General features: G+C 47.1%; 100 protein-coding genes, 3 pseudogenes, 1 riboswitch and 1 other annotated feature (1 of these 105 cut by a window edge). Of the genes and pseudogenes, 59 read left to right on the top strand and 44 right to left on the bottom strand.

Translation table 11 applies throughout. The features are described 5' to 3' along the window. Positions 1 to 166 precede the first annotated feature (166 nt). The 5 genes from clpB (at position 167) to ACWPAB_RS00540 (ending at position 6,557) form a co-directional block, all read left to right on the top strand. Positions 167 to 2,773, top strand: a complete 2,607-nt coding sequence (gene clpB, locus ACWPAB_RS00520) for an ATP-dependent chaperone ClpB (RefSeq protein ID WP_003587840.1) — start codon at positions 167 to 169, stop codon at positions 2,771 to 2,773. Between the two features lie 180 nt (positions 2,774 to 2,953). Next, positions 2,954 to 3,145: a 50S ribosomal protein L32 gene (gene rpmF, locus ACWPAB_RS00525; RefSeq protein WP_003565316.1), complete on the top strand. Its 192-nt coding sequence runs from the start codon at positions 2,954 to 2,956 to the stop codon at positions 3,143 to 3,145. Between the two features lie 356 nt (positions 3,146 to 3,501). Continuing rightward, positions 3,502 to 4,053 (top strand): DUF1836 domain-containing protein, encoded by a 552-nt coding sequence (locus ACWPAB_RS00530; protein WP_003565318.1) that lies wholly within the window; start codon positions 3,502 to 3,504, stop codon positions 4,051 to 4,053. Next, on the top strand, positions 4,050 to 5,603 hold the full coding sequence (locus ACWPAB_RS00535) for a bifunctional metallophosphatase/5'-nucleotidase (RefSeq protein ID WP_003565320.1): 1,554 nt from the start codon (positions 4,050 to 4,052) through the stop codon (positions 5,601 to 5,603). Before ACWPAB_RS00530 ends, ACWPAB_RS00535 begins: the two co-directional genes overlap by 4 nt. 93 nt (positions 5,604 to 5,696) lie before the next feature. Further along, positions 5,697 to 6,557: a hypothetical protein gene (locus ACWPAB_RS00540; RefSeq protein ID WP_003565322.1), complete on the top strand. Its 861-nt coding sequence runs from the start codon at positions 5,697 to 5,699 to the stop codon at positions 6,555 to 6,557. A gap of 107 nt (positions 6,558 to 6,664) precedes the next feature. Here the strand turns inward: ACWPAB_RS00540 and ACWPAB_RS00545 are convergent, their stop codons facing one another. Continuing rightward, a complete protein-coding gene (locus ACWPAB_RS00545; RefSeq protein WP_003565324.1) occupies positions 6,665 to 6,859 on the bottom strand; it encodes a YjzD family protein in 195 nt (64 codons plus the stop codon). 95 nt (positions 6,860 to 6,954) lie between these two features. On the opposite strand from ACWPAB_RS00545, the gene dnaE reads away from it, so the two are divergent. The 11 genes from dnaE (at position 6,955) to ACWPAB_RS00600 (ending at position 19,269) form a co-directional block, all read left to right on the top strand. Continuing rightward, complete coding sequence (dnaE, locus tag ACWPAB_RS00550) at positions 6,955 to 10,251, top strand: DNA polymerase III subunit alpha (protein WP_003570237.1); 3,297 nt, start codon at positions 6,955 to 6,957, stop codon at positions 10,249 to 10,251. A 111-nt stretch (positions 10,252 to 10,362) separates the two neighbouring features. Next, the gene (gene pfkA, locus ACWPAB_RS00555) at positions 10,363 to 11,322 is read left to right on the top strand and encodes a 6-phosphofructokinase (protein ID WP_003565329.1); all 960 of its coding nucleotides are present in this window, start codon (positions 10,363 to 10,365) and stop codon (positions 11,320 to 11,322) included. Positions 11,323 to 11,380: 58 nt separating this feature from the next. Next, a complete protein-coding gene (gene pyk / locus ACWPAB_RS00560; protein ID WP_003565331.1) occupies positions 11,381 to 13,147 on the top strand; it encodes a pyruvate kinase in 1,767 nt (588 codons plus the stop codon). Positions 13,148 to 13,369: 222 nt separating this feature from the next. Beyond that, entirely contained in the window at positions 13,370 to 13,831 is a 462-nt protein-coding gene (locus ACWPAB_RS00565; RefSeq protein ID WP_003565333.1) for a DUF441 domain-containing protein, read from the top strand. A gap of 39 nt (positions 13,832 to 13,870) precedes the next feature. Beyond that, positions 13,871 to 14,749: a CvfB family protein gene (locus ACWPAB_RS00570; protein WP_003565335.1), complete on the top strand. Its 879-nt coding sequence runs from the start codon at positions 13,871 to 13,873 to the stop codon at positions 14,747 to 14,749. A 4-nt stretch (positions 14,750 to 14,753) separates the two neighbouring features. After that, the gene (xerD, locus tag ACWPAB_RS00575) at positions 14,754 to 15,635 is read left to right on the top strand and encodes a site-specific tyrosine recombinase XerD (RefSeq protein WP_003565337.1); all 882 of its coding nucleotides are present in this window, start codon (positions 14,754 to 14,756) and stop codon (positions 15,633 to 15,635) included. A 319-nt stretch (positions 15,636 to 15,954) separates the two neighbouring features. Next, positions 15,955 to 16,341: a hypothetical protein gene (locus ACWPAB_RS00580; protein WP_003565339.1), complete on the top strand. Its 387-nt coding sequence runs from the start codon at positions 15,955 to 15,957 to the stop codon at positions 16,339 to 16,341. Then, on the top strand, positions 16,316 to 17,041 hold the full coding sequence (locus tag ACWPAB_RS00585) for a segregation and condensation protein A (protein ID WP_003570268.1): 726 nt from the start codon (positions 16,316 to 16,318) through the stop codon (positions 17,039 to 17,041). The genes ACWPAB_RS00580 and ACWPAB_RS00585 overlap by 26 nt, the downstream gene beginning before the upstream one ends. Next, on the top strand, positions 17,041 to 17,661 hold the full coding sequence (gene scpB / locus ACWPAB_RS00590; protein WP_003565342.1) for an SMC-Scp complex subunit ScpB: 621 nt from the start codon (positions 17,041 to 17,043) through the stop codon (positions 17,659 to 17,661). The genes ACWPAB_RS00585 and scpB overlap by 1 nt, the downstream gene beginning before the upstream one ends. Beyond that, positions 17,645 to 18,388 carry a pseudouridine synthase gene (locus ACWPAB_RS00595; RefSeq protein WP_003570271.1) on the top strand — a complete coding sequence of 248 codons (744 nt, stop codon included), beginning with the start codon at positions 17,645 to 17,647 and terminating at the stop codon, positions 18,386 to 18,388. Before scpB ends, ACWPAB_RS00595 begins: the two co-directional genes overlap by 17 nt. A gap of 87 nt (positions 18,389 to 18,475) precedes the next feature. Beyond that, positions 18,476 to 18,594, top strand: a riboswitch (FMN riboswitch). A gap of 96 nt (positions 18,595 to 18,690) precedes the next feature. After that, positions 18,691 to 19,269 carry an ECF transporter S component gene (locus tag ACWPAB_RS00600; RefSeq protein WP_003565346.1) on the top strand — a complete coding sequence of 193 codons (579 nt, stop codon included), beginning with the start codon at positions 18,691 to 18,693 and terminating at the stop codon, positions 19,267 to 19,269. Between the two features lie 146 nt (positions 19,270 to 19,415). On the opposite strand, the gene ACWPAB_RS00605 is transcribed toward ACWPAB_RS00600, so the two are convergent. Then, positions 19,416 to 19,673 carry a ferredoxin gene (locus ACWPAB_RS00605; RefSeq protein ID WP_003565348.1) on the bottom strand — a complete coding sequence of 86 codons (258 nt, stop codon included), beginning with the start codon at positions 19,671 to 19,673 and terminating at the stop codon, positions 19,416 to 19,418. A 65-nt stretch (positions 19,674 to 19,738) separates the two neighbouring features. On the opposite strand from ACWPAB_RS00605, the gene ACWPAB_RS00610 reads away from it, so the two are divergent. The 8 genes from ACWPAB_RS00610 to ACWPAB_RS00645 all read left to right on the top strand — a co-directional run bounded on the left by ACWPAB_RS00610 (position 19,739) and on the right by ACWPAB_RS00645 (position 28,362). Next, positions 19,739 to 20,719: a helix-turn-helix domain-containing protein gene (locus ACWPAB_RS00610; RefSeq protein WP_003570274.1), complete on the top strand. Its 981-nt coding sequence runs from the start codon at positions 19,739 to 19,741 to the stop codon at positions 20,717 to 20,719. Continuing rightward, the gene (locus tag ACWPAB_RS00615) at positions 20,706 to 22,115 is read left to right on the top strand and encodes a RecQ family ATP-dependent DNA helicase (protein ID WP_003570276.1); all 1,410 of its coding nucleotides are present in this window, start codon (positions 20,706 to 20,708) and stop codon (positions 22,113 to 22,115) included. Before ACWPAB_RS00610 ends, ACWPAB_RS00615 begins: the two co-directional genes overlap by 14 nt. A gap of 58 nt (positions 22,116 to 22,173) precedes the next feature. Then, positions 22,174 to 22,794, top strand: coding sequence for an SAG1386/EF1546 family surface-associated protein (locus ACWPAB_RS00620; protein WP_003565353.1), 621 nt, complete (start codon positions 22,174 to 22,176; stop codon positions 22,792 to 22,794). Between the two features lie 65 nt (positions 22,795 to 22,859). Continuing rightward, entirely contained in the window at positions 22,860 to 23,525 is a 666-nt protein-coding gene (gene cmk / locus ACWPAB_RS00625; protein ID WP_003565355.1) for a (d)CMP kinase, read from the top strand. Positions 23,526 to 23,612: 87 nt separating this feature from the next. Beyond that, on the top strand, positions 23,613 to 24,932 hold the full coding sequence (gene rpsA / locus ACWPAB_RS00630) for a 30S ribosomal protein S1 (protein ID WP_003570282.1): 1,320 nt from the start codon (positions 23,613 to 23,615) through the stop codon (positions 24,930 to 24,932). Between the two features lie 89 nt (positions 24,933 to 25,021). Then, positions 25,022 to 26,329, top strand: coding sequence for a ribosome biogenesis GTPase Der (gene der / locus ACWPAB_RS00635; RefSeq protein WP_003570284.1), 1,308 nt, complete (start codon positions 25,022 to 25,024; stop codon positions 26,327 to 26,329). Positions 26,330 to 26,572: 243 nt separating this feature from the next. Continuing rightward, positions 26,573 to 26,848 carry an HU family DNA-binding protein gene (locus ACWPAB_RS00640; protein ID WP_003658248.1) on the top strand — a complete coding sequence of 92 codons (276 nt, stop codon included), beginning with the start codon at positions 26,573 to 26,575 and terminating at the stop codon, positions 26,846 to 26,848. Between the two features lie 245 nt (positions 26,849 to 27,093). Beyond that, positions 27,094 to 28,362 carry a tetratricopeptide repeat protein gene (locus ACWPAB_RS00645; RefSeq protein ID WP_003565365.1) on the top strand — a complete coding sequence of 423 codons (1,269 nt, stop codon included), beginning with the start codon at positions 27,094 to 27,096 and terminating at the stop codon, positions 28,360 to 28,362. A gap of 10 nt (positions 28,363 to 28,372) precedes the next feature. On the opposite strand, the gene ACWPAB_RS00650 is transcribed toward ACWPAB_RS00645, so the two are convergent. Next, a complete protein-coding gene (locus ACWPAB_RS00650; RefSeq protein ID WP_003570286.1) occupies positions 28,373 to 29,251 on the bottom strand; it encodes a YitT family protein in 879 nt (292 codons plus the stop codon). Positions 29,252 to 29,354: 103 nt separating this feature from the next. Here ACWPAB_RS00650 and ACWPAB_RS00655 point away from each other — a divergent pair, with 103 nt between their 5' ends. The 5 genes from ACWPAB_RS00655 (at position 29,355) to ACWPAB_RS00675 (ending at position 34,730) form a co-directional block, all read left to right on the top strand. Next, complete coding sequence (locus ACWPAB_RS00655; RefSeq protein WP_003570288.1) at positions 29,355 to 30,551, top strand: CCA tRNA nucleotidyltransferase; 1,197 nt, start codon at positions 29,355 to 29,357, stop codon at positions 30,549 to 30,551. Positions 30,552 to 30,688: 137 nt separating this feature from the next. Beyond that, the gene (locus ACWPAB_RS00660) at positions 30,689 to 31,144 is read left to right on the top strand and encodes a hypothetical protein (RefSeq protein WP_003565371.1); all 456 of its coding nucleotides are present in this window, start codon (positions 30,689 to 30,691) and stop codon (positions 31,142 to 31,144) included. Between the two features lie 119 nt (positions 31,145 to 31,263). Further along, complete coding sequence (locus ACWPAB_RS00665; RefSeq protein ID WP_455692699.1) at positions 31,264 to 33,132, top strand: ABC-F family ATP-binding cassette domain-containing protein; 1,869 nt, start codon at positions 31,264 to 31,266, stop codon at positions 33,130 to 33,132. 28 nt (positions 33,133 to 33,160) lie between these two features. Continuing rightward, positions 33,161 to 34,111, top strand: coding sequence for a thymidylate synthase (locus ACWPAB_RS00670; RefSeq protein ID WP_016380421.1), 951 nt, complete (start codon positions 33,161 to 33,163; stop codon positions 34,109 to 34,111). Positions 34,112 to 34,238: 127 nt separating this feature from the next. Then, on the top strand, positions 34,239 to 34,730 hold the full coding sequence (locus tag ACWPAB_RS00675) for a dihydrofolate reductase (protein WP_003570293.1): 492 nt from the start codon (positions 34,239 to 34,241) through the stop codon (positions 34,728 to 34,730). A 153-nt stretch (positions 34,731 to 34,883) separates the two neighbouring features. Here ACWPAB_RS00675 and trhA read toward each other — a convergent pair whose 3' ends face one another. Next, positions 34,884 to 35,525 carry a PAQR family membrane homeostasis protein TrhA gene (gene trhA / locus ACWPAB_RS00680; RefSeq protein WP_003570295.1) on the bottom strand — a complete coding sequence of 214 codons (642 nt, stop codon included), beginning with the start codon at positions 35,523 to 35,525 and terminating at the stop codon, positions 34,884 to 34,886. A 203-nt stretch (positions 35,526 to 35,728) separates the two neighbouring features. Here trhA and ACWPAB_RS00685 point away from each other — a divergent pair, with 203 nt between their 5' ends. The 9 genes from ACWPAB_RS00685 to ACWPAB_RS00725 all read left to right on the top strand — a co-directional run bounded on the left by ACWPAB_RS00685 (position 35,729) and on the right by ACWPAB_RS00725 (position 47,083). After that, positions 35,729 to 36,571, top strand: a complete 843-nt coding sequence (locus tag ACWPAB_RS00685; RefSeq protein WP_003565381.1) for a DegV family protein — start codon at positions 35,729 to 35,731, stop codon at positions 36,569 to 36,571. A 336-nt stretch (positions 36,572 to 36,907) separates the two neighbouring features. After that, on the top strand, positions 36,908 to 37,753 hold the full coding sequence (locus tag ACWPAB_RS00690) for an SGNH/GDSL hydrolase family protein (RefSeq protein ID WP_003570297.1): 846 nt from the start codon (positions 36,908 to 36,910) through the stop codon (positions 37,751 to 37,753). A gap of 5 nt (positions 37,754 to 37,758) precedes the next feature. After that, positions 37,759 to 38,388, top strand: a complete 630-nt coding sequence (locus ACWPAB_RS00695) for a YpmS family protein (RefSeq protein WP_003570299.1) — start codon at positions 37,759 to 37,761, stop codon at positions 38,386 to 38,388. Between the two features lie 25 nt (positions 38,389 to 38,413). Next, positions 38,414 to 38,935, top strand: a complete 522-nt coding sequence (msrA, locus tag ACWPAB_RS00700; RefSeq protein ID WP_003570301.1) for a peptide-methionine (S)-S-oxide reductase MsrA — start codon at positions 38,414 to 38,416, stop codon at positions 38,933 to 38,935. After that, complete coding sequence (locus ACWPAB_RS00705; protein WP_003565389.1) at positions 38,935 to 39,177, top strand: YozE family protein; 243 nt, start codon at positions 38,935 to 38,937, stop codon at positions 39,175 to 39,177. The genes msrA and ACWPAB_RS00705 overlap by 1 nt, the downstream gene beginning before the upstream one ends. After that, positions 39,146 to 40,588, top strand: coding sequence for a S41 family peptidase (locus tag ACWPAB_RS00710; RefSeq protein ID WP_045136217.1), 1,443 nt, complete (start codon positions 39,146 to 39,148; stop codon positions 40,586 to 40,588). The genes ACWPAB_RS00705 and ACWPAB_RS00710 overlap by 32 nt, the downstream gene beginning before the upstream one ends. A 96-nt stretch (positions 40,589 to 40,684) precedes the next feature. Beyond that, positions 40,685 to 41,005, top strand: a complete 321-nt coding sequence (locus ACWPAB_RS00715) for a DUF6176 family protein (protein ID WP_016363591.1) — start codon at positions 40,685 to 40,687, stop codon at positions 41,003 to 41,005. A gap of 389 nt (positions 41,006 to 41,394) precedes the next feature. Beyond that, positions 41,395 to 44,949, top strand: a complete 3,555-nt coding sequence (locus tag ACWPAB_RS00720) for a hypothetical protein (protein ID WP_076665421.1) — start codon at positions 41,395 to 41,397, stop codon at positions 44,947 to 44,949. Then, complete coding sequence (locus tag ACWPAB_RS00725) at positions 44,918 to 47,083, top strand: hypothetical protein (protein ID WP_003584381.1); 2,166 nt, start codon at positions 44,918 to 44,920, stop codon at positions 47,081 to 47,083. The genes ACWPAB_RS00720 and ACWPAB_RS00725 overlap by 32 nt, the downstream gene beginning before the upstream one ends. 204 nt (positions 47,084 to 47,287) lie before the next feature. On the opposite strand, the gene ACWPAB_RS00730 is transcribed toward ACWPAB_RS00725, so the two are convergent. Both ACWPAB_RS00730 and gap read right to left on the bottom strand, forming a co-directional pair. Further along, positions 47,288 to 48,160 (bottom strand): hypothetical protein, encoded by an 873-nt coding sequence (locus ACWPAB_RS00730; protein WP_050569252.1) that lies wholly within the window; start codon positions 48,158 to 48,160, stop codon positions 47,288 to 47,290. Between the two features lie 291 nt (positions 48,161 to 48,451). Further along, positions 48,452 to 49,477 carry a type I glyceraldehyde-3-phosphate dehydrogenase gene (gene gap / locus ACWPAB_RS00735; RefSeq protein WP_016382068.1) on the bottom strand — a complete coding sequence of 342 codons (1,026 nt, stop codon included), beginning with the start codon at positions 49,475 to 49,477 and terminating at the stop codon, positions 48,452 to 48,454. 161 nt (positions 49,478 to 49,638) lie between these two features. On the opposite strand from gap, the gene ACWPAB_RS00740 reads away from it, so the two are divergent. The 10 genes from ACWPAB_RS00740 to ACWPAB_RS00785 all read left to right on the top strand — a co-directional run bounded on the left by ACWPAB_RS00740 (position 49,639) and on the right by ACWPAB_RS00785 (position 61,335). Further along, complete coding sequence (locus ACWPAB_RS00740; RefSeq protein ID WP_003570326.1) at positions 49,639 to 50,439, top strand: helix-turn-helix transcriptional regulator; 801 nt, start codon at positions 49,639 to 49,641, stop codon at positions 50,437 to 50,439. Between the two features lie 153 nt (positions 50,440 to 50,592). Further along, the gene (ylqF, locus tag ACWPAB_RS00745; RefSeq protein WP_003570328.1) at positions 50,593 to 51,453 is read left to right on the top strand and encodes a ribosome biogenesis GTPase YlqF; all 861 of its coding nucleotides are present in this window, start codon (positions 50,593 to 50,595) and stop codon (positions 51,451 to 51,453) included. Beyond that, positions 51,437 to 52,195, top strand: coding sequence for a ribonuclease HII (locus tag ACWPAB_RS00750; RefSeq protein ID WP_003570330.1), 759 nt, complete (start codon positions 51,437 to 51,439; stop codon positions 52,193 to 52,195). The genes ylqF and ACWPAB_RS00750 overlap by 17 nt, the downstream gene beginning before the upstream one ends. A 61-nt stretch (positions 52,196 to 52,256) precedes the next feature. After that, on the top strand, positions 52,257 to 53,072 hold the full coding sequence (gene dprA, locus ACWPAB_RS00755; protein WP_003570332.1) for a DNA-processing protein DprA: 816 nt from the start codon (positions 52,257 to 52,259) through the stop codon (positions 53,070 to 53,072). Between the two features lie 269 nt (positions 53,073 to 53,341). Further along, entirely contained in the window at positions 53,342 to 55,426 is a 2,085-nt protein-coding gene (gene topA / locus ACWPAB_RS00760) for a type I DNA topoisomerase (protein ID WP_003565415.1), read from the top strand. 431 nt (positions 55,427 to 55,857) lie between these two features. Beyond that, positions 55,858 to 57,177, top strand: a complete 1,320-nt coding sequence (trmFO, locus tag ACWPAB_RS00765; RefSeq protein WP_003570334.1) for a methylenetetrahydrofolate--tRNA-(uracil(54)-C(5))-methyltransferase (FADH(2)-oxidizing) TrmFO — start codon at positions 55,858 to 55,860, stop codon at positions 57,175 to 57,177. 124 nt (positions 57,178 to 57,301) lie between these two features. Next, entirely contained in the window at positions 57,302 to 58,198 is an 897-nt protein-coding gene (gene xerC, locus ACWPAB_RS00770) for a tyrosine recombinase XerC (RefSeq protein WP_003570336.1), read from the top strand. A 245-nt stretch (positions 58,199 to 58,443) separates the two neighbouring features. Next, entirely contained in the window at positions 58,444 to 58,968 is a 525-nt protein-coding gene (gene hslV, locus ACWPAB_RS00775) for an ATP-dependent protease subunit HslV (protein ID WP_003565422.1), read from the top strand. Positions 58,969 to 59,011: 43 nt separating this feature from the next. Next, a complete protein-coding gene (gene hslU, locus ACWPAB_RS00780) occupies positions 59,012 to 60,421 on the top strand; it encodes an ATP-dependent protease ATPase subunit HslU (RefSeq protein WP_003565424.1) in 1,410 nt (469 codons plus the stop codon). A gap of 35 nt (positions 60,422 to 60,456) precedes the next feature. Continuing rightward, the gene (locus tag ACWPAB_RS00785) at positions 60,457 to 61,335 is read left to right on the top strand and encodes an aldose 1-epimerase family protein (protein WP_016382069.1); all 879 of its coding nucleotides are present in this window, start codon (positions 60,457 to 60,459) and stop codon (positions 61,333 to 61,335) included. 80 nt (positions 61,336 to 61,415) lie between these two features. Here the strand turns inward: ACWPAB_RS00785 and plsY are convergent, their stop codons facing one another. After that, positions 61,416 to 62,039 carry a glycerol-3-phosphate 1-O-acyltransferase PlsY gene (gene plsY / locus ACWPAB_RS00790; RefSeq protein ID WP_003565428.1) on the bottom strand — a complete coding sequence of 208 codons (624 nt, stop codon included), beginning with the start codon at positions 62,037 to 62,039 and terminating at the stop codon, positions 61,416 to 61,418. Between the two features lie 798 nt (positions 62,040 to 62,837). On the opposite strand from plsY, the gene parE reads away from it, so the two are divergent. The 6 genes from parE (at position 62,838) to ACWPAB_RS00820 (ending at position 72,852) form a co-directional block, all read left to right on the top strand. Then, positions 62,838 to 64,850 (top strand): DNA topoisomerase IV subunit B, encoded by a 2,013-nt coding sequence (gene parE / locus ACWPAB_RS00795; protein ID WP_003565430.1) that lies wholly within the window; start codon positions 62,838 to 62,840, stop codon positions 64,848 to 64,850. Positions 64,851 to 64,856: 6 nt separating this feature from the next. Beyond that, positions 64,857 to 67,301 carry a DNA topoisomerase IV subunit A gene (parC, locus tag ACWPAB_RS00800; RefSeq protein WP_003565432.1) on the top strand — a complete coding sequence of 815 codons (2,445 nt, stop codon included), beginning with the start codon at positions 64,857 to 64,859 and terminating at the stop codon, positions 67,299 to 67,301. Positions 67,302 to 67,552: 251 nt separating this feature from the next. Next, complete coding sequence (pflB, locus tag ACWPAB_RS00805; protein ID WP_076665420.1) at positions 67,553 to 69,814, top strand: formate C-acetyltransferase; 2,262 nt, start codon at positions 67,553 to 67,555, stop codon at positions 69,812 to 69,814. Positions 69,815 to 69,945: 131 nt separating this feature from the next. After that, on the top strand, positions 69,946 to 70,797 hold the full coding sequence (pflA, locus tag ACWPAB_RS00810; RefSeq protein WP_003570339.1) for a pyruvate formate-lyase-activating protein: 852 nt from the start codon (positions 69,946 to 69,948) through the stop codon (positions 70,795 to 70,797). A 124-nt stretch (positions 70,798 to 70,921) separates the two neighbouring features. Further along, positions 70,922 to 71,890 carry a LysR family transcriptional regulator gene (locus ACWPAB_RS00815; RefSeq protein ID WP_003565438.1) on the top strand — a complete coding sequence of 323 codons (969 nt, stop codon included), beginning with the start codon at positions 70,922 to 70,924 and terminating at the stop codon, positions 71,888 to 71,890. A 29-nt stretch (positions 71,891 to 71,919) separates the two neighbouring features. Further along, positions 71,920 to 72,852: a manganese-dependent inorganic pyrophosphatase gene (locus tag ACWPAB_RS00820; protein WP_003565440.1), complete on the top strand. Its 933-nt coding sequence runs from the start codon at positions 71,920 to 71,922 to the stop codon at positions 72,850 to 72,852. A gap of 905 nt (positions 72,853 to 73,757) precedes the next feature. Here ACWPAB_RS00820 and ACWPAB_RS00825 read toward each other — a convergent pair. Next, entirely contained in the window at positions 73,758 to 73,916 is a 159-nt protein-coding gene (locus ACWPAB_RS00825; RefSeq protein WP_016363573.1) for a hypothetical protein, read from the bottom strand. Positions 73,917 to 74,005: 89 nt separating this feature from the next. Here ACWPAB_RS00825 and xerS point away from each other — a divergent pair, with 89 nt between their 5' ends. Together xerS and ACWPAB_RS00835 are read left to right on the top strand one after the other, a co-directional pair. Further along, positions 74,006 to 75,118: a tyrosine recombinase XerS gene (gene xerS, locus ACWPAB_RS00830; RefSeq protein ID WP_003579131.1), complete on the top strand. Its 1,113-nt coding sequence runs from the start codon at positions 74,006 to 74,008 to the stop codon at positions 75,116 to 75,118. Between the two features lie 106 nt (positions 75,119 to 75,224). Beyond that, positions 75,225 to 75,578 (top strand): hypothetical protein, encoded by a 354-nt coding sequence (locus tag ACWPAB_RS00835; RefSeq protein WP_003565443.1) that lies wholly within the window; start codon positions 75,225 to 75,227, stop codon positions 75,576 to 75,578. Positions 75,579 to 75,644: 66 nt separating this feature from the next. On the opposite strand, the gene ACWPAB_RS00840 is transcribed toward ACWPAB_RS00835, so the two are convergent. The 4 genes from ACWPAB_RS00840 to ACWPAB_RS00855 form a co-directional block, all read right to left on the bottom strand. Next, positions 75,645 to 77,636 carry an FtsX-like permease family protein gene (locus ACWPAB_RS00840; protein ID WP_052916016.1) on the bottom strand — a complete coding sequence of 664 codons (1,992 nt, stop codon included), beginning with the start codon at positions 77,634 to 77,636 and terminating at the stop codon, positions 75,645 to 75,647. Next, entirely contained in the window at positions 77,633 to 78,403 is a 771-nt protein-coding gene (locus ACWPAB_RS00845) for an ABC transporter ATP-binding protein (RefSeq protein ID WP_003584392.1), read from the bottom strand. Before ACWPAB_RS00845 ends, ACWPAB_RS00840 begins: the two co-directional genes overlap by 4 nt. Positions 78,404 to 78,496: 93 nt before the next feature. Further along, positions 78,497 to 79,453, bottom strand: a complete 957-nt coding sequence (locus ACWPAB_RS00850) for a sensor histidine kinase (RefSeq protein WP_003584393.1) — start codon at positions 79,451 to 79,453, stop codon at positions 78,497 to 78,499. Next, complete coding sequence (locus ACWPAB_RS00855; RefSeq protein WP_003584395.1) at positions 79,450 to 80,142, bottom strand: response regulator transcription factor; 693 nt, start codon at positions 80,140 to 80,142, stop codon at positions 79,450 to 79,452. The genes ACWPAB_RS00850 and ACWPAB_RS00855 overlap by 4 nt, the downstream gene beginning before the upstream one ends. 158 nt (positions 80,143 to 80,300) lie before the next feature. Here ACWPAB_RS00855 and ACWPAB_RS00860 point away from each other — a divergent pair, with 158 nt between their 5' ends. Further along, positions 80,301 to 81,503, top strand: a complete 1,203-nt coding sequence (locus ACWPAB_RS00860; RefSeq protein ID WP_003584397.1) for an MFS transporter — start codon at positions 80,301 to 80,303, stop codon at positions 81,501 to 81,503. 237 nt (positions 81,504 to 81,740) lie between these two features. On the opposite strand, the gene ACWPAB_RS00865 is transcribed toward ACWPAB_RS00860, so the two are convergent. The 16 genes and pseudogenes from ACWPAB_RS00865 to ACWPAB_RS00940 form a co-directional block, all read right to left on the bottom strand. Further along, a complete protein-coding gene (locus ACWPAB_RS00865; RefSeq protein WP_003584399.1) occupies positions 81,741 to 82,136 on the bottom strand; it encodes a GNAT family N-acetyltransferase in 396 nt (131 codons plus the stop codon). A 2-nt stretch (positions 82,137 to 82,138) separates the two neighbouring features. Continuing rightward, complete coding sequence (locus tag ACWPAB_RS00870) at positions 82,139 to 82,537, bottom strand: GNAT family N-acetyltransferase (RefSeq protein ID WP_003584401.1); 399 nt, start codon at positions 82,535 to 82,537, stop codon at positions 82,139 to 82,141. 221 nt (positions 82,538 to 82,758) lie between these two features. Continuing rightward, the gene (locus tag ACWPAB_RS00875; protein WP_003584403.1) at positions 82,759 to 83,394 is read right to left on the bottom strand and encodes a nitroreductase family protein; all 636 of its coding nucleotides are present in this window, start codon (positions 83,392 to 83,394) and stop codon (positions 82,759 to 82,761) included. Positions 83,395 to 83,634: 240 nt separating this feature from the next. Continuing rightward, positions 83,635 to 84,756: a histidinol-phosphate transaminase gene (gene hisC, locus ACWPAB_RS00880; RefSeq protein ID WP_003584405.1), complete on the bottom strand. Its 1,122-nt coding sequence runs from the start codon at positions 84,754 to 84,756 to the stop codon at positions 83,635 to 83,637. Between the two features lie 83 nt (positions 84,757 to 84,839). After that, positions 84,840 to 85,172, bottom strand: a complete 333-nt coding sequence (gene hisE, locus ACWPAB_RS00885) for a phosphoribosyl-ATP diphosphatase (RefSeq protein WP_003584407.1) — start codon at positions 85,170 to 85,172, stop codon at positions 84,840 to 84,842. After that, positions 85,169 to 85,501: a phosphoribosyl-AMP cyclohydrolase gene (gene hisI, locus ACWPAB_RS00890; protein WP_003565465.1), complete on the bottom strand. Its 333-nt coding sequence runs from the start codon at positions 85,499 to 85,501 to the stop codon at positions 85,169 to 85,171. The genes hisE and hisI overlap by 4 nt, the downstream gene beginning before the upstream one ends. Further along, entirely contained in the window at positions 85,498 to 86,256 is a 759-nt protein-coding gene (hisF, locus tag ACWPAB_RS00895) for an imidazole glycerol phosphate synthase subunit HisF (RefSeq protein ID WP_003565468.1), read from the bottom strand. Before hisF ends, hisI begins: the two co-directional genes overlap by 4 nt. Position 86,257: 1 nt before the next feature. After that, the gene (gene hisA, locus ACWPAB_RS00900; protein WP_003584409.1) at positions 86,258 to 86,974 is read right to left on the bottom strand and encodes a 1-(5-phosphoribosyl)-5-[(5-phosphoribosylamino)methylideneamino]imidazole-4-carboxamide isomerase; all 717 of its coding nucleotides are present in this window, start codon (positions 86,972 to 86,974) and stop codon (positions 86,258 to 86,260) included. Then, positions 86,952 to 87,579: pseudogene (gene hisH, locus ACWPAB_RS00905) on the bottom strand (imidazole glycerol phosphate synthase subunit HisH). The gene hisA and the pseudogene hisH overlap by 23 nt, the downstream one beginning before the upstream one ends. Continuing rightward, positions 87,580 to 88,164, bottom strand: a complete 585-nt coding sequence (gene hisB, locus ACWPAB_RS00910; protein ID WP_003565474.1) for an imidazoleglycerol-phosphate dehydratase HisB — start codon at positions 88,162 to 88,164, stop codon at positions 87,580 to 87,582. It abuts the pseudogene before it with no gap. Positions 88,165 to 88,167: 3 nt separating this feature from the next. After that, entirely contained in the window at positions 88,168 to 89,460 is a 1,293-nt protein-coding gene (hisD, locus tag ACWPAB_RS00915; protein ID WP_003584412.1) for a histidinol dehydrogenase, read from the bottom strand. Beyond that, positions 89,457 to 90,092 carry an ATP phosphoribosyltransferase gene (gene hisG / locus ACWPAB_RS00920; RefSeq protein ID WP_003575083.1) on the bottom strand — a complete coding sequence of 212 codons (636 nt, stop codon included), beginning with the start codon at positions 90,090 to 90,092 and terminating at the stop codon, positions 89,457 to 89,459. Before hisG ends, hisD begins: the two co-directional genes overlap by 4 nt. Next, positions 90,089 to 91,237: an ATP phosphoribosyltransferase regulatory subunit gene (locus ACWPAB_RS00925; RefSeq protein WP_003584414.1), complete on the bottom strand. Its 1,149-nt coding sequence runs from the start codon at positions 91,235 to 91,237 to the stop codon at positions 90,089 to 90,091. The genes hisG and ACWPAB_RS00925 overlap by 4 nt, the downstream gene beginning before the upstream one ends. Positions 91,238 to 91,362: 125 nt before the next feature. Then, positions 91,363 to 91,617 (bottom strand) — a binding site (T-box leader). Positions 91,618 to 91,807: 190 nt separating this feature from the next. Further along, entirely contained in the window at positions 91,808 to 92,905 is a 1,098-nt protein-coding gene (hisC, locus tag ACWPAB_RS00930; RefSeq protein WP_016382318.1) for a histidinol-phosphate transaminase, read from the bottom strand. Positions 92,906 to 93,473: 568 nt separating this feature from the next. Then, entirely contained in the window at positions 93,474 to 94,034 is a 561-nt protein-coding gene (locus ACWPAB_RS00935) for an NUDIX hydrolase (protein ID WP_003584419.1), read from the bottom strand. A 49-nt stretch (positions 94,035 to 94,083) separates the two neighbouring features. Further along, entirely contained in the window at positions 94,084 to 94,950 is an 867-nt protein-coding gene (locus ACWPAB_RS00940) for a DegV family protein (protein WP_003565486.1), read from the bottom strand. A gap of 153 nt (positions 94,951 to 95,103) precedes the next feature. On the opposite strand from ACWPAB_RS00940, the gene ACWPAB_RS00945 reads away from it, so the two are divergent. Together ACWPAB_RS00945 and ACWPAB_RS00950 are read left to right on the top strand one after the other, a co-directional pair. After that, complete coding sequence (locus ACWPAB_RS00945) at positions 95,104 to 96,807, top strand: NFACT RNA binding domain-containing protein (RefSeq protein ID WP_016382368.1); 1,704 nt, start codon at positions 95,104 to 95,106, stop codon at positions 96,805 to 96,807. Between the two features lie 45 nt (positions 96,808 to 96,852). Next, positions 96,853 to 97,164, top strand: a complete 312-nt coding sequence (locus ACWPAB_RS00950; RefSeq protein ID WP_016382367.1) for a MazG-like family protein — start codon at positions 96,853 to 96,855, stop codon at positions 97,162 to 97,164. 59 nt (positions 97,165 to 97,223) lie between these two features. Here ACWPAB_RS00950 and ACWPAB_RS00955 read toward each other — a convergent pair whose 3' ends face one another. From ACWPAB_RS00955 to ACWPAB_RS01030, 16 genes and pseudogenes are all read right to left on the bottom strand, one after another. Beyond that, on the bottom strand, positions 97,224 to 98,372 hold the full coding sequence (locus tag ACWPAB_RS00955; RefSeq protein WP_003584435.1) for a PTS sugar transporter subunit IIC: 1,149 nt from the start codon (positions 98,370 to 98,372) through the stop codon (positions 97,224 to 97,226). Positions 98,373 to 98,386: 14 nt separating this feature from the next. Beyond that, positions 98,387 to 99,331, bottom strand: coding sequence for a 2-dehydropantoate 2-reductase (locus ACWPAB_RS00960; RefSeq protein WP_003584437.1), 945 nt, complete (start codon positions 99,329 to 99,331; stop codon positions 98,387 to 98,389). A 93-nt stretch (positions 99,332 to 99,424) separates the two neighbouring features. Further along, positions 99,425 to 100,375: pseudogene (locus ACWPAB_RS00965) on the bottom strand (dihydrolipoamide acetyltransferase family protein); the annotation flags it as partial. A gap of 195 nt (positions 100,376 to 100,570) precedes the next feature. Further along, positions 100,571 to 100,759 (bottom strand): annotated as a pseudogene (locus ACWPAB_RS00970) (biotin/lipoyl-containing protein); the annotation flags it as partial. Continuing rightward, the gene (locus ACWPAB_RS00975; protein WP_003579170.1) at positions 100,759 to 101,745 is read right to left on the bottom strand and encodes an alpha-ketoacid dehydrogenase subunit beta; all 987 of its coding nucleotides are present in this window, start codon (positions 101,743 to 101,745) and stop codon (positions 100,759 to 100,761) included. The pseudogene ACWPAB_RS00970 and the gene ACWPAB_RS00975, both read right to left, overlap by 1 nt. Positions 101,746 to 101,884: 139 nt before the next feature. Continuing rightward, entirely contained in the window at positions 101,885 to 102,889 is a 1,005-nt protein-coding gene (locus ACWPAB_RS00980) for a thiamine pyrophosphate-dependent dehydrogenase E1 component subunit alpha (protein WP_003565500.1), read from the bottom strand. 17 nt (positions 102,890 to 102,906) lie between these two features. Then, positions 102,907 to 104,322: a dihydrolipoyl dehydrogenase gene (lpdA, locus tag ACWPAB_RS00985; RefSeq protein ID WP_003584441.1), complete on the bottom strand. Its 1,416-nt coding sequence runs from the start codon at positions 104,320 to 104,322 to the stop codon at positions 102,907 to 102,909. After that, positions 104,319 to 105,440: a butyrate kinase gene (buk, locus tag ACWPAB_RS00990; protein WP_003584443.1), complete on the bottom strand. Its 1,122-nt coding sequence runs from the start codon at positions 105,438 to 105,440 to the stop codon at positions 104,319 to 104,321. Before buk ends, lpdA begins: the two co-directional genes overlap by 4 nt. After that, the gene (locus tag ACWPAB_RS00995; RefSeq protein ID WP_003579179.1) at positions 105,437 to 106,288 is read right to left on the bottom strand and encodes a phosphate acyltransferase; all 852 of its coding nucleotides are present in this window, start codon (positions 106,286 to 106,288) and stop codon (positions 105,437 to 105,439) included. The genes buk and ACWPAB_RS00995 overlap by 4 nt, the downstream gene beginning before the upstream one ends. Positions 106,289 to 106,837: 549 nt before the next feature. Beyond that, positions 106,838 to 107,479: an orotate phosphoribosyltransferase gene (gene pyrE, locus ACWPAB_RS01000; protein ID WP_003575111.1), complete on the bottom strand. Its 642-nt coding sequence runs from the start codon at positions 107,477 to 107,479 to the stop codon at positions 106,838 to 106,840. Then, positions 107,472 to 108,191 carry an orotidine-5'-phosphate decarboxylase gene (gene pyrF / locus ACWPAB_RS01005; RefSeq protein ID WP_003575113.1) on the bottom strand — a complete coding sequence of 240 codons (720 nt, stop codon included), beginning with the start codon at positions 108,189 to 108,191 and terminating at the stop codon, positions 107,472 to 107,474. Before pyrF ends, pyrE begins: the two co-directional genes overlap by 8 nt. Then, the gene (locus ACWPAB_RS01010; protein WP_003579182.1) at positions 108,191 to 109,063 is read right to left on the bottom strand and encodes a dihydroorotate dehydrogenase; all 873 of its coding nucleotides are present in this window, start codon (positions 109,061 to 109,063) and stop codon (positions 108,191 to 108,193) included. The genes pyrF and ACWPAB_RS01010 overlap by 1 nt, the downstream gene beginning before the upstream one ends. Before the next feature lie 161 nt (positions 109,064 to 109,224). Next, complete coding sequence (gene carB, locus ACWPAB_RS01015; RefSeq protein ID WP_003584446.1) at positions 109,225 to 112,407, bottom strand: carbamoyl-phosphate synthase large subunit; 3,183 nt, start codon at positions 112,405 to 112,407, stop codon at positions 109,225 to 109,227. A gap of 2 nt (positions 112,408 to 112,409) precedes the next feature. Then, a complete protein-coding gene (locus ACWPAB_RS01020) occupies positions 112,410 to 113,492 on the bottom strand; it encodes a carbamoyl phosphate synthase small subunit (protein WP_003570893.1) in 1,083 nt (360 codons plus the stop codon). Between the two features lie 159 nt (positions 113,493 to 113,651). Beyond that, on the bottom strand, positions 113,652 to 114,917 hold the full coding sequence (locus ACWPAB_RS01025) for a dihydroorotase (RefSeq protein WP_003579187.1): 1,266 nt from the start codon (positions 114,915 to 114,917) through the stop codon (positions 113,652 to 113,654). 3 nt (positions 114,918 to 114,920) lie between these two features. Beyond that, on the bottom strand, positions 114,921 to 115,343 hold the 3' portion of the coding sequence (locus tag ACWPAB_RS01030) for an aspartate carbamoyltransferase catalytic subunit (protein ID WP_003575122.1). 519 nt of this gene lie beyond the right edge of the window; only the last 423 of its 942 coding nucleotides appear in the window; the start codon falls outside the window, past its right edge — the gene reads right to left on this strand; the stop codon is at positions 114,921 to 114,923.

Below are 115,343 nucleotides of genomic sequence, written 5' to 3' on the forward strand. Positions count from 1 at the left end.
GCCACCTGAGGCTCAGTTGTGCAAGCAACACAGCGACGGGCTTCCTACGATTTTTTTAAATCATCATGAAATTTAAAAAATAGTTTGACCTTAACTGACCAATGTCGTATTGTGAAAATGAAAACTATAATGTAAGACGATATTTTTCAGGGAGGCATCCGTATTCATGAACCCAGATAATTTTACGCAAGCCGTTGCCGAAGCACTTGGCGCGGCACAACAAATTGCCCAAGTTCGCCGTCATCAAGAAATTGACATCCCACATGTCATGAAAAGCCTGGTGCAGCCTAATCAATTGGCTGAACAGATTTATCGTGAAGCCGGTGTGAATGTGCAGGGCTTGAATGCTGCGATTGATGCGGCACTGGAAGCAGAGCCTGTCGTTGAAGGCGCTAGCGCATACGGACAAAGCATGTCCCAAAACCTGTCGCAGCTACTGACAGATGCCAACAGCGTGAAGGATGAATTTGGCGATACCTATATTTCTACAGAAGCAGTCTTGCTCGCCCTTTATCAACAACGCTACAACCCGATCACCCAATTCTTGTTGAACGATGCCAAGGTTGATGCAAAGCGATTACGACAGGTGATTGAGAACCTGCGCGGTGGTGAAAAAGTAACCAGCAAAAATGCCGAAGCCTCTTATAAGAGTTTGGAAAAGTACGGTACCGATCTTGTAAAAGAAGCGCGCAGTGGCAAGATGGATCCCATCATCGGACGTGATGAAGAAATTCGCGATGTCATTCGTATTTTGAGTCGCAAAACTAAAAACAATCCAGTTTTGATTGGGGAACCGGGGGTCGGCAAAACCGCCATTGTAGAAGGTTTAGCCCAGCGGATCGTCAAAAATGATGTGCCTGACAATCTGAAGAATAAAACTATCATCTCACTTGATATGGGAAGTCTTGTTGCCGGCGCGAAGTATCGCGGTGAGTTCGAGGAACGCTTGAAGGCGGTCTTAAAAGAAGTCAAAAAGAGTGAAGGCCAAATCATTCTTTTTATTGATGAAATTCACAATATTGTCGGTGCTGGTAAGGCAGAAGGCTCCATGGATGCTGGTAACTTGCTGAAGCCGATGCTGGCCCGTGGTGAATTGCATCTGATCGGTGCCACGACACTGGACGAGTACCGGGAAAACATCGAGAAAGACAAAGCCCTTGAGCGTCGGTTCCAACGGGTGCTGGTTCAGGAACCTAGTGTTGAAGATACGATCAGTATTTTGCGGGGTCTGAAGGAACGATTCGAAATTTTTCATAAAGTTCGGATCCATGATACCGCGTTGGTCGCTGCAGCTACTTTGTCCAATCGGTATATCACGGATCGGTTTTTGCCTGACAAGGCGATTGATTTGGTGGACGAGGCTTGTGCCACAATTAACGTGGAAATGAACTCCCGCCCGACTGAGCTGGATGTGGCAGAGCGCAAACAGATGCAGTTGGAAATTGAACAGCAAGCACTGAAGAATGAAACTGATCCTGCCAGCAAGAAGCGATTAGCAGATGCTGACGCTGAATTGGCCAACTTAAAAGAGAAAACAAATAAGCTCAAGGCTCAGTGGGAAGCAGAAAAGAAAGATATTCGTCAACTTAACGAGAAGAAGTCGGCGATTGATAAAGCCAAGCATGAATTGGAAGATGCCCAAAGTCGCTACGATCTTGAAACCGCCGCGCGTTTGCAACATGGCACGATTCCTCAGTTGGAAAAAGAGCTGCAGACGATGGAACACAGCGATCGTCCGCAATCTTGGCTAGTTCAAGAAAGCGTGACAGCCAATGAAATTGCTGCGGTGATTTCGCGGGAAACCGGTATTCCAGTAGCAAAGTTGGTTGAAGGTGACCGCCAGAAGTTATTGCATTTGGCAGATAATCTGCACCAACGTGTCATTGGCCAAAATGAAGCCGTCAGCGCTGTCTCGGATGCTGTTTTGCGATCCAGGGCCGGTTTACAAGATCCAAGTCGGCCACTTGGCAGCTTCTTGTTCCTTGGTCCCACTGGGGTCGGCAAAACAGAACTTGCTAAAGCATTGGCAGAAGATTTATTTGATTCAGAAAAACACATGGTGCGAATTGATATGTCCGAATACATGGAAAAAGCCAGTGTGTCGCGATTAGTCGGGGCGGCCCCTGGTTATGTCGGCTACGAACAAGGCGGCCAGTTGACTGAAGCAGTTCGCCGCAACCCATATACCATTGTTTTGTTAGACGAAATTGAAAAAGCTAACCCGGACGTTTTCAATATCCTCCTACAAGTTTTAGATGACGGTCGTTTGACAGATGGTCAGGGACGTACCGTCGATTTCAAAAATACGATTATCATCATGACGTCCAATTTAGGCTCCGAGTACTTGCTGGACGGTGTGCAAGAAGACGGCACCGTTAGCCAACAAGCCAAGGATAATGTGCGGCAATTGGTCGGCAAAGCCTTTAAGCCTGAATTTTTGAATCGGATTGATGATATTATCATGTTCAACCCACTATCATTAGCAGATGTTGAAAAGATCGCTGTGAAGGATCTCAAGCAATTAGGCACGCGGTTGGCCGATCAACAGATATCGCTTGATATCACACCGGCAGCGCAGGAGTGGTTGGCCCATAAAGGGTATGAGCCAGCGTTTGGTGCCCGGCCACTGCAGCGGTTAATTACGAGTGCGGTTGAAACGCCGCTGGCTAAAGAATTGATTCGCGGGACTGTGATGCCGGGTCAAGAAGTCGTCATCACGGTTGCGGACGATCAGTTGCAATTTAAGGCAAAAACAGTACCGGTCAAAGCTTAAACCGGCTGGCAACTGATTTTTTCTGTAAAGACCCTTGCCTTGACGCGCCTTTTCATGTATGATTATCGTTGCTGTGACAGATAGCATTCTGTCCACGCGTGATGATGATTGGACTTGCATTTTGATCATCAACCGTATAAAGTTGTTTAGAAATCTTACTAAAAAAGGGGTTTTCCGCTCATGGCAGTTCCAGCACGCAGAACGTCAAAGACCAAGAAGCGTATGCGCCGCGGTCATATCAAGTTGAATGTGCCTAACTTGCAATTCGACGCAGCGACCGGCGAATACCGCATTTCCCACCACGTTTCACCTAAGGGTTACTACAAGGGTGCACAAGTGGTTAAGAAGTCCGACGATAACGCAAATGCATAATCAAAAGCCAACATCTTAGGTGTTGGCTTTTTGTGTGTGAGCGCTCGCCAGCCCGTTTAGAAACCGGCGTGTAAGTGGCCCTGAACATGATGACCGCACTGTGGTCATTGCGTTCAAGGTCCTTACACGCAGGTTTCTGGGCTGGCGAGCGCGTTATGGTGAACGGAGTAAGTTTCTGGGCAGGTGCACGCGTTATGGTGAGCGTGAGTACGAGCAGCTAGAAGTCGGAACATAAGCGACCTTACCAATGAAGGCTGTACTTTGATCATTGGGTAAAATATTAGCATCAATCGGTCCACGAATGGTTATCAAGTCTAGCTCACATGGTATACTCTTCTTGAAAGAGGTGGCAGCATATGGCTGATAACGAACAATTTGCCGATTATCTAGGGCAACTTCAAGAGGCGCAGTTTCCGCGCTGGACTGATCTGCCCCAATTTGACTTGTATATGGATCAAGTGATCCAGTATGTCAATGATATTGTCACACCGCTGGGGTTTGGCGAGATCACATCCACGATGGTCAATAATTATGTTAAAAAGGGGGTTATTAAAGCCCCGCTTAAGAAAAAGTATCGTCCAGAACAATTAGCCAATATTTTAGTCATTGCGATGCTAAAGCCAGTTTTTGCGTTGGATGCTATTGCGGCAGGTATTCAATTTTCACTTGCCAATCGGCCGGTTGCGCAAGCTTACGATGCGTTTATTCTCACTTTTAGCAGCGCAATTGAGCAGGCAAATTCGGATTTTAGCGATGGTTTAACCATTAGCCGCGTCAATAAACCAGATATGACGACAACCCAGCATGCCATTGTGACAATGGCCATTAATGCTGTTTTACAAAAACTGTTAGTTGAAAAAATGATTGATCTGGCTGCTGATGATTCGGAAAAGAAAGGGAAAAAATGAAACTAACCATTCTATCGACAAGTGACACGCATGGTTTTGTCTTGCCAACTAATTATGTGAAACGGGATCAGGATTTGCCTTTTTCATTAGCCAAGGCCAAAACGGTGCTTGATGCTCAGAAGGCAGCAGCTGAAGGACCAGTTGTGACGATTGAAAATGGCGATTGGCTTCAAGGATCACCACTGGCCTATTACGTTGCGAAGATCAGCAAGCAGCCAGATCAGTTGACGCGACTGTATAACGAGGTTGGGTATGATGCCGGCATTATCGGCAATCATGAGTTTAATTACGGCAGCGACTATTTGCGGCAAGCGTTGAAGACATTGACCTATCCAACCATCAACGCTAATATCACCGAAAATGGTCAACCAGCATTTGGGGCGCCTTATCAATTGATTGAGCGCTCAGGGGTCAAAATTGCCATTCTGGGTTTGACAACGAACTACATCCCACATTGGGAAGCACCGGCCCATATTGCCGGCTTGGCTTTTCAAGATGTGGTAGCGACTGCCAAGCACTATGTCCCATTGTTGCGTCAACAAGCTGACGTTGTGATTGTTGCTTATCATGGCGGTTTTGAGCGTAACTTGCAGACCGGTCAGCCGACTGAGCCATTAACTGGCGAAAATGTCGGATATGCGCTGACCCAAGTACCGGGGATTGATGCTTTAGTCACGGGTCATCAACATCGACAATTGGCCGGATTAGTTAACGGTGTGCCAATCACCCAGCCAGGTTACCGCGGGGAAGCGATCGGTAAGATCACACTTGACTTAAATCAGACAGCGAGCGGTTACCAAGTTACTGCTAGCAAAGCCGTGTTAGTCAAAACAGGCGGATCAATTGCGAGCCCAACCATTTTGCAGTCAGCGGCTGATCTGAATCAAACTGTTGAAACTTGGTTAGACCAGCCATTAGCTCATGTTGAAGGGGATATGCGCATTCAGGATCCATTTGCTGCGCGGGTTCATGAGGTGCCGTACATTGAGTTTATTCAAAAAGTACAAATGGCCAGCACCGATACTGACATTTCGGGCACAGCTTTGTTTAACAATGAAGGGCGAGGGTTTGGTGAAACCATCGACATGCGGGATGTCGTCACGAATTACATTTATCCCAACACGCTAGCTGTGTTGCGGTTAACCGGCGCTGATTTAAAAGCAGCTCTGGAACAGTGTGCCGAATATTTTTCGCTAGATGCTGATGGCAAGTTGACGGTGACGCCCCGATTTGAGCGGCCAAAACCTCAGCATTACAATTATGACATGTATCAGGGCATTGATTATACTTTGGATATTCATCAGCCCGTGGGCAGTCGAGTAACTCGGCTGCTTTATCACGGTGCGCCAGTACAGCCCACTCAGACTTATGATGTGGCGGTTAATCAATACCGTGCGGCTGGTGGCGGTAATTTTAAAATGTTTGGTCCTGATAAAGTCATCCGAGAAAATCAAAAAGATATGACCGAATTGATTGCCGATTATTTGCAGGAACACCCATTAATCAAGGCAACTGCTGATCAAAACTTTAATGTTTTACCGTCAATGTGACAGTGAGTCATATCTCGCTTGTCAAGCAGCGAAGGAACGCTTATGCTGTTGGTCGTTATTGAATTGTGCATAGCGAAAGGATTGTTCGGTTTAATGAAAATTTGGAAATATACCATGGTCGGCTTATTGGCATTCGTGCTAGCAGGTTGCGGCCAACAATTAAGCACTACCAAAACCTCATACGGGCGTGACGGACTGGTCGCCATTGTTAAAGGGACGGCCCGCGGTGTGGATCGCGTCAGTTATACAAGTGATGCCGGAAAAGGCAGTGTGCCAGTCAATTCAGGCACGTTTGTGGTCAATGTGCCCGTTAGCGATGTGGCTCAAAAGGTGAACCTAAAAGCCGGTAGCATGCAAACTAACGTCACGGTGAAAGCTGGTCAATCGCTCGGAACTTATAGCACGATTGCGGCAAAGTTTAATCAAATGCTGGCGGTATCCAGTCTACCTAAAGCGGATCAAGCCAAGCTAAAACAGGCACAGGCTGCAAGTGCCAATGCTCAAAAGAACGCTGCGACCATGAGTCCAACTGAGAAGATGGCAATGGCTCAGCAAGCACAGCAATTGAAGACACTGATGGCTCAGGCCAATGCCAATACCAAAGCCTCCCAACTGCCGGCAACGGCGAAGACGGGCATTCATTCAATCTTAAAATCAGCAAGCGGCGATTATCGCGCAAGTATTGTTGATGGCAAGGCAATGGGGTTTGCCGTTGTGGTACCATTATCAGTTTTGAAAAACAGCAAGAAGATGCAGACGTTTGCCACTGACTTCGGGTTACTCACAACTTCGGTCGGTGCTGATGCCAAGTCAGTTTTCTCGCAATTTAAGAAATTGACGAAGGATGCTAAGTCTAAAAACAATGCGACGACCATTAGCACAATCAAGAGTCACGGCGTCAAAATTGATGTTGGTTATTCCACCACAGCACTTTACCTGTATGTGACAAAATAAGCTTGCGTCACTCATTCCAAAAACGTCAGCACATGCAAAGTGCCCGGTTATTGTTAGACATGCCAGTCTAGCAATAATCGGGCACTTTGACGTCATTGACGATTTAATTAATGTTCTGGTTTTTCCGCAGGTTTTGCAAAATGCTGCATGATTGGCGGGAAGAAGAATAAAATGACAACGAAGATCACACTGATAATCGCGCTTGTCTTCGGGTCGTAGCTGCCGCCGCTCAAGGCGCTGATCAGGAAGCCGACAACTTGGCCGAGGATCACGCCCCAGATAATAGTAGGTAGATAACGCATGGAATCCCTCTTTTCTGTCGTCATCTTACCACGACCACAAGCGAATTCAACTGAAATTGTGAGTATTTCCGGTATAATAGAAGCGAGGTGGCAAGATGACGTTTACCCAATTACAGGTTCATAGCAATTATACCTTATTACACAGCCCGTTGGCACTGTCGGATCTTATCAGCGCAGCAAAATCACGCGGTTATTCGGCCATTGCCTTAACGGACACTAATGTTGTTTATGGTTTAGTCGAGTTTTATCGACAGGCGAAAGCGGCTGGCTTGAAGCCGTTATTAGGCATGCAGATCGCGATTGATGATGCCAAACTTTTAGTGATTGCCAAAAATAATCAGGGCTACCATCAGTTACTTAAGATCTCCACGCAGATTATGCTAGCAACTTCGCCGGTGGCCTTTGCGGACTTATTGCCTTTGACAGGCTTAGTCGCCATCACCTTACCGGATTCACCATTTTCGGCGGCAGTTGCTGCTAACGATCACGACAGAGCTGTCGCTTTTTTACAGGAGCTTGATAATAAACAGCCGGAAGCGGTGTATGTTGGTCTGGATGAGGCTCATTTAGATACGCCATTGCCGGCATTTGCGACTAGTCAGCAACTTCACCTAATGGCGTTAGGTAACGTACTGTATCGTGATCCGACTGATGCTTTTACGCAAAAAGTGATGGCAGCGATTGGTGATGGTAGTCAGTTGAATTTTCGTGACCCAGTTTTAACCGATGCTGGGCCGTGGTGGTTAAAACCGCCAGCAGATGCAAGTGCACCTTTTGTTGCTGCTGGACTACAGGCGGCAGTTGACAACGCGGCTCAGATAGCGGATCAAACGGATGTGACGATTACGTTCAAGCAGCCGCAGCTACCTCATTATCAAACGCCAGATCAGCTTGCGTCTAAAGATTACCTGACCAAACTGGCTCAAGAAGGCCTCGCTAACCGTTTTCACGATCAGCCGATTCCGATAACCTATCAGCAGCGTTTGCAATATGAACTGGATGTCATTATCAAAATGGGATTTGCTGATTACTTTCTGGTGGTTTGGGATGTGATGAATTACGCTCACAAGGTCAATATTATGACTGGGGCTGGGCGAGGATCAGCTGCGGGCTCCTTGGTCAGTTACGCGCTGGCTATTACAGAAGTCGATCCGATTGCTTATGATCTGCTGTTTGAACGGTTTCTGAATCCTGCTCGAGCGCAAATGCCTGATATTGATTTGGACATTCCTGATAACCGCCGTGGCGAGCTGATTCAATATGTCCATGACAAATATGGCCGAAATCACATGGCTCAGATTATTACTTTTGGGACGTTCGGCGCGAAACAGGCGATCAGAGATGTGGCACGCGTTTTCGGCATGAGTCAGTTTGAAAGTAATACTTGGAGCAGAGCAATTCCAAACTTGTTGCACATGGATTTAAAAACAGCATACGATCAGAGTCAGCCGTTGAAAAATTTGGTGGCCGATTCACCAAAAAATCGCATGCTGTTTCAAACCGCTTTAGCATTGGAGGGGTTGCCGCGACATTATTCCACGCATGCAGCCGGGATTGTGCTTTCTGAAGAACCACTAACTGACACCGTTGCCTTGCAACCCAGTGGCGATGGTCTTGAACAGACGCAGGTACCCAAAGATGATGTTGAAGCCCTTGGCCTGCTTAAAATGGATTTTCTGGGTTTGAAAAACCTCAATATTTTAGCCGCCGCCAGTCATTTTGTCACCCGTGATACTGGCCGGACGTTTGATCCAAAACAGATTCCGCTGAATGATCAACCGACACTCGCTTTGTTTGCCCGCGGTGATACTAACGGCGTTTTTCAATTCGAGTCTGCTGGTATCAAAAATGTTTTGCGCAAACTGCGGCCAACTGATTTTGAAGATGTTGTGGCTGTCAACGCCTTGTATCGTCCAGGTCCAATGGAAAACATCGACACGTTCATTGCCCGCAAAAATGGGCAAGAACCGATTGCTTATCCTGATCCGGCCTTGGAGAAGATTTTGAAACCGACTTATGGTGTCTTGGTTTATCAGGAGCAGGTCATGCAGGTGGCCAGTGTCATGGGCGGGTTCAGTCTTGGCGAGGCGGATTTGTTGCGGCGGGCCATGAGTAAGAAGAAATCATCAGTGCTGGCAGCCGAACAGGATAAATTCATTGAAGGTGCGGTCAAGCAAGGATTCCCTGAGGCGACTGCCAAAACGGTTTATGCTTATATTGATCGATTTGCGAATTACGGCTTCAATCGTTCTCACGCAGTTGCTTATAGTATGGTCGCATTTTGGTTAGCGTATTTAAAAGTGCATGATCCAGCCGCCTTTTTTGCGGCATTGATGAATGCTAGTATGAATAATTTGCCGAAGCTCCGGACTTACGTACAAGAAGCCAAAGCGCGTCAGGTAGCTTTATTAGGTCCTGACATCAACACCAGCAATGGTGGCTTTAAGTTGAGCGACGGGAAGATTCGCTTTGGACTTTTGTCTGTCAAAGGGATGCGCCGTGACTTTTCCGAAGCCATTTTTACCGCTCGTAAAAATGGCCCGTTTAAAGATTTTCGCGATTTACTACAGCGCCTCGAGCCGAAGTGGTTAAAGGCAGATAATTTCAAACCATTGATTCTTGCCGGTGCCTTTGATAGCTTTGATGATAACCGGGCACAGACAATTGCGAACTTAGATGAATTAATCAACTCGGTTAAACTTGCTGGCAATGATGTTGGGCTATTTTCAGTGCTAGCGCCTAAACCGATTGTGGTGCCGGAAATGCCGGCAGGCGAACGGCTTGAAGAAGAGGCTAATGTTTTAGGCGTTTACCTTTCTGGTCATCCGGTTGACAAATATGCCCCTTTGAAAACGCAATACACATTAGTCAATGTGGTGGATTTAGCAGAAGGTCGCACGGTTGATATTTTGCTTCTGGTTCGACACATTAAGCGGATCCGGACCAAAACTGGGAAGCCTATGGCGTTTGTGGATGGACAGGATGCGACTGGCACCGTTTCGCTGACGGTTTTTCCCAATCTATATCCAACATTAGAAAAAATTGAGACCGACATGGTGGTACTAGTGAACGGGCGAGTTGAAAAACGCAATGACGACTTGCAACTCATTGTGAACCGGATTCAAGATGCCGCACCGTTACTTGAGGCCTTACCAAAAGCACAGTTATTTATTCGCTTGGATGCGGATAATGTTGACGCCCGGACCGATTTACTGAAAAAATTGCAAACTGCCCATGGACCAATTCCGGTTATCACTGTCGACACGACCAGCAAGGAGAGTGTTTTGTTAGATAAGCGATACTGGGTCACTGCTGACACCAGCTTGATGGCTGATCTTGAATCGCGGTTTGGTGCGGCTAATGTGGTGTTGCGAAAACGACAAGAAGAATAGAGAAAATTGTAAAATGTTCTCATTTTCAGGGACTTTGTTTCTGAAAAGTGGTAAACTCAATGAGTATTTGTGATGGGACAAATCGCAAAAGAATATGCATGAGGTGAAATAATGAAACGCATTGGTATTTTGACCAGTGGCGGGGATGCGCCTGGCATGAACGCCGCGGTCCGCGCTGTTGCTCGCAAGGCGATGCACGAAGGCCTTGAAGTATATGGCATCAATTATGGATTTGCTGGGTTAGTTGCCGGCGACATTTTCAAAATGAATGAATCAACTGTCGGTGATAAGATTCAACGCGGCGGGACCATGTTATATTCCGCACGTTATCCACAATTTGCGCAAGAAGAAGGCCAGTTGCGCGGGGTCGAACAATTAAACAAGTTTGGCATCGAGGCGTTGGTCGTCATCGGCGGAGACGGTTCTTATCACGGTGCACTAGCTTTGACGCGTCACGGTTTCAACACCATTGGCCTGCCAGGAACGATCGACAACGATATTCCTTACACGGACTTCACGATTGGCTTTGACACTGCCGTTAATACAGTTGTGGAAGCTGTTGACCGTCTTCGCGATACCGCGGCTTCACATGAACGAACCTTTGTCATTGAAGTCATGGGTCGTGAAGCTGGGGACATTGCCCTTTGGTCGGGCGTCGCCGGTGGTGCCGAGGATGTCATCATTCCAGAACACGACTTTGACGTTAAGAAAATTGCGTCGAAGTTGCAAAGTTCTCGTGAACGTGGTCAAAAGCATGCGGTCATTCTTTTGGCAGAAGGCGTGATGCACGCTGATCAATTTGCCAAGGAATTAGCCGCACATGGCGATTTCCAATTACGTTCGACAGTTCTGGGACACATTGTTCGTGGCGGTGCACCGTCCGCACGTGATCGCGTTTTGGCTTCACAAATGGGTTCATACGCGGTTGAACTTTTGTTGCAAGGCAAAGGCGCTTTGGCTGTCGGCATTGAGAATAACAAGATCACGGCACATGATGTTCGGACCTTGTTTGATGCCAAGCATCACGCAGAACTTTCGCTCTACACCTTAGCGGAAGAGTTAACATTTTAATCTCGTAAACAAACGACATTAACGTCTGTTTAAATAATTTCAAGGAGCGATTTCACTTATGAAAAAAACCAAGATCGTCAGCACGCTTGGACCTGCAAGTAACACCACTGATATCATCGTTAAGTTGATTGAAGCGGGTGCCAACGTTTTCCGTTTCAATTTCTCACATGGTGATCATGAAGAGCATTTGGCACGGATGAACATGGTTCACGAAGCTGAAAAGATCACGGGTAAGACCGTTGGTATCATGCTGGATACGAAGGGTGCCGAAATTCGGACAACTCTTGAAGATACCCCGAATGGTAAGATCGATTTTCACACCGGTGACAAAGTTCGCATCTCCATGGATGCAAGTCTGAAAGGCACCAAGGAAAAAGTTGCTGTTACCTATCCTGGCCTTTATGATGACACTCACGTTGGCGGCCATGTTTTGTTTGATGATGGCTTGATTGACATGAAGATCACCGAAAAGGACGAAAAGAACCGTGAACTCGTTACCGTTGTTCAAAACGACGGTGTCCTTGGTGGTAAGAAGGGTGTCAACGCTCCTGGTGTTGCCATCAACTTGCCTGGGATTACGGAAAAAGACTCCGATGACATTCGTTTCGGCTTGGACAACGGGATCAACTTCATTGCTGCTTCCTTTGTTCGTAAGCCTCAAGACGTTTTAGACATTCGTGAACTCCTTGAAGAAAAGAACGCACTTAATGTTCAGATCTTCCCTAAGATCGAATCACAAGAAGGCATCGACAACATTGATGACATCTTGAAGGTTTCCGATGGCTTAATGGTTGCTCGTGGCGACATGGGTGTTGAAATTCCATTTGAACATGTTCCGATCGTTCAAAAGCGCTTGATCAAGAAGTGCAACTCTTTGGGTAAGCCGGTTATCACGGCTACACAAATGTTGGATTCCATGCAAGAAAACCCACGTCCTACCCGTGCCGAAGTAAACGACGTTGCCAATGCCGTCTTTGATGGCACCGATGCAACGATGCTTTCTGGCGAATCTGCTAATGGTGACTATCCGGTTGAATCCGTTGCTGCAATGGCTCGGATTGACGAATACACCGAAGCAGCGATGATGGATCAGGATGCCTTCGCATTGAAGGAATACAGTAACAAGAACGTCACCGAAGCTGTTGGCCAAAGTGTTGCACACACGGCTCGCAACTTAGGGGTTAAGACCATTGTTGCTGCGACCGAATCCGGCTACACTGCCCGCATGATTTCCAAGTATCGTCCGAAGGCTGACATTCTTGCCATTACCTTCAGCGAAAAGACCCAACGCGGCCTGATGGTCAACTGGGGCGTTTACCCAATCATTGCTGAAAAGCCTGCTAACACCGATGCTATGTTCGACTTGGCAACCAAGAAGGCCCAAGACCTTGGCTTTGCTAAGGAAGGCGATCTGATCTTGATCACTGCCGGTGTTCCTGTTGGTGAATCTGGTACAACCAACGTAATGAAGGTTCAACTCATTGGCTCCAAGCTGGTTCAAGGCTCAGGTGTCGGCGACGAATCCACGATTGGTAAGGCAGTCATCGCAAGCAACGCTCAAGAAGCTGCTGCTAAGATGCAAAAGGGTGACATTCTGGTTGTTAAGACGACTGACAAAGATTACTTGCCAGCAATCGAAAAAGCAGCTGCCTTGGTTGTTGAAACCGGTGGCTTGACCAGTCACGCAGCTGTTGTTGGTATTGCTATGGGTATCCCAGTTGTTGTTGGTGCTGAAAATGCTACCAGCGTCATCTCCGATGGCCAGATCATTACTGTTGACTCCCGTCGTGGGATCATCTACAAAGGTGCTACCAACGCCCTTTAATCTTCAAAATGACCTGTTAAAGGTTAGGAAAAACTCTCAAGGAAACTTGGGAGTTTTTTCTTCCAAAAAAACACTACCGTTGCCTGTTTTGAGCAACTTACTGATAAATGTATGAGCAGAGGTCGTCAGGTGCGTGCGAGTGGCTTATAATAAGAAACAGTATGCAATCTCGTAAGCGATAACGCTGGCAGTTTGGTCAGCATCATGATGGAGGGAACACTTGTGGAGAGTTGGCTTTTTTTACTAGGTATTTTAGCAATTGCAATTGTCGGCAAAAATAAAAGCCTGATAATTGGGGTCAGTGCTGTGATGGTTCTCAAGCTGATCCCGCAAACTCAAAACTTTTTGAAATTGCTTCAGACGCAAGGGATCAATTGGGGCGTGACTGTGATTTCAGCCGCTATCATGGTGCCAATTGCAACCGGTGAGATCGGCTTTAAAGAGCTTCTTAATGTCATTAAAAGTCCGGCTGGCTGGATTGCGATCGGGTGCGGCGTTTTAGTCGCTGTTTTGTCGGCAAAGGGTGTCGGTCTGCTGGCAATGAGCCCGGAAATGACTGTGGCATTGGTTTTTGGCACAATTATTGGCGTCGTGTTCTTAAAGGGCATTGCGGCTGGACCGGTGATCGCCAGTGGCCTCACCTATGTTATCTTGACCGTTTTTAATCTTGTTCCTGGACATTAATGACCGGCAACTATGGCGCTGGTTTAAGGAGAAAAATAAATGAATTTTAATGGCAGTATTGTCACCGCACAAGTGACGGATCACAATGACACGGAAGTCTTTGCTCAGCATGATGGCGTCACTTTGGCCATTGATCGCAGTGAGTTGGCTGAACTTCCAGAAGTTGGCAGTGATGTTGAGGGTTTTGCCTATGAAAATAAGCAAGGGCAGGCTCGTTTAACCACAAAAGTTCCGACAGTTGGCCGCGACCATTACGCTTTTGCGAAAGTAGTCGAAGTGCGTAAGGATCTTGGGGTATTTGTGAACATTGGCTTACCAGACAAAGATATTGTGGTCAGTGAAGACCAGTTACCTGAAATCAGCCGTTTATGGCCGCAAAAAGGCGATCAATTAATGGTTGCCTTAACAGTCGACAAAAAAGACCGGATGTGGGGCAATCTGGCTGATGAAAGTATCATCCACGCGGTTGCAAATCGCGCGAAGCCTGAACAGATGAATGCTGATGTTACTGCCACGGCTTATCGGTTGAAGATGGCTGGAACGCGTGTCTTGACCGATGATTTTTATTTGGGTTTTATCCATCCAAGTGAGCGCGATGCTGAACCGCGACTTGGGCAAATTTTGCATGCTCGCGTGATCGGGGTTAGTGCCAATGGCGAGCTGAATTTGTCGCTAAAACCACGTGCCTATCAGGCCATCGGTGATGATGCTGGCATGATTTTGGCAGTTTTGCAGCATGATCCTTCAGGAAAAATTGCTTATACGGATAAGAGTGATCCTGAAGCAATTAAGCAAACCTTTGGCATCAGTAAAGGCGCCTTTAAGCGCGCACTGGGCCATTTGTTGAAGGCTGGCTTAGTGAAAGAGGAAGCTGGGTATACGATTTTGACGGCCGCAGCCAAGGCGTCTCGGGAGTAACATCATGCATGGGTTGATCGCGGATTTTATTCATTATCTAAATGTTGAACGCGGATTGGCAAAAGCCACCCAAACTAGCTATCAGCAGGATTTGATCACTTTTTCGGCTTGGCTAGCGGCCCGAAAAAGAAGGACATTTCCCGAGGAGTTCGGTACCATCCAGTCCTTTTTAAAGGAGCAGAATGCCACCAAGGCACCTGCTTCAGTTAGCCGCATGATTTCTGCTTTACGCAAGTTTTATCGGTTTTTACTGCGTGAAGGGGCAATTTCAGCTGATCCAATGACCAAGATTGACACCCCAAAACGTGCCCAACATTTACCAGCAACGTTGTCGAGTCAAGAAGTCGATGCTTTGATGGCCAAACCAGATACCGACAAGCCATTGGGATTACGTGATCGCGCTATTTTTGAGTTGATGTATGCTACTGGGTTACGGGTTTCAGAAGTTGTTGATTTACGTCTTGATCAATTGCATTTGGCAATGAATCTACTTCAAGTGACTGGTAAAGGGGACAAAGAACGACTGGTTCCCATTAGTCCGCAAGCCACACAATGGGTGGATCGCTATCTGCAAGAGGCCAGACCCAAATTACTCAAACGAGTACAACCTAAAAACGTTTTTGTCAATTTTCACGGTGGGCCAATGACTCGCCAAGGGATCTGGAAGAACCTCAAAGCATATATTGCAAGTATCGGCATTGAAAAAGATGTCACACCGCACACTCTTCGTCACAGCTTTGCGACAAGGTTGCTCGAAAACGGTGCTGACCTGCGCGTGGTTCAAGAACTACTCGGCCACAGCGACATCAGCACGACCCAGATTTACACCCATTTAAGCAATCAACATCTGGTTGCGGTCTATCATAAAACGCATCCGCGCGGGTAGCTATTTTGACAGGGTGTTCCTTTCTAAGAATATGTTTGATGACTAAGAGATTGTGGCCATCAGCATTGCCATGGGCAGTCTAGCTCGAATACTAAGATAGAAAGCAGAGCGTTGGCGGAGCGGCGATGGGCTCAGTGGTGCCCACCACTCTAGCTGCGCGGTCGCCACCCCGAATCGCCGCGGAGCCAAATCGGACAATAGGATTAAACTTGATTAGCGTAGAACCGAGAAAAACTTGACACATACGTTCACGCTCTGCCCTTTGCTACTGCCGCGTTTCTATGATAGAGTGTTACGAGAGTATCTCTTGGAGGCAAACATGCTGGTTAAATACAAAAACGACTATGAGAAGATCGCGATGGGATTGTTGTCTTTTATTCCGGATCTGAAAGATGTCGGGCATTTAAAGACAGAACTCAAGATGTACACCGAAGATGATTCCCATGCGTTGTATCTATACAAACATAAGAATGATTTTGTTGGTGTCGTTGGCATTGAACTAAGTGCTGACTTTGTTTTGGTGCGGCATTTAAGCTTTTCACCTAATTTTCGTGACCAAGCAACGGCATTTGCCGCGTTGACTGAACTGACTGAACTTTTCCCAAACAAGAAATTGATGGGTGCCCTTGAACATGCACCACTAATCGCCGCCTTTAACAAGTTTCGAAAAGAGGATGACCATGGCACTGACACTCGTGCTGAATGACTTCTCCGGACCGTTAGACTTGCTTTGGCACTTGATTCGGACGAATGAAGTTGACATTTACGACATTCCGATCGCTGAGATCACCGCTCAATACCTAGATTACCTGCATCAAATGCAGGATCTGGCGCTGGACGTGGCCGGCGATTATTTTGTCATGGCCGCTAATTTGATGGTCTTGAAAAGTCGCCTTTTGTTGCCGCAACCTGAACCCGAAACGATGGCTCCTGATGATGCGCCAGATCCACGAGCAGATTTAGTGGCACAATTATTAACCTATCAAGTCTACCAAGAAGCGGCAAAGGATTTGAAAGCACGCGAAGCTAAACGCGCACAAGCCTATGCCAAGCCAACCACATTGCCAGACGCCAAAATGGCTGTGCCACTTGCGCCAGGTTCGGTGAAATTAGTTGATTTACAAGCGGCCATGGCGCGTGTGATGAAGGCACAACAAGCCACTCGCCAAACCATTGCCCACATTGAAACCGAACCTGTATCCGTTGAAAAACGAATCGGCGAAGTGCTACAGACATTGCAAAAAGGCGGGCAATGTCTCTTTGCTGATTTACTGTCGGTTCAGTCGGTTGAGCAAGTCGTGACGACTTTTCTGGCTTTGCTTGAATTGATGAAAAATGATCAGGTTATTTGTGAACAAGAGGCGCCATTTGATCCAATCACAGTGACCTTGAAGGAGGCTGCTTAATGGAGCCAGCACTAGAAGCAATCCTTTACACAGCTGGCGAAAGCGGCGTGACGCTGGGTGAGCTGGCCGGCATTTTAGAAATCAGCGAAAGCGCGATGCGACAGCAATTAGACGCGTATCGACAACGGCTGGCTGCTGATGATCAGCGTGGCCTGCAATTGCAGCAGTTTGCGGACCGGTATTATTTACTGACCAAACCAGCGTACGCACCTGCAATCAAGAAATATTTTGCCGGGCCGCCAGCTGCGGGATTATCGCAGGCTGCGTTAGAAGTGCTCGCGATTATCGCGTACCAGCAACCGATTACCCGGATTGAAATTGACGAAATTCGCGGTGTTCAAAGCTCAGGCGCATTAACTACCTTGGCTGCGCGACAACTCATCAAAGAGGCAGGCCGAAAAGAAGCCCCTGGTCGACCAATTTTATATGCGACAACTCAGTTTTTCCTTGACTATTTTGGGTTGAACCGCCTTGCTGATTTACCACCGCTAGCTGATGCGCCTGCCGATACAGGTGAGGTTGATTTGTTTACGGCATTTCGGCACGATGATGATCAAGAGGAAGCTACTATAGACGAAAAGAAAATGGAGCAAAATCAACAACATGACAACCAAAACTGAACGGCTTCAAAAAATTATCGCAAATGCCGGTATTGCTTCGCGTCGACATGCGGAAACGTTGATTGCAACTGGCCATGTCAAAGTTAATGGCCAAATTGAAACTGAAATGGGCATCAAGATTGGTCCGCATGATGAAGTCGAAGTGGATGGCGTGCCGATTGGCAAAGAGGCTAAGCGCTACTTTCTCTTTTATAAACCGCGCGGCGTGATTAGTGCTGTTCAAGATAATAAGGGACGTGATGTCGTCACCGATTACTTTAAGGATATTACTGAGCGTCTTTATCCAGTTGGCCGATTAGATTACGATACAAGCGGCTTACTTGTGATGACAAACGATGGCGATTTAGCCAACCATTTGATGCATCCACGTTACGCGCTTGAGAAAAAATATGTAGCCAAGGTTCAAGGTGTACCGAATCGACCTGCCTTGGCTCCGCTCAAAACAGGTGTCGAGGTTGATGGCAAGATGACTGCGCCTGCTAAAGTAGACATTATCTCGACTGATAAGGCTAAAAAAACGGCGATCGTATCTTTGACCATTCATCAAGGCATGAATCATCAGGTTAAAAAGATGTTTAAAGCAGTCGGCTTCCCAGTTCTAAAACTATCTCGGGAAGCGTATGGCAACTTAACTTTGGTGGGGTTACAGCCAGGTGAACATCGGCCAATCAAGCCGCAAGAACTGCAAGCCTTGCGAAAACTAGCGGGTGAATCGGAAAATAAGTAGTTGGTGAAATTGTTAACGTTTTCAGTGCAAACGCTTGAACTTTTCCGGCGCCTTTGCTAAAGTAAAGCTGTTAATTAAATAATCTTGGTTCGTCTTCAGGGCAGGGTGCAATTCCCGACCGGCGGTATAGTCCGCGACCCGCTTATGCGGTGGAACCGGTGTGACTCCGGTACCGATAGTGATAGTCTAGATGGAAGAAGATGGGGCTTTTTTGAATCTACATTCAATCAAGACCTATTCCCCCTGAAGGAGGAATAGGTCTTTTTAAGTTCCGGAAGACGGCCTCACGGAGGTAATGCTTTATGGCAAGTAGTTCCAAGGTTCACCGTTTGGTTGGTATCGCGTTGTTAGCGGCGATCGGGTATGTTTTGATGATGTTTTCATTTCCGATCATTCCTGCTTTCCCGTTCCTGAAGCTTGATCTATCAGATCTGGTTGTTTTGCTTGGTGGGTTATTATATGGCCCGGCTGGCGGGATCGGCGTTGCATTTATCCGGAGTCTTGTGCATTTTGCTTTAACAGGCGGCGGGGTCGTCAATTTAATTGGTGATCTGGCAGCTTTCATTGCGAGCGTTGGGTTCCTGCTTCCAGTTGTTTACACGATTCGTGGCAAGCACAGCTTGTTGCGGCAAATTGAAGGTCTGGTACTAGGTACCGCAAGCCTGACACTTGTCATGAGTGTGCTCAATTGGCTGGTGATCACGCCGATGTACATGGCGGTCTTCAATTTTAACCTTGGTATGTCGCTGACGCGTTACGTTTTAATCGGCGTTGTACCATTCAACTTAATCAAAGGAATTGTGGTCTCGGTTGCATTCTTCGCGATCGCCAAGGCCTTGGCACCGTGGTTAGCTCGGCGTGAGATTCAACCTAGTCATTAATGATTTAATCAATCAACTAAAAAACATCCGTCAGCTTAGTTAAGCGACGGATGTTTTTCTTTAGCGTAAAATCGATTGTCTTGCGACGAATCACGTCAATCTTCGGATCACGTGCTATTGGTTCGCGTAATCTGAAACTATAGCAGTTAAGCTTTCCCCGTCTCAGAAAACGGGCGCGCGTTGAACGGGTGATCGCTACGTTTGATAGCGTGGGTCGGGCAGCGTTGGTAGGCCAATCGAAAGTCGATCGTGGCCTGATCGTTTAAAGGCTCAGTGCCGGTGTTGCGATCTGGTTTATAATAAGCAATGCCAGCTTGATCGTAATCAAAAAGGGCAGGTGCCAACATCTGACACAAGCCGCAAGCAATACACTCTGGACGTTCTACTCTGCCATATAAAGCCATATTCAAACTCCTTTATACGATACATAACACTTAAACAGCAATGTTGAGAAATGAGGTGACAAGCTTTGCTGACCGATTTTGTGATTCAATTTTTCAGTGAGCAGCCGCGGCGTGAGCGGGCTGTTTTTGGACTCTTAACTGGTAAGCAGACCATTTCAATCCTTTACGCCGCCTTGATTCACCAACAACTGCAATGGTTGCATCTTTATCCAAGTCTGTCAAAAGAAGCTTTTTCAGCGGCCATCACGACGTTGAAAGTGCAAAGAGTGCTGCGTGAAACTGAAACCGGCTTGATTTTAACGGAAAAAGGGCAGCATCTCAAGCAAGCAGCAGTTACGCAGTTACCGTTACCGACACATTATCAACCGTGGATGAACTTACCGGTGTTCGCACCGCGGTTCTTTTTAGGCGTGCAAGTGCTTTCTGAGGCGAGTTATGCGAACCGTGCTTATCAACCAATAAGTGTTAATTGGGCGACACAGCAAGTTGTGAAGCAGTGGTATCAGCAGGTCGATCATCGAGCTGCCGTTACAACATTAAGCAGCCTTTTTCAAGGACTGCCGACTGAATTAGCTGACACGCTAGCGGCTAACATGATTGGCCATGACTACGCCGGACAACTGATGCCAGCAACATTGCAGGCTCACTTTGAACGACTCGATGCGCTGGCGGCACTGGTTCAGCAGCTCGCTAATACTAGGAGTATGTGGACGGCGTTGTGGGGCGGACCCCGCGATTTCGTTTCGCGACCGGCGCAGCAGACCTTGGCGCAAGCACGCGCTGGCATGGCGTTGCCAACAATTGCTCATCGCAGCCACCGTAAGCAAAGCACGATTAATGAACATCTGTTGCTCGCGGCAATTATGGGTGAAACGTTGCCGATTGAGCATTTGGTGCCGCTTAAAATTCACCGTGCACTTGATCGGGTGACGCAAATCTACGATCATCAGGCATTGTTGGCAGCCATTCCTGGAAGTACTTTTTTTCAGATTCGATTGTTCCAGATTCTAAGTTTTCAAGGGAGGTGGCCGCGTGTCACAACTTGAAGCACAACTTCAACAACATTTTGGCTTTCAAGAATTCCGACCTGGACAAAAGGCTTTGATCCAATCGGTGTTGGATGGACATGACACGCTGGGAATTTTACCTACTGGCAGCGGGAAATCACTCTGTTATCAATTGCCGACTTTGATCAGTAACAAGCCAAGTTTAATTGTTGAACCGCTCATTGCCTTGATGAATGATCAAGTTGGTCGTTTGCAAGCAGCTGGAGAAAAACGGGTCATTGCCTTGTCAGCGCAAATGCCACCGGTTGCTTTTACCCAAATTCTCAAACGATTGGCAAGTTACCACTATATTTTTGTCTCACCAGAAATTTTACAACGCGCTGATGTGCTCATGGCGCTCAAACGACTGGCCCTAGGCTTATTTGTGGTAGATGAAGCGCATTGTATCTCACAGTGGGGGCCAGATTTTCGACCTGCTTATTTGCAGCTGGGACAAGTTCGCCAACAATTGCAAGCAAATGCGATTCTTGCCTTAACCGCAACCGCACCGGAGCCCGTTCGCCGTGACATTGTCCAACATCTAAGCATGCAATCGCCAGCAATTTTGGCTGGGTCAGTCGATCGACCAAATATTTTCCTTGGCGTTGAGACCGGCTTAACAGATAAGGAAAAGGCTTTAAGACTGGATCAGTTATTGCACGAGGTGGTGGGGCCAACGATCATTTATAGTGCTACCCGAGCCGCGTGTGAGACGTTAGCGATACGATTGCAAAAAGCCGGCCATGCTGCGGCCTTTTATCATGCTGGGTTGGATCGGCACCAACGCGATCTAATCCAGCGACAGTTTCAATCGGATCAGTTGCAGATTATCTGTGCGACGAGTGCGTTTGGCATGGGGATCGATAAGGCAAATGTACGGTTCGTCGTGCATACCTATGTGCCGGAATCGCTTGAAGCTTATTATCAGGCAATCGGACGAGCCGGCCGTGATGGCAAGCAGAGTCTAGCGGCGCTTTTGGTGACCGATCATGATGTTCAGCACGGCGCTATTTTGGCGGGGATGTTGCCAGATGCGGCATTGATTCGGCTCATCTATGCGCATCCTGAGGCGTATCGCACTTTTGACGATCCGCAGATCAATCTGATTGAAGCGTATGTAGACGCTGGCTTTTCGGTAGAGGCTACGCAGCAGCAATTACAGCACAGACTAACTGAGAAACAGGCCAGTTTCGCAGCGATGGCGGCTTTTGTTAATGAATCAGAATGCCGTCGTGCTGTTCTGCTGCAACATTTTGATTCGCCAATTGAACCGCATACGGCTTTGTGCTGTGGTGAGATCACCACTACGATATTGTGCCAACTACAGCCTGAAGTGCCACAAGAACAACCAAAATTAGCTTCTTGGCAGGCAGTATTTCACCAAATCTTTAGATAACCGACGCTCTGACGCTGGTCAATATGATACAATAAGCGCAGTAGTGAGGGGGATCGTGATGGCGGAAAAAGATGAACACCAACATGACAATGAGGATCACAAACGCACCAATGGTGAGGATCCAAGTAAACCTTGGGAAACGCTGTTTGACGATGATCGTGATGATCAAGGTAATTTGAGCCGCGTTGCCACCAAGAAAAAAAGGCAAGGAAGTTCAAAATTGACCTGGATTTTAGCGATCTTGTTAATTCTTGTGGTTTTGGCACCAATTATTTATGTCAAAATTTCTGGTGATCAAAGCCGCAATGGCGCTAACCTTTCTAATGATCGCGTTGTGATCCAAAGTACTAAAAAGAGCAGTAAAGTTTCAAAATCAAAGAAATCATCGAAGGCTTCCAAAGCCTCGAAGACTTCAGTGGCCTCGTCACAGGCAGCGTCGACTCAGCCTAGTCAAGCACCAAGCGTTACTTCCCAACAAGAAGAACAGACCAGTGCATCAGCGCAGCCTAGCGAGCAAGCAAGTGCCAGCACGGCTGGCAGTTCATATACCGTTCAAGCAGGCGATAACCTTTATCGAATCGCTGTCAATCATGGAATGACCTTAGATGAGTTGCTCCAGATGAACGGTATGAGTGCGGGTTCCAGCATTGCACCGGGCACGGTTTTGAAAGTGAAATAATCATGACACGACCCTGTTCTGCATGCGTATTGGCATGAGCAGGGTCGTGTGTTGTGGAGGAAAGTATGCAAATTGCGATCGACGGCCCGGCCAGTGCCGGGAAAAGTACCATTGCGAAACGAGTCGCCAAGGAATTAGGGTTTATCTATTGTGACACTGGCGCGATGTATCGCACCGTGACCTACATGGCCATCAAAGACCAGCTGGGCTTTGGCGATGAGGCGGCTATCATGCAGCATCTCGCCAACATGACGATTCGGTTTGAACCGGGTGACCCTGAACAGCGCGTCTTAATGAATGATGAAGATGTGACCTTAGCCATTCGCGAACCAGACGTGACCAACAATGTTTCGCAAGTGTCAGCGTTACCCAAGGTACGTACTGAACTAGTGAAACGCCAGCGGGATATCGCAGCATCCAGCAATATTGTCATGGATGGTCGCGACATTGGCACCACCGTTTTACCTAACGCCGAAGTGAAGATTTATATGGTGGCATCAGTTGCTGAACGGGCAAAAAGACGCTACAAAGAAAATATTCAAAAAGGCATTGAGACACCACTAGCTACCCTCGAACAGGAGATTGCCGAACGCGATCGCAAGGACTCTCATCGGGCCGTTTCCCCGCTACGTCAGGCTTCTGACGCGATTAGAATTGATACGACATCAATGACCATCGATGAAGTGGTGGAACGAATTTTATCCCTGATAGGCCAAGTAAAGACGAAATAGTCAAGGGCTTAAAATAATAGGTGGTAATTTGGTTCGTTTTCAAGTACAATAGATCCAGTATACAGCTGCATAGGAGGATTTTTTGGCATGAGTGATAATAACGTTAATGAGAACACCGAAACAATGGCGGACGCCCTTAAGAGTGTCACCACAGTAAAGATTGGTGATACTGTCAAGGCAGACGTTCTTGCCGTTGAAGATAAACAATTGATCGTTGGGATCGAAGGAACAGGCGTCGAAGGCGTGGTCCCGATCAAGGAGTTATCAACTCAGCCAATCGATGACATTCACGATGTTGCAAAAGTCGGCGACAAGCTTGATTTAGTTGTGCTTTCAACGGTTGGCAAAGATAAAGAAAATGGGCAGTTCCTGCTGTCCAAGCGCCGTTTGGAAGCGCAAAAGGTTTGGAAAGAAATCCAAGCTAAGTATGAAGCAGGTGAAACCATCACCGCTCCGGTTACCAGCGTCGTTAAAGGCGGACTGGTTGTTAATGCCGGTGTTCGTGGCTTCGTTCCTGCATCCATGGTTGAAGATCATTTTGTTGAAGATCTTAGCCAATACAAGGGTAAGGAACTTGAATTCAAGATCATTGAAATCGAACCAAGTGAAAATCGTCTGATTCTTTCACATCGTGCGATTGTTGAAGCCAGCAAGGCTGAAGCACGCAAGGAAATCTTTGCGAAGATTCAACCTGGCGACACCGTTGAAGGTAAAGTTGCTCGTTTGACCAACTTTGGCGCCTTTGTTGATCTTGGCGGCGTTGATGGTTTGGTTCACGTTTCAGAGATTTCGTTTGATCATGTTGACAAGCCAAGCGATGTTCTGAAGGTTGGTCAAGAAATCAAGGTTAAGGTTCTGAACGTTGATCCTGATCGCAACCGCATTTCCTTGTCCATCAAAGCAACGTTGCCACAACCTTGGGACGACATTGAAGAAAAGGCACCGGCCGGCTCTGTTTTGACTGGTACAGTTAAACGTTTGACCACTTTTGGTGCCTTTGTTGAAGTCTTCCCTGGTGTTGAAGGTTTGGTTCATATTTCCCAGATCTCTCACGAACACGTAGCAACCCCAGCGGATGTCCTTAAGGAAGGCCAAGAAGTGCAGGTCAAGGTTCTTTCCGTTGACCCTGATGCACATCGTCTTGCTTTGTCCATCAAGGCTTTGCAGGAACGTCCAGCAGGCTCTGAAGAAGAATCTCATGAAGGCGGCAACAGCAGTCGTGAAAATAGCGACCGTGGTGATCGTCGTCGTTCTTCACGTCCTCGTCGTGGCAATGATCGTCATCAATCCACGTCGATTCCTGCTGAATATCAGCAAGATGATTCAGGCTTCTCACTTGGCGACATCTTAGGCGATGCCTTGAAAGATGCTGCTAAGGGCAATGATGATCAGGATGATAACAAGTAGTCATCTTGAACCTAAAAAGTTGAGCCTTGGCTCAACTTTTTTTATGGGAAACAAATCCCATGACGCCGTCACAGAAAGGAGGCCGTTTTATGGTCTTACCAACATTAGCAATCGTTGGCCGTCCGAATGTGGGCAAGTCAACCATTTTTAACCGTATTCTCGGTGAGCGGGTTTCGATTGTGGAAGATACGCCCGGGGTCACGCGTGATCGCATCTATGGCACGAGTGAATGGCTTGGTAAAGAATTCGCCGTCATTGACACCGGTGGGATCGACTTAGGCGATGAACCTTTTTTGGCGCAAATTAAGGATCAAGCTGAAATTGCCATCGATGAAGCCGATGTCATCCTTTTTCTCGCTGATATTGAAAGCGGGGTAACTGATGCAGATGAACGGGTTGCCCAGATTCTTTATCGGGCTAAAAAGCCGGTTGTACTGGCAGTCAATAAGGTTGATAACCCTGAACGTCGCCAAGATATTTACGATTTTTATTCATTAGGTTTTGGCGAACCCTATCCACTTTCTGGGACTCATGGGATTGGCCTTGGTGATGTTTTGGATGCTGTTTTAGCAGCATTTCCATCCGAAGATAAGTCAGTTGAAGACGATTCGATTAAGTTCAGCCTGATTGGTCGGCCAAATGTCGGTAAATCGTCTTTAGTTAACGCCATTCTTGGTGAAAATCGGGTCATCGTGAGTCCAATCGAAGGCACGACCCGCGATGCGATTGATACGAAGTTCGAAGCAGTTGACGAAACCTTCACGATGATTGACACGGCTGGGATTCGTAAACGTGGCAAGGTTTACGAGAACACCGAAAAATACGCGGTCATGCGTGCATTACGAGCGATTGATCGTTCGGATGTTGTTTTGTTTGTCATCAACGCCGAAGAAGGTATCCGCGAACAGGATAAAAAGGTCGCCGGTTATGCCCACGAGGCCGGTCGTGGCATCATCATCGTCGTCAACAAGTGGGATACAGTTGAGAAAGATAATCACACGATGAAGGATTTTGAAAACCTGATTCGTCAGGAATTCCAATATCTGGATTATGCGCCGATTATTTTTGTTTCTGCCAAGACGAAACAGCGTTTACAGAGCTTGCCAGCCATGATTGTGGCAGTTTCAGAAAATCAAACTCGGCGAATTCAAAGCAGTGTCCTAAATGATGTCTTAATGGATGCCATTACTGTTACACCGACACCGACAGTTAACGGAAAACGCTTGCGGATTTATTACATGACGCAAGTTGCTGTCAAACCGCCAACTTTCGTGGTTTTTGTTAATGATCCCGACCTGCTGCACTTCTCGTACGAGCGATTTCTGATTAACCAATTGCGACAGGCCTTTGATTTTTCCGGTACACCGATTCACATCATCGCACGTAAACGCAAGTAGTTCGGCGATGGCTGAATATTGTCTTTTCATTTAAAAAAATATGTCAAAAATCGTGATTTTCGATAACCGATCCTTGATCAGACAGCAAAAAGTTTGGCAAAAACCTTGTCACAACGGGCTTGCTATGCTATGTTTAAACCTGAAATGGTGATACATATTATCATTGTTTCTTCATTCCTGAGAGGTCAGGAATGGGCATGTTTAGGTGTTAACGCATCTAATCAATATGGAGGTGAAATGTTCATGGCAAACAAAGCAGAATTGATCGAAAGTGTTGCAACCGCAACTGGTTTGACCAAGAAGGATGCAACCGCAGCTGTTGATGCAGTATTCGGTTCTATCCAAGACTCCCTTTCAAAGGGTGACAAGGTTCAGTTGATCGGCTTTGGTAACTTCGAAGTGCGTGAGCGTGCCGCTCGTAAGGGCCGCAACCCACAAACCGGTGCCGAGATCAAGATCCCAGCATCCAAGGTACCAGCATTCAAGCCTGGTAAAGCACTCAAGGACGCCGTTAAATAAGCGGTTCACCTGAGGCAATGATGAAACAACCAAAAACCGAGTCTATCTGGACTCGGTTTTTGCGCGTTTTGGCGTCATTCGCCAGCGACCAGGGGCGGGACCGAGCGACAGTAGCGATATGCGCAGTCAAGTGTGGCTGGAGAGCTTTTGATGCTCATCAGTTCGGAATCGGCAAAACGCAATGTTAAACTAGCAGTAACGACAATCTTTAGGCTTTTTATAAAATAAAATCAACGGAGGCAGCCATGAGTTACGCAAAAGAAATGCTTGATGCCATTGAAGCTGGCCAGATGGAAACGGCGAAGCAGCTATTCACCCAAGTATTGGCCCACGATGACGACGAAACCCAATACAACCTTGCCGAAGAACTGTATGCGCTTGGGTTCAACGGTCAGGCTAAGCGGCTTTATCAAGGGCTCCTGGGGCGATATCCTGACCAAGGCGATCTGGCAACGGCTTTAGCTGATATTGCAGTTTCTGACGGAGATACAGACGCCGCCTTGAATTATCTTAGTCGCATTCAGCCAGGTGATCCTGCCTATGTTCAAAGTCTGGTGAGCGCTGCCGATGTTTATCAAACACTTGGTTTATATGAGGTCAGTGAGCAAAAACTGCTTGAGGCGAAGCGATTGGCGCCAGACGAGCCGGTGGTGACCTTCGCTTTAGGCGAATTCTATTTTGACTGGGGTCATTTTGCCGAGGCCATTAGTGCTTATAACGAGCTGCTAGCGGCCGGTACAACTGAACTTGCTGGGGTTAACATCGAAGCACGGTTGGCGGCCAGTTTAGCGCAAACAGGGCAGTATGAAGACGCAGTGGCTGCTTATGAAGATGTCGGTGTTGATGCACTGGATCTCAATGGCCGGTTCGAATTAGGCGGCTTGTATTTACAACTTGATGATCCAGCTAAAGCGATCACCAATCTTCAAGCCGTGATTGACAGTGATCCAAGTTACGCCAATGCGTATTTGCCACTTGCTCGTGCTTATGAGGCCCAGAATCAGCCTGACAAGGCCTTAGACACGGTTCAGGCCGGCGTCATGGTCGATGATACGAACCCAACGCTATATGCCTTAGGCGGCAAATTAGCGCTTAGTGAAGACAATGTCAAATTAGCCGAGACGTATTTACAAAAGGCTTTGGCGATTGATCCGGAAGATCAAGGTAATATGCTCGCTTGGAGCAACTTTTTGGTGCAGGAAGAGCGTGATCAAGAAAATGTTGACTTTCTTGACCAAATCGATCGTAGTGGTGATGTTGACCCACAAATTTATTGGAATATGGCTAAAAGCTACGATCGGTTGGAGAATATTAAAAAAGCCCGTGAGAATTACCTTTTAGCGTTCAATCGCTTTCAGGATTCCCCGGACTTTCTCCACGATATCATTGATTTCTTCCAGTCGACTGGTGCTCGCGCCGAATTGAAAGCCGCTTTAGTGCGATATTTGAAACTGGTACCTACTGACGACGAGATGCAGGCCCGTTTGGATGAACTCAACGCCGAGACGGATTAATCGTTGTGAATCAATGACCAAATAGTAGTCGGCGGCGTTTTTTCTGGTAGGTGAAGCCTTCGCCCAAGGCCTCATGGACATCAAGGATGCTGATGAAGGCGTGCGGATCAATGGCCTCAATCAGCCGTTTTGTTTGGGCAATTTCAGTTGACGAAACGACAGCATAGACGACCTGCTTGCGATCGTGGGCGAACCCGCCTTCAGCATGTAAGAAAGTTGTCCCACGTTCCAATTCGTTCATAATGGCAGTGGCGATTTCTTGGCTTTTGTCAGAGACGATTAAAAGGCCCTTTGCCGCGTAAGCACCATCCAGCGTAAAGTTAACAATTTGTGAGAACACGTAGGCACCAAGCAGAGTGTACATCATGAGTTCGATGTTCAGATACGTCAACGAGATCGTTAGCACAGCGGCATCGAAAACTAACAGGGTTCGTCCCATTGGCACGCCGGTCTGTTGTTCAACTATCCGGGCAACAACATCCGTGCCGCCGGTGGTCCCGCCATGGCGGTAAATCAAGCCGCTGCCAAAACCACCAAACAGTCCAGCTAAAACCCCGGAGATAAAAAGATCATGATCGAGGTTGATGGTTAAAGGTACCCGTTGCCAGATCCACAGCCAAGCAGAAAGCATCAAGGTGCCAAAAACAGTGTAAGCTAGGGCACGTTTGCCTAAAAATTTGTAACCAACGATGAGCAACGGAATATTCAGCAGAATCGTGCTGTATGCCGGATCGAGATGCCACCAATAGCGGATTAGCAAGGTAATCCCGGTGACGCCGCCTTCAGCCAAGTGATTCGCAATATTAATATAAACAAGCCCGAACCCATATAAAGCACAACCAAGAACAATCATTAAAAGATCCCAACAAGTACGCGTGGTGCGTGACATAGGCCGCCTCCCAAAAAAGAATTTAAGCTTATTCTAACAGAAATGTCATATTTCGGCTTAATTGTGGTAATGGTGGCTGCCGGTTTGGAAAAAGGAGTTTGAAATGCGACTAGATTTGACCCAGCCAGATTTTAAGGCAGCGATTCCGATTTTAAAAAAAATCGAAGCTGCTGGTTATGAAGCTTATTTTGTTGGCGGCAGTGTTCGTGATGCGATACTAGGGCTGCCGATTCACGATGTGGATATTGCCAGTTCGGCGTATCCGGCAGAAATTAAGCGAATTTTCAAGCGGACAGCGGATACCGGCATCGAGCATGGCACAGTGATGGTGCTTGATCACGGGACTGGCTATGAAGTGACAACTTTCCGAACCGAATCGCGCTATCAGGATTTTCGCCGGCCTGATCATGTGACTTTTGTGCGCTCCTTAGCAGAAGATTTAAAGCGTCGGGATTTCACTATCAACGCTTTAGCTGTTCGGCATGATGGCACGATCATTGATTTGTTTGACGGCCTAAAAGATTTACAGCACCACCAGCTGCGGGCAGTGGGTAATCCTCATGAACGGTTTCATGAGGATGCTTTGCGGATGATGCGGGCAGTCCGATTCGAGAGCCAATTGGGGTTCGGTATTGAGCCAGCCACCAAAGCGGCAATCGCCGACAATGCCAAACTGTTAGTGCACATTTCTGTAGAACGAGTCGCCGCAGAATTTAATCGGTTGCTGACTGGGATTGATCGACGCGCTGGCTTGCAAGATTTTATTGAGACTCGCTTGTTTGCCTACGCCCCGAAAATGGCGGCTCATGAAACAGCCTTAACGCAATTTTCTCAGTTGCCTGATACGCAACTGACCAGTTTGGCAAGCGGCTGGGCGGCATTGATTTTCCTTTTAAGAACACAGCCGCTGGTGATGCTAAAGGCCTGGAAGCAATCCAATGAGCTGATCACCTTGGTCACGCAAACTGTCAAGCTACTGCAGGTGATGCCGAATCCGACTGCTTGGGATCTTTACCAAGCTGGCGAAGCGGCCGTGACAACGGCTAGCGAGGTTCAAAAACTGCTGACGCCTGACTTTGATCAGCAGCAGCTAGCTGAGGCTTACGCGGCCTTACCGATTCATAGTAAAAAAGAATTAGCGCTGACCGGTGCAGATCTGATTAAAGCGGGGGTCCGTCCCGGGCCAGCGATGGGCAAAGCACTCAATCAAATCGAGCAGCGTGTCGTCGCTGGAGCTTTGCCAAATGAACTAAAAAAGTTGTTGCCGATCGCAACTGAAATGTCTCAAGATCGTTTGTGAGTGTGTTATGATGAGCATGTAAGCACATTCAACAACGTCAAACAGGACGATTGATCAGCTGGGCGGCTTTAAAATAGCATAGTTGGCCACCAGTGCGTTTCCAACCCGTTCTGCATGACAGTGAAGGGGGATTTCCAATGGCAGAACATGTTTTTGAGCAATTGATTTTTCATTTTCGTAACGGTGACGAATGGACTGTTGAGCATGATGAACTGGCGGACGTCTGGATCAGTCGAGTAACCACGAGTTACGGACGCATTCACGGCGGTCAGATTCAAGAGATTCATCCTTGCAAGAGCTTTAAGGTTGAAATTTTGCCTGAAGCTGACCACGTCAAGTCAAGCGATATCAACACCGGTTCGCTGGAGATGGGGATGTTTGGTCGCGCTACTAAGTATCAAGATATTGAAAAGATGGACTTGGTCTTTAACGCGGAAGACAAAAAGCGCGTTCAAATCTACTTCCCATTCAAGCAAAAGGATCCAAGCGGGCTTGATAACGAGTACCAGAGTAGCAAGCTTGCAGCAAACGGTCATCTTTATATTGTGATCGATGAAAAACATACCGTGGATGATGAATATCCGCGGATCTAATCGTGATCACGTACGGGTCGGCATTGATGTCGGCCTTTTCTTGTGCGCTGCTTCTTGCTAAGATGGACAACGATACGAGTGAAATGAGGGACAACATGTAGACGCTAACAGCGCAAGGCCTGAGTAAGGCATATGGTGACAAACAATTATTCAATCAGATTGATTTTTTAATTAACGAAGGCGAGCGAATTGGCTTAATTGGGGTGAATGGCGCTGGGAAAACCACGCTTATTCGCGCATTAGCCGGACTTGATTCAGTTGATGCTGGTGAAATTAAAACACCCAAGCAATATCGCATCAGCTATCTGGCTCAGATTCCCGATCTTGATCCTGACTTGGCGATTATGGATGCCATTTATCATGGTGACTCACCGGTTTTTCAAGCGATTCGCCAATATGAACAAGCACTAGCCGAATATACCAAGGATCCTATGAATCCGGAAAAAACTGCCGCTTATACAAAAGCAGATGCCCGCATGACGCAAGAAGATGCCTGGTCTGCAGAAACCGATATCAAAACAATTTTGACGCAGCTGCACATTGATGATTTGAGCATGCGTGTTGGCGGTCTTTCCGGTGGTCAGCAAAAGCGTGTCGGTCTGGCCCAAGTGCTGATCGAATCGCCGGACTTATTGCTGTTGGACGAGCCGACGAACCACTTGGATTTTGATTCAATCACGTGGCTTGAGAAGTATCTCAGCAATTATCGCGGCGCTTTGGTCGTGGTAACGCATGATCGTTATTTTCTTGATCGTGTGACGAACCGGATTTTTGAATTGGATCGCGGCCGTTTATTCCAGTATCAAGGCAACTATCAGGCTTATGTCGCCAAAAAGGCTGAGCAATTGGAGGCTGAAAAGTCGGCTAATCACAAGCAGGCCCAGCTTTACAAGCAGGAACTAGCTTGGATGCATGCTGGTGCCCAGGCACGTTCAACGAAACAACAAGCGCGGATTAATCGTTTCGAGACCTTGCAAGCTGCCAAAGATGCGGCACCGGAAGCAAACCAGCAGTTGGATCCCATTCAGATTGCCAGCGCCCGCTTAGGCAAAAAAGTCATCGAAATGCATCATGCCAGTTTGCAGTTTGACGATCAGCCGATTCTAAAAGACTTTAATTGGCTGGTTCAACCAGGCACTCGCATTGGGATTACCGGCAAAAACGGCGCTGGCAAGTCAACATTGCTGAATATTATTGCTGGCAAACAAAAATTGGACAGCGGTTCTATTGAATTAGGCGAGACCGTTCATTTGGGCTACTACACCCAGATGAGTGCCAATTTGGATCCGAACAAACGCATCATCACCTATTTGCAGGAGGTTGGCGAAGAAGTCGTGCAAGCAGATGGTCAACGCGTGTCAGTGACCCAAATGCTGGAACAATTTCTTTTTCCGCGCAGTATGCATGGTACGCTGATTGGTCGCTTGTCAGGCGGCGAAAAACGCCGGCTTTATTTGCTACAGGTGCTCATGCGTCAACCTAATGTTTTGCTTTTGGACGAGCCAACCAATGATCTAGATATTGCCACCTTGACCGTACTCGAAGATTATCTGGATCAATTTCCAGGCACCGTCATCACCGTGTCACATGACCGTTACTTTTTGGACAAAGTGGCTGATCAATTGCTGATCTTCAATGGCAACGCGCAGATTGACCGAGCGGTAGGCGAGTTCTCTGATTATCTGGCTCAGCAACAAACCAAGCAGCCGGCAGCCAAACCAAAAACATCAGCCGCTGACGCTGTACCGAAAAAAGCCGCGCCAAAGAAGAAAACAAAACTGACATATGCTGAGCAGATAGAGTATGATAAACTCCAAAATGAGCTTGACGAGTTGGACGATAAACTCGCCAAAGTCAAGGCAGCTATGGCCGAAGTCAACGGTGAAGATTATGTCAAACTAGGTGATTTACAAGCCCAAATTGACAAGATCAACCAAACAGTTGATAAAAAATTCGACCGATTTGCCGAACTGGATCAGTATGTTTGAACACACGCCCACTGGAGGGAAGAAGACAATGTTAGAGCAGCCATATCTCGATCTTGCCCAAAAAGTATTAGATGAAGGCCATTTCAAGCCTGATCGCACGCATACAGGCACGTACAGTATTTTTGGTCACCAAATGCGGTTTGACCTTAGCAAAGGGTTTCCTTTACTAACAACCAAAAAGGTGCCCTTTGGTCTCATTAAAAGCGAGTTACTTTGGTTCTTGCGTGGCGACACCAACATTCGTTTCCTATTGCAGCACAAAAATCACATCTGGGATGAATGGGCCTTTGAGAAGTGGGTTACCAGCCCCGATTATCATGGTCCGGATATGACCGATTTTGGTCATCGCAGCCAAAAAGATCCTGAATTTGCCGCCAGTTATCGTGAACAGATGGCCAAGTTTGACGAACGTATTCTCACTGACGAGTCATTTGCAGCTAAATACGGTGATTTAGGATTGGTTTATGGCTCGCAATGGCGGGCGTGGCATACCAGTCGCGGTGACACCATTGACCAGCTAGGGGATGTGATTGAGCAGATTAAGACGCATCCATACTCGCGACGCTTGATCGTATCCGCTTGGAATCCAGAAGATGTACCAACCATGGCGTTACCGCCTTGTCACACCCTCTTCCAGTTTTATGTCAATGATGGCAAACTTTCCTTGCAACTGTATCAGCGTTCTGCGGACATTTTCCTTGGCGTGCCGTTTAATATTGCCTCATATGCCTTGCTGACCCATCTTGTTGCCCATGAATGCGGGTTGCAAGTTGGGGACTTCATTCATACATTTGGCGATGCTCATTTGTATGTCAATCATTTGGACCAAATCAAAGAACAATTAATGCGGACGCCACGGCAGGCGCCAACCTTGGTCTTGAATCCGGATAAACACGATATTTTTGATTTTGATATGCAAGATATTAAATTGTTGAATTATGATCCTTATCCGGCCATTAAAGCACCAGTTGCCGTTTAAGCGAAGCACGTGCTTGGGCTGCCTTGTCGGCGAGAAAGCTTATTATTGGCGATATCGAAGCTGTTTAAGTGACGGTTCTGACTGATTGCAGTACCATCAGACGTATCAAAAACGAGGGGGATTTTAAATGGTAGCATTTTTGTGGGCGCAGGATCGGGATGGTGTAATCGGTAAAGACGGCCATTTGCCATGGCATTTGCCAGATGATTTGCATTATTTCCGGACTCAGACTGAAGGAAAAATGATGGTGGTTGGGCGTCGCACGTACGAAAGTTTTCCAAAACGGCCATTACCAGATCGTACGAACGTGGTTTTGACGCACCAGGCTGATTACCAGGCACCAGGCGCGATTGTCTTGCATCAGGTTGCTGAAGTGCTTGATTATGCGAAGGAACATGCAGATCAGGCATTAGTCATCGCCGGTGGTGCTCAAATCTTTAGCGCCTTTAAAGACATGGTTGATACCTTGCTCGTGACCCGTCTAGCCGGCAGTTTTGCAGGTGACACTAAAATGATTCCACTAGATTGGGATGCGTTTACTAAAACCTCAAGCCGAACTGTCGAAGATCAAAACCCCGCTTTGACGCATACTTATGAAGTTTGGCAAAAGCAAAGATGATCTGACGCGTTTAGCAGCTAAAGAATTTTTTTAAGGAACTTAAATAGTTATGTGCATTTGTAGTTCGATTTTTTAACTAAAATTGACTCATGTGCAAAAAAGATCGGCTTCTCCGTCTGACGGAGCGAGCCGATCTTTTTTATATAGTTAGCATTAAACGAAAAGGTAAATTGAAATGTACATGCACAGGCTACCGAGAATGACAAACAGGTGCCAGATGACATGGATGTAGGGGATGCCTTTTTGCAGGTACAGCATAGCGCCACCTGTGTATGCTAACCCGCCAGCAACCAGTAACCAGAAGCCAATCGGTCCTAAGTGATGCCACAGTGGCACCATGCCGATTAAGCAAAGCCAGCCGAGAATGACGTAAATCATGGTTTCCAGATGCTTGAAGCGATTCAAGAAGAACAGCTTGTAGAGGATGCCGCCAAAGCAAAGCGCCCAGATGGCAATTAGCAAGCCGATCCCTAATGGTCCGCCAATCGCGATCAAACAGTAAGGCAGGTAGGAGCCAGCGATTAATATGAAAACGCCGGAGTGATCTAGGACCTGTAGGACATGGCGCGCCTTGCTAAAATAGAAACCGTGGAACGCCGTTGAAGCCGTATATAAGATGATGAGGGAAATCCCAAATCCTAAGTAGCTGATTAACTCAAGCTGACTGCCACTATTGGCACCCTTAATACCCAACGCAATCGTGCCAACCACTGCCAGCCCTAAGGCAAATGCATGGGTTATCGCACTAAACATTTCATTATTAAATTCATAATGCTTTGATTTTGCCACGCGCATCTTCTACCTCCTTGGTGCAACCGGTACAGATTTCTTTACGAGAATTGCCGGGCACGCTTCAATTCACTTACGATTTTAGCATGGTACGTTTCACAATACAACCTAATCTAGTTATGATAACTAGATAATATGTACTGACAATATTTCTGGACTTTGCTATAATGAGTTCGATAAACGAACCTAACAGAAAGCGTGGCTCAGACATGGCAAATATCAAGATCGTCACGGATTCTTCCGTTCAACTGACTCCAGAAGAGATCAGCCAACATAACATTACGGTTGTACCGCTAACCATTATGATTGATAATACCGTTTATATTGATGGCGAAACCATCACGCGGGATGATTTTATGGATGAAATGGCTGCGGCGCAAAACCTGCCCAAAACCTCGCAACCAGCTGTCGGCACGTTCGCCGATGTTTTCGACAAACTGACAGCAGACGGCAGCGAAGTTTTGGCAATTCATATGACTGAAACGATCAGCGGGACGGTGAATTCTTCGCGGCAAGCGGCTCAAATTGCGAAAGGCAAAGTGACGGTGATTGACTCGCAGTTCACGGACCGAGCGATGGCTTTTCAGGTCTTAGTCGCTGCTGAAATGGCCGAAGCCGGCAAAGATATGAAAACGATTCTTGATAAGCTTGAGCAAGTGCGGGACAACACGACACTGGTCCTTGGCGTAACGAATTTAGACAATTTGGTCAAAGGTGGCCGGCTTAGTCGTGTTTCAGGCTTAATTTCATCGTTTTTGAACATCAAGGTCATTCTGCAACTGCAAAATGGCGAATTGAAAGCCTTACGCAAAGGTCGGGGGATGAAGACGATTAATAATTTCATCGCCGAAACAATTGCTAAAATGGCGAAACTCAGCAACATCAAAAGTGTTGGTATTTCAACGGCCGGCGCTAAGGAATTAGGTGAAGACATTGGTCGGCGCATCGCAGAAGTGCTACCGAGTGTCCCGATTCTGGTGCGACCGACTGATCCAGTCATTGCAACCCATACAGGGCCAGGTGCGTTTGCAATTACGTACTACGTTGATTAATTTTTAATAAAATTTAACTGGCCGGCGGAAGCGCCGGCTTTTTTAAAGCACGAACACTTGTGGCTTGAGAACGCCGTATGCACGGTTTCAGGCATGATCAAGGCAACGACAGCTGGTGATGCCTAAAACGGTTAGGCGGGCATCTGCGGCTACTTGTGCCCTGATTTTAGAGAGAAGCAAAGCCGGCACCATTTTTGAATCAAACTGGGCGCCCTTGTCGACTGTTTTTGGTCATTGTTAATGATCATTCAGAAGGAGCGCCTTTGTTAATTTGTACAACGTCAAGTACAATAGCCTATTAATACCAGTCATTTGACCAGAAACACAGGAGGCACCATGGCCAAGTTAAAAAGTTTTCTTATTTCATTCGGTGTCATTTTGCTAGCCGGTATAGCGGCTTTTTTAAGCTGGCAAGTATTCGGCCCTGCCGCTGCGCCCAGTCAAGTCAAACTGACGGCTGATCAGCCGAAGCAACTCAAGCTGACGGCGGTTGGCGATTCGCTGACATACGGCGTTGGCGATGCCACGAATAACGGTGGTTTTGTTGGACTCACTCAGGCCGATTTGGAAGCTACCGGCCAATATCAAGTCACGACGAAAAACTATGGTGTCAGTGGTAACACCAGCACCCAGATTCTTAGTCGCATCAATAAACAGGCGAAGATTCGTACAGATTTGAAGCAAGCCAATATCATTACCGTGACGGCAGGCGGTAATGATCTGATGCATGTGTTGCAGCAACATTTTCTTAGCTTGTCTGAAAAAGAGATCACTGCTGGTAGCACGGCTTTTCAGAAACATCTAACGACCTTACTCACAACTATTCGTAAGGAGAACGCAACGGCACCGATTTATGTTTTTGGCATCTATAATCCGTTTTATGTTTATTTTCCAAAAATGACAGCGATGACTAATAGCGTGAGTGCGTGGAATCAGGCAACGCAAAAGACCTTGCAAGGCTTCCAACGTGTCTATTACATTGACATCGATAAGGTCTTATCAAATGGGGAAACTGTCGCCAACAAGGCTTCTGCAAAAGAGGCTTTGAAGGAAGCAACATCTGGAGATGGCAACCCGCTGATCTTTTCGCAAGATCATTTTCATCCTAATAATGCCGGTTATGCGCAAATGACTAAACAATTGATGACGAAACTAACAGCCACAAAGAAAGATTGGGAGTGATTAGGGTGACAGAAAAGAAACGGCAGCGCAAACAAAAATCGATCAGCTGGTCAATGATTAACTGGTGGAAATGGGCATTTTTAATCCTGATTGGCCTTATCTTGGGTAGCGGAATTTGGTTTACCAAAACCGTCTTAGCGCCGGTTTCACTGAACACAGCCACAGAGACTAAGACGATTTCAAACGACCCGGTTTTCACGGTTAAAGTCACCAAGAGTAGTGCCAACCGAATCATGGCACATTATTTAAAAACCTATCTGAAGGACAGCCCAATTAAATACGCCGTCACCCTTGGCAATAATGAGGCGGCGTTGAATGGTTCGTTCAAATTTCTTGGCAATAATGTCAAGTTCCAATTGACCTTTGATCCGTTGGTACTTAAAAATGGCGATGTTTTGCTAAAGTCAAAGAAATTGAACGTCGGTACATTGCCAGTCCCGATTAGTTTCGTAATGAGCTATATTGGGCATAGTTATAAAATCCCTAGCTGGGTCAGTCTTGATAGTAAGGCAGGAAACGTTGTGCTAAAATTGAGCCAATTTAAACTCCAAAATGGCATGACGCTTCGGGCAACTAAACTAGATCCGACGAACGATGACTTAGAGTTCGCAGTTTACCTCCCGGATAATCAGTGATCATTGGAAAGAAGCTGAATATTTTATGAAAAAAGAAACAGCTATTTTTGCTGGGGGATGTTTTTGGTGTATGGTTGAACCCTTTGAAGAGCAGCCGGGCATTTTGAATGTAGTGTCCGGCTACACTGGCGGCCATGTCGCCAACCCCACCTATGAACAGGTTTCGTCTCACACCACTGGACATACTGAAGCCGTAGAAATCACCTTCGATGCCGACACTATTAGCTATCCGCAGTTGTTGGACATCTATTGGCAGCAAACCGATCCGACAGATGCTATGGGTCAGTTTCAGGATCGCGGCGATAATTATCGACCGGTGATTTTCGTGAAGGATGATGCCCAACGCGAAGCTGCAGAGGCTTCAAAAACGGCCTTAGCTGCTAGTGGGCGCTTCAGTGATCCGATTGTGACGCAAATCGAAGCTGCCAAGCCGTTTTATCCGGCTGAGCCTGAGCACCAACAGTTTTATGCTAAGAATCCCCGCCGTTATGCATTAGAACATGCACAACGGCAGGCTTTTATCGACACAACATGGAAGGATCAATAATGCATCGGACTTTTTACGAATATCTCATGACCCTGCGTAACCCCAATGACCATAGTGAAATTGCTGAATTTGCGAAAAATGCCTTTTTGGATCAAAGCTTTCCTAAGCAAGAAAAGGATTACCATCGACTAAGCGATTATCTGGAACTAAACGGCAATTATTTGCCAAGCATGGCCGTTTTTGACGAAACGTATCGCGCCTATGAGGCGAGTGAAAGCACAGGAGGCGATTCGTATCAATAAACGTAGATTACCGTGGTGGGCCGTTTTGATAATTGTCATCGTCGCACTTGGCGGTGGTGTCGCAGGCGGTTACGCGCTCTCTTATCAGCAAGCGCAACAAAGTGTTTTGAAAACAAGTGTCCCCAAGGAACTAGCACCCGTTATTGCTGCTTATGAGACGGTTACCAATAACTACTATAAAAGCGTCAATACGACCAAATTAACCGATGGCGCGATTAAAGGTATGCTGGCAACGTTAGATGATCCATATTCCGTTTACTTGCAGAATAACGATAAAACCAATCTTGATGACACGATTTCGGCTTCATTTGGCGGTATCGGTGCCACCATCCAGCAAAATCATGACAGTCTTTCCATCGCCAGCATTTTACCTGACACGCCCGCCAAAAAAGCAGGCATGCAAGTCGGCGATGTGCTGCTCAAGGTCAACGGTAAAGATGTCTCCAAACAAACCGTTAGCAAGGCAGTTGCCAAAATTCGCGGTAAAATCGGTACCACAGTGTCCGTCACCGTTAAGCGCGGCAGCAAACAAGCGACCTTCTCGATGAAGCGGCAGAAAATCACGGTTGACACTGTCACTGGCCAACTTGCTTCGGCCAACAAACAGGTCGGCGTCATTACTATCTCGACTTTTAGCGAACCAACCGTCAAACAATTCAAGGCCACTGTTAAGAAATTACGCAAAGAAGGGGCCAAATCCTTTGTCCTCGACTTACGGCAAAATCCAGGCGGCATGATGAGTGCGGCTTTGTCCATCAGCTCCATGTTCTCTAAAAACGGCCAAACTGTTCTGCAAGTCGAAGACCGCAACGGTGCCAAGGAAGTCTATAAGGCTGGCAAGAAACTCGATGACGGCTTTAAAGTCACTGAAAAAACGGCGGTCTTAATTGATGGTAATTCGGCCTCAGCCAGTGAAATCACCGCTGCAGCACTTCACCAAAACAGCAACATTCCGCTTGTCGGTGAAAAGAGTTTCGGCAAAGGCACCGTCCAAAATGTCGGCGAAATGGGCAGCAACAAAGAACTCAAGCTGACCATCGCTAAATGGTTAACGCCAAACGGCACTTGGATCAATCACAAAGGCCTGACACCTGATATCAAGGTCGACTACCCAGCCGCGGCGAAGATCACCTTGATCAACGCCACTCAGCTCAAACCAGGCGATAAAGGCAGCGATGTGAAGTCCTTGCAACAAATGCTCACGGCACTTAAAGTCGGCTCCGTCACTGTCAATAGTCAATACGACGATGCCACCCAAGCCGCTGTCAAAACGTTCCAGCAAGCAAATAAGCTTGACGCAACAGGAACAGCGGATCAGGATACGTTGGCAACGCTCGCGCAGAAGTTGAGTGCACAGTTGACCAAGGATGATCCGATGATGAAGGCGGCTGTGGATGCGGTAGCCAAGTGAAAATCAAATAGGTTATGATATGCGCGTATATGCCTTTTAGGAGGTGTGTACGCGTTTTTTGATACCTATTGCTAGAAACCAAACGGAGGGAAAGAGATGTCAGTTGAATTAGAAGGATTTGCGGTGTATCCGAATAAAGTTGTAAGGACCAATGCGTGGATGACTTTTTTGAGAACACATCAGAGGGAGGTTGACGTCACGCTTAGGCCAGAGCACATCTTAGTGGAGCGGATTTTCTCGTCATCTGTTGGTGGACGTTTTTATTTGTGCTGGTATCCGGAGCAAACCGCTGCGAGTCCGGATGTGACTGAAAGCTTAAATCCGATTGATCAGGCGCATGTGACGTTTTGGCGGGAGTGCGTTGATGAAAAGGTGCCTCGGTTGAGGTTTCGGTTGGAGAATAGTTTTCATGCTTGATGATGAGATAATATCGATTTAAAGATCGGCTAAACAATATATAAGACATTTTCTATTAGTTATAATAATATTGTTTATCGAATAATCTTATTAAATGTATAAGATTATTGTAAGAAAGAAGACCTAAAAAGTGTACAATTAAGTTTTGTACTATTATATTTAAGTTGCTTAAGCGCTTAAACAATACCAACCTGGACACAAGTATAAGTTACTTTAGTTTTAAAGTGTTTCAACAAAAATCGTGTATATATCGCGGAGAGAGCATGCTGTTCTGACCTGACAGTTTTTTTGAGTCCTTCACAGTGAGGATCAAAAAGATTAGTCATGAAGGCGCTTTTTACGCTGCAAATGCTGTTATGAAAAAATAAAGAAGAGATGGAGTTTGAAACATGCAAATTTCCGATTTTTGGAGGATGATCACTGATCTAGAATCACGATCGCCTGAGCATGCACTCATGCTTTTAAATGCGCCTACTGGTACTGGAAAGAGTTACACGATTGCACAAGCATTGTGTCAATATGCAGCTGACCATGAGAATTTTCGGGCTTTCTTTGTCACTGACCAAAAAAAGAATTTCAATGAGCATACTTTTAAAGCAGCCTGGAACAAACACGCGAGATCAAGCTGTGGTACTTTTAATCAACGAGTGGCTATTTTACGTTCTTTGGAAGATACCGTCAATAAAATCATTGGGGACTGGGATAACCAACAAATGCCGGCCAAATATCGATCATCAGAATCTGTTAGGAAGGTATTTAAGAACCTAAAGATGCATCTTGGTTTATTTCAAGCCTATAAACATCAAGCCGCTGATTCCCAGACCTCGTGGGAGGCGCTGAGAAAAGCCGAGTTCGAATTCCGACAAGCAATCACGGTCCAACTGGCAGATTCGGTCGAATTGACTGTGCCCCTTGACGACGAAGGTCAGAAGAAAGCTTGTGACTATGTTGCGAAACAAGTGAATTCGGAAACTAAATGGTTGAATGAAACATATCCAACGATTGACCTTTATCGTCGACAAATCATCATTTTAACAACGGCAAAATTTACCAGAAGTTATACGCCTTTCTTCCAGGAACACGCTAAGTCTTTTCAGTTTGCCCCAATCATTCACAATGCGCTCATCGTCATGGACGAATTTGATAGCACCAAACAACAAGTCTTGGATAAAGCGATCGATGATGCTTTAAAAATCCAGGCAGACCTGATTATGCTATTCGAAGCTTTGCACCAAGGATTCAAAAAAATGGATGAAGATGTTTTACCAAGCCAGTTGAGAGATTGCTTCACAGCAAGAAAACAGTTTAATGTTTTAAAAGAGGAGGGTAAACAGCTGCGCTCCAAGTTTGCCTTGAGGCATTTGTATAAGACAGAGGCAGTTTCGCTTGATTCCGGCTTTGTGATCCATACGCCCCAAAGACAATTGATCAGCGCAGGTAAGCCCTGGCACGCATACTTAGATCATCATTTGAAACAGGTTGTCTTGGGGCAACAGGCGCGAGACGACTTGCACTTTCAGAGAATGTTGCCCAGGGTTTACACATTTTTGCGGCGAACAACGCGCTTTTTTCGTGATCGAGCTCGCGATTATCAAGGCTTAAAAAATTTTGAACAGTCAAATTTTGATGATGCTATGACAATTGATGATGCTTGCCATAGTATCTATAACGCACTCGGACTGTCAGGTGAACAGATTAAGGTTTTACTCTCGCTGGGCCATGATTACTCGTCTGCTCAAGGCATTAAATCTAATTATCATGCGCATAGCACCCATCGCTTTCAACAACAAGGTCTAAGCCTTTTTCAAATGATGAACGATTATCAGCATGAATTCCGGACTGACATTGACGCTTCTTTTTTTAAAGTAACTCCGGAAAGGTACCTGTTGAATTTACTAAATAAAGCCAACATTCTTGGCTTATCAGCAACTGCTACTTTGCCAACAGTGCTAGATAATTACGACCTGACTTATCTGAGAGAGATGTTAGGTCCTCGCATGATAAACGGGATCGAATTTTTGAGTGCAGAAACTCAAGAAGAACTGGATTTTGAAGGGCGATATGCAAAAGGAAACATTCAAGTTAACGCAGAGATGGCCAATATTGGGACTTCATTCGCCTCAATCTTTGAAAATCGTTTGAAACAAAATGGGTTGGTGATTGAATCCACTATAATTCGACAACTAGATGCAGCATTAGAAAAGAAGGCCAATGCTGTCAAGAACAACGAGCAAGAGGGAGGAAGCGGCAAAGACTACTTTAAACAACGCTACATTGCTTTGTTCGACAGTTTCGTTGTTTTCTTGACCGATCCCATGCTGACATCTTTTTTAGGCTTGCAGTCGCTTTTGCCGGGGAAAGAACAAGGTGGCATGGATCAAGAATACCTTTCAGTGACTTTTGATCGGCTTAAAGAACTTTTAACTCAACAATTTACAGAAGCTGCCGATACCAAATTGAAAATTATTTCGCCACGAAATGGCGAGAACGTTCAGTCCGATCTCGCAGAAGCTTTAGCCATCCCAAGTCATGAAGATAAGCGTGTCTATATTCTCAGTGCGTATCAAACGGTTGGAGTAGGTCAAAATCTTCAACATGTCATGAATGAATTCGAACGGGAACATGCCGTGAATATCGCCCCAAAAGGAGCCAATTCATATGACCTACGACATGAAAGTGTTGATTTGGCGGGCATCTATCTTGGCGATGTGACGCATATTCTTACCAACACTCGTCAGTTTAGGATGGATGCGTCCGGACTCCGCGCCATTATCGAACGAGAATATCTTTTTGACACTTACGAGATCAATGTGACGACCTTAAACACATTTTTTACTAACTTGGAGCGAGGAAGATGGCAGGCCTATCCTAAAAATGCACGTAGTCTTTATGTCAGTTATTCGCGGACGATCATTCAGGCGCTGGGACGAATGAACCGGGCTTTCAACAAGATGCCATGCGTCCGTATCTTGGCAAGTGCCAATGTACTGGGCAGTATCACAGGGAACGGGATCGATCTGGAAGAGACAAGCTTCGAATATCGGCGTTTGCTGGACTATGCAGATGAAAAAGCGCCGACATTCGAAAAGACGAGATCGGAAGCCTTCAAACAGAATGCCACTTTGTATACCCATCGTGATCTTTTATTTTTAAAATCCCATTTACAAACTAATGAACAAGATGCGGAGTACTATCGTGATCTTCGTCTATTTGTGGCAAAACATCCAACTGCTTCTGAGGAAGAACGAATAGGGAATGCGGTCTTCAAACGGCGTAACGATGAGTCTGGATTTCAATATTTACCTTCAGAAAAACACGAAACAAAATATGAAGTCAAACCCGATACACGCGATAGCGGCTGTTTTGACTTTAGTAAAATCGGAATGGAAATTTCCGCCGAGGCATCGGGATTGACCATAATGTGCCGTTATCCCGGCTTAAAGACACATTTTGAAGATTTGGAGATTCCGACAGAATGGTTGCCGAATGAACTTATTTTGAACCCGGTGCAATACAGGAATCTGTATCGCGGTCAAATAGGTGAAGTGGCGGGTCAATTTATCTTTGAAAAAGAGTGGCGACAAAAACTTCAGGATTTTGACGATTTAGCCAATAACGAATTATTTGATTTTCAGTGTCAAGGCGAGGTGGCTATTGATTTTAAAAATTGGCAGGGTCAACCGAACAAAGATACTGAGAAGGAACGGCAGCATGTTGCACAGAAACTCAGGCACTTGCAAGTTAACACTGGTCGAGAATGGCGAGTCATCATCGCCAATGTAGTTGCGATTAACAAAGGTAAACCGACCATTACGATTGACGGGAAAATCCTTGAAATCTCTGGACTCATTGATGAGCAAGGAAAGCTTGTGTTGACCCCAGAACAAAAAATACAAATAGGGAGGTTTTTGCATGCAAGACCAAATGACAATTCAGACGACTAGGCTCGACTATAAACTCAATTTAATGGCACTACAGTCAGATTATCGATTTTTACAAGTGACTGTAAAAGAAGGCGCCTTTTCGAATTACAACAAGTTGATAGCTTCTTGGTTGCCTGAGGCGGTCATGACGCCTCGTCGCAATATGTACGTTCTGATGTTTCGTCAACTACCTTTATTACAACAGGTTGAGGGGCTTGAGATGCGCGAGATTATGTTGGCAGAAATGGAAACAGATTCTATTTATCCGAATCACATATTACAGTTACTCCTCAATCAACAAGCATTCGGACAACCAGCCATTTCTGAGGTTAATAAAACGCCAGAATTACTCGTATCACGAAAAGAATGGCAGTATCAACGCCAAGACTTAAGACGACAATGTCACGCGTTGAATGTAAAAGTGAATTGGGACCAGGATCTTGAATTAAATGTTCAGACATATACCGAAACAGCAGAATGGGACTGGAAGAGGCCGCTATACAAGTTGGATCTCGCTCGAGGATTCTTAGAACGTTGTTACCAACCTTCCGATGGACCATACTTCTATCAGGGCAACCACACCTCAAGGAAAAACCAAGTTAAATTTTTATCTATTAAAAACCTGAAATCGTTTGAGAGAAGCAAAGTCGGGATTGCAAGAGCGCTTCTTGATAATCTTAATCAAAATACTACTCGCTATCTTCGTAAATCAGTCAAATTTCATCAAAGTCAAGTTGAGCAGTCGTGTCAGCTAAAGCTTGAGAGGACCGACGCGATTTGGAAACAAATAGCAGGCTGTTCGATCAATATTTATCCGCAGGCGAATGATTCATTGGCTGCGGAATTGGCCAATCGAATGACTGCTGCACTAAAACAAAGTCAAATCGTGCAACAGGTCAAGGTAAATATCCATTGCTCGCGAAGTTCTCAATCGGGACTTAATATTCAAGTAATTCGAGATACACGCGATCACGCGAAGTATGATCATTATGAAGTTGGAACAGTAGACCGCATCATTCAACATGTCACGGTTGAAAAATTTGGCGCCTATCAAAAGGGAGATGAAGGAGTTAGTTGGGAACCCCATGATGGCAAAAAAAGTCGAGACGCTGCCACTGATCCAGCCTTGATTAAGCTAGCGCAAGAGTTATGTATCAAACAGGATCTAGCGAATAGGCAATTAACAATGGTCGACGCTGCTTTGGCTAGAAAAATTCAGCCGTTTACTTTCTATCGCTTTGAATACATACGCGAATTGCCAGCGCCTGAGGTCATGGTTACAAAATTAGCATTTACTATGACAATGGGTTTGGTGTTTTCTAAAAAACAGGTAGTCCTGAAGGCGGATCATCTTAAAACGGATGACGAGTACACAAGGATTTGTGACAAAGTCTTTAAAGTGCTGGGCTCAAAAAAACAGAAATATATCTGGGATCGGGTTGATTGTGTCGTTCAGTTTGGCACCAAACAGATTATGATTCAGCAATTTGCCCGCACAACGATGCCGGATGGTGAACAGATAAAGAAACAATTAGAGCTATGCAATCCTAATAAAATTCTTTCTCGAAAAAACGCAGGTCAGGAGCTGGAAAGGGTGCGACCAATAGATGCTGATGATGAAGCATTTATGACGGCGTTCAAGCAATTACAATCGGTGGTCGCAGAAAGTCCTAGCACTTTTAATTTAAAGGATCTGGATCAAGCGGCGCGTGATGCAGGGCTGAATCCACGGCAACCGGGGATGAGGCAAGTCAATCAATTCTTGGAAGCAAAAGCTTCCTTCACATTGAAAAGTACATTGCAACGCAACCTTCCGGATTCGCCGCTTCTAGGGTTGAAATGGATCGGTTTAACGAGAATTGAAGAGTGGAACGGTTACTCTATTGCCCAGTACTTCGTGGGTGCCAATCAATCCCTAAAGCCGGATATTGCACGAGCTGTGACATTGCGTCGTTTATTGCCATTGTCATACGGTGATAAGGTCGTTGATGAAGTTTTTCCGGAGTTGGCTGCTATGATGAGCGTTGAATTCGTACGCAATGGACAGTATACGGTTGTGCCGTTTCCGGTAAAGTACCTGCGAGAATATTGGTTAGCAGAACAGCGGGAGCATCCGGAGTATCGGTGGAAAAGATTGCCAAGTGATCGATCATGATCATTCGGGAATGATCATATAAATATAAGGAACGCCAGAAACCATTGACAATGCTGTCAAACTCTGACGTTCCTTATTTTGAGTTGCGGTTTTTAAAAATTAATCTTGCTTACTTTGTTGATAGAGTTTTACCGTTGCGATAAACCCATTGTTACTTCAACCTAGACTACGAATGCTAATGTTTCCTGTTTTTGAGCACAATTCTCACTTCATCCACCTGTTTCTATGACAACGTGCCAACCCATCCACCACAAGATCAATCGCCCGCCAATAACGTTTAAAAGCCGATTTAGGCAGGTCGCGGCGTGCTTTTTGGGACAGAACTTCAAGTGCCGGTGCCGCCCAACGTTTTGGCGTCTCGATGGCGTGGGCGTACATGCTCGCGTAGAAAGTAGTCACCAATGCAATAAAGATGGGCGTCGGCATGCCATAGACGTGAGATGTGGTTAAATCTTTCTTGAGTTCGACTAAATCTAAAGCAAACCAGAATCCTTCTTTTGTGATACGCTCAGCCGTCACGGCTTTCCATTCGTATTTACCGACCTGAGTCGCATGTGGTAGTCCTTCGGGTCGTTTCATGGTCATAAAGTAGTCGTCTCTGCGGCTGATTTTGAGTCCCCGTTCAGCAGCGTACTTCACTTCGGGCAGGTCGGCTGGTTGATCGAAACCTGCGATGACGTTCAACTGATCAATATCGAAATTTTCAGCAGTCATCGTAGCACCATGTTGTTGACCAAGCTTTTGAACGCCGGTGATAAAAGCCCCGGGATCTTTTAGGTGCGGTTGCACATTGAAAGTTAAAAAGATTTGAATAGTGGCGGCGTGTGTCGCGTAAGCCACTGGATCTTTGAAAAAAGGCGTTAGCTGATCTTCCATGACAGTTAGTATCCGATTGATGTCAGTCCATCCAGAGGGACTGTGGCCGGTTTGCATATACATCGCCGTACCGAACTTTTCCAAAGTAGCTTCGATTGTATCAGGATCAACGAAAGGCAGAAGTTTCTCCGGAATAGGTGAGTTCACGAAGTTTTGAATGATTATTTGGGTGTTTTTAAGCGGTTTTTGTGCCATCTGCATAATGTCTTTTTTTAATTACTGTTTCGAATTTTGATATATGATTTGAACGAATTAGAAAATGGCTTTACTTATAGGTATCATAAGGTAAGATCGTTTGCGATACAAGGTTATTTGTAGCTGGCATTATTCGTTTGTTTGCTAATGGGAGACTCTATTATCTGAACGGTAAGCAAAGACGAGCGCATACTGCCGAGCGCTTGGCGAGACACATGACTTAAGCGCGAAAAAGGAAGCCAATTTGCTGGCTTCCTCAAAATATGCTTTTTCCAATTTCAACAAAACGAGACCTAGCTAAACCAACCGTGCAAACTTAATCAACGTTCGAACCATCTGACAGGTAAACCCATACTCATTATCGTACCAGGCAACGGTTTTAACCAATTGTGTGTCGCCTGCCGTAACGACTTCGGTTTGACTTGGATCAAAGACTGAGCCAAAAGTGGTATTTACAATATCGCTTGAAACAATTGGGGCATCTGTCCAGCCAAAGCTTTCGTTGTTGATCGTGTATGGCTTGATATGCTCATTGACGGTATCGACGGTGAGGTCTTTGGTATGCAGAATGGTCACCAATTCGGTCAAAGAACCATCAGTAACAGGGACGCGTTGGGCATGACCTTGCAGTTTGCCGTTTAGTTTGGGTAGCACGAGCCCAATTGCCTTGGCAGCACCAGAAGAATGGGGGATTGTGTTAACAGCGGCAGACCGGGCGGCACGCAAATTACCGCCGCGAACAGGTCTATCAAGTAGCATCTGCGTTGAAGTATACGCGTGAACGGTTGTCATGGTGCCAACTTCGACACCGAATTCTTTGTCGAGTGCATCTGCCATTGGGGCTAAACAATTCGTGGTACAAGAACCTGCTGAAACGATTGTGTCACTGTTAGTGAGTGTATTATCGTTAACTCGATAGACGATTGTCTTCACGTCTTTACCTGCAGGCGCTGAAATGAGGACCCGCTTAACCCCTGCGTTCAGATGCGCCTGGGCTTTGTCTTTTGAAGCGTAGAAGCCGGTACATTCTAGAACGTAATCAACGCCGTCATTTGCCACCCATGATAATTTTTCAGCATTGGGTTCGGCGTAAACATGATAAGATTTGCCATCAACGCGAATGGCATTTTCGGTTGCGGATATCTCAGCATTCAAAGTGCCGTGGCTTGAATCATACTTCAATAAATGGGCTAGCATGGTTGGCGAGGTCAGATCATTGATCGCAACGACCTCAATGTTCGCGGTTGGACCAACTTCAAGTATCCGCCGAAAAGCCAAGCGACCGATTCGGCCAAAACCATTAATTCCTATTTTTACAGTCATAATGCTTCCTCCTTAAGCGTGTTGATTGTCCTAGAAACCGGGACAACTCACGCTTTTTCTTGTTGTGTCATCTGACTACGCATATAGTATGGAGCAGAGGCTGGTACACAACCAGACCATGGCTATCCTAGGATAAGCTGTCCTACTTTGAGGTGAGCAAAATGAATGAGAAGGTTTTGGGGCATTTTTTGAGATATAAACGGACACATGCTGATCGGGCAAAGTTTGATGTCCCGGATATTAAGCATCGCACGCCTGGGTTAACGCGGGACGAGGTTGCTACATTGGCCAATGTCAGTACAGATTGGTATATCCGCATTGAGCAAGGAAGAACTGGCGTATCTGCTTCCGCTGATGTACTGAGAGATCTTTGCAAAACTTTGAAGTTGAATCAAGCAGAAACGAATTATATTTTCAATTTGGCCGAGGAAATCCCGCCAACGACTGACCAATCGACTTCATATGACAGTGTGCAGCGGTTTGTTGACGAACAGATGCCAAATCCTGCTTTTGCGCTTGATCAGAATTTAACGGTGGTAGCAGCTAACAAAATGTATACGGCTATTTATGGCAACTTTTTAGCCGAGAGTGCGTTGCGACGTCATTTGGTTTTTCGCACGTTCAATGATCCGCATTTTCGTGCTGTCATGGTTGACTGGGAAAATTATGCCAGTGCGCTTACGGCAAAGTTTCGCCAATTATATAGTCGAACGCCGGATTCAAAGGTCTTATTTGAAGTCTATTCCGCGGTGAAGGATGATCCCGTTTTTAAGCAAACGTGGGATCAGCTAAAGGTCGAAGAGTTAGGAGAAGAACGGTTGCTGCTCAACGTTCCTAATGCATACGAACTCTATTTGATTGAGACTTTTCTGAAGCTTTTGGGGGCTGGCGATATTATCGGCGTGCAACTGCCAGGGGATGAAGAAACTCGAAAGAAGCTTGGCGAGATGGTTAACGACTAAAAAGTATGTGACTGAGCGTACCAACAAGTCTTTTGTAGCTATCGAGGTTAAAAACAGGCAGTTGTTACTTTTCACATAAATACAGTATGCTAGTCGTTAGGAAATAGTTCATACTGAGATTTTAATTGTCTTAGTACTAAAGGAGTTACACAAATGGCACAAATTCAATGGTTTCCTGGTCACATGGCCAAAGCCCGGAAACAAGTTCAAGAAAAGATTAAACAAGTCGACCTCGTGCTTGAAGTTGTCGATGCGCGGACACCGGAATCGTCGCGCAATCCGATGTTGGATGAGCTGGTGGCTGACAAGCCGCGCATTATGGTGCTGAATAAGCAGGATTTGGCTGATCCGGCGTTGACGGCGGCGTGGGTCCAATATTATCAGGATCAAGGGTTTGCGGCGATTGCGATTGATGCCCAGCATGCCAAGCGGTTGCAGCAAATTCCGCAATTGGCGACGAAGTTGATGGCGGAAAAGATTGCCCGGAAAAAGGCGCGCGGCATTCGTAATCCGATGATTAAGGCGATGTGTATTGGCATCCCCAATGTCGGCAAGTCGACGGTGTTAAATCGTCTGGTTCGGCGTAACATCGCGGTGACCGGCAACAAACCAGGCGTGACGAAGAATCAACAGTGGTTGAAGGCCAGTGATAACTTTCAATTGCTTGATACCCCTGGAATTCTTTGGCCGAAGTTTGCCTCACAAACGATTGGGATGCGGTTAGCCTTTACAGGTGCAATTGCCGATGCAGTTTTCCAAGAAGACATGGTTGGCTTGTATGGGCTGACTTATTTTATGGCGCATTATCCAGCTGCTTTGAAAAAGGCATACCATGTCACCGAGGATGATTTAAATGAAGCGCCCCATGATCTGCTGGTTAAGTTGACGAAATCACAAGGTTTCGCTGAGGCTTACGATCGGATGGCTGAGCGCTTGATTTTTGATGCACGACAAGGAAAATTGGGACGCTTTACCCTCGAGAAGCCTGGTGAGACAGATGCCGACGCTGAGTGAGTATAAAGCGTTGCTGGCTGCTGACGAAGTTGCACCGGCTATTTTGGCGGCACTTAAAGAAGACAGTCGCATCGGTGCTGGCAAATTACTGGCAGCGTATCAACGGCGAATGGCCCATCAAGCAGCTGAAGAGGTGGCTTTACGTTATCGTAGCAGGTATGAGCGTCAGTTATGGGGAACCTATGAGTATGTCGCTGGGTTAGACGAAGTAGGGCGGGGACCACTTGCTGGCCCTGTCGTGACGGCGGCGGTGATTTTGCCGCACCATTTCCAGTGGCCGGTGAATGACTCGAAACAGCTGACCGCACATGAACGCAATGTGCTTTACCCGCATATTTTAACTGAAGCGATTGCAGTTGGCATTGGCGTGGCTGATAATCGGACGATTGACCGTGAAAATATTTACCATGCGACTGAATTGGCGATGGCTCAAGCTGTTGACCATTTGCGAGTCGCTCCGGAATGTTTGTTGGTGGACGCAATGCACGTGCCAGTCGACTTACCGCAAAAACGCTTAATTAAGGGCGATGCCAACAGCATCAGCATTGCTGCGGCCAGTATTGTTGCTAAAGTGATTCGTGATCGGCTTATGATGATGTACGATAAAATTTACCCTGGTTATGATTTTAAGGACAACATGGGATACGGGACAAAGGCACATCTTGCCGGATTGGCGGCGCACGGCGTTACCCCAATTCATCGCCGCAGTTTTGGGCCTGTACGTGATCGACTGCGCTCTTAGTGCTTCATTGAGTGTGTCGATGTCGTGTTTGCGTAGTTTATTTGCGGGAGGACGACCAACAATGACACTGCGCAATTTTTTACTAGCATGGCACATTGCCACACGCCAGAATCCGCGGATGGCAGTTGCTTTAGAACAAGCTATCCGAGGAAAAGATGATCTCGCACCGTTTCAGGCAGAGCTCAAGAAGCGTTTGACTGACCAGTATAGTCAACAATTAATTGCTGCCAAACACGTGCCGTTTATGACGTATGTTGATGCTGCTTATCCACCACGATTGCGGGAAATTCCGCAACCGCCGTTGGTGCTTTTTTATCGTGGGCAGTTAGGTCTGTTGAATCAATTAACGTTAGGGATTGTTGGTTCGCGGCGTGCAACCGGCTATTCAGCAACGGCGCTGGCGCAGTTATTGCCGCAACTACCGTCAATGGTGATTGCAAGTGGACTAGCAGCAGGCGCTGATGCGATGGCGCATGAGGCAGCCCTCAGTGCCCGACTGCCAACGATTGCAGTGATTGCCAACGGCCTTGATCAGGTGTATCCTGCCAAGAACCGCGATTTGCAGGTGCAGATTGCGCATGTTGGGCTTGTTTTAAGTGAGTATCCACCAGCAACCGGCCCGCAGCGGTTTCAATTTGTCGCTCGCAATCGGATTATTGCCGGTATTGCCCATGGTGTGATGGTAACTGAGGCGGAGATGAAAAGCGGCAGTCTCATCACGGCTAACTATGCTTTGCAACATAATCGCGAAGTTTTTGCGTTGCCTAATCGAATTGATGCGCCTTTGGGAGCAGGTACAAATGCGCTGATTCAGGCAGGAGCGGCGTTGGTGACTGGTCCAGAGACGTTGGTAGAAAACTTGAATTTTTACCCTTGAGGTGCACATTTTTGCTTACTTTATAGTAGAAAAAATTTCTTTTGATTTGACAAGAGCAAAATGACTAGCTTATGATAGCAACTGTTTTGAGTCAGCAGGTGGCATTGACCATTAGACTGGCACCAGTTGCGATTGCTCTGATGGTCGCACCGTTGGCAGATGATCTATTGCCGCCTTAGGACGCATCAATTACTGACGACGAATCGTCAGCATCGCACAAATTAATCAGGGCTTGCTTACTAGGCAATGCCACCGGAAGGAGCGCGTTCATGGCCGACAAGAAGTTAGTCATTGTTGAATCGCCAGCCAAAGCCAAGACTATTGAAAAGTATCTTGGCCGAACCTATAAAGTTGTTGCAAGTTTGGGGCACATTCGCGATCTACCTAAGAGTCAGATGGGGGTCGATGTCGATAACGACTACGAGCCAAAGTACATTTCGATTCGCGGCAAAGGCGATGTGATTAAATCCCTTAAAAAAGATGCTAAAAAAGCTAGCAAGATTTATCTCGCAGCCGATCCGGATCGTGAAGGAGAAGCCATTGCATGGCATGTCAGTCACATTTTAGGTTTGGATCCAAAAGCCAAAAATCGCGTCGTTTTTAACGAAATTACGAAAGATGCCGTTAAAAATGCGTTCAAAACCCCTCGTGGCATTGATATGGATCTTGTAGATGCCCAGCAGGCACGGCGGATTTTGGATCGACTGGTAGGCTATTCCATCAGTCCTTTATTATGGAAGAAAGTTAAAAAAGGCCTGAGTGCTGGCCGCGTTCAAAGTGTTGCGCTAAAGCTGATTATTGATCGCGAAAATGAAATCAAAAACTTCACGCCAGAAGAATACTGGTCATTAGACGCTGAGTTCCAGAAGGGCCGTAGTAAAAAGTTCAGTGCTAGTTTCTATGGCCTGAAGAATAAAAAGCAGGCTTTAAAGAACAACGAGGCCGTTCAAAAGATTTTGGGCCAAGTGGACAAAACTAAGCCGTTTGCTGTGACGAATGTTGTTAAAAAGGAACGCAAACGCTTCCCATCCCCACCATTCACAACCAGTACCTTGCAGCAGGAAGCTAACCGTAAGTTGGGATTCCGCACCCGAAAGACCATGATGTTGGCCCAGCAACTGTATGAAGGAATTAACTTAGGTGGTAAGTTAGGCACCGTTGGGCTGATCACGTACATGCGGACCGACTCGACTCGCGTGTCAAATGTTGCCAAAACTGAAACCAGCCATTACCTGCATGAGAAATACGGCGAAGCTTATGCTGCCGTCAAAATTCGCCAAGGTAAACTGCAGGAAGGGGCACAAGATGCCCACGAAGCCATTCGGCCAACCAGCACATTACGGACACCGGATAGTTTGACGGCAGTTTTGGACAAAGATCAGATGAAACTTTATCGGCTGATCTGGAGTCGGTTTGTTGCCAGTGAAATGACCCCGGCGATTATTGACACTGTGGCCGTGACGTTAGACCAAAACGGTGTGACTTTCCGCGCCAACGGTAGTCAGACTAAGTTTGAAGGGTTTACCAAGTTGTATGTCTCATCACGTGACAGCGATCAAAAGGACAATATTTTGCCACCGCTTGCAGTTGGTGATGATGTCAAAATGTTGAAGACCGATCCGGCTCAACACTTTACACAGCCACCAGCCCGTTACTCGGAAGCAAACCTTGTCAAAGCGCTTGAAGAAAATGGCGTTGGTCGTCCGTCAACTTATGCGCCAACTATCGAAACCATTCAGAAACGTTACTACGTGAAACTGAATGCTCGTCGGTTTGAACCGACTGAATTAGGTGAGATCGTCAACAGCTTGATCGTTGAATTCTTCCCGGACATCGTGAATATCAAGTTTACGGCGAACGTCGAATCTGAACTTGATGGGATTGAAACCGGCGAGGCTGATTGGGTTAAGGTGATTGATCAGTTCTATAAGCCATTTGAAAAAGAAGTGGCTCACGCCGAAACTGGGATCGCGAAGATTCAAATCAAAGACGAACCAGCCGGCTTCAACTGTGACATCTGCGGTGCGCCGATGGTTATCAAAATGGGTCGCTATGGTAAGTTTTACGCCTGTTCCCGATTCCCGGATTGCCGCAACACCAAGGCCATTGTCAAAGAGATCGGGGTTGTCTGCCCGAAATGTCATATCGGTCAAGTTGTTGAACGTAAGAGCAAGCGTAACCGCGTCTTTTATGGTTGCTCGCGTTATCCAGACTGCGACTTTGTCTCATGGGACAAACCAGTCGGCCGTGATTGCCCAGTCTGCGGACATTTCTTAGTTGAGAAAAAGAGCAAAGCTGGCACCCAAGTCGTCTGCCCAAATAACGATTATAAAGAAGCCTTACAAAAAGCATAATTTGAGAAAGCAGTGAGTATGTTATCTTTGTACTCACTGTTTTTTTCGGGTAAACTTGGGCAGAGCGCGAACAGGCGCGCTTAGAAACCGGAGCCTAAGTGGCCTCAAGCCTAAATGGCTGGGCTTTGGCCATTTAGGCTTGAGGTCCTTATGTGCAGGTTTCTGCGCCTGTTTGCGCGTTTCGGAACTGGAGCATCACCAGCCTTAAAGTCTAAATGGCTGAACTTTGGCCATTTAGACTTCAAGGTCCTTACACGGATGTTTCTGCGCCTGATCGCGCCTTTAGAAAGCTTGCTCAAAGATTCAGTCTGCCCACAATAGCAAGCTGAGTCGCTACCACATCAGCAAGCCCCCAAAATACACATGCCGCAAAACTCACATTTTCTCTGAACGAACTAATTGCGCCACGCCACCACAAGGAGGAATCACTCATGCCAACAGTTAATGTCATTGGTGCCGGACTAGCCGGATCAGAAGCAGCCTGGCAAATCGCTCAGGCCGGTGTAGATGTCAACTTATACGAGATGCGTCCCGCTAAAATGACACCTGCTCATCACACGAGCAATTTTGCTGAGCTTGTCTGCACGAATTCACTGCGCGCCAACCAGATCACCAATGCGGTGGGTCTATTAAAGGAAGAAATGCGTCAGTTACATTCAATCATTATTCAAAGTGCTGACGCCACCGCAGTCCCTGCTGGCGGTGCCTTGGCGGTGGATCGCGAACCATTTAGCGAGCTAGTGACCCAAAAGTTGACGAGCAATTCGCATATTCATGTGGTGAATGAGGAATTGTCAGCATTTCCTGATGGGATCACAGTGGTGGCTACCGGTCCGCTAACAGCGCCCGGGCTAGCACAGGCAATTGTTGATCTGAACGGCGAGGCCGGTTTGTCATTCTTTGACGCAGCCGCACCGATTCTTGATGCGAATACGATCAACGAGGACATTGTTTATAAAAAGTCGCGCTATGATCGTGGCGAAGCCGCCTATTTGAATTGTCCGATGACGAAGGATGAATTCTTGACGTTCTATCAAGCGCTCGTTTCTGCCGAAGTTGCTGAAGGCCATGATTTTGAAAAGATGACGGTTTTTGAAGGCTGCATGCCGATTGAAGTCATGGCCAAACGCGGTATTAAAACTATGTTGTTTGGCCCGCTAAAGCCAGTTGGCCTTGAAGATCCACGGACAGGTAAGGAACCTTACGCGGTTGTCCAGTTGCGTCAAGATAACGCTGCAGCAAGTTTATATAACATGGTCGGGTTCCAAACTCATCTTAAATGGGGCGAGCAAAAACGGGTTTTCCGACTAATCCCTGGACTTGAAAACGTGCAAATTGTCCGGTACGGCGTCATGCATCGCAACACTTTCATGAAATCCCCAGTGGTTTTGGAACCAACATATGCATCCAAACGCCGGCCTGATCTGTTCTTTGCAGGCCAGATGACTGGGGTGGAAGGTTATGTTGAAAGCGCCGCTAGCGGTCTGATTGCGGGTACCAATGCGGCCCGTATGGCGCTTGGAGAAACCCCGCTGATTTTTCCCGAAACTACAGCGATGGGGTCAATGGCGCATTACATTACTCACACATCCGCCCATCACTTCCAGCCGATGAATGCGAACTTTGGCATCATGCCAGCGTTAACAGTCAAAGTACGCAATAAAAAAGAACGCAATCAGCAGTTAGCTGATCGTGCATTAAAAGATTTAGCTACTTTCCAAGCAGGTATGAATCGGGTTGAACAAGTTTAAGGACGCAAAAAATCTCGGGTTACCGGGATTTTTTCATTGGTATTTCGGCGGCTTGATGGTGTTGATGCACTGAAAGCGTCAACAATGGCTGCATTTTATGTTAATGTATTATCGGAGGGATTCAATGAAGCCAATTGCAGCGTTTCAAGAGTATCTTGAAGTTGAACGGCAGTATTCACCGGAAACAGTGACGGCTTATTTGAGTGATCTTCAAGAATTTCAGGCGTTTCTCAAGGCCAACGGCGGGTTTACTGACTTTCGGCATGTGGATGATTTAGACGTTCAAACTTATTTGACTGATCTTAACAAACAGGATTTGGCACGGACATCGATTGCCCGAAAAATCAGTAGTTTGCGAAGCTTTTACCGTTATTTGACACGAATTGATGTCGTCAAACGCAACCCATTTGAGCTGGTTGAATTAAAAAAGCAGCATCATCATTTACCACAATTTTTCTATGAAGCCGAGATTCAGGAACTGTTCAAGACAGTTGCTGGCAAAACCCCGCTGGATCAACGTAATCGCGCTTTGTTGGAAGTTTTGTATGGCACCGGTATTCGAGTTTCCGAGTGTGCCAAACTGACATTGAATCAGGTCGATTTCAATACGGCATTACTGTTGATTCATGGTAAAGGCAACAAAGATAGGTATGTGCCCTTTGGACAGTACGCTCAGCAAGCACTACGAACTTATTTAAAAGATGGCCGACAAGTCTTGATGGCTAAAAGTCAGGCACAGCATCGATATGTATTTGTGAACCAGTATGGGCGTCCGATTACCTCGCGTGGCATTGAATATATTTTGGATCAGCTCATCAAGCAGACGACGCTGACAGCCAACATTCATCCCCACATGCTGCGGCATAGTTTTGCAACCCATATGCTGGATCATGGTGCTGACCTGCGAACTGTTCAAGAGCTACTGGGTCATGCAAGTTTATCAACCACACAAATCTACACGCATGTCACCATGGCACATTTAAAAAATGAGTATATGAAATATTATCCGAAGCATAATTAAGACTAAAGCATGATGCAAAAGCAGTCTGAGTTTTTTAAGCTAAGAACATTGGCGATAACAGATTAATCGCTACTTTAGCTGTTTTTATCCGACGAGATACGCAGATAACGCGCTCGCAGTCGCAGAAACCTACATAATGACCTGGAAGCCTAAATAGCCAAAATTCAGCCATTTAGGCTTCCAGCCCACTTATGCTCCGGTTTCTAAGCGCTTCTGCTCGCGCTCACTTAAAAAGGAGCATGACTATGACAACAATTGCAGCAGTAAGAAAAGATGGTGTGACCGCTTTGGCCGGTGACGGTCAGGTAACCCTTGGCGAAAAGGTCATCATGAAAGGCAACGCGCAGAAAGTTCGCCGGATCTATCATGATCAAGTCGTCATCGGGTTTGCCGGCGGGGTGGCAGATGCTTTCACCCTGCAAGACTGGTTTGAAAAGAAGCTGGAGCATTATGCGGGCAACTTGCGACGTTCCGCAGTTGCGCTGGCTCAAGATTGGCGCAAGGATCCGACCTTGCAGAAACTTGAGGCCATGATGATCGTGATGGATGAGCATGACCTGTTACTCGTATCCGGGTCTGGCGAAGTGATAGATCCAGATGAAGACGTGGTAGCGATCGGCTCCGGCGGCAACTTTGCGCAAGCCGCGGCAATCGCGATGCTGCGGCATGCCCCAGATATGACACCAGCTGACATTGCCAAAGAAGCAGTGAATATCGCAGGGAATATCGATATTTTCACAAACCACAATGTTATTGTCGAAAGCTTTTAGTTTGTAACCGTCGGCAATTACATTGACCTACAGGAGGCTTATGATGGCAGAAGTACAAACCCCAAAACAGATCGTTGAAAAACTCGATCAATATGTCATTGGACAAGATGATGCAAAACGGGCCGTCGCGGTTGCCTTGTATAACCGTTATCGGAGAATGCAATTATCGCCAAAAATGCAAGAAGAGATTACCCCGAAAAACTTACTCATGATCGGACCAACCGGTGTCGGGAAAACCGAAATTGCACGACGACTGGCGAAAATAGTTGAGGCGCCATTTGTGAAGGTGGAAGCGACTAAGTTTACGGAAGTTGGCTACGTTGGCCGTGACGTCGAATCCATGGTCCGAGATCTTGCCGAAACTGCCGTTGCCATGGAAGAAGAGAAGCAATTTTCAAAGGTTCGCATACGTGCCGAAAAAGAAGCCAATAAGCGTTTGGTTAAAATTTTAGTGCCGGCCATTCGTAAGGAAAAGAATACCAATCCGATGGCCGAGATGATGAGCATGTTGCAAGGAATGCAAAATGGCAAAATGCCAGCTGGCGATGATGCAGACGCAGGCGGCGAAGTGACCGATGATATTCGCAATAAGCGTTTAAGCGTGGCAGAGCAACTGGAAAAAGGATTACTTGAAGATCATGAAATCACCGTTGCTGTCAATGATGAGAAAAAAGGCGGTGGCATGGGTGACATGTACGGTCAGATGGGCATTGATCTAAGCGACACCATTGGCGCTTTAATGCCTAAGAAAAAGGTTGAGCGGACCATGACCGTCAAAGAAGCTCGCGAAATCTTCATCAAAGAGGAATCTGACAAACTGGTCAATCATGCCGACATCTATCACGACGCCATTCAAAGTGCCGAGAATAACGGGATCATTTTCATCGACGAAATCGATAAAATTGCTGCGGGAAACAAGCATAATAGCGGCGAAGTTTCGCGTGAAGGTGTGCAGCGAGATATTTTACCGATTGTAGAAGGATCGCAGATTAACACTAAGTATGGTCCTATCAATACTGATCACATCTTGTTCATTGGCTCAGGTGCGTTTGCCGAGGCTAAGCCTAGTGATTTGATTGCTGAACTTCAAGGGCGTTTTCCAATTCGGGTTGAATTGAAGGACTTAACCGAAAAAGATTTTGTGCGGATCTTGACCGAGCCAGACAATGCTTTGATCAAGCAGTATATCGCCTTGATTGGTGCAGATGGCGTGAAGATCACCTTCACGAAGGAAGCGGTTGATCGAATTGCAGAGATTGCGACTCAGGTCAACCACGACACTGATAATATTGGGGCACGGCGACTGGCGACCATTCTTGAAAAACTGCTTGAAGACGTACTTTATGAAGGTCCAGATATGGCGATGGGCGCTGTGACCGTCACCCAGCAATATGTGGATGATAAGATTGGCCATATTGCGGCTGATTCAAACATGACGCGGTATATTTTGTAGTTAACAATAATGTTGTAGGTAAAGGATGAGGATGTATGGTAACGATTGCAAATGACTTTTTGACAGTTAAAATCAGTCGGCATGGTGCTGAACTGACCAGTATCAAAGATAACCTGACAGGCAGGGAGCGTCTGTGGCAAGCAGATCCTGCGGTGTGGGGTCGCCACGCCCCGGTCTTGTTCCCGATTGTTGGGGCGCTGGCTGACAATCAATATCATTACGCAGGCAAGACTTACCACATGGGCCAGCACGGTTTTGCCCGTGATCGTGATTTCAAGGTGCTCTCTGCGACACCGTTTAAAGCGAGCTTCGTTCTGAAGGATGATGACAAAACGCGGGCGATGTACCCGTTCGCTTTTCGTTTAATCATCACGTTTGCACTAGAAAATAACAATCTACATGTCACGTATCACGTTGACAATCCGGACAAAAGTGAGCCACTGTTCTTTAGCATCGGCGGCCATCCGGGCTTCAAGGTCCCAATGACGCCGGATACTCAATTCTCCGATTATTATTTGAACTTCAAACCGCGTAAGTCGCTTGTTCAGATTCCATTGGTTGCTGGTGAAGGCATTGATTACACGCACCGGACCTTGGCTGCAACTGATGCCAATTTGGCCTTAACGCACGAAACATTTGATCATGATGCTTTAATTTTCGCGTTGCTTGGTAAGACAACCTTCAACTTGGTTTCTGACAAGACGAAACATGGTGTCAGCGTTACCATGACCGATACCCCATATCTGGGCGTTTGGAGTCCGTATCCAACCACGGGCGACTTTGTCTGCATCGAACCTTGGTGGGGCATCGCCGACACGATTGGCAGCACTGGCGACCTGACGCGCAAACTCGGGATCAATCGACTTGAACCTGGCACGGCATTTGAGAAGGGTTACATGATCAGCATTTTCTAAGGTGTCATCAGTTTGTCGATTAGGTACATGAAAAAAGACATCCAGTTTCGGATGTCTTTTTGGTTGCCATCAAAAGGTGACTAAGAGCGGCCCCGGTGTTGACGAAGATATTGGCCTAAGCCAAAGGGCACCATATTTTCATCTCCGGCCTTGATGCGTTTGAAGTTTGCCCGATGTTTGATCAAAAAGACAACCAGCAACCCGCAGGCAACAGTTGTCAGCAACCAATCATGGTAAACAAGCGACCAAGCTGTGATCAACACCATACCCAGTGTGCTGGCAACGCTGACCATGGACGTTAGCAAGATCAAACTAAACCAGATGGCAAATGCAATGACAAAAAATGGCGGATTATATGCAAGTAAAATGCCAGCGCTAGTTGCCACCGCCTTACCGCCTTTAAAGCGAATGTAGATCGAAAATGTATGACCGAATACGGCCGCTAAACCCACGATCAGCACCAGCCAATGATGCTCGATGCCAAAGAGAATGGGTAAGCTGGCAGCCAACGTGCCTTTTAAGATATCCAGCACCAAGACAATTGAGCCGCCGACTGGCCCTAACATGCGATAAGCATTTGTGGTGCCAATATTGTGACTCCCGCCTTTGCGGATATCGGTGTGATAAAAGAGTTTACCAATGACCACACCAAACGGGATGGCGCCTATGAAATACGCGAGTATAAAACAAAGCACAAGTATCAAATGTGCCCCTCCTCTCAAACTAGAAACTATTTTAGCATTTTTGACTTTTGAGTGATACGTCAGTAGAATAAAACGAACGTACATTCGAATAAAACCTGTGAAGCGGGTTGTGGCGCGATTTGGTGTTGTCTTGCGCAAGGATCATGGCGGGGCACAGCGTAGATATGGTGCCAGCGGGCGATGAATTTCACGTCAAGAAGTCATAGTTATGTGCCATGCTTAGGGAAGTGCGGTTTTCTGCTGAGCTTTGGGACATTGACACGGCTAATAAAATTTAAATGAACAATGATGGTATTAGCCAGCTGGGTCGATTTTGAGGAGAAAACTGGAGTCCTGAGAGCAATACGGTGAGGTCTGGTGTTGATGCCTAAACGCGATCACCAGCCCAGCAACCTGCGTGTAAGGACCTTGGCCGCAATGGTCAAAGCCCGACCATCACGTCCAAGGCCGCTTACACTCCGGTTGCTAACCGCTCCTGCTCGCGCTCTACTGAAACGCGTTCACCAGCCCAGAAACCTGCACATAAGGACCTTGGGCACAATGGTCAAAGCCCAACCATCGCACCCAAGGCCGCTTATGCTCCGGTTTCTAATCGGGCTGCTCTATTGAAACGCGCTCGCAGTCGCAGCAACCTGCGTGTAAGGACCTTGGCCGCAATGGTCAAAGCCCGACCATCACGTCCAAGGCCGCTTACACTCCGGTTGCTAACCGCTCCTGCTCGCGCTCTTATTTTTTATTTCTGAAATCTCAACGCGTGGTGTATTCTATAACTTAGTTGTTCAAAAAAGGGAGTTTACTATGGATAAAGCAACGCAAGCATATAATGATTCATCCATTCAGGTGCTGCATGGCTTGGAAGCTGTGCGGAAGCGTCCGGGGATGTATATTGGTTCCACCGATGGCCGCGGTTTGCATCACTTGGTCTATGAAATCGTGGACAACTCCGTCGATGAAGCGCTCGCGGGGTTTGGGGATGAGATCAATGTGACGATTCACGCCGATAACTCTGTGACCGTACAGGATCATGGTCGCGGGATGCCAACGGGGATGCACCCGAGTGGCAAACCGACGATTGAAGTCATTTTAACCGTGCTACATGCCGGCGGAAAGTTTAACCAAAATAGTTACAAAACTTCTGGTGGTTTGCATGGGGTTGGCTCAAGCGTCGTCAATGCCCTATCGGAGTCATTGACTGTGCGAGTTGTGCGGGATAAGCACGCATTTGAGGAGCATTTTATCAATGGCGGTCATCCTGATGGCAGTTTGCAGAAGTTGGGCAAAGTTAATGAACCTAATGGCACGACCATCACGTTCAAGCCGGACCCGACTATTTTTCAAACCACCGTCTTCAGTTATGATACCTTGGCCGAACGCTTGCGCGAATCAGCCTTTCTACTGAAAAATATTACGATTAATCTGACTGATGAACGCACCGGCAAGCATGACAGTTACCACTATCCTGATGGCTTGGTCAGTTTTGTTAAATACCTTAATGAAGGCAAAGACGCATTGTCACAGGTGATCAATTTTGAAGGCAAAAAGGACGGTATCGTGGTTGATTTTGCCGGCCAATATAACGATGGCTATTCTGAAAACCTGATTTCGTTTGTTAATAACGTTCGCACTGGTGATGGCGGGACGCATGAAATTGGCTTGCGCAGCGGCATGACCCGTGCATTCAATGAATTTGCCCGAAAAGTCGGCTTGCTGAAGGAACGCGACAAGAACCTTGAAGGCAGTGATGTGCGTGAAGGTTTTGCAGGTATTTTAAGTGTCCGCATTCCAGAAGAAATTTTGCAATTTGAGGGCCAGACAAAGGGTAAGCTTGGTACGCCGCAAGCCCGCACTGTGGTCGATGGGATTGTCTATGACAAGCTGTCAACTTTTTTGATGGAAAACGGTGAAGAGTCGCAAGAGTTGGTTCGTAAAGCCGTCAAAGCCCGTGATGCGCGGGAAGCGGCTCGAAAAGCGCGCGACGATAGCCGGACGGGACGCAAGCGCAAGAAGGACCAAGGTTTGCTTTCCGGTAAATTGACCCCGGCGCAAACCAAGAACCCTAAGCGTAACGAATTGTATCTCGTCGAAGGGGATTCTGCCGGTGGTTCAGCTAAACAAGGCCGAGACCGAAAGTTTCAGGCGATCTTGCCATTGCGAGGGAAAGTACTGAATACCCAGAAGGCCAAGTTACAGGACATCGTTAAAAACGAAGAAATCAATACGATGATTTACACCATCGGCGCTGGTGTCGGTGCGGATTTTGATCTGCAGCAGGCCAACTACGACAAAATCATTATTATGACTGATGCGGATACTGATGGCGCGCATATTCAGATTTTGCTACTAACCTTCTTTTATCGCTACATGCGGCCGCTGATTGACGCAGGCCGAATTTACATTGCTTTGCCACCATTGTATCGGCTGCAAAAAGGCGCTGGTGCTAAAACCAAGATCAGTTATGCTTGGACCGATGAAGAGTTGGCCAAAGAGACCAAGGCCATGGGCAAGGGTTACACATTGACCCGATTTAAAGGACTTGGGGAAATGAATGCCGACCAGCTTTGGGAAACGACTATGAATCCTGAGACGCGGACTTTGATCCGGGTTCGGATTGACGATGCTCAGCTGGCGGAACGACGCGTGACCACTTTGATGGGTGATCGCGTTGAGCCGCGTCGTGAATGGATTGAGCATAACGTCAAGTTTGATATGGATGACGACGGCAGTATTTTGGAAACCCCGACTGCTAATCACGAAAAATTACAGTTTGGTGCCAAGCAAATCGTCAAACAACTGGACAAGAAAGGAAAGTAAAAGCCATTGGCCAATCAGATTCAAGAACTGACCTTAGAAGAGGTCATGGGCGACCGGTTTGGCCGGTACTCGAAATACATTATTCAAGAACGGGCGCTGCCTGATGTGCGTGACGGCCTCAAACCGGTTCAGCGTCGCATTTTATTTGCGATGAACCAAGATGGCAATACGTATGATAAGGGCTTCCGCAAGTCGGCTAAAAGTGTCGGAAATGTCATGGGGAATTATCATCCCCACGGCGACAGCTCCATTTATGAAGCGATGGTTCGGCTGAGCCAGGATTGGAAGTTACGGGCCCCACTGATTCAGATGCACGGGAATAACGGTTCCATGGATGGTGATCCGCCAGCTGCAATGCGATATACGGAAGCGCGTTTAAGCAAAATCAGCAAGGAAATGCTGGCCGATATCGATAAGGAAACCGTCGATATGGTGTTGAACTTTGATGACACGGCACAGGAACCAACTGTGTTGCCCGCAGGATTTCCGAATTTGCTGGTGAATGGTGCAACGGGCATCTCTGCAGGTTACGCGACCGAAATTCCGCCGCATAACTTGCGCGAAGTGATCAATGCGGTCTTATACTTGCTGAAGCATCCCACTGCTGATTTAGATACTTTAATGCAATACGTCAAAGGTCCCGATTTTCCAACAGGTGGGATTATTCAAGGGCTTGATGGTATCAAGCAAGCTTACGAAACCGGCCGCGGTAAAATCGTGGTTCGTTCTCGGACACACATCGAAACCATTCGTGGCGGTCGTGAGAAGATCGTGGTCACTGAGATCCCGTATGATGTCAATAAAGCGCAGATGATTAAAAAAATCGATGAATTACGCATCAACAAAAAAGTGGACGGTATCGCCGAAGTCCGTGACGAAAGCGACCGTTTTGGGCTTAGCGTTGTCATCGAATTAAAAAAAGAAGCCGATGCACATGGCATCTTAAACTATTTATTTAAAAATACCGATCTGCAAATTGCATACAATTTTAACATGGTCGCTATTGCCGACATGCAGCCGAAGTTACTAGGACTCAAGGCCATGTTGGAAGCATACGTCGAACATCGACGCGATGTGGTCACTCGGCGAACGCGTTTTGACCTCAACAAGGCCGCTGCTCGACAGCACATTGTCGAAGGCTTGATCAAAATGCTATCGATTTTGGATCAGGTCATCGCCGCGATTCGTGCTTCCAAGGATAAAGGAGATGCTAAGCGTAACTTAGTCAAGAAGTTTGATTTTTCGGAAGCTCAGGCGGAAGCGATTGTTTCCTTGCAGCTGTATCGATTGACCAATACCGATATCACGGCTTTACAGAAAGAAGCAGCACAATTGGCGAAAGCAATCGCCGAGTATCAAGATATTTTGGCTCGCCCCGCTGCCCGCGATCGGGTGATTGAAGGCGAGTTGAAGCGGATTGCCAAGGAGTACGGGGATGATCGTCGCAGCAGCATTCAAGCCAAAATTGAAACGCTTGAAGTGGCGACAACGGTGACGGTGGCTGATGAAACCGTCATGGTGCAGGTTTCTCGTGATGGCTACGTTAAACGCAGTTCACTGCGCAGTTATCAGGCGGTTGATCCGGCCGACAATGGTTTGAAGGCCAATGATCTTGCCATTTTCACTGGCGAACTGAGTACGTTGCAGCATCTTTACATCGTGACAAATGCCGGAAATGTCATTTATCGACCAGTGCATGAAATTAGTGATGCGCGTTGGAAAGACACCGGCGAACACTTAAGCCAAACAGTTGGCCTTGGCACTGACGAAAAAGTCTTGGCAGTGTTTGCTTTTGATCAACTCGATGGCGCTGGCAGTTTTGTGTTAGGGTCAAGTGACGGGTACATCAAACAAACTGCCTTAAGTGATTTGCAGCCGCAACGGACGTACAAGAGTAAGCCGATGATGGCGATGAAGCTGAAAGACCCAGCCGCGATTGTCACCAATGCATACTTCACGACTGATCAGCAACAGGATGTCTTTGTGGTCAGCCGCCACGCTTACGGACTGACATTCCCGTTAAGCGATGTGTCAACTGTCGGTGCCCGGGCAACCGGCGTTAAAAGTATGGATCTAAAGCCAGACGATGAGGTTGTCAATTTCATTCTAGTGAAGGATCCAACTACGGCTAAGGTCGGTATTTTGACCCAACGTGGCGCCTTCAAAAAGATGGCCTTAAGCGAGGTCGGGGAAATGAGTCGTGCCCGTCGTGGTTTACTGGTCTTGCGTGAGCTTAAGCGTGATCCGCATCGGATTGTCGCGATGATGTCAGTCGATGACGCTACCCGCCTGAATGTTTTGACCGATACGGGTAAGGTAACGACCCTTAATCCGGCACAACATCCAGCAGGTGACCGATATTCGAATGGTTCGTTTGTCATTGACACTGATGTCCTTGGCAAGCCAGTTTTTGTTCAAACTAAAGAAGAACCAGCAGATCAAGTCGAATAAATGGTGATCATTGACGCCGCCGTCTGTACTAATACAGATGGTGGCGTTTTTGATTATTATAGGACAGATCAGTTGTGCACAATTTAACAAAATGCCGAAATCATGGGCGAAAAGAAGCGACGAAGCACACTTAAAAAACAATATAACGCCTATTATATGGGCAATAAAACGCTTGCATAGATTTGGCGGCGTGTTATACTGTGTTTGTAAGAACTGTCACATCTGTAATCCACTTTAGGAGGCAAACAACTATGAAACAGCTTGACGAAACCAAAGTTCCTAATTATTGGGAAGGCTTTAACGGCGGCGACTGGCAAGAAGAAATTAATGTGCGCGATTTTATCGAGCATAACCTGAACCAATATGACGGGGACGAAAGTTTCCTTGCTGGCCCCACTGAAGCGACAATAGTCCTGAACAATCAGGTTCTAAATTTAAAGAAGCAAGAACGTGCAAATGGCGGTGTTTTGGATGCTGACAACAATATTCCATCTACGATCACCTCACACGGCCCTGGTTATTTGAACAAAGATCTTGAAAAGATTGTTGGTGTTCAGACCGACAAGCCATTCAAACGAGCATTCATGCCATTTGGCGGTATTCGAATGGCTGAAGATGCATTGGAATCTTATGGCTTCAAGACAGATCCTCAAGAACACAAGATTTTCAATGAATATCGTAAGACCCATAACCAAGGTGTCTTTGATGCTTATACCCCTGATATGCGAAAGGCTCGCCATTACAAGATCGTGACTGGCTTGCCAGACGCATATGGTCGTGGCCGGATTGTTTCTGATTTCCCACGGATCGCTGTTTACGGGATCGATCGTTTGATGGCCGAGAAGTTCAAGGATTATAACTTGACTGGCGACGGCGAAATGACTGACGATGTGATCAAACTGCGTGAAGAAATCAATGAACAATATCGTGCCTTAAACGACATGAAGAAGATGGCCAAGGAATATGGCTATGACATCTCGCGTCCGGCAGCTAATGCGCAAGAAGCTGTTCAGTGGATCTACTTTGGCTATCTGGCTGCTGTTAAGACTCAAAACGGTGCCGCAATGTCCGTTGGCCGGATCGATACGGTTATTGATGCTTATATCCAACGCGATATGCGCTTAGGCAAATTGAACGAAGAACAGGCACAGGAACTGATTGATCATTTGGTTATGAAATTGCGGATGGTTCGTTTCATCCGGACTGAAGAATATAACTCACTGTTCTCAGGCGATCCAATCTGGGCAACCTTGTCATTGGCAGGAATGGGCAATGATGGCCGTCACCACGTTACCAAGACGGCTTTCCGTTTCCTGAAGACTTTGGACAACATGGGCGCAGCACCAGAACCAAACATCACCTTGCTTTGGAGCGAACGCTTGCCAGAAGGCTTCAAACGCTATGCAACCGAAGTATCCATCCAAAGTTCAACCATTCAATATGAAAATGATGATCTGATGCGCAACGAATGGGGTACCGATTACTACGGTATTGCTTGCTGTGTCTCGGCACAACCAATTGCTGATGGCGTTCAATACTTTGGTGCCCGTGCTAACTTAGCTAAGACAGTTCTGTATGCGATCAACGGTGGGAAAGATGAAATTCAGGAAGCGCAAGTAGGGCCTGAATATGCACCGATCACCAGCGATTACATTGATTACAAAGAATTCATGAATAAGTTCGACAAGATGATGGACTGGCTGGCCGACACGTATGTCAATGCTTTGAATGTGATTCACTATATGCATGACAAGTATTATTATGAAGCTGCACAGCTGGCATTGAAGGATACCCAACTGAACCGGACCTTCGCAACCGGGATTTCCGGCCTGTCACACGCAGTTGATTCCATCAGTGCAATCAAGTATGGTCATGTCAAGGCAATTCGCGATGAAAACGGTGCTGCAGTTGACTTCGTTGCTGACAATGATGACTATCCACGCTATGGTAACAACGATGATCGCGCTGATGACATCGCTAAGTGGTTGGTTAAGACCTTCTATAACAAGATGAACACGCATCATCTGTATCGCGGCGCGAAGTTGAGTACCAGTGTCCTGACCATTACTTCCAACGTGGTTTATGGTAAGAATACAGGGACAACACCAAACGGTCGTCAAAAAGGCGAACCATTCTCACCAGGTGCCAACCCGGCATACGGCGCAGAAAAGAACGGCGCATTGGCATCCCTGATGTCCACCGCCAAGATTCCGTATCATTACGCAACTGACGGCATTAGTAATACGTTTGGGGTTACTCCGAACACACTGGGCCACGATGATGAAACTCGTAAGGATACCTTGGTTCACATGGTTGACGGCTATATGGAAAACAGCGGCATGCATTTGAACATCAACGTCTTCAACAAGGAGACCCTGATTGATGCTCAGAAGCACCCAGAAGAATACCCAACATTGACCGTTCGGGTTTCTGGCTACTGCGTCTACTTCGCAGATTTGACCAAGGAACAACAAGACGATGTCATTGCTCGGACCTTCTTCGAAGAAATGTAAGCAGCTTAACTCAAGACAGGAAGTCATTCCTGTTTTGCCAAAAGACGGCAACGATGCTGTTGCCGTTTTTTGGCAGAATGAAATGAAAATCAATTGAAAACGACACATGATGTTGTAGTGGAGGCAATAAGATGAAACTCATCGATCAGTCACAAAGCCCATTAAATATCTTAGAACAAGTTGGTCAGGATCATGATGGCCCGATCAAAGGGTATGTTCACTCGGTCGAAAGTTTTGGTTCGGTCGATGGCCCTGGTATTCGCTTCGTTGTCTTTATGCAAGGGTGTCGCATGCGTTGCCAGTATTGTCACAACCCTGACACCTGGAACATTGGGGTTGGTGAAGAAATGACGGCTGATCAAATTTTGGCGGATGCCCAGCGCTATAAAGCTTTCTGGGGTGACCAAGGGGGTATTACCTGCAGTGGCGGTGAGAGTTTGGTACAAATCGATTTCATTCTCGAACTCTTCACCAAGGCTAAGGCACTGGGAATTTCGACTTGCCTCGATACGTCAGGCGGCCCCTTCACGCGTGACCAACCGTGGTTTGGCCAGTTTGAAAAGCTGATGGCTGTTACTGACATCTCATTAGTTGATATAAAACACATTGATTCGGCCGAGCATAAAAAGCTCACCGGTTTTCCTAATGAAAATATTTTGGATATGGTGCAGTATATGTCGGCGCATGGTGATGACATGTGGATTCGCCACGTTCTGGTCCCGGAACGCACTGACTTTGACCCTTATCTCAAACGGTTAGGGGACTATATTGCGACATTGGACAAAAACGTGGTCCAAAAAGTTGAGATTCTGCCGTATCACACGTTAGGCGTTAAAAAGTATCACGAGCTTGGCATTACGTACCCGCTTGAAGGCATCGAACCGCCGTCTGCCGATCGCGTTAAGAATGCAGAGAATCTGCTGCACGTTAAGGATTATACCGGATGGCAAAGCTGGCGTCCGAAACCAGTTGCGAGCAACTGAATTTTTAGCTAGAACTTAACGTAACGATTAAAAACGCGGCAAATTCGTTGCGTTTTTTTTCATTGCCACTTATGATGATGGTTGAACGATATTATTAAATTATAAACGAAAGGGAAGCCGCCCTATGAAAACGAAACAAGAGCGCATTTTTTCCTCAAAGACACTAACTTATTTTCTGCAATTGGCAGAAACCATGAACTACACCCAAGCCGCCCAATTGCTTGGCATTACCCAGCCAGCCTTAACACAGCAGATCAAGAAATTGGAACGGACGGTGGGGGCACCGCTGTTTTATTCTGTCGGGAAGAAACTGCATTTATCTGACGCTGGTCAGACCATGTTAAAGTCAACCCATGAGATCTACGAGATCTTAAACCAGACAACCGACGAAATTCAACAAACAACCAGTGCAACCGTCGGAAAAATCAATATTGGGTTATTAAGCTCAATTGAGGACAGCGCCTTTATTGCGTTCATTGCTCATTACTATCAACTGAATCCTGAAGTTGAAGTGACGCTACGGATGATGACCCGTCACGAAATTTGGGAATCCTTGGAAAACAACCAGATTGATTTGGCTATCATGAATCTGCCAGATGAGACCATTAAGAACTGGAAACCATACGCCAGCAAGAAAATTATTGATGAACAATTGCTGTTCTTGCACCACGATGACGCCTTGGCTAACCGTAAGCGAATCCATTTCAAAGATACTTTAGCTGAACCTTGGGCAACTTATCCTGACGACTATTTCCTTGGACAGCTTCTGCGTGAGGCGTACAAGAATCAAATGGTTGATTTCCCGCACGTGGTCGCACATTTCACCACGCCATATCAGTTAACCCAATTCGTTAACTTGTCAGGGGTCAACACGGCCTTACCAACCAGTTTTGTTCGGGCACGCGCTGATCAAATCAAGGCCTATGCTATTGCGTTTGATCCGGCCATTCGCTTTGAGATTTCTTTTGTTTATCGCAAAGAGAAAGCTGACATTCCGCGGATCTCGAACTTCTTCCAGACCTTTGACGATTATCTGAAGGAAAAAGATTACTTGTCGCGGGTCAGTGAAAACCGTGTTAAACTTGATAAGTAAACTATTCAGTTGAGGAGCGATCAGATAAGATGACGACTTTGATTTTTGGGCATCAGAACCCGGACACCGACGCGATTACGAGTGCCATGAGCTGGGCAGAATTTCAGAAACAGGCAGGCAACACGGATGTTGAGGCGGTAGCATTAGGCGAACCGAACGATGAAACTAAGTTCGTCCTTGATCACTTCAAGGTTCAGGCACCGCGGGTTATCAAGACGGCAGCCAACGAGACGGATCATGTCATGTTGGTTGATCACAACGAATTTCAACAAAGTGTCAGTGATATCGAAGACGTGACGATTGATTCTGTTGTCGACCATCATCGCATCGCTAACTTCCACACGGCAGCGCCGCTGTTTTACCGAGCAGAACCGGTTGGCAGCACCAATACCGTCATTTTTGAGATGTTCCAAGAATATGGCTTCAAGATTTCGCCAACATTGGCTGGTTTGATGGCTTCTGGTTTGATTTCAGACACGCTGTTGTTGAAGTCGCCGACTGCAACCGACAAGGATAAGAAGATTTTGCCAGAAATGGCGAAGATTGCCGGCATTGATTTGCAGTCATATGGTCTTGCCATGCTGAAGGCAGGCACTAATTTGGCCGCCAAGTCAGATATGGACATTATCGAAGGCGATGCTAAGAGTTTCACCATGGGCGGCAAGTCTATTCGCATCGGACAGGTCAATACCGTCGATCTGAACGACATTTACGCACGTCAGGACGAATTGATCAGTGCCATGACCAAAGAGGCGCAGGCGAAAGGTTACGACGATTTCCTGCTGATTGCCACTGACATCTTGGACAGCAATTCAACTGGTTTCGCAGTCGGTGCTGACCGCGATAAAATCGCCAGTGCTTTCAACGAACAGTTCGACAAGGACGCGCGTTTGGCATTGCCTGGGGTTGTTTCCCGCAAAAAGCAGGTCGTTCCGCCAATGCAGAGCACGTTTGAAGGTTAGTTTTCATCTTTAATTGTACACAATTGTTTTATTGTTCTAAGGAAAGTCGCAGCTAGCTAGTTGCGGCTTTTTTGTTTGCAAAAAGTCTCTAGCCATCTTTTTGCGAAATCTGTTAAATATAAAGCTGGCTAGCAGTTCGTGATGCGTGAATTTGAAATTTGTGTAGCAATTCGCGGGTCGAATCAACAGCAAGTCGTCATGGGTCATTTTGGCTGGTTTTGAAGCATGCTGAGAGACGCATTCTGAGACGAGTTCGGGAATTCAACTTGATAGTTGTTCGTCGCAAGTGACTTAACGAAAAAAACTCAAGCAAAAAATATCCAATGATTGTAGAAGCTTTTAAAGACTTGGCTGCAAGCAGCGATTCAAAAAATTAGGCGGCGCGGCTATCGGGTGCTGTATGAAATTCCGAATCAAATAGTCGCCAACGTAAATATTGCGAGAATGGCACGATGCCGTCTCTTCAAGCACTACTTCGCATAATATATATTATGTAAAGTAGAATATAAATAATTGGCTTTGCCACTTGATCTGCGAATCTGGGTGTCCCCTCTTTCAGATGGCTGTCAAAAATTTGTGGTCCGGACGTAATGTTGGTGGTGGCGATTGCATTTTTTACCAAGGCAATCAATTATGAATTGGATCTTTGCGTTTACGCTGAGTTGCATGCATTTGTTTGATTGAAAATGTCACGCTAGCCAAAACCAGAAAAATGCATATCAATTCAAGCTTCATGATGTTGTGAGATTCTCGTCAGTTAGCCGGCTTCGAGTTGCTTGATGATTTTTTGAGTTGTGTAGTTTGAAATTGACTCAACAACAATTGAGGGTCACGTAACATTCAGCAAACTTATTTTGTTGACCAATGGCCAAAATAAGTTTGCTGAATGATTGACCGAAGTGAACTCATTTAATAGCCGAATTCATGCCAGAATTATGCCAGCTAAAATTTGTCTGACCAACAGGCGTTTGCTGACATCTTTGCTCACCTTTGGATAAAGCTAAAACTTTATTCAATTCTGCTTCACATGGCAGAGCAATGGCTGAACCAGCACCACCGTTCATTTTTCATCAACACTAGCCCTCGCCAAGTACAGTTGTTTTCGCGTATACTAACATTATCTAAAAGAAAACATACGTTCGAGGTGAAATCTGTGTCGACACAAAATTATTCGAAATTAATTCATACAATGCTACCTGCCCTGCCGGATTACATTCAGGACTATTATCAGAGCCAAAAAGCGATCCCGATCGCCGATTCGACGCTTTATCAGTATTTACATTTTTATCAAGAGTTTCTGAACTGGCTGATTAACAGTGGTGTGACGGCCGCTTCCTCACCGCAAACCGTCCCGCTGACCGTGTTAGAACATTTGTCGTTGCGTGATGCCCAGGCATTTATGGCGTATTTGCTTGAACGGCCTTCCAAGACGCACCACAACAAGCGAATGACTCGTCGCAGTGTTGCTTTGCGCTTAGTCGGGATCAAGGCGCTTTATCGGTTTTTGACGGAGGAAAGTGAACCCCATGCAGATGGCGAACCTTATTTCTATCGGAATGTCTGGAACAAGGTAAAACTTAAAACCCATACTGAAACTGCGAGTTACCGAAACCACAAGCTACAGGAAATGCTGTTTGTGGACGGTGAAGATGCTAAGTTTTTACAGTGGTTGGATCAAAGTTATGCGCAACAACTGCCAGCCAAGCCGCGGCGCTATTTTGAGGCGACAAAAGTGCGCAACTTGGCCATGATTGCCTTACTGTTTGGCTCAGGGGTTCGAGTCAGCGAATTGGTGAATATGAATCTGGAAGATTTGAACATGGATCGGCATACGGTCCAAGTTGTTCGCAAAGGCAACTTTCAGGATCGCGTCAATTTTGCAGACTGGATTGATCCGTATGTTCAGGCTTACTTAACGCAGCGAGCGGCTATTATCGGTTATCAAAAGCCGACTTCTCCCCTGTTTGTGACAGTTGTCGGCCAAAAAATCAATCGGATTCGCCAAAATACAATCGAAGCCTTTTTCAAGCGTTATACAACCGATTATGGTCGGCCATCAACACCACATAAGGCCCGGCACACTTTGGGAACCAATATTTATACGGTCACCAAGGATGTACAGCAGGTTGCGGATCAGCTCGGTCAGACGACCACAAGTGCAACAGATCTGTATATCAATCTCAGTGATAAAAGCGGTAAAGAAGCCTTGCGTGAGGTTTCTGAAACGGCCGCAAAAGCAACCGATCGCGGGCATGAACAAGCTTAATTGACGAGAGATGGTTACTGAAGTTGATCATCGAGTCTTTTGAAAGCTTATTTCGCCAGACCAGCCTATAATCGAGTCAGATCGAAACGGAAAGGTGGGATTGATTGTGTTAGATGTTAAAGATTCAGTGAACCGATTAGCATGGACAACGGAGCATCATTTCCTGCATATTCAGGCCCGACATGATTTTATGCGGGCATGGGCAGTTCAATTTGAGATGGCGTATACGGACTTTCGCGTGATTCAGATGGCGTTGCAACTTGGCGGCGAACAATATCATGATTTGCTAAAGCGGTTTGCGGCCGCCTATGAAGCGGTGTATGCCTATGAGTATGCCTTTGCTGCTGGCGGGTTGGCTGGTTTTGACGAGCAGTTTGCCGATAAAATGGCGGACTATCAAACAGCTGAGCAAACGCTGTTGAAGATCATTGATGAAATCAAGGCATTGCAGCCGGCTTAATTGCTGGCATCAACGAAAAAAGCGTCGAGCGACAGTATTTTTACTGGCGTTTCGACGCTTTTTTAGTTAGCTGCGACTGGTAGCTTGGCGACGCGAGACGATGCGATAGTACACGTTACCGGTGAGCTTGTACATGAGGACATAGATGATCGCGAAGATACCTAGTGTGATGAGTGAGACAGTCAGGAAGAACTGCCAATTCGGTAAGCCAAACATTATCATGATGCGTTGAATGAATGGCAATGCAAATCCGACATGAATCCCTGCTACGAGTAATGGCAGATAAAACAGCATTAGTAACTGGCTGTTGATGGTTGCGCGCACTTCTCGCAAGCTTAAGCCGACGCGTTGTAAGATTGTGTAGCGGCGGGCATCGGCATAGCCTTCAGATAACTGTTTATAATACAAGATCAATAAGGTTGCCAAAATGAAGGTGACGCCGAAAATGATGCCGAGGAAGAGAAAGCTGCCCATGATACTCATGGTCTCATCGTAATTCACGGCTTTCGATTGAACTGAGGCCGATTCAGCGATACGACTCTTGACCACCGCTTCATAGAGCTTAAGCTGATTGGCATGGCTTCCTTGCAACATCACATCTTGACTTGTGGTGATATCAGCTTGTGCCTCAGCCGCGTTTTGATAGCGTGCATTTCTCAGATGCTGCATGGCGTCGATCATTTGCTTCTCTTCAGGAAAGGCAATAAAAAGATTGGGGATAAAAGTCGCTTGTGCATTTGGAAAGCTACCTGCACGTTTTCCGATCCTGTAAGTCTTTTGACCAATGCGAATGGTCTTGCTAGGAAAATTTTTGGATGTATAGATCAACACTTCCCCTGACTTAACGCGGGCATGATGCCTGGTAAAGCGGTTGTAGCTCTCAATGGTCATCAATTGCACCGAGCGCGCATTGCCCATACTGAACGGACCATTGACATTGGCCTGCGATTCAAGACGATTGCCATCAAGTAAAGCCATCGTACTGGACGGTCCAACAAAAGTGTGTTGTGACTTGATGATGACATGATTCGCGCTGGCCATCCGTGCCACCTTGCCGGGTGCAGTGGTGTCGTTTGCCTTGAGAACATATGACAAATCAACCGGCGTATTCGTATTGACGACTTCATTGATACCGAAGAACAACGTGGCTGTGCTGGCGAGCGTAATCAAGGTCATCGTCACCAAAATGACAATAGATGCAAGGCCAGCGCCGTTTTGTTGCATACGATAGAGTAAATTAGCTACATTGATAAAATGCTTGGGTTTGTAATAGTAATTTTTGCGGTTTCGCAACCATTTTAAGACGAAGACCGATCCGGCGGTGAACAGTCCATAAGTGCCGCAGATGACTAAGATCACGGCAACAAAAAACATACTCATTGCTTGTAGTGGATTAGTTGTTGTGACCGCGATATAGTAGCCGGCAATTAAGGCGATAAGGCTAACAATTAGCGTCACCCACTTTGTCTTGGGCTCCCGCTCACCTGCTCGTTGTGCTCGCACGATTTCGATTGGCCGTTTGCGAATGAGCCAAAGTTCATCAACTAACAGCAAAACAACGAATAAGCCGATGGTAATGATCCCAGCGATACTGAAGGCTTGCTGGCTTAACCCAAAGTCAAGATTGTGGTCGACTTTGAGCATTTTGGCGAGCGCAAGGTAGCTGATGCGGGAAAGGACGGTACCGAGAATACCACCGAACAGTAAAGTGGTTAGTAACAGCAGCAGCTTCTCCACTGCCATCATTTTGCCGAGTTCACCTTTGCCAAACCCGATGATGTTGTAAAGTCCTAACTGACGAATACGCTGTTTGCGCAGAAAATTGTTTGCGTAGATGGCGAGAATCACAGAGATAATCACGATGACATCTGTGCCGAACATGAACAGTGACTTGCCAGCGGCTGCCCCCAGCTTTTTAAACAAGACATCACTACTGGCGTAAGCATTCAGCATGATTAGGTTGACGGCCATCAGGAAGCTAGTGGTTGTGACAAACGGAACAAACAGGCGGCGATCGGCTTTCAAGTTACTTGCAGCGAGCTTAAAGTAGAATTTCATTGTCCATCGCCTGCCTTTGTCAGCATGGCGGTCATCGTCTCGCTGATACGGGTTAGAAAGGCTGGTTGATCGAGATCCCCACGATAAAGTTGATGAAAAATTTGACCGTCGCGAATAAATAATACTCGTCGGCTGTGACTGGCCGCCACAGCACTGTGCGTTACCATGAGGATCGTTTGCCGGTTTTCGGCATTCACATCTGTGAGCAGATCAAGCAGTTCTGTAGAAGTTTTAGAATCCAAGGCGCCGGTGGGTTCATCAGCCAACAAAATTTCTGGCTCGGTGATCATCGCGCGCGCTGCCGCCACGCGCTGTTGTTGGCCGCCGGAAAGCTCGTAAGGATATTTTTTCAGCAAGGCATCAATGCCTAGTCGTGGTGCGAGCTTAGTTAGCCGATTTCTCATAATTTCGAGAGGCTTCTTGGCAAGGACTAATGGGAGAAAGATGTTGTCTTGAACATTGAAGGTGTCAAGCAAGTCGAAATCCTGAAAGATGAAACCGAGGTGTTCTCGACGAAACTTAGCCCGGGCACCTTCCTTGACGTTGCTCAGATCCTGTCCGTTTAGACTAATATCGCCGCCGGTTGGATCGTCCAGCGTTGCAATCAGATTTAGCAAGGTGCTTTTGCCAGAACCTGATTCACCCATAATTGCCACAAATTCACCGGCTTCAACAGTGAAACTGATGTTCGTCAAGGCACGCACCGGCTGAGCCCCGCGACTGGTATAAGTTTTTTCGATATTTTTTAATTTAAGTAATGTTGACATGTGATCGTCCCCTTTCATTTATTAGCTTAGCGGGGATGATGCCCCATGCCTACTTACAGTGACTCGTAGTTGCTTACAAGCTGGTAAGGTAGCTTACTCCACTTGCCACCGCGTTTGGGGAAAATGAATGGCAAATGTGCTGCCTTGCCCAATTTCTGAGGTGACAGTTAGCGTCAGGCCAAGCTTTTCAGCGATTTGTTTGCTCAAAAATAGCCCCAAACCGCTAGCTTTCTGATTTGCGCGGCCGTTGTAGCCGGAATAACCTTGTTCAAAAATCCGCGGTAAATCTTCGGCCAAAATCCCGATACCGGTGTCGGCCACCATGACAGCATCCCCTTTGGCATAAATCTTAATTGAACCGTGCGGGGTATATTTAATGGCATTGGTTAGCAATTGTTCAAAAATAAAATGCAGCCATTGACTGTCACTAATAACAGTTGGCAATGGCCCCACAGTCACGGTCAGGTCCTTGGCGATAAACAGCTTCGCCAAGTCACGAACGGTCTCATTGACTAACGGTTTGAGTGGCAGTTCAGTTAAAACAAGATCGGTATTTAATGTTGTCAACTTCAGATAGTTCAACATGACCGCAAGATACCGATCGATTTTGCTGATTTCAAGTCGGGCATCTTTGGCGTTAACAGGTTCGACTTGCAATAGAAGATCTAACGCGGTCAGCGGCGTTTTGATTTGATGTGTCCATAGCTGCAGCGTGTCGAGCGTTTCTTGTTCTTGTTCGTGGGCAGTATCTCTGGTTGTGCGCAGCTTTTGCGTCAGCGTTTGGATTTTTTGATAATAAGCCAGGCTTAATGGATCCGTGATCTGCACAGGATCAATTGGATGATCGTCTTGCAGTTGCTGCCATTCACGGCGAAAACGCCAATAATCAATGCTCACAATCACTGCCAGTGGCGCTGTCGCAAAAAACCACATATTCAGGACAATCTCAAAGGAGTTGGCCAACAACCAGCTTGCCAAAAAACCTGTTGCCAGTAAGGTCGCTAGCAATAACCAAATTGCCCAACGCGAGCGGCAATAAGCTTTTATCATGGCTTTGTCCCCTCACTTGCCAACCGGTACCCTTTACCCTTCACTGTTTCAATTAATTGCGCCAAACCAATTGAAGTGACTTTCTTGCGCAGACGGTTCATGTTCACGGCTAAAGCATTGCGATCAATGAAATCGTCGCCTTCCCACAGCTTTTCGATCATCGCTTCCCGCGACACCACCTCACCGTCAGCGCTGAACAAAAGACTTAGCAATTTTGTCTCAGTCGGTGTCAGAGCAACAACCTGCTTAGCCGTTTTTAGCTGATTATCGGTCGGCACGAGCGTATAGGCGCCGTGCGATAAATTGGTGTCGATTTGCTGATATTGATAAGTGCGCCGCAGCATCCCTTGAATTTTCGCCAGCAACACCGGCAATTCAATCGGCTTAGCCAGAAAGTCATCGGCTCCTAAGTTCATCGCCATGACAAGGTTCATATCATCCCCAGAACTTGTTAAAAAGATGACCGGTACCTTACTATGTTTGCGTAACTCGCTTAGCCAGTGAAAACCATTAAAATATGGCAGACTGATGTCCATGATGACTAGGTCTGGTGCCGCCGCTGAGATTTCCGCGTCAACTTGGTCAAACTTGGTGACCGTGCTGACGGCAAACGCCCAGCGATTTAAGTAATCACTAATCGTTTTGGCAATCACCGCGTCATCTTCGACAATAAAAATTTTCTGTGCCATCTCGTATACATCCCCTTGGGTATCTTCAACTTGTTTTGTGAGTCAGAAACTGCCATTCAAACGTGCTAATAGTTCGTCTGGGCTAGATCATAGGTTTTTACATCACTTTGATTTACACTAAGGACAGTTTCTATTCTAACTGATTTCGGGTGTTGAGAGTGTCACATAAAAATCTAGGTTGGCAAGCGCAAACAGCAGCGTTTCTTCTCAGTCAAAATTTATTTGTTTTTGGCAGTTCGACCGTGTTCTATGCTGTGTTGTGGGATATTGCGCTAAAAACGTCGTCAGGGGCATGGATGACCTATGTCTCGCTGGCGACCGCATTGCCAGCAATTTTAATCTCGCTCACGGCTGGCGTGTTGGCCGATCGCTATAATCGTAAAATGTTAATTGTGCTCTCGGCGGCTGTTGTCACCTTACTGACATTATTAGTTGCGTCTATCTTTGCTTTTATGACGCAAGATCTTTGGTTGCTGCTCGTGATTGCTGTGATTCGTAGTTTTGGCAACGGTTTAGAAAATCCCGCAGCGAATGCCTTGTTGCCACAACTGGTCCCTGCCAAGCATCTCACGCGGGTAAATGGTTACAATCAAATCCTGATGGCGGCCATGCTCGTGATGTCGCCGCTGTTGGCTGGTTATATTTTAAGTGACCTTGGGATTTTTTGGATTTTTGTGGTAGACGCCTTATCTGCCGCGTTGGCCATCCTGTTTTTGAGTGTGGTGCACGTACGAACGCCGAGTGCCAGTCATGATCGAGCAGCCAAACGCGCCGATGGGATTCTCGCTGGGTTGCAATATGTCAAACGAACACCGATTTTGCTGGCCTTCATGCTATTTACTGGGTTGGCGTTTATCCTCGTTGCCCCTTCATCACAATTATCAACATTGTATGTTAATCGAACATTTGGATCAGAAGTTTGGCATTTGACGTTTAATGAGTGGTTTTGGACCATTGGCGCGGGACTTGGCGGCCTTTATATCGCCCGTCACAAACATTTTCGCGATCAACTTGGCTTGATTGCCATCGGCTTTGCCGGCAGTGGTCTTGCCTTCGCTGAGATGGGACTGCCGCAATCCTTTAGCTTCTATTTACTGTTTATGTTTGTTTCCGGAATCTTTTACCCACTGATTCAAGCCGGTCAAACCATTTATCTTCAGGAAAATGTCCCTGCTGATAAGTTAGGTCGTGTATTTTCGCTTTGGGCCATCCTATCGACGGGAATTTATCCATTAGCGATGTTGGTCTACGGACCACTGGCAGATCAGGTGTCAATTGGCCGCATTTTTGTGGTCACTGGCTTGTTGCTCATTGGTGTTGCTTACTGGTTCTGGCACCGGCTGCGTAAGCTTTCGTGGTAAGCCATTCTGTTCTTTAGTTGCCGCTAGCAGCGCTAATGGGCCAAAATTCAAAACAAGATCGGTGCCAAACGTCGACATTTTTAGCTATATCTGGCCTACGACGGCTCTGCCTTGCCATGACGATCCTTAAGTCCTATTAGATTATAGACAAGAAAAAAAGAATGATTTTCCTAAAGACGGCCAATCATTCTTTTTTATATGGTCGCTGTCCGTGATGGCACATCCTCAGTCGGCCGATTAATACCGGCGTTGAACCTTAAACCCAGTTGGCACCGGTTCAAAGCCGACTTTTGGATAAAAAGTCATGGCACTAGGCGCTGATAACAGCATGATCGAGACATTTGGCCCCTGCATTGTCCGTAATTGGAGAAGCAACTTGGTGGCAATGCCTTGATGTTGATAATCCTTCGTTACAGCTAATTCTGACACAAATGTACAATAGGAGCGATCTGACACGCCGCGTAAAACGCCGATTAACTGTTCATCGTCCCACGCTGTTAATAAAACGTTGGCATTGTTGAGCATGCGTTGCATGCGGCCGCGATCCTCAGTCGGTCGGTTGATGCCCGATGCTGTTAGGACATGAATGAATTGGTCAGCGGTAATGGCGTGATTAGTTGCAATTTTAATCATGGTTATCCCTCCCTGCCAATTCGAAACATGTTATCGGCTTTTAGCAATCCGATGCGTTCATAGAAGCCGATCGCCGAATCTGCTGCCTTCAATGACAGCGTGACCCGCGGCCCGATATAAGCTTGTAAGGTCGTCATGAGCTGATGCCCAAGTTGGTGGCCTTCATAAGCAGGTAAAATCAAAATATCACTCAAGTAGCAGCAATATTCAAAATCCGTCAAACACCTAGCAAAGCCGATCAATTTCGCCCCATCCCACATACTCAGAACAAGTGGGGTTTCGGCAATCATTGTCTGCAAGCGGTCAGGATCATCAATTGGCTTGTTAAATTGCGTTTGTTGATACAAATCATGGACTTGCTGAACACTTAATGGTGCATTGATTTTAATGGTATAGGACAATCAACCCAACTCCTTTTTCTTGAAAAGTCGTCTTTTTGCGGTGTGTCGCAAACTGAAAAGTAACGTTTGAATCTGGTAGTACCCAAAAAGGCCGAGAAAAAATCCGGCCTTTTGGTTAAGCTTCACGTCATCTAGCAAAACCACCTGTGATAATGAGTGAGTCAATAAGATATTCAAGTCGTTGACGGCGATCACTTTGAGGTGCTTGACGGTGACAGTTTTTATTTGAAAACAGTGATCTTACTTGCTGGAATCCGATATAGTGAATCCGGCGCTCCTTTAGGCTTACCAACAGCAATCAGCAATGTCGGCAAGAAATGGTCCGGATCCAAATCAAGTGCCGGAATAATTTTTTCGTGATCGAAACCTGTCATGGCACCTGTTTCATAGCCATAGGCGCGGGCAGCCAACATGAACGACATTGCCGCAAGACTACTGTTTTGAATAATAAATTCGCGTAATGCTTGTTGGTTTTCTTTAAAGGTGGCAACAAGATTTTTAATCATTGGTTTTTGATGCTCAATCGCCCGATCAGTCAATAAACCAGCCGCTTCCGCCCGTTTGAAGAGATCCTCCTCAAATGGTCCCAAGTCGGTTTCGCCACCAATAAGTACCACAGCGGACGCGGATAAAATTTCCGGTGCATTGGTGCCAGCAACTGCGGCGATTTTTTCTTTGGCCGCATTGCTTTGTGCGACGACAAACCGCGTTGGCTGCATATTCAAGGCACTGGGCGCTTTTGTCGCATAAGTAATCATTTGTAACAACTCGCCTTTACTAATGGTGATTTCCGGATCAAATTCACGGGCGGTGTGGCGTTTAAGGACAACTTCATCAAAATTATTGTTTTCCAACATCAAATTCACCTCTTAGATTTTTTGGACATCTTCAGAATACGCCAAATGTGGGCGCTTTCCTAGCTGTTTTTCAAAATGGTATAGGTTTTATGTGGAAAATGGAAGCGGTGACATTCCCTGCTTAGTCCATGATTAGTTGTCGCTAATGTCATCTCGTGACCGCAACGATGCGCTTAATAGCAGCGTTGAAAAAATTGGTAGGTCAATAAGCATTTGATCCCCTGGTGGTGATGCACATGCTTAAAAGGGTCGGATCGGGTTCGTTGTCGCTATTTTTTTTGCTTGCTGAAACGCAGTCATGATTTGTTGTACGGCTATATTTTGCGCTGTGGTGCCAAAAGTGATCCGTAACCATCCCGGCTTTAAGCCATCACGAACCAAAAAGCCGTGATTCAAGAGCTGTTCCTTCAAAGCGGCCGCTTGCTTCTGCGGAGCCTGAAAAAATTGGAAGTTCGTTTGACTTTGATAATGTGGCAGACCAGCCTTCGTTAAAAATCGTTCCCAGTCCTCTCGTGCCTGCCGAACCTGTTCACGGGTTGTCTGGACAAATGTTTGGTCGCCAAGGGCAGTGAAAGCTGCTAGTTGGGCCACACTGCTCAGATTATATGGCAGGCGGACGGATTGCATGGTCGCTGCCAGTTGCTCAGGCACAACGGCGAAGCCGACTCGAAAATTGGCTAAGCCGTATATTTTTGAGAAAGTTCTCAAGACAACCAGATTAGCAAAGCGTGGTAACAATTTGAGTGCGCTGGTAGCCGGATAATCATCTGTAAATTCAATGTAGGCTTCATCAATCAGAACCAAAACACTTGGTGGCACTTGCTGTAAGAACTGTTTTAGCTCAGTCAGTGACAGCAAGGTGCCTGTCGGATTATTAGGATTGCAAAGCCAAAGCAGTTTGGTTTTGGGGGTAATTGCCTGAGCCAGCGCCTCGAGATCAAATGCTCCGGTCGTCGCTTGTACCGGTACGTTAACAACCTTGGCGCCTTCAATCTGGGCATGCAACTGATATTCGGAGAAAGTTGGCCACGGCTCAACCACTTCATCCCCAGCCTCTAAAAAAGTACGGGCAATGAGCTCAATGATTTCATCCAAACCATTACCAAATACAAGTTGGCTTTCAGTGACGCCCAGTTCAGCTGCGACCGCTGATCGTAAACGGCTAGCATTGCCATCAGGATAGTCACGGCTTTGGGTGAAGTCCCAGTTTTTGATTGCTGTTTGTACCTTGTCACTAGTGCCAAAAGGATTTTCGTTTGCTGACATTCTAACAATATGCGGCAATGCGCGTTCTTGCGCCAAATCTGCCAAGGGTTTTTCGGGGATGTAAGGTTGTAAATGAGTGACGGTATGTTTTAGCATGTTGGCGTCCTCCTTAAAAGCGTTTGCTGGCTCGGAACTAGCCTGTTCACGCTTTGTCTATTAACGATGCCCTCTTCAAGGCATTAATATTTCTCGATTTTTGACCGTTCTTGCAGTCGGCTCTTCTTTCCTTCGCGACTAGCCAATTCGGTGGCAATTTGATCAACCGTGATACCACGTTCAACCATAAGAACCAGGACGTGATAAGTGAGGTCGGCCACTTCAAGGATAAACGCCGGATCATCTGGATTTTTGGCGGCGACAATCACTTCTGTGCTTTCTTCACCGACTTTTTTTAAAATTTTATCGAGTCCTTTGGTGAAAAGATAATCCGTGTACGAACCGGCAACTGGATTTGCTTGACGTTCTTTGATGAAATCATATAGAGTTGGAATACTTTGCTTTGCTTGGGTCATGTAAGATCCTTCCCTTCCGGATAATGACGATAAAAACAGCTGATGTGGCCGGTATGGCATGCTGGGCCGGCCGGATCAACGGTGACGAGCAAGGTGTCGGCATCGCAGTCAACTGCAATTGTTTTAACCGTTTGAATGTTGCCACTGGTGGCGCCTTTATGCCACAATGTTTTGCGACTGCGCGACCAGAACCAAGTTTCACCGGTTGCCATCGTTTTTGCCAAACTTTCTTGATTCATATAAGCGACCATCAACACTTGTTTGGTGGTTGCATCCTGAACGACTGTGGTGATCAGGCCATTGGCTTTTTCCCAGTCAAGTGTGATCATCGAACCGCCACCTTTGCTTGTTTTAAAGCGGTTTTCACTTGCGGGACAGTTAATTCGCCGAAGTGAAAAATAGATGCTGCCAAGCCAGCCGACACCGTGGTTTGCGTAAACAACTGGACAAAGTCTGCTGTCGAACCGGCGCCGCCACTCGCAATGATCGGAACTTGAACGGCGGCAGTGAGTTGTTGATACAGTCGTAAATCAAAGCCACTTTCAGTGCCATCCGCATCCATCGAAGTGACGAGTAATTCGCCTGCTCCTGCGGCAACTGCTTGTTTCGCCCAAGTGATCGCATCGAGATCGACTGGCGTTCGGCCACCGTTAACCGTGACCTGATAGCGATTTTGATCAGCTTGCCAACGTGTATCAATCGCGGCAACAATCGCTTGGCGACCAAATTTTTCGGCACCGGCTGTGAGCAAACTTGGATCGGCGACTGCGGCTGAGTTTAATGAGACTTTGTCCGCACCTGCTCGCAACAAAGCGTGCATATCCGCGACCGATTGAATGCCACCGCCAACTGTCAGCGGCATAAAGACTTGATTGGCCACTGCTTCGACCGTTTGAACCAAGGTGCCGCGCGCTTCGTTGGTCGCGGTAATATCTAAGAAGACCAGTTCATCTGCGCCTTGCTCCTGATAAGCCTTAGCAATAGCGACAGGATCGCCGACATCTTTTAACTGCACAAAATTGATGCCTTTTTTGACCCGACCGTGATCTACATCTAGACATGGGATAATGCGTTTTGTCAGCATCTTAACCCTCCATTTGTTTGAGCATTGCTAATTCAATAGCGCCTGTTTGCCATGCTTTGCCGATGATGGCTGCTTGAATGCCAGCGGTTTGCAAGCGGTGTAAGTCAGCTAGTGAACTGATGCCGCCACTGGCGATGATCGTGGCTTGGGGCATCGCCTGTTGCAAGTCCGCAAGTAACTGGGCATTCGGGCCTTGCATCATCCCATCTTTGGCAATATCGGTCACGATAAATGTGGTGACGCCGCGTTGTTGCATGGCGGTTAGAAGGGCGTTGGCCGTCTGCTGGCTGGTGGTTAACCAACCGTTTGTCGCCACTTTCCCGGCGCGGGTATCAATGCCAACCGCAATTCGATTAGACCCGAATCTCGCAATAGCTTGTTCGACCAAATCAGGATCGGAAACAGCTGCCGATCCTAAAATAAGCCGGTCAATGCCTATCGTAAGATAAATTTCCATGGCAGCCAGTGTTCGAATGCCGCCACCAAGTTCAATAAAAGCCGAGGTTTGTTCACGAATGCGCGTAATGACCGTTCGATTGATCGGACGTTGTGCCCGTGCGCCGTCAAGATCAACGAGATGCAAATGGGCAAATCCGGCATCTGTCAGCCGCTGTGCCTGATAGAGCGGGTCTTCAGTTAAACTCACTTGGTCGTAATCACCTTGCGTGAGGCGAACGCTTTTGCCATTGAGCAAATCAATCGCGGGATAGAGCTTCATCTTCGGTCATCTCCTTGAACTTTTTCAAGCCGGCTAGGCCAATCGCGCCACTTTTTTCTGGGTGAAACTGGGTCCCAAGTACATTATTGCGACGAACAATGCTAGTCAGAGGTTGTCCATAATCAGTGGTTGCCAGCGTAAATTGTGGCAGCGTTGTTGCATAGAAGGAATGGACAAAATAAGTTGCTTGATCAGCAAACACCGCAGCAAATAAATCGGGTTGCGTGAGGCTGTTGGTGTTCCAACCCATGTGCGGGACGGCTAATCCCGAGTCAGTCGGGATGGCAACGACTTCGCCGGGAATGAGGCCAAGACCAGCAGTTTCGCCGAACTCGAAGCTGCGATCAAATAGCAACTGCATCCCTAAACAGATACCCAACAACGGCTTGCCAGTAGCAGCAAACGCTTGAATGACAGGCACCAGTTGTCGTTGATTCAAGGCTTTCATCGCCTCTTTAAAAGCGCCGACACCCGGCAAAATCAAACCGGAAGCAGCCATGATAATCGCGGGGTCGGCTGAGAGTTGATTGTTGACCCCCCAGATAATCAAGTGCTTTTTTAACATTGCGGGTGTTGCCTGTATCGTAATCAACAATCACAATCATTCAAATCACACCCTTTGTTGAGGGAATGCCTTGCACTTCAGGATTAATGGCGACTGCAGCTCGTAAACTACGACCCAGTGCTTTGAATAAGGCCTCAATTTTATGATGGGTATTGCGGCCATACAGAACGCTGGCATGCAGGTTGAATTCACCAGCAAAGGCAACCGCCTGGAAGAAATCTTCTGTGACTTCCGTATCAAAGCCGCCTAATCGCTGATTAGTTAATTCGGCATCAAAAACGAGGTACGCGCGTCCAGAGAGATCGACAACCGCGCGCGCCAGACTTTCATCCATTGGCACAAAAGCACTGCCGAAACGCTCAATCCCGGCTTTATCGCCAAGCGCCTGCTTAAAACATTCACCTAACACGATGCCGGTATCCTCAATGGTGTGGTGCGGATCAACATCCAAATCACCTTGCGCATCGACAGTTAAGCCAAATCGACCATGTTTAGCAAATGCATCCAGCATGTGATCAAAAAAACCGATGCCAGTAGCAATTTGAATGCCACTTTGCTGATCAAGGTTGAGACTGATCGTAATCGTTGTTTCCTTGGTAGTTCGGGTAATGGTAGCTGTACGCATAAGTTAAACCTCCTTTGCGGCAGGGACACGTTTGATGATGGCTTCAGCGTGGCCATCTAGTCCTTCTGCTTGTGCCAAGGTGACGATTGCGTCTGCCTGACTTGCTAGTGCTTCTGAGCTGTACTGAATGAACTGGGTACGCTTAACGAAGTCATAGACCCCCAGTGGTGAGAAAAACCGTGCTGATCCGGCGGTAGGCAAAACGTGATTGGGTCCCGCGACATAATCACCGACCGGCTCAGCAGCATTTTGACCAAGAAAAACGGATCCGGCATTTTGAATCTGAGCTAGATACGTGATCGGATCAGGCAACTGAACTTCTAAGTGCTCGGGTGCAATTGTATTCATCAATGAAAAGGCATCGTTTATGGTTGCTACAATCGCAATGAATCCTTGATTTTCAATTGCTGCTCGCGCGATCGATTCTCGAGGTAAGGTTGGCAACTGAATATCGATCTGTTCGCTGACTGCCGAAGCCAGTTTTTCACTTGGGGTTACCATCATCGCGCGCGCATTGGGGTCATGTTCGGCTTGTGATAAAAGATCGGCAGCTAATCGAATCGGATCGGCTGACTCGTCGGCAATGATGCCGATTTCTGAAGGACCAGCGATCATATCAATAGCAACGTTGCCAAAAACCTGCTTTTTAGCTTCCGCAACATAGCGATTGCCTGGGCCCATGATTTTATCAACGCGGGGGATGCTTTCGGTGCCATAAGCTAAAGCAGCAATTGCCTGGGCGCCACCGACTTGATATATAGCGTCTACGCCAGCGAGATTAGCCGCTGCTAGTACAACTGGATTAAGGCCATCTGGTTGCGGCGGTGTCACCATCACAATCTTTTTGACACCGGCCAATTTAGCGGGGATAGCGGTCATCAAAATGGTGGACGGATAAGCAGCTGTGCCGCCGGGAACATAGAGGCCGACTGCAGCCAACGGGGTGATTTTTTGTCCACGAATGATGCCAGGGTTTGGCGTATCGACGAAACCGCGTTCGATTTCATTTTGATGATAACTTGTGATATTGGCCTTCGCTAATTGCAAAGCTTTCAATAGTTTTGACGGCAGTTGTGCGGGCGCGGCATCGATGAGCGCTTGGTCAACCTGAAAGTCATTAACGGTAACGTGATCGAGCTTATTGCTATAAGTACGCAAAGCTGAGTCACCTTCTGCTCTGACTTTCGCGATGATCGCCTGAACAATCGTTTGTACATCTGTATTTTGGGCAACGGCGGTGCGCCGAATGTCGACTTGTTGCTTAAGCTGGCTTAACGTGCCGGTTAAAATTTTCATAACGATGCCTCCTGAGGGCGAACTTTTTGTAAAGATTGAATAAGCTGATAAATCTCTGTGCGTTTTTGTTTCAGGGCCAAGCGATTGACAACGAGATGTGTCGAGACAGGCGCGAGTTCGGCGAACACTTTGAGGTGGTTTTCGCGTAAGGTCGTGCCAGTTTCGGTGATATCAACGATGGCATCGGCCATACCAGTGAGTGGTGCTAATTCGACAGACCCTTCAATTTTGATGATTTCAACGTCCTCGCCTTGCTTTTGAAAATACTGTTGCGCAATGTGCGGGTACTTGGTCGCGATGAGTTTACGTTTCGTCTGCTTTGGATCAAAGTCTGCGGTTGAAGCAAGAATGAAGCGGCAACGACCAGTGTTGAGATCCAACATGTCAAACTGGCGATGCCCTTGCTCAGCCAGAATATCCGAACCGACAATCCCAATATCGACGGTGCCATGATTGAGATAGGTCAGCACATCCGGGGCTTTAACCAAAATAAAGTGAAAATTCGGATCATCGGCAAAAATCAACCGTCTGCTTTTGGCTTGAATGGCCTCACAGTGAATCCCGGCAGCCGCGAGTAAGGGTAAGACTTGCGTTTCAGTTCGCCCCTTAGTGAGCGCAATGGTGAGTGTCATAGGATCGCCTCCTTTGGGGAAAGATCAATCAGGTTAGCATGCTGTTTTGTCGCTGCAGCTTGAGCCTCTGCCAAAGTATCGACCAGACACAGTCTTGCATTCGGGGTGGTGGCAACCATCGCTGCTGCGGCTTGCCATTGCGATGGCAGACCATAGACAAATGTGAGGGGCTGGTCAGGCGCATTCGGCAATTGATCAGTCACGGCATCAATGTCAAAAGCTAAGCCAACCGCTGGCAACAATTCTTGTTGAAAACTTGCCAGCAATTTGTCATAGCGACCGCCGCTAAAAAGATATTGGTGACCGCCATCAACGTAAGCATGGAAGAAGATGCCGGTGTAATAAGATTGTGGTGGCCGGCTGGTGAGATCGATCGTCACGCGCAACTCCGGAAATTGATCTTTGAGAAAGGCCACCGTTTGTTGAAGTGGGGCTAAGCGATCCGTAATCACATTCGACGGCAATAACCGTTTCAATTCGGCAAAGATCGTTTCGCTATCGCCAAAAAGCCATGGCCACTGTTGAAGAAATGGATAAAGTGGGTTTGTAGCAAGCGGCGCAATCAGGTCTTGATAGGTGCTTAGCTCTTTAGCAAAGAAAGCGGTTTGAAATGCATCAGCCGCGGCATCATTCAGTTGAAGTGTTCGTAAGATTTGCGGAACGAACTGGGCATCAGATAACTCTAACGTGAGATGTGTCAATCCTAGCGTGCGACAAATTTTTCCTGCTTCGCTGAGACATGCCCACTCGGCTTTGAGGGAGCGATACCCAATAAGCTCAATACCTGCTTGGGTGATCTGGTTATAAGTACCGCTTAGACTTTTCTTAACTCGAAAAATGTCGCCGACATACCACCATTGCACTGGCGGCACGATACTCGTGGTACTAAGCAATCTCGCAAGCGGTAAAGTCAGATCAGGCCGCATAACCACTGATTCGCCAGCATCATCGAGCATTTGATAAGGTTGTTCGCCACTGACAGCTAACGGTTTAAACACATCTCGATATTCCAACAATGGGGTTTTGACCCGCTCGAACCCGGCTTGAATGAATTGTTGACTAATGGTTTGAATGAGATTCTCCTTGCGAATGGCCCGCGGCCCGAATTCGTCGCGTGTGCCAATAGGCAGATGCCGATTTGACATGAGTTAGCTCCTTTCGTTGACATGAAGTTTGGCTTGGTGCTCGCGATAACGCGCTCGCAGTCGCAGAAACCTATGCGCTCCTGGTCGCGCCTAAAAAAAATCGCCCTCGAAAACGAAAAAACGTTTCCGAGGGCGATTTTTGACCGCGGTACCACCTCAATTTTGTTTAGCTCTTGCGACCTAAACCTCACCTGCCAAGTAACTGTCAGCAATTGCGAACAGCAGTTGGCAGCAGTGATAACGCAACGGATGCGTGACAGCTTACTTAGTTCAGCCGTCAAGTTCATAGATGTGTGTTCAGCTGGCTAATCGCGTCTTTTCAGCAATAGACGCTCTCTGTTGATCATGATCAGCTTACTTGTTCTAATCACAACTTCATGTTTGTTAATGTGACTTTCATAATAGCCATCATTTTGCCATTGTCAACCTTTTTTTAATTCGGCGCGGATAATGCCACCACAAGTTGTGGCATAAAAAGGTGCGGCAGCCAGCATCAATGATGTTTTTTTATGAATATTTGGTCAAATTATTATTTTGAAATTAAACATCTTTTTTTGCATAATCAGTCCACTAATTAGGGACCTCAGTATCCGTTTTAAGAAACGTCAGTAGTAATTGTCGCATCTCTGCATCTTGCGCAGGTGTTCCAAAACTTTGGCGAATCCAGCCGGGTACCATACTGTCGCGAACCAAGTAGCCATGCTGTTTTAAAAAGGCGCCAAGCGCTTGGGGATCGGCGACTTGATACAACATAAAGTTGGTCTGACTGGCATAGTGCTGAATGTGGTTGGCCTCAAAAAAAGCTGACCATTGCTGCCGTGCTGTCAATAGTTGCTGTTTCACGGTTTGAGTGAAGGCTTGATCCTGCCAAACTGCTAATGCCGCCGTCTGACTAATACCGCTAATGTTGTAAGGCAAGCGCACATTCTGCATTTTAGCAATTATTCGCTGCGGCACGATGCTAAACCCGACGCGAAAATTAGCTAGACCGTACAATTTTGAAAATGTCCGCATGACTAGTAAATTGTTGAATTGGGTAACCAGTGACAGCGCAGACGGATTCGGAACGTCGGCGACAAAATCAATATAGGCTTCATCAACCACTACTAGCACATCAGTAGGCACCCGCTTCATAAACTGGGCGATCTGAGAAATTGGTAAATAAGTACCGGTCGGGTTATTCGGATTGCATAACCAAATCACTTTTGTTTTGGCCGTAATGTGCGCGGCTAAATCATCAAGATCAATAAGTCCGGTTGCCGGCGTTACGGCAGCATTCACCGTTGTGGCACCCGCGATAGCTGCCTGTAGTTGATATTCAGGATAAGTCGGCCACGGTTGAAGGCTTTCGTCCCCGACTTCCAAAAATGTCCGGCAAATCAAGGCAATCATTTCATCCAAACCACTGGAAAAAAGGAGCTGGTCGGGGTTTACGTGTAGTCGTTCGGCCACGGCTGTTCGTAATGGCAGTGCATCTGGATCAGGATAATTGCGTCCTTGCGAAAACGCCCAATTTGCGAGCGCTTCTTTCACTTTGGGCGATGTGCCAACCGGATTTTCATTGAATGACAAACGCGTCAGCTTGGCAAGTCCCGCTGCTTTCGCGAGTCGCTCCGGTGTGCTGTCCGAAACATAGTCCGGCAGCTTGGCAACACTTTTGCGTAACATCACGCCACCTGCTTTCTTAATTGCTTTCGAGTGTACGCGCAATTGCTTGAAAAGTAAATATATTATGCATAAATATTCATAGGATAAGCGTCGAATCAAAGTATTGGCTTGCTGTTGCTGACCAAGCACGGAGAAATCTAGTTATTTTAATTAAGCTGAGTAGTTTTTCTTAAGCAAATAATCAGGTTAAACCATAGCGCGAAGTCATCAAAAAAAGGCAACAATTTCCATACAAAGGAAAAACGTTGACCTTTTTCACATAGATAATTTTTATTGAAAATTTGAAGAAATCAGTGCCAAGGCGGAGCAATCACAGGCCAGATGGGGCTCAGCTGTGCAAACAACACAGCGACCGGGCTTTGTCGCTGATGTTGTTAGGCGACTTCGAGACCGTGGGTTTGGCGGGCTCGAAGCGCCGTCACGCGTTCCAGCTCCATCTGGCCGGAGATTGCGGAGTTTGGCACGGCAAAGAAATTTTTGCACTGAGCTTTTCCTGAATTATTCGAAATCTAATAATTCACAAGTTCTATGAGGAACTATGGCTCAGCCCCAACCTCTAATCAATATTTTAATCTTTGGCGATAAAAGCCAAATAATAAGTCACAGCCGATACCGTTTGCGCCGAACGGATTTTGCCAGCTTTGACACCCGCAACTAATTCAGAAAATGGGACTAATCGGCTAGTTACAAATTCGTCTTGATCGAAGTCTTGTTTTGTTTTATCAGCCAAGTCAAGATGTGCCAACACCAGATTGACGGTTTCATCCGTCATCCCTTCACTTGAACGGATAGCGGTCATCCACTGCAAATCGTGCGTCACGTAGCCGGTTTCCTCGCGCAATTCCCGGCTTGCGGCTGTTTGCCAGTCTTCACCCGGGTCCATCAAACCGGCTGGTAAGCCAAAGACTTCACTGTTTACCGCAACTCGATACTCGCGATTGACTAGCACGCGCCCATCATCGGTCATAGCCAACATGGCCATTGCATTGGCGTGGCGAATCAAGTCACGCTCAACTGTGAGGCCATCAGGCGTTTTAATATGTTGCGTCACAACATCGAAAATCGGCCCATGATAATGCGGGGTTTCGCTCAGAATTTTTCCTTTTGCTAGCGGTTGATCAAAAAACATATAGGCATCTCCTTCAATTGAAAAAGCCGCGCCTAAACGCGACTTCTGATTATGCTTTCGTAAAATCCTTCATCCAAGCTAAGGCGATTGCCTTTTCACCTAAGTGGGTGCCGACAACTGGGCCAAAGTAAGATAGTTCGAATGGAACTGTTGGAAACTTCTGCTGTAAATCTGCTAACCAACGATTGGCCTCGTCTGGATCATTAGCGTGGATAACAACCGCGCGAACCGGATAATCAACTCGATCAAGTTCTTCTTGAAACAAAGTCTCAACGCGAGAGTAAGCCTTTTTGATGGAGCGAATTTTTTCGATCGCCACGATCTTGTGACTTTGATCGTCAAACGTTAACAATGGCTTGATCTTTAACATGCCACCGATAAAAGCCGAGGCATTGCTGAGTCGGCCGCCGCGAACAAGGTTTTGCAGATCATTAACGATAAAATACTCACCCATGGTTGTGCGTAAGTTATCTAATCGAGCCAAGATCGCCTCAGGATCATCACCGGCTTCGGCCATTTGTGCTGCTGCCAAAACCAGCCAACCCATCAAAATAACGGTAATTTGTGAATCATAAACATAAACCTTTGCGCCTTGAACCTCATCTACGGCACCTTTCAATGTATTCACAAAACCGGAAATTGTGCTGGCCAGATGAATACTGATGATAGTGTCATAGCCTTCATTAGCAAGATTCTCGTAAAGCTTCAGCATCTCGCCCAGCGGCGGCTGCGTGGTGCTGGGGAACGTTTTGGCAGTCTTTAATTTGGCATAGAATTCTTCGGTGGTGATATCCTTGCCTTCGTCGTAAACCGCGCCGTCAAGAATAACCGGAATCGGCACCACAGTGATGTGATGTTTGTCAATTTCGGCTTGCGGCAGATAACAGGTACTATCCGTCACGATAGCAATTTTCATGTACAGACACCCACTTTTTCAAAAATGATTGTCTACATCATACCATAAAAAACAAAAATGTAGCGGGTGCGCAGTCCCCCACCACCCGCTTTTTGCTATGCCACCCAAAAACCGGTAAAATGATTGGTACAATTGGAAAGCGAGCGGATCAACATGTCATTTGACGGAATCTTTACCCATGCCATGACCAACGAGCTAAATGCAACTTTAAGCGGCGGCCGTGTTGCTAAAATTCAACAACCTTATGAAAATGAAGTTGTGATCACTATTCGAGCGGGACGAAAGAATCATCCCCTCCTTCTGTCAGCCAACCCTCAATATGCGCGGGTTCAGATCACGCATATTCCATTCACGAACCCTGATGTTCCCGCAACATTCACCATGACGTTGCGGAAGTATTTTAATGCGGCCACCTTAACTGCCGTGCATCAGGTGCAAAATGACCGGGTGCTCCACTTTGAGTTCTCAACCCGTGACGAACTCGGCGACGAACTCGGCTTGCGGTTGATCATCGAAATGATGGGTCGCCACAGCAATATTTTCCTTGTCAGTGAACGTACTGGTAAAATTATTGATCTCATTCGGCATGTGTCGGCCGATCAAAATCGTTATCGTCCCCTGATGCCAGGTGCCCCTTACGTTGAACCGCCTAAGCAAGACAAAACCGATCCTTTTCACGATCCAGACCGGCGTTACCACGCATTAGAACGCGAGGTCACGCCCGCCTTAAGTCGCGCAGCGCTGTTACAACAGCATTATCAAGGCTTAGCTAAAGATTCGGCTACTGAGCTTGCGTTACGACTCAACCAAGGCGATGCAGGCTGGGATGGTTTCTTTGCCGCACTGGCGACACCCGTGCCGACCATCACGGCACAAGGTAAAAAGGCCGTTTTCACGGCAATCCCCTACCTGTCATTGACTGGTGAGCAAAGCCAATATCCGACCCTCAGCACGATGTTGGATGCTTATTATGAACAAAAGGCGGAGCACGATCGCGTCTTGCAGCAAGGTGGGAACCTGATCCACGTCATCAAGAACGTCCTTGATAAAGATCGCAAAAAACAGCGTAAGTTGCAGCGGACCTTAGAGGAAACGGAAAAGGCCGATGATTACCGAATTCGGGGCGAAGTGTTGACGACTTATTTAAGTCAGGTCGAACGCGGCATGACCAGCATCGAGCTGCCTAATTTCTATGATGATAATCGGCCAATCAAAATCACACTATCCAACCAACTGACGCCGTCTAGAAATGCTCAGAAGTACTTCGCTAAATATACAAAACTGCGTAATGCCGTTGCCCATGTCCATCAACAAATGCAGGAAAATCAGGAAGAAATTGATTATCTTGAAGGTATCATGGCCCAGATCGACGTCGCTAGCCCGAAAGATTTGGCCGATATTCGGCTCGAACTGCAGCAGCAAGGCTATTTACGCAAGCAAAAGACCAACAAAAAAGGGGCTAAACGCCAAAAGGTCGCAAAACCTGATCAATTTTATGCCAGCGATGGCACCAAAATTTGGGTGGGCAAGAATAACTTGCAGAATGATCAATTGACCTTGCACACCGCTAAGAAAACCGATATCTGGCTGCACGTGAAAGATATACCAGGCTCCCATGTTATCATCGATAGTCATCAGCCAAGCGAGAAAACGTTGCTCGAAGCGGCTAAGTTGGCCGCCTATTTTTCGAAAGCCCGTGACAGTGCTAATGTACCGGTGGACTGGATCGAAGTCAAAAAGATTCGTAAACCCAATGGCGCCAAGCCAGGTTTTGTGGTTTATGAAGGGCAAAAGACGGTCGCTGTCACGCCTGACGTCGAGCTGGTCGACAAGTTACGCAACCCGCCTACCAAGTAATCGTCACGTTCAATTGATGTCAGTGTCTAGGGGGCAATCAGAACGATGAAAGCATCAGACATTCCTTCATCCAAAACCGTTCAGGCGCATATATTAGCTAACAAGATCAAACATGGCTGGAACACCACTGATACAAATTTCGAAATGTTATTGGCCAACCATGAAATGGCTGAATTAACGACGGCATTATTAAAGGACGATCACGCCAACATCGCGGAAGAATTGGCTGATATCACCATTTATCTACTTGGCATTGCCGAGATGACAGATGTTGATTTAGCCCAAGCCGTCCACAAGAAAGTCGCCATTAACGACCACCGCGTGTATGATGCGCAAGGCCATAAACATCTTGAATAACTTGTTCTGACGGCACCAAAAAAGCTCACGTCGCAAAACGTGAGCTTTTTTGATGCTGTTTAACCTTGGAACTTAAACACAACATTGCTATCGAAAAGCTTGAGCATTTTTTCAAACAATAACTTACTTAGCAAGGCTGCTGCAACTGGAATCACGATCCAGCAAAGGACAACCAGCGGGATCGCTAGGCCAGCCTCCATGGATGCCAGCGGTCCGACCAAGCCGACAATCCCGAACCCAGAAGATTGCGGCGTACCGCTGATAGAAAGCAGTGCAACTGGAATTGCCGAAATGATCGCGGTGAACAAGCACGGTACTAAGATAATCGGATATTTGAACAAGTTCGGCATCATGAGTTTCATGGCACCTAAAGCAATTGCCAAGGTCACGCCAGATTTGTTCACGGTCCATGAATAAACGACAAGCGCAAGTGCTGTTGCTGCAACCCCCATCGCCGCTGCACCAGCCGAAACTCCGTTCAGTTGGATGGCTAGGCCAATGGCAACAGTCGAAATTGGACTAATGATAATCGTGGCGAAGGAGCAGCAAATTAAGATTGCCATGAAAATCGGCTGTAAGGTCGTAAAACTGTTAATTACATCGCCAATCGCTGCGGTAAATGCTGCAATAAACGGCAACAGTAAGACCCCGATATAGGCGACCCCGCACCCAACCAAGATCGGCATGGCAACCACTGCTGTGGAGCCGAATTTATCTTTGACCCACATCAGAACCAACACAGCAATTGAGGCGGTGATCATGGTATTAATTAAATCACCGGTACCGGCACCGACATAGGCTTTCATGGCAGGATTAAATTTCACAACCCCCGAACCAACAAAGGAAGCACCAGCCGTTACCATCATCTGCATTGGATTGAATTCAAATTGCAAAGCGATCAAACCGCCAATAATCAACGGTGTCGCAAGTTGAAAAATCACGGCAATTTGCGTCAACATGACCGCAAATGTGTTGGTGCCGAAGTATTTAAGAATGCCGGATAGAACAGCATTGGGGATGAGGCCGATAATAACGCCCAAGGCCGTTCCTGATAAAACCTTATTAAGAAAAACGCGTGGCGTCATTTTCTGGGACTTTTCAGGTGTTTTGTTGTCTTCAACAAGCCCGCCTGCTTTCCCCTTTTGTTCGTCTACAAGTGCATCTGCAGCCGCATGGGTCATCTCCTTGTTCGTCGAATCAGCCATCATGTGTCACCCCTTCATTATTTTGCGTGCAGCAACTGTTCCTTGGCGTGGACTAGTTGGGTTAAGAAGGTACAATATGGGGTCGGAATACCGTACTTCTTACCGCGCCGATCAATCACACCGTTAATATAATCGATCTCAGTCAAGCGGTGATTGGTAATCAGGTCTTGATGCATGGACGGATAATGATGGCCGATCGTGTTTGGATCCCAGGTTGTTTTGATGTAGTCCACCGTGTCAGGCACATTCAAATCAATGCCTTCTTTTGCGGCAACTGCCGAGAATTCTTTGACGATTGCGACAACCATGTCCTCAGCGGTTGAGGTGCTGCCAAATTCACTCATATTGCAGTCCAGAATCGTGCATAAGCCGTTCATTGTGCCATTGACCGTTGCTTTCTTGTAGATCGTATACAGAATATTATCAGAGTATTCAGCATTTAGTCCAGCGTCTGATAACAATTTCACGATCTTTTTTGCAGCCGCGGTTGCTGCTTCGCCGTCTTCGACGTTGCGCAAGGCGACTGAACCGCTGCCGAATAGCTTTAATTTGCCTGGTCCTTCCATTCCGGCGGTCCACATCGTATTACCAATAAAAATATTGTCGCGTGTGACATATTTTTCGATGATTTCTTCATGACCGATACCATTCATTAAACACAGAATTTTAGTATGGTCAGTGATCACCGGCTTTAATGACTGCATCATACCGTCTAGTTGCATGGATTTCGGGAAGAGGATGACGAGATCAGCCACCGCGTTTGGATCAATTTTGGATTGTTCATAGGCTTTGATCTTAGCAACAACTTGTTCGCCATCGAAGTTAGCCTGCAGGCCATGCTCATTGATAGCATTCACATTGTCAGCCCAGCCGTCAATACCGTCGACATCATTGCCTGCGCGACTGAGCATCAATGCATAGCGGCCACCCATGGCCCCGACACCAGCAATTGTAATTTTCATGATCTTTTTCCTCCTGTCATGGCACATCTCTACAGCTGTTTTGAAAATCTGTGGAAATTCAATGTTCTCAACGCAAACATGTCGTACTGTGCTTTAGTAAAGATCCGACTCGATGTTGTATTGACTTAAGTTCAATTTGACATCGTTCATAAATCGTCCGGCTTGCAGGCCGTCGAGAATACGGTGATCCAGCGACAGACACAGATTGACCATGTCAGCGATCTTAATGCCGTCATCGGTGACGACCAGTTTCTTGTTGATGCTTTCGACTTGCATAATCGCTGCCTGCGGATAATTAATAATCCCCATGGAGGCAACTGAGCCAAACGATCCGGTATTGTTCACGGTGAAGGTGCCATCTGCCATATCAGCCGACGTCAGTTTCCCAGCGCGCGTGAGTTGCGCTAGACGGTTGATTTCTTTGGCAATCCCGGTGATGGACAGCTGGTCGGCATGTTTTATCACGGGTACATAAAGATAATCATCGGTTGCAACGGCAATTGAGATATTGAAATCCTGATGATAAACAATATTCCCGTCTTGCCAGCTAGTGTTGATCTTCGGATGTTTCTTCAAGGCTTGAACGACGGCTTTAATGAAGAATGGAAAGTAAGATAAGGAAATGCCTTCCTGCTGTTTAAAGTTGTCCTTCATGCGGTTACGCAGTTTAACCATGTTCGTCACATCTGCTTCCACTAGCATCCAAGCATGCGGAATTTCGGTGGCACTTTGCACCATGTGACGAGCAATTGTTTTACGAATACCATCAGCCGGGACAATTTGATCATGAATTCCAGGTTCAAAGTTGATCGTTTCAGGTGCTGGCTTTGGTGCTTCCGGTATTGCTGATGCGGGCGGTGCGGTTGGCGCTTGGGTGGTTGCTTGAGCCGGAGCTGAAGGCTCAGGCACTGAGGTTGGCGCGCTGGCGCTAGGCGTGTAATTGAGCACATCCTTGCGGGTGATTCGGCCATTGTTACCGGTGCCGATGACATCATTAAGATCGATGCCTTTTTCTTCAGCTAAAGCCAACACGGCGGGTGAAAAACGCTTGCCGCCAGCGGCACTAGGTTTGCTTGGCGCTGCCGGAATTGGTACTGGTGCTGGTGGCGATGCCGGTTGTGCAGCCGGTGAACTGGTGGCGGCAGCTGGTTCAGGCGCACTTGCTGCGCCTTCAACTTCGATGCTCATGATCGGTGTACCGATTGGAACCTCTTTATCAAGGTCAACGAGATAGGCTTTAATGACGCCAGCAAAATTCGATGGAATTTCGGTCGTCACTTTATCTGATACGGTTTCAGCTAAGGGATCGTATTTTTTGACATGATCGCCTGGTTTGACCAGCCAATTAATGATGGACGCTTCGTGAACACTCTCGCCTAAACCGGGCAGTAAGATTTGTTCGATCGCCATGCTATTTTCCCCCTTCATCAATATGCTGCGAGCGCTTTCATTTCGTTGTAAACTTGTTCTTCGTTAACTAAGAATGCTCGTTCCAGCCCAACAGCATATGGCATTGCCGGCACATCAGGTCCTGCTAACCGTCTGATTGGTGCATCGAGATCGAAAAGGGCATCCTCGGCAATCATGGCTGCAACTTCACTCATGATGGTGCTTTCCTTGTTATCCTCGGTGATTAATAAGACTTTACCGGTTTTCTTTGCTGCTGCGACTAAGGTTTCCCGATCAAGTGGATAAAGTGAGCGGACATCAACGATTTCTGCACTGACGCCTTCACCGGCCAGCTTCTCCGCAGCAGTTAAGGCATGTTGGAGCACCGCCCCATATGCAATCACGGTCAAGTCGTCACCTTCGCGAATCACATTAGCCTTGTCAATTGGCACGGTGTAATCCGTTTCCGGCACTTCCGCTTTTAGCAAGCGATATAGACGTTTGTGTTCATAGAAAATCACCGGATCGTCACTGCGAATCGCAGTTTTAATCATGCCTTTTGCGTCGTATGGATTTGACGGGGTGACGACCCGCAAACCTGGTTGCCCAGCAAAGATCTTTTCCGTTGATTGTGAGTGATAAAAGCCGCCGCGCACGCCGCCGCCATATGGAGCGCGGAAAACTGCCGGCACGGTCCAGTCGCCTTTGCTGCGGTACCGCATGCGGGCAGCTTCGGAATTGAGCTGGTTGACAGCTGGTAAAATATAATCAGCAAATTGGAATTCGGCGATTGGCCGGAAGCCAACTAGTCCAAGGCCAACACCCATACCGCCAATAGCAATTTCCGTTAAAGGTGTGTTGAAAACCCGCTTATCGCCATACTTGGCAGCCAAGCCTTTCGTGACGCCAAAGACCCCGCCTTTGTCACCGCCGACATCTTCCCCGAAAATAAGGACGTTTTCATCTTTCGCCATTTCTTCGTCAATACCTTGTTGGATCGCCTCTAAATAAGTTAATTCAGCCATGGTTCTTCATCCTCCTTTAAACGCGTTCACCAGCCCAGAAACCTGCGTGTAAGTATCTTGGTCGCAATGGTCAAAGTGCGACCATCCACGTCCAAGGACACTTGTACTCCGGTTTCTACCCGTGGCAGTTCGCGCTCTCCTATTCTGCGTACAACTGGTCGGTGATCTTGGCTGGATCTGGATCAGGCATGGCTTCTGCCTCATCGGTTGCTTGGTTAATCTCGGTTTCAAGTTCCTTCTCAATGCGATCAATGTCGGCTTCGTTCAGGTACCCTTCGTCGATTAATTGTTGTTGGAAAAGTTTCACCGGATCATTTTCTTTGATTTCGGCAAGTTCTTCGGCACTACGGTATACCCGCTGATCATCGTCGGAAGAATGACTGGTGAGTCGTTCAACCATGATCTCAATCAAGGTCGGGCCGTTGCCTTGACGGGCATCCGTCACTGCTTGCTTGAAAGCCAGATAGGTTTCAGCAAAGTCGCTGCCATTGACTCGTATCCCCTTAAAACCGAATGCCGGGCCGCGATCAGCTAACTTTTCAACGGCATATTGTTCTTTGTCTGGCACCGAAATAGCGTATCCATTATTTTCAACGACGAAGACTACTGGCATCTTGTGCACGCCTGCGATGTTCATGGCTTCTGCACATTCACCTTGACTAAAGGAGCCATCCCCAGTGGTAACCACGGTGACATAGTCTTCACCACGCATCTGAGCACCATAGGCAATCCCCGCGGAAATTGGATACTGGGTGCTGACTGGCGAGGAGTGACTCACAATGTTATGCGCCTTGCTGCCGTAATGACTTGGCATTTGACGACCATGTGAAGCTGGATCAGCTTCTTTCCCAAAACCGGCCAGCATAATATCTTTTGTCGTCATCCCCCACATGAGCACTGCGGTGAGATCCCGGTAGTAAGGCAGAAAATAATCTTTGTCATAATCAAACGCCAACGCCATAGCAGCTTGCCCGACTTCAGCACCTTGTCCGGAAATGTTAAACGAGAATTTACCAATTCGGGTCAGTTGCCATAAACGTTCATCGACGCGGCGGCCACGCATAACGGCCTTATAGACGTCAAGAATGGTCTCGCGACTCAATCCTGTCGTTTTCAGTTTCCCTGTCGTTTTCATTTTTTGCATCAGACTCACTCGCTTTCTTATTTGTGAATGGCTATCTTGTGGGTATCTAAAGTTGCTTCTTGAATGGCTTCCGATAGTGATGGATGCGGATGAACGGCATCACCAATCTCTGTAGCAGAGGCATCGAGGTACATCGCGTCACTCATTTCGGCAATCATGTCGGTGGCGTGGGCACCAATGATGCTGACGCCGATAATGTCATCGGTTACCACATCTCGCAGCACTTCGACAAAACCGGCTGTATCGCCCAAAATGATCGCTTTAGCATTGGCATTAAAGTTGAACCGGCCAATTTTCACGTCGCGATCTTGCGGATAATTGGATGAGGTATAGCCGACACTGGCAATTTCTGGATCGGTGTACGTACAACGCGGTACATCATTGTAATTAAGCGGTGCAACTGGTAGACCGGCCATGTGTTCCACCGCGATGATACCTTCTTTCATCGCCACATGCGCCAACTGGAGGGTATCGATGACATCGCCAATCGCATAAATGTGATCTTCCGTTGTTTGATAAAACGCATTGTGGGTGATGCCCTTTGCCGAATACTTAATCGAGGTATTTTGTAGTCCAATGTCTTCAACATTTGGCTGGCGGCCAATCGCAACCATGACTTTGTCAACGATTAAGGGATCGGTTTGTTCAGCGATGGTCAGTGCCACCTGCTTATTTTTGATCGTTGCCTGTTCCACTTTGGCGCCGAGTTGGATGTGAATGCCGCGGTTTTCGAGTTGTTTCTGTAATTCACGGGCAATCGATTGACTTTCGTTGATCACCAATTGATCCAAAAATTCAACGATGGTGACATCCACCCCAAAGTCATTAAGCAGAGAAGCCCATTCGACGCCGATGACACCGCCTCCGATGATTGCGACTTTCTTCGGTAAAGCCGTGAGTTCGAGCATGCCGTTGGAGGTCAAAATCATCTTTTCGTCAATTGGCAGACTCGGCAAAGTCTTTGGACTAGAGCCAGTTGCGATGATGACGTGTTTAGGTACGATCATCACGTCTTCTTTGCTTTTGTCATCGAAGGTTACCGAGACAGTTCCAGATACCGGTGAGAAAATCGATGGGCCTAAAACCGCGCCAGTTCCGTTAAGAACGGTGATCTTATTTTTCTTCATCAATCCTTGAACCCCGCGGTAAAGCTGGTCCACAACAGTTGCTTTACGCGCTTGAATCTTAGCAAAATCAATGCCGACTTTGCCTTCGATGATCCCGCCAAATGTCGCAGCTGATTGCATCAGTCGCAGTGTTTCACCGCTATGCAACAGTGACTTGGTGGGGATGCAGCCTTTGTGCAAACAAATGCCGCCGACTTTTGCCTTCTCTACTAAAACGACCTGCATGCCTAACTGTGCGGCCCGAATGGCGGCAACATAACCGCCGGGTCCGCCACCCAGGACCACCAGATCTGTGTTCATTGTCATCTGCCAGTTCCCCCTTTGATTGTTGACGCGTCTGATTGATAAACGCGGACGGGTTCTTCATGATTCAAAACGCGCATCACCCCCTCATAGAGTGCCTGCATTTCCATTTCTCCTGGTCGCACTACCACCGGTGCAATCCATGCTAAATCATGTTGCAGCGGGGCTGTCACAGCAGTGGCATAAGCAGCGCCGCCAGTCAAAATAATCACATCAACCTGACCATTTAAAACGCCCGCCATTTCGGCGATCTGTTTTTTAATCTGATAGATCATGCCATCTAAGTAGAACTTAGCGGTTTCGTCACCCTCAGCAATCCGAGCGACAATGTTTTTGATACTGATATCGTTTAGGTACGAGCGCAAACCGCTTTGACTAGCCAATAATTTTTTGACTTGGGCTAGTGTCAGCCGCTCAGCTAACACTTTGGCAACAAAATCAACTAGTGGCAGTGAGCCAGCTCTTTCGGGTGAGTACGGTCCTTCACCATCAATGCCGTTATTGCCGTCAATCATGCGGCCGTTTTCATGTGCATGAATGCTGAGACCTCCGCCGATGTGCGCGACGATCACACGGCTTGTGGCATAGGTCTTGCCCATAGTAGCCAAAACTTGGCGGGCCATGGCTTTTTGATTTAAAACATGGGCCGCACTGTGTCGCTCGATTCCTTTTAAACCACTGATACGAGCGAGCGGCTGCAATTCATCTACCACGGGTGGATCCACCACATATGCCTTGACGCCATATTGATCAGCGACTTGCTGTGCTAGTCCTGCACCGAGGTTACTTGCATGTTCGTTGCGTTTGGCTGCGGTTAAATCATCCAGCATCGCCTCATTGACAGCATACGTACCGCCCGGAATTGGTTTTAACAATCCTCCGCGTCCAGCGACTGCCAGCACTTCGCTTGCTGAAAAGTCCTGATCGGCTAAAAATTCTTGAATGGCTTGCATCCGAAAATCTTTTTGTGCAATAACGGCATCAAATTGACTTAGCTCGGCTAAGGAGTGGTTAAGTGTGCGTTCGGCGACCATTTTACCAGCCTTAAATAAGGCGATTTTGGACGAAGTTGAGCCAGGATTGATCACGATGACAACATCGCGTTTTGGATGCATGGTCATGAGGCACCGCCTTTCAGTTGTGCAATCGCGAATGCCAGCGCCGTTAGTTTACTATCAACGGAATCACTGCGCGAAGTTAAAACTATCGGCACTTTGGCCCCCACAATCGTGCCGCCTGAGCGAGCATCCGTGAATAGCATCAACGCCTTATATAAAACATTGCCAACATCAATGGTTGGGACAATTAACACATCGGCATCACCTTGAATCACGCCTTCATAATGTTTATGCGCAACAGAAGCTGGTGATAATGCCAAATCTAGCGAGATTGGGCCGGCAATCACGGCATCTGAGCGCGTTTCAAACTGTTTTGCGACCGCCTGCGCCAAAACTGAGGAAGGCATTTTCGGATTAAAGTTCTCGGCTGCACTGAGTAGCGCAACTTTTGGCTTTGGCAAACCAATTTGATGCGCAACGCCTACTGCATTTTCGACAATGGCGGTCAGCCTGTCTTCGTCGGGATCAATATTCATACCAGCATCGCTCAAAAGAAGCGGCCGGTTTAGTTGTGGCAGATGAATAATCGCAACATGAGACAAAACTTTCTGAAGCCGCAGTTGATAGTCAGGACGAAGCAGTTCTTTCAGTAATGTATGCGTTTGCACAATGCCCTTTAGTAAAATATCGGCCTTACCTTGAGCGACTAAACCAACCGCTTGCGTCACCGCGTGCGCTTCATCGCGCGCCTGATGAAACGTCCAAGTGTCTGCTTGGTCAACGTTCGAACCGCTATCAAACACAACAAATTGCAGTTTGTCCGCCAAGGTCGAAGCGAGCTCACTGCGAGCACGAGTTACAAGGGTTAGTATGTCTGGTTGCGAACCCATTGGAATAGCAACTGTGATCATCCTTTCACCTCCAAAGTTGATAAACGGTATCTTGCCAGTGGCCATTTAAATTGCGAACAACTGTTGTATAACAATTAACCAGATGACGTCTATTTTCCATAAAATTTACTCATAAATTAATGAAACTAAGTATATAAGCTTTAATTGCCCCTATCTGTAGTATAACAGTTGGTATCGATACAGCAAGAAAACGCGGCTTGATTTTCCTGAATTCTCATGAAGCTATTTTGATGAAACCTGAATTCAACGCATTGTGCATATAAATGCAATCAAATCATTTTCTAATAAATCAGTTTAAAATGGATTTTCCTGCTTAATTAATCCAATATCAGTCAAAATAATTTTTTTATTTGCCACTATGTGAATCAACGATCATATTCTGAAATTCTCATTTCCTCATGGCGTGCTTAGATTGCTCACCAATGTGACTTGGTTTCGATAAGTTGCACGTCATCGGCAAGGACAAAAAAGCACGGTTACTTCAAAAAATGTTTTGAAGTAACCGTGCTTGGCTTTTTCGATTTGAACATGGGACTCAATTGGTGCGGCTTATTGAAACTGTGCGCCCCACTTGACCGGATCTTCCCGCCATTGATGCAGTGAAGCGAGTTGCGTACTAGTGATGGCGCCTTGTGACTCGGCTGTTTGGATCAAAGCCGTATAGTTTGTCAATGTGAAGAACGGTAAGCCAGCATCGGCAAAATTAGTTTTGACCGCGGCTAGTTGATAACTAAAGATTGCAGCGACGCCTAAGACTGTAGCACCATCTTTTTGAGCGGCTGCAACCGCGCCTAAGACTGATCCGCCAGTTGAGAGCAAATCATCGATGACCACCAGCTTAGCATCGGCTGGCAGATGCCCTTCGATTTGCCGCCCTTGACCGTGATCCTTAGGCTTACTGCGAATGTAAACCAGCGGTAGGTTCAACAAGTTTGCGACCAAAGCCGCATGCGGAATCCCAGCAGTAGCCACGCCGCCAATCGCGGTAACATCAGGATAGTGAGCCACAATTTGCTGCGCCAAACCAGCTGCAATTTTACTGCGAACGTCTGGGTAGCCAATGGTCAAGCGATTATCGGTATAAATTGGACTTTTCATGCCGCTGGCCCAAGTGAACGGTGCATCAGGACGCAAGGTGACGGCCTGAATACGGAGTAAGTCGCTGGCAATTTGTGTTTCTAATTTAGTCATGTGCTGTTTCCCACGCTTCCTTAATTGATTGATAAGCCGCCACCGGATCATCAGCCTGCGTAATCGGCCGGCCAACAACAATCGCTGAACTGCCTAAACGCTTGGCTCTGCCCGGGGTCACGACTCGTTTTTGGTCGCCGACTGCCGCACCATGCGGTCGAATTCCCGGGGTGACTACCAGAAAATCAGGTCGCGTCACACTTCGAATGAGTGGTGTTTCCAAAGCACTTGCCACTACACCATCGGCATTACTTGCCTGCGCGATGGCTGCAAGATGCTGAACCGCTTGACTGATCGGAATCTCAATCGAAAGCTGATTTGTCAGCATCGTCTGATCTGTCGAAGTTAGCTGCGTGATCGCAAGCATTTTTGGTGCTGGATGACCAGCTGCCTTTGCGCCAGCCAATAGCCCGCGTTTGGCTGCGATCATCATGTCTTTCCCGCCTGCTGCGTGGACAGTGGTCATCGCCACACCTAGTTTACCCAACTGCCAGGCCGCTTTTTCCACGGTGTTAGGGATGTCGTGAAGTTTTAAATCGAGAAAAATCGACACCGGTCGGGCTTGTTGAATCTCGGTGATAATCGCTGGGCCTTCAGCATAGAAAAGTTCCATGCCAACTTTAACGAACAAATGTTCTTCTTTTGGAAATTGGCTTAAAAAATCAAGAGTTGTGGTCTTATCCTTAAAATCCAGTGCGATAATAGGCGTCATTAAACTGTCTGTCCTTCCTGTATGGCTGCCAATTCAGCTGCGATCTTCGGAATGGCTCTCTTTTGATAATAATTGGCTGAACCAACTGCAAGTGCCGTGGCGCCGGCCGCCAACATTTCTGCTGCATCATGGCCAGAGCTGATCCCACCCATCCCAATCAACGGGACTCGAACGGCATGAGCCACTTGATAAACCATGTGGAGTGCCATTGGCAGCACAGCCGGACCTGAAACGCCGCCAGTCACATTGTCGAGAAGCGGTTTGCCAGTGGCAATATCCAGCCGCATGCCGACAAACGTATTGATCAGTGAAAGACCATCGGCCCCCGCTTGTTCGACTGCTTTAGCAATGGCAGTGATATCAGTCACATTCGGTGTCAGCTTAACGAAAATCGGCACCGAGCTCGCGGCTTTAACCGCACGCGTCACGGCCGCTGCGACTTCTGGGTCTGTTCCAAACGCCATCCCGCCTTGCTTGACATTCGGACAGGAGATGTTGACTTCTAGTGCCTTAACATTAGGAGCGGCACTCAATTTTTTCGCCACTGCTGCGTATTCGGCAACATCCACCCCAGCAATACTAGCGATAATCGGCAAGTCAGGATACTGCGTGGCCAACCACGGCAGCTTTTCATGCAGCACGACATCAGAACCGGGATTTTTTAGACCTACTGCATTCAAAGTACTGTCAGGGCCGTCGGCAAAAATAGTCCCTTGATTGCCGATGCGCGGTGCGAGTGTCGTCGATTTTGTGACTAACGCCCCTAGCAAATTGAGATCATACTCTTTGGCGTAACCTTCGCCAAAGCCAAACGTCCCACTCGCGGGCATTAACGGATTTTTCATCGTGAAACCCGGCAATTGAATGGCCATGTGGTACCTCCTTATGTGTAGGCTGCTGCGACTGCAAGTGCGTTAAAGCGTGCCCGTCATGCTATAAAAAGCTGAAATAACAGCGTTAATAACGCAACGAGCATTTTGATGGTGATCATACCTAGATAGTGTTGAAAAAATCACTTTGTATGGCAAGGCGCTCAACTTTTAATCGGCGATATTGAAAATGCTTGTAATTCTAGAACTTTCAAAATGGCTCCAGCTGTGTCTAGACTGGTCATCAATGGCACGCCATGTTCGATGGCAGCTTCTCTAATTCGGAAACCGTCACTTGAAACCTTCTTATCTGCACTCATAGTGTTAATCACTAATTGAATTTTCCGATTGGCAATGTCTTCAAGAATCGTCTCCTGGCCACTATCAAGTTTCTCAATCGTTGAAACTGTGATACCGGCTTTCTCAAAGGCCTTAGCAGTGCCGCTTGTTGCCACTAGTTGATAACCAACTTCGCGGAATCGTTTTGCTAGTGCCGTTGCTTCAGCCTTGTCAGCGTCTTTAACCGTGATCAATGCCCGGCCAAATTGTGGCAAGTGCATGCCAGCCGCTTCAAAAGCTTTGTACAACGCCTTCGCAAGGGTGGTGTCGCTGCCCATGACTTCACCGGTCGATTTCATTTCCGGCCCAAGCAGACTATCAACGTGATTCAACTTCGAAAAACTAAACACCGGTGATTTGACGTGAATACCTGGCTGATTCGGCAACAAGCCTGTTTCAAAACCTTGTTCCTTCAAACTTAAACCAAGGATTGCCAATGTTGCGACTTGTGCCAGTTTGATGTTGGTCACTTTACTCAAAAACGGCACGGTTCGACTGGCCCGCGGATTGACTTCGATGACGTAGGCTTTACCATCGTGAATGATGAATTGAACGTTCATCAAGCCAATGCAGTTTAGTGTCCGCGACAATTTAATCGTGGCATCGGTGATTTGATCGATAATGTCTTGACTAAAGGTCTGCGGCGGATAAACAGCCATCGAATCGCCGCTATGAATGCCAGCGCGTTCGATATGCTCCATGATCCCTGGCAAAACAACGGTGTCACCATCAGAGATGCAATCCACTTCGCATTCCTTACCGACTAGATAGTGGTCAATCAGCACGGGATGATCATGTGAAACGGACACCGCCCGATCAATATAATTGTCAAGTTCAGTTGCGTCGTGAACAATTTCCATCGCCCGTCCGCCTAACACGTAGCTAGGCCGAACCAAAACCGGATAACCAATCTTATCAGCGACCGCTAACGCACCGGCCTTATCAGTGGCGGTACCGCCCTCTGGTTGTGGTAACTTAAGTGATTTAATCACCTGATCGAACAAGTCACGATCCTCGGCCCGATTAAGGTCTTCAACTGAAGTGCCAAGAATCTTAATGCCACGGTTTGCCAACGGTTCAGCCAAGTTGATGGCGGTCTGCCCGCCAAATTGGACGATGACCCCTTCTGGCTGTTCCAGATCAATGACGTTGAGGACATCTTCAAGGGTTAATGGTTCAAAGTACAGCTTGTCAGCAATCGAAAAGTCAGTCGACACCGTTTCCGGATTACTATTCATGATAATCGCTTCATAGCCGGCTTTTTGAATGGCCTTAACACTGTGCACAGTGGCGTAATCGAACTCCACCCCTTGACCAATCCGAATCGGACCTGAGCCAATCACGAGCACACTCGGCTTGTCGCTTTTAACGCTTTCGGTGCTACTTTCATAGGTGCTGTAGTAATACGGCGTGTCGCTGGCAAATTCACCGGCGCAGGTATCGACCATTTTGTAAACTGGTAGTATCTTTTGTTCCTTGCGCATCTGTCGCACTTGGTCAGCGTGCAGACCCCAGAGTTTGGCAATCTCTTCGTCGGCAAAACCGTACCGCTTTACTTCGGCGAGCAACCCCAGATCAGCTTTATGTGCCGCCAGTTCCCGCTCTAATTCCACAATATGTTTGATCTTGTCGAGGAAGAATGGGTTCATTTTCGATAACTCGGCGACTTCTTCAATGGTGTAGTCGCGACGGAAAGCTTCAGCGAGATAGAAAAGTCGTTCATCGTTGGCTTGAATGATCTGTTTGCTCAGTTCATCGTCGCTCAACTTGGCAAAAGCTGGCCGTTCTGGATGAATTAGTCCAACTTCTAATGAGCGCACCGCCTTTAGCAGACTTTCTTCAAGCGTTCGACCAATTGCCATGACTTCGCCAGTGGCCTTCATTTGGGTGCCTAATGTGCGGTCACCGTTTTCAAACTTATCAAACGGAAAGCGTGGCAATTTGGTGACAACATAGTCTAAAGCCGGTTCGAATTCGGCCCAAGTTTTTTTCGTGACCGGATTTTTGATTTCGTCTAAGTGCAGGCCAACTGCAATCTTGGCAGCCATTTTCGCAATTGGATAACCAGTAGCTTTGGAAGCCAGTGCACTGGAGCGCGACACCCGCGGATTGACTTCGATGACGTAGTACTTGAAGCTGTTACGATCCAAGGCAAATTGGACGTTGCAGCCGCCTTCGATCTTCAACGCGCGAATGATTTTCAAAGCAGCATCGCGCAACATCTGGACTTCTTTATCGGTCAACGTTTGGGTTGGCGCAAAGACCATCGAATCGCCGGTGTGGACACCGACAGGATCAAAGTTTTCCATGTTGCAGACGACAATTGCAGAATCCGCTGCATCGCGCATAACTTCAAACTCGACTTCTTTGTAGCCGGCAATGGAGCGTTCAACCAACACCTGCGTCACGGGGCTTAGGTTGAGGCCGTTTTCCGCAATTTCTGCCAATTCCTTTTCGTTGTTCGCAATCCCGCCGCCGGTGCCGCCCATGGTGAAGGCCGGTCGAATGATAACCGGAAACCCGATTTTATCGGCAAATTGTTGTGCTTCTTCAATGTTATTAGCGATGGCTGATTCTGGCACCGGTTCATGCAACTTTTGCATCAGGTTTTTGAACAATTCACGATCTTCGGCTTGATCAATGGCCGTCAGCTTAGTGCCCAGCAATTCAATGCCCAATTCATCCAAAATGCCAGTATTGCTAAGTTTCATCGCTAAATTCAAGCCGATTTGGCCGCCGATGGTTGGTAAAATCGCATCAGGTAACTCTTTACGTAGAATCTGGCTCACAAATTCGACTGTTAAGGGTTCAATATAGACGCGATCGGCAATTTCCGTGTCGGTCATGATGGTTGCTGGATTGGAATTGACCAAAACCACTTCATAACCTTCTTCGCGTAAAGCAAGGCAGGCTTGCGTACCAGAGTAATCAAATTCCGCGGCCTGACCGATAATAATTGGACCGGAGCCGATCACTAAGATTTTATGAATATCTTGACGTTTTGGCATGATTATCCTTTCTGCGTGCGATTTGAGAATGCATCCATCATTTCCATGAACTCATCAAAAAGATGATCGGCATCGTGTGGGCCAGGAGCGGCATCTGGATGGAACTGGACAGTAAAGGCCGGATACAATCGGTGCCGCAAACCTTCTACTGTACCGTCGTTGATTTCCACGTGGGTGATCAACAAAGTATCTGGATCAATGCTGTCAGGATCAACCGCATAGCCGTGATTTTGACTGGTAAAATCAATTCGGCCGGTGGCAATTTCACGAACCGGATGATTGAAACCGCGATGGCCATACTTCATTTTAAAAGTGTTGGCGCCATTGGCGAGTGCGAATAGTTGATGCCCTAAGCAGATACCGAACAGCGGAATTTTGCCTTCCACGCCACGAATCATGTCCAGTGCTTCAGGAACGTCTTTTGGATCACCAGGGCCATTGGTGAGCATCACCCCGTCTGGCGCTAATTCGAGAATTGTTGAGGCGGTGGTGGTGGCAGGCAGCACGGTAACATTGCACTGCCGTTTGGCAAGTTCGCGTAAGATACTATGTTTGAGTCCGAAATCAATGACAACCACATTGCGGCCTGTACCAGGAGCTGGGTAAGCCTGTTGGGTAGAAACCTGCTGGACTTGATTTTTAGGTAACACGAGGGCTTTCAATTGATCGAATGCGTGCTCATCGGCTGCGTCGACAATACTAGCCTTCATTGCCCCAACTTCACGAATCTTCTTCGTTAAGGCGCGGGTATCAACGCCACTGATGCCGGGAATGTGTTTGCGTTTCAGAAATTCATCTAAGGTCATTTGACTGCGCCAATTGCCGGTCACTCGGGCAACATCGCGGACCACAATCCCTTTTGCGGTTGGATCGATACTTTCATAATCGTCACGATTGATCCCGACGTTGCCTATCAGTGGCTGGGTGAAGGTAATGATTTGGCCGTTGTAACTTTGATCGGTGATAGTTTCCTGATAACCACTCATCCCGGTGTTAAAAACGATTTCGCCCGTTGTGACAGTTTCCGCACCGAAACCGACGCCAGGGAAAACGCTGCCGTCTTCAAGAATTAAATAGCGCTTCATGCTTGTCCTCCTCTAAAGGCGTTCACTAGATCAGAAGCCGATCTGGTGAGCGCTTTGCTTAAACCCGTTTGCCTGATGCTAATCGCGTTTGTTCATACTTTCTTAAGGGCTGGCTGACGCTTTTTTAAACGTGCTTGCCAGCTAGAAGCCCAAGCTGGTTCACGCTCTTGCGTAAGCAATTTGCCCCTGACTGATTGTGTACAGTGTTTGACCGTTGACTTTATCGCCAATAAAAGGTGAATTTTTGCCTTTGGAGAACCAGTCGGCTGGGTCAATGATGTAAGGCGTATCGAGATCCATAATGGTTAAATCGGCAGGTCCACCGACTGTGATATGGCCGCCTGGCAGATCAAATTTCTCAGCCGGAATCGTGCTCATGCGTGCGATCAGCTGTTTTAGGGTGAACATCTTTGATTTAACCAGCTTGGTATAGAGCGTTGAAAAGGCCGTTTCTGACCCAACAATGCCAAATGCCGCTGTTTTGAAGGAACCGGTTTTTTCAGCAGCCGTATGTGGTGCATGGTCAGTCGCAATCATATCAAGCGTACCGTCTTGCAAGCCTTCAAGTAAGGCTAAGTGGTCGGCACGTGAGCGCAACGGCGGGTTCATTTTAAACATTGTATTGTCGCCCGGAATGTTATTTTCATCCAATAGCAGGTGATGCGGTGAGACTTCAGCGGTGACGTTTACCCCGCGTTTTTTAGCTTCGCGGATTAGGTCAACGCTTTGCCGAGTCGACACGTGGCAAGCATGGTAATGCACGCCGGTTGCAGCGGCAAGTTCAAGGTCGCGCGCTAGCTGACTGCTTTCGGTTTGATTGATGATCCCCGGTAAATTAAGTTTCTTGGCAACTGGGCCGGCATTGATCACCCCGCCATGCATCAGGCTCGCATCTTCAATGTGGGCAACGATGGGCGCATGCAACTTAGCAGCCTGTTGCATAGCTTGATACATGGTGTCGGCATCCTGAACCCCGACCCCGTCGTTGGAAAAACCCAGCGCTCCAGCAGCTTGTAAGGCTGCCATATCAACGACCTGATCAGAATGTAGGTCATGCGTAATCGGTGCAAACTGCAAAACCGTGATCTTCGCATCAGTTTGATTTTTCTCAAGCAGTGGTTTTAAGGTTTCGACAGTGTCTGGTACCGGTTTGAGATTGCTCATGGCGACAACAGTTGTGAAACCGCCGTGAGCAGCCGCAGCAGCGCCAGTTTTGATCGTCTCTTTAGCAGTGAAGCCGGGTTCGCGAAAATGCACATGGACATCAATTAATCCCGGCATGACGATGGCACCAGTTGCATCAATCACCTGTTCGTGATCGCGCGGCGCCAGCGATTGACCAATCGCCGAGATGATGTGATCGGTAATTTGGATGTCAGCCGTGTATTCAGTATCGCTGACAATATGGGCGTGTTTGATGAGCATGGGTTACTCCTCTCCAAAATGACGGGCATTAATGACGGCCTCAAGCATGGCCATCCGCATGAAGACCCCGTTTTGCATCTGAGTGAAAATGCGTGACTGCGGGCCATCCACCAGATCACTGGCTAACTCAACATCGCGGTTGACTGGCGCCGGATGCATGAAAATCGCGCCAGGTTTCATTGTCTTAGCAAGATCATCGGTGATGCCGTACTTTGCATGGTAGGTTTCTTTTGAGAAAGCCTGACGGTGGTCGGCGTTGAAGCGTTCCAACTGAACGCGCAGCAGCATCAAGACATCCACCTGCTTGACCAATTCAGGCACGGTGATGAAATCACCATATTGATCGAAACTGGAATCGTACCATTGTTCTGGACCGGCAAAGTGCAACGTGGCTCCGAGTTTATGCAGCATCTGCATATCACTGCG

The organism is Lacticaseibacillus sp. 30 (genome assembly GCF_053819265.1).

Bases quoted from the DNA above. Each gene is read 5' to 3' on its own strand.
- clpB (WP_003587840.1), top strand. From the start codon at position 167: ATGAACCCAGATAATTTTACGCAAGCCGTTGCCGAAGCACTTGGCGCG.
- rpmF (WP_003565316.1), top strand. From the start codon at position 2,954: ATGGCAGTTCCAGCACGCAGAACGTCAAAGACCAAGAAGCGTATGCGC.
- ACWPAB_RS00530 (WP_003565318.1), top strand. From the start codon at position 3,502: ATGGCTGATAACGAACAATTTGCCGATTATCTAGGGCAACTTCAAGAG.
- ACWPAB_RS00535 (WP_003565320.1), top strand. From the start codon at position 4,050: ATGAAACTAACCATTCTATCGACAAGTGACACGCATGGTTTTGTCTTG.
- ACWPAB_RS00540 (WP_003565322.1), top strand. From the start codon at position 5,697: ATGAAAATTTGGAAATATACCATGGTCGGCTTATTGGCATTCGTGCTA.
- ACWPAB_RS00545 (WP_003565324.1), bottom strand. From the start codon at position 6,859: ATGCGTTATCTACCTACTATTATCTGGGGCGTGATCCTCGGCCAAGTT.
- dnaE (WP_003570237.1), top strand. From the start codon at position 6,955: ATGACGTTTACCCAATTACAGGTTCATAGCAATTATACCTTATTACAC.
- pfkA (WP_003565329.1), top strand. From the start codon at position 10,363: ATGAAACGCATTGGTATTTTGACCAGTGGCGGGGATGCGCCTGGCATG.
- pyk (WP_003565331.1), top strand. From the start codon at position 11,381: ATGAAAAAAACCAAGATCGTCAGCACGCTTGGACCTGCAAGTAACACC.
- ACWPAB_RS00570 (WP_003565335.1), top strand. From the start codon at position 13,871: ATGAATTTTAATGGCAGTATTGTCACCGCACAAGTGACGGATCACAAT.
- xerD (WP_003565337.1), top strand. From the start codon at position 14,754: ATGCATGGGTTGATCGCGGATTTTATTCATTATCTAAATGTTGAACGC.
- ACWPAB_RS00580 (WP_003565339.1), top strand. From the start codon at position 15,955: ATGCTGGTTAAATACAAAAACGACTATGAGAAGATCGCGATGGGATTG.
- ACWPAB_RS00585 (WP_003570268.1), top strand. From the start codon at position 16,316: ATGGCACTGACACTCGTGCTGAATGACTTCTCCGGACCGTTAGACTTG.
- scpB (WP_003565342.1), top strand. From the start codon at position 17,041: ATGGAGCCAGCACTAGAAGCAATCCTTTACACAGCTGGCGAAAGCGGC.
- ACWPAB_RS00595 (WP_003570271.1), top strand. From the start codon at position 17,645: ATGACAACCAAAACTGAACGGCTTCAAAAAATTATCGCAAATGCCGGT.
- ACWPAB_RS00600 (WP_003565346.1), top strand. From the start codon at position 18,691: ATGGCAAGTAGTTCCAAGGTTCACCGTTTGGTTGGTATCGCGTTGTTA.
- ACWPAB_RS00605 (WP_003565348.1), bottom strand. From the start codon at position 19,673: ATGGCTTTATATGGCAGAGTAGAACGTCCAGAGTGTATTGCTTGCGGC.
- ACWPAB_RS00620 (WP_003565353.1), top strand. From the start codon at position 22,174: ATGGCGGAAAAAGATGAACACCAACATGACAATGAGGATCACAAACGC.
- cmk (WP_003565355.1), top strand. From the start codon at position 22,860: ATGCAAATTGCGATCGACGGCCCGGCCAGTGCCGGGAAAAGTACCATT.
- rpsA (WP_003570282.1), top strand. From the start codon at position 23,613: ATGAGTGATAATAACGTTAATGAGAACACCGAAACAATGGCGGACGCC.
- der (WP_003570284.1), top strand. From the start codon at position 25,022: ATGGTCTTACCAACATTAGCAATCGTTGGCCGTCCGAATGTGGGCAAG.
- ACWPAB_RS00640 (WP_003658248.1), top strand. From the start codon at position 26,573: ATGGCAAACAAAGCAGAATTGATCGAAAGTGTTGCAACCGCAACTGGT.
- ACWPAB_RS00645 (WP_003565365.1), top strand. From the start codon at position 27,094: ATGAGTTACGCAAAAGAAATGCTTGATGCCATTGAAGCTGGCCAGATG.
- ACWPAB_RS00650 (WP_003570286.1), bottom strand. From the start codon at position 29,251: ATGTCACGCACCACGCGTACTTGTTGGGATCTTTTAATGATTGTTCTT.
- ACWPAB_RS00655 (WP_003570288.1), top strand. From the start codon at position 29,355: ATGCGACTAGATTTGACCCAGCCAGATTTTAAGGCAGCGATTCCGATT.
- ACWPAB_RS00660 (WP_003565371.1), top strand. From the start codon at position 30,689: ATGGCAGAACATGTTTTTGAGCAATTGATTTTTCATTTTCGTAACGGT.
- ACWPAB_RS00670 (WP_016380421.1), top strand. From the start codon at position 33,161: ATGTTAGAGCAGCCATATCTCGATCTTGCCCAAAAAGTATTAGATGAA.
- ACWPAB_RS00675 (WP_003570293.1), top strand. From the start codon at position 34,239: ATGGTAGCATTTTTGTGGGCGCAGGATCGGGATGGTGTAATCGGTAAA.
- trhA (WP_003570295.1), bottom strand. From the start codon at position 35,525: ATGCGCGTGGCAAAATCAAAGCATTATGAATTTAATAATGAAATGTTT.
- ACWPAB_RS00685 (WP_003565381.1), top strand. From the start codon at position 35,729: ATGGCAAATATCAAGATCGTCACGGATTCTTCCGTTCAACTGACTCCA.
- ACWPAB_RS00690 (WP_003570297.1), top strand. From the start codon at position 36,908: ATGGCCAAGTTAAAAAGTTTTCTTATTTCATTCGGTGTCATTTTGCTA.
- msrA (WP_003570301.1), top strand. From the start codon at position 38,414: ATGAAAAAAGAAACAGCTATTTTTGCTGGGGGATGTTTTTGGTGTATG.
- ACWPAB_RS00705 (WP_003565389.1), top strand. From the start codon at position 38,935: ATGCATCGGACTTTTTACGAATATCTCATGACCCTGCGTAACCCCAAT.
- ACWPAB_RS00715 (WP_016363591.1), top strand. From the start codon at position 40,685: ATGTCAGTTGAATTAGAAGGATTTGCGGTGTATCCGAATAAAGTTGTA.
- ACWPAB_RS00720 (WP_076665421.1), top strand. From the start codon at position 41,395: ATGCAAATTTCCGATTTTTGGAGGATGATCACTGATCTAGAATCACGA.
- ACWPAB_RS00725 (WP_003584381.1), top strand. From the start codon at position 44,918: ATGCAAGACCAAATGACAATTCAGACGACTAGGCTCGACTATAAACTC.
- ACWPAB_RS00730 (WP_050569252.1), bottom strand. From the start codon at position 48,160: ATGCAGATGGCACAAAAACCGCTTAAAAACACCCAAATAATCATTCAA.
- gap (WP_016382068.1), bottom strand. From the start codon at position 49,477: ATGACTGTAAAAATAGGAATTAATGGTTTTGGCCGAATCGGTCGCTTG.
- ACWPAB_RS00740 (WP_003570326.1), top strand. From the start codon at position 49,639: ATGAATGAGAAGGTTTTGGGGCATTTTTTGAGATATAAACGGACACAT.
- ylqF (WP_003570328.1), top strand. From the start codon at position 50,593: ATGGCACAAATTCAATGGTTTCCTGGTCACATGGCCAAAGCCCGGAAA.
- ACWPAB_RS00750 (WP_003570330.1), top strand. From the start codon at position 51,437: ATGCCGACGCTGAGTGAGTATAAAGCGTTGCTGGCTGCTGACGAAGTT.
- dprA (WP_003570332.1), top strand. From the start codon at position 52,257: ATGACACTGCGCAATTTTTTACTAGCATGGCACATTGCCACACGCCAG.
- topA (WP_003565415.1), top strand. From the start codon at position 53,342: ATGGCCGACAAGAAGTTAGTCATTGTTGAATCGCCAGCCAAAGCCAAG.
- trmFO (WP_003570334.1), top strand. From the start codon at position 55,858: ATGCCAACAGTTAATGTCATTGGTGCCGGACTAGCCGGATCAGAAGCA.
- xerC (WP_003570336.1), top strand. From the start codon at position 57,302: ATGAAGCCAATTGCAGCGTTTCAAGAGTATCTTGAAGTTGAACGGCAG.
- hslV (WP_003565422.1), top strand. From the start codon at position 58,444: ATGACAACAATTGCAGCAGTAAGAAAAGATGGTGTGACCGCTTTGGCC.
- hslU (WP_003565424.1), top strand. From the start codon at position 59,012: ATGGCAGAAGTACAAACCCCAAAACAGATCGTTGAAAAACTCGATCAA.
- ACWPAB_RS00785 (WP_016382069.1), top strand. From the start codon at position 60,457: ATGGTAACGATTGCAAATGACTTTTTGACAGTTAAAATCAGTCGGCAT.
- parE (WP_003565430.1), top strand. From the start codon at position 62,838: ATGGATAAAGCAACGCAAGCATATAATGATTCATCCATTCAGGTGCTG.
- pflB (WP_076665420.1), top strand. From the start codon at position 67,553: ATGAAACAGCTTGACGAAACCAAAGTTCCTAATTATTGGGAAGGCTTT.
- pflA (WP_003570339.1), top strand. From the start codon at position 69,946: ATGAAACTCATCGATCAGTCACAAAGCCCATTAAATATCTTAGAACAA.
- ACWPAB_RS00815 (WP_003565438.1), top strand. From the start codon at position 70,922: ATGAAAACGAAACAAGAGCGCATTTTTTCCTCAAAGACACTAACTTAT.
- ACWPAB_RS00820 (WP_003565440.1), top strand. From the start codon at position 71,920: ATGACGACTTTGATTTTTGGGCATCAGAACCCGGACACCGACGCGATT.
- ACWPAB_RS00825 (WP_016363573.1), bottom strand. From the start codon at position 73,916: ATGAACGGTGGTGCTGGTTCAGCCATTGCTCTGCCATGTGAAGCAGAA.
- ACWPAB_RS00840 (WP_052916016.1), bottom strand. From the start codon at position 77,636: ATGAAATTCTACTTTAAGCTCGCTGCAAGTAACTTGAAAGCCGATCGC.
- ACWPAB_RS00845 (WP_003584392.1), bottom strand. From the start codon at position 78,403: ATGTCAACATTACTTAAATTAAAAAATATCGAAAAAACTTATACCAGT.
- ACWPAB_RS00850 (WP_003584393.1), bottom strand. From the start codon at position 79,453: ATGATAAAAGCTTATTGCCGCTCGCGTTGGGCAATTTGGTTATTGCTA.
- ACWPAB_RS00855 (WP_003584395.1), bottom strand. From the start codon at position 80,142: ATGGCACAGAAAATTTTTATTGTCGAAGATGACGCGGTGATTGCCAAA.
- ACWPAB_RS00865 (WP_003584399.1), bottom strand. From the start codon at position 82,136: ATGATTAAAATTGCAACTAATCACGCCATTACCGCTGACCAATTCATT.
- ACWPAB_RS00875 (WP_003584403.1), bottom strand. From the start codon at position 83,394: ATGTTGGAAAACAATAATTTTGATGAAGTTGTCCTTAAACGCCACACC.
- hisC (WP_003584405.1), bottom strand. From the start codon at position 84,756: ATGCTAAAACATACCGTCACTCATTTACAACCTTACATCCCCGAAAAA.
- hisE (WP_003584407.1), bottom strand. From the start codon at position 85,172: ATGACCCAAGCAAAGCAAAGTATTCCAACTCTATATGATTTCATCAAA.
- hisI (WP_003565465.1), bottom strand. From the start codon at position 85,501: ATGATCACACTTGACTGGGAAAAAGCCAATGGCCTGATCACCACAGTC.
- hisF (WP_003565468.1), bottom strand. From the start codon at position 86,256: ATGCTGACAAAACGCATTATCCCATGTCTAGATGTAGATCACGGTCGG.
- hisA (WP_003584409.1), bottom strand. From the start codon at position 86,974: ATGAAGCTCTATCCCGCGATTGATTTGCTCAATGGCAAAAGCGTTCGC.
- hisB (WP_003565474.1), bottom strand. From the start codon at position 88,164: ATGCGTACAGCTACCATTACCCGAACTACCAAGGAAACAACGATTACG.
- hisD (WP_003584412.1), bottom strand. From the start codon at position 89,460: ATGAAAATTTTAACCGGCACGTTAAGCCAGCTTAAGCAACAAGTCGAC.
- hisG (WP_003575083.1), bottom strand. From the start codon at position 90,092: ATGACACTCACCATTGCGCTCACTAAGGGGCGAACTGAAACGCAAGTC.
- ACWPAB_RS00925 (WP_003584414.1), bottom strand. From the start codon at position 91,237: ATGTCAAATCGGCATCTGCCTATTGGCACACGCGACGAATTCGGGCCG.
- hisC (WP_016382318.1), bottom strand. From the start codon at position 92,905: ATGTTACGCAAAAGTGTTGCCAAGCTGCCGGACTATGTTTCGGACAGC.
- ACWPAB_RS00935 (WP_003584419.1), bottom strand. From the start codon at position 94,034: ATGTTTTTTGATCAACCGCTAGCAAAAGGAAAAATTCTGAGCGAAACC.
- ACWPAB_RS00940 (WP_003565486.1), bottom strand. From the start codon at position 94,950: ATGAAAATTGCTATCGTGACGGATAGTACCTGTTATCTGCCGCAAGCC.
- ACWPAB_RS00945 (WP_016382368.1), top strand. From the start codon at position 95,104: ATGTCATTTGACGGAATCTTTACCCATGCCATGACCAACGAGCTAAAT.
- ACWPAB_RS00950 (WP_016382367.1), top strand. From the start codon at position 96,853: ATGAAAGCATCAGACATTCCTTCATCCAAAACCGTTCAGGCGCATATA.
- ACWPAB_RS00955 (WP_003584435.1), bottom strand. From the start codon at position 98,372: ATGATGGCTGATTCGACGAACAAGGAGATGACCCATGCGGCTGCAGAT.
- ACWPAB_RS00960 (WP_003584437.1), bottom strand. From the start codon at position 99,331: ATGAAAATTACAATTGCTGGTGTCGGGGCCATGGGTGGCCGCTATGCA.
- ACWPAB_RS00975 (WP_003579170.1), bottom strand. From the start codon at position 101,745: ATGGCTGAATTAACTTATTTAGAGGCGATCCAACAAGGTATTGACGAA.
- ACWPAB_RS00980 (WP_003565500.1), bottom strand. From the start codon at position 102,889: ATGCAAAAAATGAAAACGACAGGGAAACTGAAAACGACAGGATTGAGT.
- lpdA (WP_003584441.1), bottom strand. From the start codon at position 104,322: ATGACAATGAACACAGATCTGGTGGTCCTGGGTGGCGGACCCGGCGGT.
- buk (WP_003584443.1), bottom strand. From the start codon at position 105,440: ATGACCATGCATCCAAAACGCGATGTTGTCATCGTGATCAATCCTGGC.
- ACWPAB_RS00995 (WP_003579179.1), bottom strand. From the start codon at position 106,288: ATGATCACAGTTGCTATTCCAATGGGTTCGCAACCAGACATACTAACC.
- pyrE (WP_003575111.1), bottom strand. From the start codon at position 107,479: ATGACTAAATTAGAAACACAAATTGCCAGCGACTTACTCCGTATTCAG.
- pyrF (WP_003575113.1), bottom strand. From the start codon at position 108,191: ATGACGCCTATTATCGCACTGGATTTTAAGGATAAGACCACAACTCTT.
- ACWPAB_RS01010 (WP_003579182.1), bottom strand. From the start codon at position 109,063: ATGGCCATTCAATTGCCGGGTTTCACGATGAAAAATCCGTTAATGCCC.
- carB (WP_003584446.1), bottom strand. From the start codon at position 112,407: ATGCCAAAACGTCAAGATATTCATAAAATCTTAGTGATCGGCTCCGGT.
- ACWPAB_RS01020 (WP_003570893.1), bottom strand. From the start codon at position 113,492: ATGAAGCGCTATTTAATTCTTGAAGACGGCAGCGTTTTCCCTGGCGTC.
- ACWPAB_RS01025 (WP_003579187.1), bottom strand. From the start codon at position 114,917: ATGCTCATCAAACACGCCCATATTGTCAGCGATACTGAATACACGGCT.